We start from the raw sequence: 114,336 nt of genomic DNA, 5'->3' as shown, positions 1-114,336 counted from the left end.
GTGCGGCCCGGGCGGCGCCAGGGGTGCCGCCGGGCGCGTTCCGCGGGTAGCCATAGGGCAGGGTGCCCGCGCCTTCCAGGACTCGACCACCGTCATCGCGGACTCGGAATCCGCCCCACCCCCCACTGCCCGGACGCGGTGCCCGGATTCCGCACACACCACGGATTCGCCCCGGCCGCGCCGTACTCCCCCTGCGCTCCCGCCACCATCCGTGCTCCGCCTCCGCGGCCGCCGTCCTGAAGGAGAGCAGGTCATGCCTCAGCAGTCCCCCCACGTCCTCGACCCGGCCGGCCGCGACCGCCAGACCGAGGACGCCTCCTTACGGGCCCGCGGCCCGATGGCCCGGGTCGACGTGCTCGGGGAGGAAGCCTGGGCCGTCACCGACCCCGAGCTGTTGCGGAGCCTGCTCCTGGACGACCGGGTGTCCAAGGACCCGCACCGGCACTGGGACCGCTTCCCCGACCGGACCGCCGACTGGCCGCTGAACCTGTGGGTGGCGGTCGAGAACATGTTCACCGCGTACGGCGCCGAGCACCGTCGGCTGCGGCTGCTGATCGCCCCCGCGTTCGCGGCCCGGACCATCACCGGGCTGGAGCCGGACATCGAGCGCTTCACCCGGGAGCTGCTGGACGACCTCGCCACCGCGCGGCCGGGCGAGGCAGTGGATCTGCGCGAGCGGTTCGCCGCTCCGCTGCCGATCCGCGTCATCACGCACCTGATGGGCCTGCCCGCACACCTGCTGCCGGACTTCCGCCGCGCCGTCAACGGCGTCTTCGCCACCGACGTCACCGCGGAGGCGGCCGCCGCCAACGCCCGGGACCTCTACGCCGCCCTGGACGCCTTGCTCGCCCTGAAGCAGGAGCGGCCCGGCGACGACCTCACCACCCGTCTCCTCCAGGCCCGCGGCCCCGAGGGCCAGGGGCACGGCCTCACTCCCCAGGAGGTGCGGGACACCCTGCTGTTGGTGATCAGCGCCGGGTACGAGACCACCGTGAACCTCATCGACCAGGCCCTGGTCGCGCTGCTCAGCCATCCCGAACACCTCGCCGCCGCCCGGTCCGGCGCGCTGCCCTGGGGCGACGTGGTCGAGGAGACGCTGCGCTGGCAGGCACCGGTCCCCCTCCTGCCGATGCGGTTCGCCACCACCGACATCCCGGTGGCGGACGGCACCGTCATCCGCAAGGGGCAGGCGATCCTCGCCGCGTACTCCGCGGCCAACCGGCACCCCGCGCTGCACGGGCCGGACGCGGACCGGTTCGACCCCACCCGCCCCGACAAGACCCACCTCTCGTTCGGTCACGGCGTCCACCTCTGCCTCGGCGCGACCTTGGCCCGCCTGGAAGCCACCACGGCGCTGCGGATGCTCACCGCCCGCTTCCCGGAGCTGCGCCTCGCGGTGCCGGCCGACGCGCTCGTCCCCCTGCCGTCGTTCCTCGCCAACGGCCATGTGAGCCTGCCCGCCCTCGTCGGCCCGGAGGCGGGGGCCTGAAGCGGACGTTCCTGAGGACGGGCCTGGGTCGGACCGCGCGCACCGGTGGCGCGCGACCGAGGGCGTGCGGCGCCGTCGGCGGCCCTCGGACGTGGTCCAGCGCGGCGGGTCCGCGCTGGGCAGGGCGGTGGCGACCGGCACCGCAAATTGGTCTAGTCCTATCTTGGTCCAGTCCATTGACATGCTCCTGATCTCGGGGCTATCCCAGAGGCAACACCGCTGCCGGCAAAGGGACTTGGCGACCCCCCCCTCCTCACCCTCGGGACATCCATGAGACGCAGGCGCACCCTCCGAGCAGTCCTCACCGCAACCGTCACCGCCGTGGCCACGGCCGGCCTGACCGCCCTGGGCGGCGGCGCGGCCCACGCGGCCACCCCACTACCGGCCCACGTGTTCGCGCCCTACTTCGAGTCGTGGACGGGCGAGAGCCCCGCCGCGCTCTCCGCCCAGTCCGGCGCCAAACACCTGACGATGGCGTTCCTCCAGACCGCCACCAAGGGCTCCTGCACCGCCTATTGGAACGGCAGCACCGACACCCCGGTCTCCCCGGCCTCCTTCGGCGACGACATCAAGACGATCAAGGCGAACGGGGGTGACGTCATCCCCTCCTTCGGCGGGTACACCGCGGACACCACCGGCACCGAGATCGCCGACAGCTGCACCGACGTCAACCAGATCGCCGCCACGTACGAGAAGGTCCTCACGACGTACGACGTGAGCCGGCTCGACATGGACATCGAGGCCGATTCGCTGGACGACTCCGCCGCCGTCGACCGCCGGAACCAGGCCATCAAACTCGTCCAGGACTGGGCGAAGGCCAACGGCCGCACCGTCGAGATCTCCTACACCCTGCCGACGACGACCCACGGGCTCACCGACAGCGGACTCGCCGTACTACAGAGCGCGGTGCGCAACGGCGCCCGCGTCGACGTCGCCAACATCATGACGTTCGACTACTACGACAACGCCAGCCACGACATGGCCAAGGACACCCAGACCGCGGCCCAAGGGCTGTACGACCAGCTCGCACCGCTCTACCCGGACAAGAGCCCGGCCCAGTTGTGGGGCATGATCGGCATCATCGAGATGCCCGGCGTCGACGACTTCGGTCCGGCCGAGACCTTCTCCCTCGCCAACGCGAAGGACGTCTACGACTGGGCGGTGGCCAAGGGCGTCAACACCCTGTCGTTCTGGGCGTTGCAGCGGGACAACGGCGGCTGTCCCGGCGCCCCGTCCGGCGACACCTGCTCCAGCATCCCGCAGAACACCTGGGACTTCAGCCACGTCTTCGAGCCGTTCACCCGCGGCGCCACCGCGCCGGCCGACGACTTCTCACTGACCGCGGATCCCGTCAGCGGCTCGGTGGCCGCCGGCGGCCGGGCCACCGCGGCGGTGCGCACCGCGGTCACGGCCGGCGCGGCGCAGTCGGTGCAGCTCACGGTCGGCGGGGCGCCCAAGGGGGCGACCGCCGCACTGAGTCCCGCCGCGGTGTCGGCGGGCGGCTCCTCGACGCTGACCGTGAGCACCACCGCGGCGACGGCTTCGGGGACGTACCACCTCACCGTCACCGGCACCGGCCCGTCCGGCAGCCACAGCACGGCGTTCGCGCTGACCGTCACCGGCGGGAGCGGCAGCCAGTGCACGGCCAGCCCGTGGACCAGCGGCGCGGTCTACACCGGCGGGCAGCAGGTCTCGTACCAGGGGCACACCTGGAAGGCGAAGTGGTGGACGACGGGTGAGGAGCCCGGCGCCACCGGTGACGGGGGCGTCTGGCAGGACCTCGGCGCCTGCTGAGACACCGGCCGCCCCGGTTGCCGTCCGCCGAGACCCGCAGCCGCCGTCCCCCCCTCGGCGGGGGCGACGGCGGCTGCGGCGCAGCGGCGTCAGGCGGGTTCTCCGGCGGCCGCGGCGGCCGGCGCGCTCCGGGACGGCCAACGGATCCGCGTGCTGCACAGCGTGACGACGAGCGCAGAGGCGGCGACCGCCGCCATCCCCCACGCCAGGCCGACGGCATTGGCGAGGAACCCGATGAACGGCGGCCCGGCCAGCAGGCCGAGCGTGCCCATCGCGGCGACCAGCGTCAGCGCCCGGGCGCCCTGGCCGGCCGCGGCCACGTACACGCACGGGGTGACGGCCGCGATGCCCAGGCCGACACAGGCGAAACCGATCAGGGCCGGTACCGCGCCGCCGCTCAACAGGGCGAGGGCCAACCCGACCCCGGCCAGTGCGCTGCCGGCGCGGACGACGGTCCCGTCCCCCCAGCGGCCGCGCCAGCCGTCGGCGAACAGCCGGGCCAGCACCATCACACCGGAGACCACGGCGATGCCCATCGGCGCCAGTTGGGCCGACGCCTTGGCGACGTCCTTCAGGTACAGCGCGGACCAGTCGTTCATGGCGCCCTCGGTGACCGTGCCGAAGGCCATGGCGCAACACATCCACAGCGTCAGGCGGGAGGGCAGCGCCCACCGGCGGCGGCCCTGCCGTTCCTTGGGGGCCGCCGCCGGCTGCTCCTCGGTCAGCAGGCCCGGCCCGGCGCAGCCCACCAACAGCAGCAGGACCGCCGCGGCCACCGCGAAGTGCGTGGTCACGGCCGGGGTCACCGCGGTCACCGCCGAGGCCAGGACCGCGGCCGCCAGGGACCCGGCGCTGAAGGTCGCATGCAGTTTGGCCATCGCGTGGCGCCGGTGCCGGGCTTCGAGCGCGGCGCCCTGGGCGTTCATCGCGACGTTCAACGCGCCCACCAGCACCCCGTCCACGCCCATGACCACCAACGCCGTCGGGTAGTTGGGGGCCGCCGCCAACGCGAACAGCAGCAGCGCCAGGCAGAGCGCGGACAGCAGCGCCAGGCGTCTCGCTCCCAGTCGGTTCATCAACAGCGTGACCAGGGGGAACGACACCGCCGCGCCCACTCCGGTGGCCATCAGCAGCACCCCCACTTCGGCGGCGGTCAGGCCGAGCTGTGCCTTGATCGCGGGGATCCGAGACGCCCAGGTGGCGTACTGGAATCCCAGCGAGCAGAACAGCGCGGCGATCGCCAACTGCGCCCGCAGGAAGGGATCGTGCACGCGGAACACCGGAAATCATTCCCCTTCGTGGTGGTGTGGTGCCGGACCGTGCGACGTCGCGCCGGCCGGTTTCGGGGCCGCGGTGCGGTCGCCCCGCACCGGCCTGGACATGTAGACGGCCTGCCCGCCGTACTCACCGGGAGGGACCACCCCGGGGTGCCGGACGAACCCGTGCGCGGCCCAGAAGGTCCCGCTGCCGGCGACCGCGACGAGGGAGAGTTGCTCGTAGCCGCCGGCCCGCGCCGTGGCCGTCAGGTGGCGCAGCAGCCGCCCGGCGAGCCCCCGGCCGCGGAGCGGTTCGGCGATGACGAGGTCGTGCAGGTGGAGGTTGCGCGACGGGACGACGGTCCCGGCCGCCGGGCCTTCGGCGTTCCCCACTGCGACGCCCTCCGCGCGGACCAGGTCCGGGTAGTGGAACATCGGGTAGGGCAGCGCCAACAGGTAGCCGGCCAGGCCGTGTGGGAGGTCGAGCACGAAGCAGGTGTCCGGCGAGGCGTGGCCCCGGGACCGCAGCGCGGCCGGCTCCTCCGAGAGGCCGAGCGCGGCGTAGGCGCGGGACTCCAGCGCGGCGATGCCGCCCCAGTCGTCGTCCGTGATCTGCCGGATGCGGGCGTGGTGGCTCATCTACCGGGCACCTCCCGCGGCCGGTCGGGAGTGTGGCATCGTGGCCGGCCGCCGGGCCCGCCCGGGGGTCTCGCCGTGGATCCAGGCGGTGGGCAGCGGGCGGAAGCCGTTGAAGCCCTGCGTCAGGTAGCTGATGGCGTAGGCGCCGCAGGACAGCACCCAGACCGGGTCGCCGGACGCAAGGTCCGCGGGCACCTCGACCAGGCCGCCGTCCGAGGCGAAGGCGTCGTCACCGTCGCAGGTGGGGCCCGCCACGACGGCGGGCAGCCGGGCCGTGCCGGCGTGCGCGGGGAAGACCAGCCGGTACTGCAACTGGTCCATCTCGTAGAGGCCGTTGAACTTCCCCACGCTCAGGTACAGCCAGCGCTGCCGGGTGCCGTCCGGCTGCTCGCGGGTGGTCAGCCGGGCCACGTGCGCACGCACGGCGCCGTGGTCCGCGACGAGATAGCGCCCCGGTTCCACCAGGAACTCCAGGGGGTGTCCACAGACCTCCGGGAGACGTTCGAGGCCCTCCCGGATCACCGCGAAGATCTTGTCGACGGGCGGGTCGAGGGTGCGCCCGCGCCGGTCCGCGTAGCCCAGGGCCGGCAGGCCGCCGCCGAGGTTGACCCGGGCCACGGACAGCCCGCGGCGGCGCAGGGCCGCCAAGGTCTCGGCCGTGCGGTCGAGGGCCCGGCGCCAGGCGTCCGCGGTCATCTGCTGCGAACCCACGTGGAAGGACAGGCCCTTCGGGACCAGTCCGGCGTCCCGCGCCGCGGCCAGCACCCGCACCGCGTCGGCGGGCGAACAGCCGTACTTGTTGCTGAGCCCCCACAGCGCGCCGTCCCCGTCGGTGGCCAACCGGCAGAACACCCGGGCGCCGGGGGCGTGGGCGGCGACGGCCGCCACGTCCTCCAGGCTGTCCGTCGCGAAGTCCCGCACGCCGAGCCGGTGGGCTTCGGCGAGGTCCCGGTCGGACTTGACGGTGTTGCCGTAGTGGATCCGCTCGACCGGCACGCCGGCGCGCAGCGCTTGGGCGATCTCCCGCGGACTGGCCGCGTCGACGCCTGCTCCCCGCTCCGCCAGGCAGGCGAGGACAGCATCCATCGGACATGCCTTCATGGCGAAGCGCACGGCCACGCCGGGCAGTTCCCGTTGCAGGGTGGCGTGGTTGTCGGCGATGCCGGCCAGGTCGAGGACGATCTGGTCCTCGGTCGCGGCGGCCAGTGCGGCGTGCAGGGCCGGGTTGTGGTGGCTCATCGGCGCGCCCGGTCCGGTTGCGGGGCGGGCCACCGCGGGCCGGCGGCCCGGCTCGCCGCCACCAGCGCCGCCCATGCCTCGATGAGCAGGGCGAAGTCGGCCATGTCCTGGCGGGCTTCGTGGAGCAGCCGGTCCCGTCGGGAGGCCAGGACGTCGGCGAACGCGGCGTACTTCCCGCCGAGTTTGCGGTAGGAGGCGTCGAGGACGTCGAGCCGCTGGACGTTCTCCGCCGGGTCCAGTTCGGTGCTCTCCCGGACGAAGGCGGCGATCGCGGCGGCGCGGACCTGCTGGTCGTCGTCAAGCAGTGCCTGGTTGGCGCGGGCCATCCGGTCGTAGACGAAGTTGAAGTAGAGCATGGAGAGGAAGAACTTGGCGAACCGTGTCTGGTAGGCCAGGAAGCCCGGGCCGGTCCGCCGTTCGCCGGTGTAGAAGTTCACGATGTTGCGGTTGTGGAGGACGCCGGGCAGCGTGGCGTCGTGCACGAGGTGGATGAGGAAGTAGTCGCTGCCGATGGTGTTGGTGGCGGGCGGCAGCGGCACCCGCTCGTGCACGTGATGGAAGCTGATGTTGCACATGTCCACCCGCATGGGATCGACCAGGGTCAGCACGGAGTGGTCCTGGCGGAACGGCTCCGTCCCGGCGCCCCGGAAGGACTCGTCGACGAGCTCTTGCCTGGCCTGGGCCGACCAGTCACCGGGTGCCCACAGTCCGACCACGTCGGTGTAGACGGCGGGGTCGGTCCGGTGGATCTCGGCGACGTCGACGGACAGTTCGCCGACGAAGGAACTGCCCACCATGGCAACGGGTTTGTGGCCGTGGAGCGGGTCCAGGGCGTTGTGGGTGACACCCGGTGCGGCGTCGTCGGCGCGCTTGCCGAGCGAGCGGAGCTCGTGGTGGATGGGGAAGACCGGCGCGCCGTCGAGGGTCTGGTAGCGGCTGTCCGAGTCCCGGCGGTGCACCGACCGGCACCCCAGGGCGGCGGCGATCAGGAACGCGCGGTTGGTGCAGGCGCCGTAGGAGGGTTCCGCCGGGAGCATCAGGTCCAGCACGAGTTCCGGCTTGGTGACGCCGGCGTCGCCGACCACCCGCCACAGGAAGTCGCGCTGGGCGGCCTCGTCCAGGTGGTGCACGACGACGTTCGGCACCGGGGGCAGTTCCCCGAGCGCCCGGGCGTGTTGGGCGAAGACCGGGGCGGTGCAGGAGTCCAGGACCACCAGGTGGACCTCGACGTCGAAGTGCCCGGCCGCGTGGGCGGCCTCCGCGCCGATGGCCCGGATCATGGCCGTGCAGGCCCGGTTGGTGGGCAGGGTCAGGCAGATTCTGCGCATGCGCCTGCTCCCCTGGGCTCCGCGGGCTCCCGCCCGTGCCACGGCTCCAGGCCCAGGAGCCTGGCGCCCAGTGCGGTCAGGTCGGACGTGCCGTACCTGAGGGACTCGTGCCGGGTGGCGTCGCCGACGAGCGTGGCGTTCCAGTCCGGGGTCCGCAGGTGCCGCCAGGAGTCGATCCGGGAGTCGGTGAGCGCGTGGTGCGAGGCGAGCGCCGGCATCATGGCGAGGTACTGGACCGCGCGCACCTTGTCGCGCGAGGTGTTGGCGGCGACCCCGTGGGCCAGCAGGCCGTTCCAGATCAGCAGGTCGCCGGCGGCCAGTTCGGGTCGGACGACGGGGAGTTCGGCGCGGTCGAAGGCGGGGCGGAGCGGGTCGCGGTCGGCCGGTTGCAGAGCCCGCCAGCGCTCGAACTGGCGGAACAGTTCGGGCGCGCACTGGAATCCGCCGCAGTCGGCGTCGGTGTCGTTCAGGGCGATGATGCCCTGGACCCGTTGGGGCAGCACCCCGAGCGAGGTGTCGACGTCCCAGTGCAGTGCGATGTCGAACCCGCGCTCGGTCGGTGCGATGAGCCCGCGGTCGCGGTTCTTGATGTTGGGTGGGTTCAGGTTGAGCCGGTCCAGGGTCACCCAGAGCTCTTCGCAGTCCCACACGTCGACGAACGCGTCGTAGACCCGCTGGGTCTGGCGGCTGTCCCAGAGGGCTTGGTGGTGGTACGCCTCGACGAACCCGTAGACGTGCAGGTCCCGTTCCAGTTCCGAGCGGAACTCGCGCTCCTCGTACCAGGTTTCCGGGTGGTCGGGGTCGAGTCCCTGGAAGTCCCAGGCGAAGTCCAGCAGGCGTCGGGCCGCGTCCGCCGGGATCGCCTGCTCGACGACGACGTAGCCGTAGGTCTGCCAGAAGGCGAACTGCTCCTCGGACAGCACCCGCAGCTCCCGCGTCTTGCGGAGTTCGCGCAGGGGTGTGCGGGCCAGGTAGGTCTCGCCGTCCGCGCTGAAGTAGGGCACGTCCGAGGCAGCTCGGTGCAAGTACTCGTCAGTCGCTGGCATGCAGCGCTCCAAGGGTCGTGTCGGTGGGTGCCGGCGCCGCCGCCCCTGCCCGGGTCCGACGGCGTGGGACGTGTTGGGTCGGTGCCCGGGCCGTGCGGCCGGCAGCCGCGCACGGCCTTCGCGCGGTGCGGCGCCCGTGCCGCGTCGGGGCACGGTGCCGGCGGGGGCGCCGTCGGTGGGGAGTCGGTCCGCGCTGCGGCGGGTGTCGTTGCCGGAGGTGAGCAGGGTGGGGCGGCCAGAAGTGGTGGGGTGCGCGTCCGTGCACCCGCCGGTCACCCGCGTGGGAGTGGTGGTCTCCGCGAGTGCAGCACCGGCCCGTGCGCCCGCCCGGAACGGTCACTTCCGCCCCTCAGGCACCGTGGGTCACTTGCTTCACTCACGCCCCAACAAAGTGGACTAGACCAACTCGCCATGTCAAGGCTGGAGTTACCGGAGGCCACGGATCCGCCGCGAGAAGCCGATGGAACGAGAAGGCGCGGGCGATCCCTTGACATCCCGGATTGGACTAGGCCAATATCCGCTGGTCTGTACCAACGCTCCGATCGATGCGTCGCCACGACCCGGAAGGCCCCGTCGATGACCTCCAGCAAGCACAGCAAGGAGTTGCGACGACTCGCACTCTCCGTCCTCCAGCCGGGATTCGTCGGCACCGAGGCACCGGACTGGGTACTGCGCGCCATCAACGACGGCCTGTCCTCCGTCGTGCTCTTCTCCCGCAACATCGTCTCGACCGCCCAGGTCGCCCGACTGACCGCACAACTCCGCGCCGAAAATCCCGAGTTGATCGTCGCCATCGACGAGGAAGCCGGCGACGTCACCCGCATCGAGTCCGCGACCGGCGCCACCCGGCCCGGCAACTTCGCCCTCGGCACCGTGGACGACCTCGAACTCACCGCGGCCGTCGCCGGCGACCTGGGCCGCCAGCTGCGCGCCGCCGGCATCAGCCTCGACTACGCACCGAGCGTGGACGTCAACTCCAACCCCGACAACCCCATCATCGGGGTCCGCTCGTTCGGCGCCGACACCGCGCTGGTCGCCCGGCACGCCGCCGCGTGGGTCCGGGGGCTCCAGGCGGCCGGGGTCGCCGCCTGCGCCAAGCACTTCCCCGGCCACGGGGACGTCGCGGTCGACTCCCACCACGGCCTGCCCACCTACGACGCCGACCTCGACGAGATCGCCGCCCAGGCCCTGCCCCCGTTCCGGGCCGCCGTCGAAGCGGGCGTCGGCGCGGTGATGAGCGGTCACCTCCTGGTGCCGGCCCACGACCCGGACCTGCCGGCCACCCTCAGCTCCCGCCTCCTGAACGACCTCCTGCGCAAGGAGATCGGCTTCGACGGCCTGATCGTCACCGACGCCATCGAGATGGGGGCGGTCGCCGACCGGTACGGCCTCGGCGGCGCCGCGGTCATGGCCGTCGCCGCCGGCGCCGATGCGGTCTGCGTCGGCGGTGAGCACGCCGAGGAGTCCACCACCGCACTGCTCACCGCCGCGCTCGTCGACGCCGCCAGCCGGGGCGAACTCGCAGCAGAGCGCCTGGCCGAAGCCGCCGACCGCGTCCGGGCGTTCGCCACCTGGTCGCACCAGTTGGGGCAGCGGGCCCCGCTCGACCCCGTCCAGCACGACATCGGCTTCGTCGCCGCCCGCCGCGCCCTGCGGACCCGCGGCCCGGCGGACGACGTCCTGCCCCTGGCCGCCGCGCCGCACGTGGTGGAGCTGGTGCCCTCGACCAACCTCGCCATCGGCGACGAAACGCCGTGGGGCATCGCCGCACCGCTGCGCGAACGACTGCCCGGCACCACCTCCGTCCGCCTTCCGCACCAGCAACTCGACGCCAGCCCCGGCACGCTGACGGACCACGCGCTGGCACCCGCGGCCGGCCGTCCGCTGGTCGTCGTCGTCCGGGACGCCGCCCGGCACACGTGGATGGGCCGTGCCCTCGCCGCTCTCACCACGGCCCGTCCCGATGCCGTCGTGGTCGAGATGGGCCTGCCGAGCGACGCCCTCCCCGGAGCCGTCCGGATCTTCACGCACGGTGCCACCGCCGCCTCCGGCGTCGCCGCAGCGGAAGTCCTGGCCCTCGGCCGCACGGGCCGCACCGCCTAGCCGGTCCCGGTTGCCGTCGGGCAGCGGAGTTCGGAAGGGGGCCGTCGAAGACGGCTGCGGAATCAGTGTTCCGGCCCGCTGGGAGTGAAGCGCACGGGGAGGTTGTGCAGCCCGCGCATGACGATTCCGAGCCGCCACCGGAGGTCCCCCTCGTCCACGGCGAGCCGGACGTCGGGCAGCCGCCGTAGGACGGTTCCGATGGCGATCTGCCCCTCCAGGCGGGCCAACGGGGCTCCCAGGCAGTAGTGGATGCCGTGGCCGAACGCCACGTGCTGGTTGTCCTCCCGCGAGACGTCGAAGCGACCGGGGTCGGCGAAGCGGGACGGATCACGGTTGGCGGAGGCCAGCACGACCACCACTGTCTGGTCCGCCGGGATCGTCACCCCGCCGATCTCGACCGGCCTGGTCGTGAAGCGCCACGTGGTCGTCTCCACCGGCCCTTCATAGCGCAGCATCTCCTCCACCGCCGTGGGGAGCAGCGACGCGTCGGCGCGCAGGGCGGCGAGCTGCTCGGGGTTGCTCAGGAGCGCGAGCATGCCGTTGCCGATGAGGTTCTCGGTGGTCTCGTGACCGGCGACGAGCAACAGGAAGGCCATCCAGACCACTTCGTCGTCGTCGAGCGAGTCGCCGTCCTCCGCCACCGAGACCAGTGCGGAGAGCAGCCCGTCGTCCGGGGCGACGTGCTTGTGCCGCACCAGATCGGTCAGGTAGGCGTTCAGTTGCGCGAAGGTGTCCTGGAGTTGAGGGCGCAGCGCCTCGTCCTCGGAGACCAGGATCGACGTCCAGCGCCGGAAGTCGTCGCGGTCCTCCGCCGGTACACCGAGCAGTTCGCAGATGACCGTGATCGGCAGCGGGAACGCCAGGTCGTCCATCAGATCGGCGCTGCCCTTCGCCACCACCTCGTCGAGGAGCGCGTCGGTGATTTCCTGGATGCGGGGCCGCAGTGCGCGCACCCGCCGGGCGGTGAACGTCCGGACCACCAGCTTGCGCAGCCGGGTGTGGTCGGGCGGATCGCTGTTGAGCATGTGGGCCATGAGCTGGAAGCCGTCCCGTTCGCCGGCTTCCACCATGGCATTCCGCAGGCTCGCGGGCACATTGGCCGGGGCCTTGGAAAGGCCCGGGTCGGCGAGCGCGGCTCGGGCGTCCGCGTAGCCGGTGACGAGCCAGACGTCCCCGTAGCCCGGGAGGTGCACCATGTGCGCGGGGCCCGACTCCCGTAACCCGGCGTAGAAATCATGGGGGTTGGCCTTGAACAACGGGTTCGTCACGTCGAATGACGCAAGGTCGCTCACTGGGGCTCTCCTCGCCGTACCTGTGGTGGCATGCCGGACGTCCACTATCACGAGGATTCACTGCGGGGATCCGGTGATTCCGCCGCATCGGCCCCTGCCCGGGCTCCGGCGATGTCGCGTGGGGAGACGCCCACGTCTACTAGGCCGGCCTGCCCGGTCGACGCGCAGCCAACGGAGGCGACGTCGTACCCCTCGCGGCCTGCCCGGCGGGCGTCGCGGGGCCGCGCGGGCACACCGGCGACCGGCGATGTCGGACCGCCCGGTCGGGCGCCGCCCGTCCGGCGGAAACGGAACGGACCCGTCCCCCTGCCGGCCCGACCGCACCACCGCCCACCCCCGTCACGCTGGGACCGAATGGGGAACCCCCCGTCCCCTCCCCTACCCGCGCACCGCACGGGCCGCCTACCGTGGGGACGGCGACGCACGAAGGACGGAGCGGCAGCACGTGCACACGGTGAACCTCGCGGTACGCGTCCCGGTCGGCCCGGCCGGTGCCGGCGCGGCCGAGTGCGACATCCGCTCGCCCCGCGCCGTCGCCAGCCGCCACGACCGGCCCGCCCACCACCACGACGGCACCGTGCCGGCGGCGCGCGTCCGCCCCCACCCGGGAAGTCCGCGGTGAGCGGTCGGCCGCCACCCCACGGTCACCGGGGGTGGCCGACCGGTCAGGGTGCGTGCCCGGGTGGCTGAATGGCGCCGACGGCGTACACGAGGGGCGGCAGGGCGGCGGGCCCGCCCGGGGAGTGTTAGAAATAGCAACATGGCCGCAGGGTCCGGCCGATACCGGCGCGCAACAGTACGGTCACTGACCGAACGACGCCCGCAGAGTCTCGCGGGGCAGGTCTTCCTGCTCCAACTCACCGTCGGTCTCCTGCTCGTCCTGGGCGCGCTGGCGGCGCTGCTGCTGACGTCCCGGCACGACGCCGAGGAGGAGGCGCGCAGCCGCTCGGTGGCGGTCGCGGAGACGTTCGCCCACTCCCCAGGCGTCCAGGCCGCACTCCGCTCCCCGGACCCGTCGAAGATCCTGCAACCCCTCACCGAGGCGGCCCGCCAACGCGCCGGCGTCGACTTCATCGTCGTGATGAACACCCACGGCATCCGCTACACCCACCCGATTCCGCGGGAGATCGGCAAGCCGTTCGTCGGCACCATCGGCCCCTCGTTGGCCGGCCGGGTCCACGTCGAGAGCGTGTCCGGGCCGCTCGGCCACGAGGTGCAGGCCATCGTGCCCGTCGACGACTCCCACGGCACGGTGGTGGGCCTGGTCGCCGCGGGGATGAAGGTGGCGAGCGTGAGCCGCGCGATCGCCGGCCACCTCCCGGTGATCTTCATCATCAGCGGTGCGGCGCTGGCCCTCGCCACGGCCGCCACGGCGGTGATCACCACCAGGCTGCGGCGCCAGACCCGCGGCCTGGGGTCCGTCGAGATGAGCCGCATGTACGAGCACCACGAGGCGGTGCTGCACGCCGTGCGGGAGGGCGTGGTCATCACCAGCGCCGAAGGCCGGCTGCTGCTGGCCAACGACGAGGCCAGGCGGCTGCTGGCGCTGCCCGACGACGCCGAGGGCCGGGCGGTGTCCCAGCTGCCCGGCCTCGCCCCGGGACTGGCCGGCCTCCTGTCGTCGGGCCGGTCCGCCACCGACGAGATCCACCAGACGGGCGGCCGGCTCCTCGCGGTGAACCAGCGGCCCACCGACCGGCACGCCGCCGGCATGGGCACGGTCACCACCATCCGCGACTCCACCGAGCTGCGGCTGCTGTCCGGCCGCGCCGAGGTCGCCCACGAGCGTCTGCGGCTGCTCTACGACGCCGGGGTGAGCGTCGGCACCACCCTCGACGTGGCCCGGACCGCCGAGGAACTCGCCGACGTCGCCGTCCCGCGGTTCGCCGACTACGTCACCGTCGACCTGGCGGCCCCGGTCCTGCACGGCGACGAGCCGACCGGCAGCGGCGCCCAGCAGATGCGCCGCACCGCCGCGCACGGCGTCCGCGCCGACCACCCGTTCCTGCCCGCCGGCACCCCCATCACCTTCGTGGACGGCACGCCCCAGGCCCGCGGGATGGCCAGCGGCCGCTCCCAGGTCGTTCCGGACCTGTCGACCACCCCCACCTGGCAGCTCCAGGACCCCGAGCGGGCCCGGCAGGTCCTGGCGTGCGGCATCCACTCGCTGATCACCACGCCGCTGCGGGCCCGCGGCAACATCCTGGGCGTGGCCAACTTCTGGCGCGCCCAGGGCTCGGAACCGTTCGACGAGGAGGAGCGGTCGCTGGCCGAGGAACTGGTCGCGCGCGCCGCACTGAGCATCGACAACGCCCGCCGGTACACGCGCGAACACGCCCTGGCGGTGACCCTGCAACGCAGTCTGCTGCCGCGCACCCTGCCCGAGCAGAGCGCCATGGAGGTGGCCCACCGCTACCTGCCCGCCCAGTCGGGGGTGAGCGGTGACTGGTTCGACGTCATCCCGCTCTCCGGCAGCCGGGTCGCGCTGGTCGTCGGCGACGTCGTCGGCCACGGCCTGCACGCCGCGGCCACCATGGGCCGGCTGCGCACCGCGGTGCACACCTTCTCCACTCTCGACCTCACGCCCGACGAGCTGCTGGGCCACCTCAACGACCTCGTCGACCAGATCGACCAGGAGGAGGCCGAGACCGGCAGCGACACCATCGTGACCGGTGCCACCTGCCTGTACGCGATCTACGACCCGGTCTCCCGGCGCTGCGGCATGGCCCGGGCCGGCCACCCGCCGCCGGCGCTGGTCCACCCCGACGGCACCGTGGAGTTCCCGGAGCTGCCGGCCGGCCCGCCCCTGGGGCTGGGCGACGTGCCGTTCGAGACCACGGAACTGCACCTGCCCGAGGGCACCCAGATCGTGCTGTACACCGACGGGCTGGTCGAGGAGCGCACCCGGGACATCGACGTGGGCATGGAGATGCTGCGCGGCGCGCTGTCCCGGCCGGGCCGGTCCCCGGAGGAGAACTGCCGGGCGGTCCTGGACCGTCTGCTCCCGGAACGCCCGCGCGACGACGTGGCGCTGCTGATCGCCCGCACCCGGGTGCTCGGCCCGGACCACGTCGCCTCCTGGGACGTGCCGTTCGACCCCGCGGCCGTCGCCGGGATGCGCTCCAGCATCTCCGCCAAGCTCGCCGAGTGGGGCCTGGACGACCTCGCCTTCGCGACCGAGGTCGTGATCAGCGAGCTGGTCACCAACGCGCTCCGGTACGGCTCACCACCGGTGCGGGCCCGGCTGCTCCGCGACCGCAGCCTGGTCTGCGAGGTGGCCGACGGCAGCAACACCTCGCCGCACCTGCGGTACGCGGCGACGACCGACGAGGGCGGGCGCGGCCTGTTCCTGGTGGCCCAGCTCACCGAGCGGTGGGGCACCCGCTACACCCCGCAGGGCAAGGTCATCTGGGCGGAGCAGCCGCTGCCGGCGAACGGCGCGGAGGAGCCTGCGGGGTCCGAGGGGCCACAGCCCGCTCCGTAGCCCCTCAGCCCGCGGCCGGCGGCACCACCCACCCCCGAAGCCGTACGTGCCGAGGGCGCCGGCGGTGCCGGGGACGCCCTGGTGTCCCGTGCCGGCCGGTGACTCACCCCGACGGCCGGGCGGGCGTGCGACGCGCCGGCGGGCTCCCCATCCTGGACCGGGGCCGGCCTCGATCCGGTGGTGCACCCGCGCGCACGGCCGCCGTGCGCCGATCACGTCGCGGAGAGCGGAGAGTTCATGAGGCTTGTGGTCGATCTCAACCGGTGCCAGGGGTACGCCCAGTGCGCCTTCCTCGCGCCGGACGTGTTCACCATGCACGGGGACGAGGCGCTGATGTACGACCCGCAGGCCGACGACTCCCAGCGGGAGCACGTGCGCAGGGCGGCGGACGCCTGCCCGGTGAAGGCCATCACCCTCGACTACGCGGACCTGGACGGCGCGGCGGAGGCGGGTGGGTCCCGTGACGATTGACGGATACCTGGAGGCGTTCCGGCGCGAGGGGCGCATCGTCGTCGTCGGTGCGTCGCTGGCCGGTCTGCGGGCCGCCGAGGCGCTGCGCGCGGAGGGCTTCGCGGGCACACTCACCCTGGTCGGCGACGAGCCCCACGAGCCGTACGACCGGCCGCCGCTGTCCAAGCAGGTCCTGTTGGGCAAGGTGCCGGCGGACCACACGCGGTTGCCCAGGGTCCGTCCGGTCGACGCGCAGTGGCGGCTCGGGTCCGCGGCCACCGGGCTGGACCTGGCGGCCAAGCGGGTGCGGTTGGCCGACGGCGATGTGCTCGACTACGACCGGCTGCTGATCACCACCGGGGTGCGGGCCCGTCCGTGGCCCCACGAGTTGGAGGCCGAACTCGACGGGGTGTTCGTGCTGCGCACGCAGGACGACGCCGTGCAACTGCACCACCGGCTGGCGGCCGGGCCGCGGCGGGTGCTGGTGATCGGGGCCGGTTTCACCGGCTCGGAGATCGCCTCCGCCTGCCGCGAGCGGGACGTGCCGGTCACCGTGGCCGAACGCGGCGCGGCGCCGCTGGTGGGCGCGCTCGGCGGGGTGGTCGGCGAGGTGGCCGCGGAACTCCAGCGCGCACACGGCGTCGACCTGCGGTGCGGGGTGCAGGTCACCGGGTTGGAAGGGGACTCCGCCGGCCGGGTGCGCACGGCGCACTTCTCGGACGGCACCGCGGTCGCGTGCGACGTGGTGGTCGTCGCTCTGGGCGCCACCCGCAACACCGAATGGCTCGCGGACTCCGGGCTGGGCGCCGGCCCGCGCGGCATCGCCTGCGACGCGGGGTGCCGCGCGTTCGACGTCCGGGGCATCGTCACGGACGACGTCTTCGTCGCCGGTGACGTGGCCCGTTCGCCGCATCCGCTCTTCGGCTACCAGTTCCTGTCGTTGGAGCACTGGGGCAACGCGGTGGCGCAGGCCGAGGTCGCGGCCCACAACATGGTCAGTGCCAGTGCCGAGCGGCGGCCGCACCTGTGGATGCCGTCCTTCTGGTCGGCGCAGTTCGGCGTCAACATCAAGTCCGTCGGCGTGCCGCCGATGGCCGACCAGATCATGGTCACCCAAGGGTCGCTCGCCGAGCAGCGCTTCACCGCGGCCTACGGCTTCCAGGGGCGGGTCATCGCCGCGGTCACCTTCGACCAGGCGAAGTGGCTGGACTTCTACGAGCGGCAGATCGAGCGGGCCGCGTCGTTCCCGCCGGAGTTCACCACGGTCGACCGGCGCCCCGAGGGCCGGCAGCCGGTGGCGGCCGGCTTCCCGGACCCCTCGCAGCCCAGCCACGGCCCCACCGTCACCCTCAGCGGGTACTCCCCGACCGACCGGCGCGTCTCGTTCACCCCGCGACGCGCCTGACCCGAGTACGCCGACCGGTCGTCCCCGGCCGCAGCACCTTGGAAGGACACGCCCATGACGTCGGTCGCACTCCTGCGCCAGGTCCTCGACTACGCCAACCGCCCCGACCCGTACCCGCTCTACGCCGAACTGCGCCGGACGCCGGTGGTGCGCGACGAGGCGGGGCCCTATCTGGTCAGCACGTACTGGGCGGTCAAGGGGCTGCTGCACGACCCGCGGATCAGCTCCGACGCCCGGAACCTGACGCCCGAGGCGGCCGAGGCCACCGGCCAGGAGCAGGACCCCAACCTGCCGCCGTCGTTCCTCCGGCTCGACCCCCCGGAGCACGACCGGCTGCGCCGGCTGGCCATGCGCCCGTTCGGGCCGCCGCACACCCCGCGCCGGGTGTTCGAGATGCACGGCGAGCTGGCCGGGATCGTCACCGGGCTCATCGACGGCCTGCGCGGGCGGGACGCCATCGACCTCGTCGACGACGTGTCGTATCCGTTCCCGGTCACCGTGATCTGCCGGATCCTGGGCGTGCCGCGCGAGGACGAGACGCACTTCCACGAGTGGGCCGACACGATCGCCGCCGGCCTCGACCCGGTCGGCACGCCCGAGGAGCGCGCGGCCAAGATGCAGGCCGTGCAGCAGGCCCGGCGCGACCTCGCCAGGTATCTGGCCGGGCTGATCGAGGAGCGCCGGCGCTCTCCCCGGGACGACATGCTGTCCGCCCTGGCCACCGAGCACGGCCCGGACGGGCAGATGTCCCCGGTGGAGATGATCACCACCTCGGTGCTGCTGCTGATCGCCGGCCACGAGACCACGGTCAACCTCATCACCAACGGGATGCTCACCCTGCTGCGGCACCCGGACGTGCTCCAACGGTTGCGCACCGACCCCGATCTGGCGGTGCCGCTCGTCGAGGAGTTGCTGCGGTTCGAGCCGCCCGTGCAGATGCTGCCGCAGCGCACGACGCTGGCCGAGATCGAGGTCGCCGGCACGGTCATCCCCAAGGGGGCGTCCGTCTATCTGATGGTGGCGTCCGGCAACCGGGACCCGCAGCGCTTCACCGACCCGGACCGGTTCGTCCCCGACCGCCCCGACAACCAGCACCTCGGTTTTGGCCACGGGCTGCACAGCTGCTTCGGTGCGCCGCTCGCCCGGTTGGAGGCGCAGCTCGCGCTGACCGAACTCGTCCGCCGGCTCGACGCCCCGCAGTTGGTCGAGGACCCGCCGCCGTACCGGCAGAACGCGGTGCTGCGCGGCCCCCGGCACCTGCCGCTGACCATCGGCGGGATCAGGGACTGAGGCGGCCGGGCGGGCCGTCCCGCCACGGCTCGTCGTCCCGCTGCCGGTCGAGGGCGTCGTCCAGGGTGGTGGCGGCCATGATGAGCGACAGGTGGGTGAACGCCTGCGGGAAGTTGCCCAACTGCTCGCCGCCGGGGCCGATTTCCTCCGCGAAGAGGCCGACGTGGTTGGCGTAGGTCTGCATCTTCTCGAAGGCGTAGCGGGCCGGTCGGAGCCGGCCGGCCCGGGCCAGGGCGTCGACGTAGAGGAAGGTGCACAGGCTGAAGGTGCCTTCGGAGCCGCGCAGGCCGTCGGGCGAGGCGAGCGGGTCGTAGCGGTAGACGAGGCTGTCCGACACCAGGGTGCGCTCGATCGCGTCCAGGGTGGAGAGCCAACTCTCCGTCTGGGGCGCCAGGAAGCCCACGCGCGGCAGGAGCAGCAGCGACGCGTCGAGCACCGCGCCGTCGTAGTGCTGGACGAGCGCCCGCTGCTCGGCGTCCCAGCCGCGCTGCATGACCTGTTCGAGGATGGCGTCGCGGGCCGCGGTCCACCGGACGGTGTCGGCGGGCCGGCTGTACACGGCGGCCAGGCGCAGGCCCCGGTCGAAGGCCACCCACGACATCATCCGGCTGAACGTGAACTCCTTGCGTCCGCCGCGGGTCTCCCAGATGCCCTCGTCGGGCCGGTCCCAGGAGTCGGCGAGCCAGTCCAGGGTGCGGGCGAGGTTCTTCCAGCCGTGGTAGCCGGCCCGCATGGCGATCTCGCGCCCCTCCGACAGGGCGTAGAGCGCCTCGCCGTAGATGTCCAGCTGCAACTGGTCGGTGGCGGCGTTGCCGACGCGCACCGGGGCCGAACCGCGGTAGCCCTCCAGATGGGACAGCACCTCCTCCGGGAGGTCGGGGTCGCCGTCCACCCGGTACATGATCTGGAGCGGTTCGTGCCGATCGTCCGCCGCGGGCTGGAGGCGGTCTCCCAACCAGCGGGTGAACTGCGCCGCCTCCTCGGCGAATCCCAGGTCGAGCAGGGCCCGGACGGACAGCGACCCGTCGCGGACCCAGGTGTAGCGGTAGTCCCAGTTGCGTTCGCCGCCGACCTGTTCCGGCAGTCCCATGGTGGCGGCGGCGACCGGTGCGCCGGTGGGGGCGTAGGTGAGCAGTTTGAGGGTGATCGCCGAGCGGTGCACGGCCCCCGGCCACCGCCCCCGGTAGCGGGAGGTGCGCACCCAGCGCTGCCAGAAGTCCACGACCTCCCAGAAGCGCTCCGCCACGGCGTCCGGGGTCAGCGGCGGCGGGGCGGGCGCGTCGGGTGCGGCGTCGACGGTGAGGACGGCCCCGGCCACCTGTCCGGTGCGCAGCGTGACGGTGCCCACCGCGTCGTCGCCGTCGCGGTCCAGCGGGAAGGTGCTCTGCAGGTGCGCGGTGACGCCGGGCGCCCTGAAGGTGGCGGTGCCGTCGTGCAGGTCGCAGGTGTGGGCGGCCCGCGCGTAGTCGAAGCGCGGCCGGCATTCCAGGTCGAAGCGGACCGTGCCGCGGACCGCCCGGGCGCCGCGGAGCAGCACGTGCCGGGCGGACGGCGTACCGGTGCGGTCCGGGGGCATGCAGTCGAAGACCTCGCCGACGCCGTCGGGGGACATGAAGCGGGTCACGAGCACGGCGGTGTCCGGGTAGTAGAGCTGTTTGCAGGTGCTGCCCCGGCCTTCCGGGGCGAAGCGGAAGTGGCCCCCGCGGTCGTGGTCGAGGAGGGCGGCGAAGACGCTGGGCGAGTCGAACCGGGGCGCCGGGAACCAGTCGACGACCCCTTCGGACGAGACCAACGCCGCGGTCTGGAGGTCGCCGACGACGCCGTGGTCCGCGATGGCTGGGTACCGTTCCATGATCATCCCGCTTCCGTGGGGCGTGTACCTCCACTGTCAGCCCGCGCCGACGGGCGCGCGAAAGCGGCGGCCGGGGCCGGGCGGTGCGGGGCTCAGGCCGCGTCCGCCCCGGTGGAGCCCGGCCGGCCGCCGCTCCGGTGACGGCGCAGAGTGATCACGAAGACGTGGCTGCTGACGGCCAGCATCCACAGCGGGAAGACGAGTTCGACGTGGCCCTCGCCGCCGACGGCGAAGAGCAGCACCAACGCGACGAGGTAGCCCAGCCACACCAGCCAGCGGGGGAAGATGCCGAGCCGGTGCCCGATGGTGGTGGTCGACACCACGAACACGGCGGCCATCCGCGTCGCGTAGCTGGTCAGCAGCTCCAGGACGAGGTGGCGGCCGTACTGCCAGAGCACCCGCTCCCCCGCCGACGCCGAGGGCGACGCGTCCGTCACGGCCAGCAGGCTGCCGGTCGTCGCCGCGAGCACGAACAGCATCGCCACGAAGAGCAGTCCGCTGCCGAGGAACAGCGTCGAGAAGAACCGGTCCTCGGCGGCGCCGACGAAGTCCCGCACCGCGCCCATGAACCACAGGAAGAAGATCCCGGCGAACGGCAACAGCATCAGTGCGGTGTGCAGGAAGCCCCGCTGGGAGGTGTCGCGGATCCAGTCGGCGGCGTCCTCGGAGTGCTCGGGGACCGCCAGGCGCACGAGGAGGACGGCGACCCCCAGCAGCACCGCGGAGACCATCCCGGCCACCGCCGCGACCCGGGGTGTCCGCAGCACGCGGGCCGTTGCCGTGGTCCCGTCGGTCGTTCGCATCGCGTTCTCCCGCTGCTCGTCACGCCCGCCGTCCGACGACCGCGCGGCGGGCCCGGACCGGCCGGTCCACCGGCGGTTGCGGCAGGCGCCTGACTGCCAGTTCTACGACCGGGCCGCGCCCCGCACCGGTTCGCCCGGGCCACTCGGGTGAGCACCCGGGCGGCCCCGCCGCAAGGGCGCGGAACTCGTGTGGCACTGCCGGGCCGGCCTTGCCAGGCTGGGAGGTGACGACCGTCCCGAGGAGGAGAGAGCCATGGCCGGTCATGTGAACCTCGCCTACGACTACCCGGTGCTCGGCGCCTTCTGGACCGCGATGTGGGTCTTCCTGTGGATCATGTGGGTCATCCTGCTGTTCCGGGTCGTGCTGGACGTCTTCCGCGACGACACGATGAACGGCTGGGCCAAGGCCGGTTGGCTGGTCTTCGTCCTGGTGCTGCCCTTCCTCGGCGTCTTCGTGTACGTCGTCGCCCGCGGCCGGGGCATGGGCCGCCGCGAACAGCAGCACGTCCGGGCCCAGCGCGAGGACGTCGAGCGGTACATCCGCGACACCGCCGGTGCCGGCGCCGGCACCAGCGCGGTGGACCAGCTCGCCAAGCTCTCCGAGATCCGCGCCCGCGGCGACATCAGCGACGAGGAGTTCGCCCGCGCCAAGGAGAAGATCCTGCACTGACGCACGGGCCGATTCACCCGCCTGCACCTCCGCCTCAGCGGCGGAGCAGGCGGGTGAAGTAGGCGGTGCGCTCCGGTCCGGCGTACCGCAGCAGCGCGCCCAGACCGTCCGCCAACGGCAGCTGCCGCTGCGGCACCACGACGAGTTCCGCGCCGGTGCGCACCGCGGCCCCGAGCAGCGCGGCCCGGGCCGGTCCGCCGCGGAAGCCGAGCGCGCCGTAGGGCTCCAGGTCCGCGTCGGCCGGGTCGGGTGCCGGGGCCTCGGCCGGTACCGGAAGCCGCTCCGGGAAGCCCAGCGGGACGTTGAGCAGCACGGTGCCCACCTGGGCTCGCCGCAGTGCGGTCACGACGTCCGACAGGCCCTCGACGGCGCCGTGCCGGCTGTTCCGGCGGGCCCGGAACAGGTCGAGGCGGGCCCGGTCGGCGAGGCGCAGTTGCCCCTGGAACGCCGCGGCGAGGTCGTCCTCCATCAGGGCCCGGCCCTCGGGGACCGGGTGGCCGTTCCCGCTGCCGGTGACCAGGCGCTTGCGCCAGCGCACCGACAGGTGGTCGGCCAGCGCGTCGCGGGCCCAGGTGACCCCGCCGAGCACGATCGTCTCGGCGCCGGTCCGCCGGGCCAGGTCGACGATCCGGTCGGCGGCCGGCCCGGCGCCGTCGTGCCAGCGCCCGGCGGGACCGCGCTCCCGGTGGCAGACGCCGGGCGCGACCGCGCTGCTCGGCCACGTCCCGGCCTGGAACGCCAGCTCCAACTCGCCCGGCAGCGCGGCTTCCGGACGCGGCCGGCCGTGCACGGTGGCGGCGACGTAGCGAATGTCCGGCGCGTGCTGCACCGCCAGCGGCAGCAGGTCGGGCAGCGCGGTGTAGGCCGCCTCGTCGCGCGCCGGCGGCTCGGGCAGCTCCTCGGTCAGGACCACCCGCCCCCGACTGGCGACGATCGCCTGTCCGTGCCGGCCGGCGATCTCCCGGTCACGGCCCGCGACGGCGACGACCGCGTCCACGGTGGCGTCGTCGGCGCCCTGTTCCGCGAGTGTCACCCGGACCCGGCGTCGGCGGTGAGCCATCTCCCGGTCCGGCTGGGCGGTGTCCCGTGAGGTGTCGAGGTAGGCGCAGACGTACGGTCCCCCGCTCGCGTACACCGCATTCAGGAAGGCCAGTTCCACGGTGCCTCCACACTGTGCGACGTTCCCCCGCCCCCGTGCGCACGCGTTCGGCGTGCCTTTCCCCAGTACAGCCCGAGGGGCCCGGCGCCGCGCGCCGAGGTCGCTCCTCGGCGCGCACGATCCGCCCGGAACTGGTCTGCTGGAGGCTGAGGGCCGGCGCGCCCGACGTCCGAGTGCGCCGGGCGCGCCGGGGACGGCGCTCCCGGCGGACCCTCCCGAACGAGGCGGACCAGAGCCATGACCACATCACGGGACCTGATGATCACCGCGCTGGACGTGGCGCCCGGCCGCCCGGTGGAGCAGGGCGACCTGTCGCTCGCGCTCGCCGGGGCCGAGGTGATCGACCTCCTCGCCGCCGAGGCCGTCAGGTTGGACGACGACCGCATCGTGCCCGGGTACCGCCCCACCCACACCGATCCGCTGCTGGCCAGGGCCGCGGCGTCGCTGATCCGCGAGTCGCCGTACGAGTCGGTCGCCGACTGGCTGTGGCGCCGGGGCCGCGGCCTGTCCGCCGCCTACCTGGCGGCCCTCGAAACGGACGGGCTGGTGACTCGGCAACCGCGCCGCGGGATGCGCTTCCGGGCCGGGAACGTCGTGCTGGCGGATTCCCCGGACCGGCGCGCCGCGGCCGATCGCCGGGCCTCGGACGAGCCCGTCCTGGCCTTCCTGGGGGCGGTCCTGGGGCTCCGCGGCGCGGGCGGGAGCGGCGACACCACCTCACCGAGCGTGGACGACGACGGCGTGGACACCGTGCTCGCCGCGGTCCACGACGCGCTGCTGCAGTTGGAGGCCCTGCGCCAACGCCGGGCCATCGAGCAGGCCGCCTTCGACAACATCTGGCGCGGCGACTGACGCGCCGGGGTCGGTCGCCGCGCGGGCGTGCGGCCGCACCGGCGCCGGCGGCTCACCCCGCGGCCTCGACCCAGCGCGCGAGGTTCGCCAACGCCGTGCGCGCACCGGCCTCGTTGGCGTCCGCCGGGACGGCGTCCGGGACGCCCGCGTGGACGAGGACGACGGTGGTGCCCGCGCCGGCGGGGACGAGCGTGGTGGTGAGCGTCATGGTGCCGGCGAAGCGCGGGTCGTCGGTGTCGAACCGCACCACCTCGACGACCTTCTCGAAGGGCACGAGTTCCACGAAGCGGCCGTGGTAGGTGTCGGTGCGGTCCGCGGACTTCCCGACGCCCGGCCGCCCGTCGTCGTAGGTGAGCGAGACCCGGAAGGCGCCGCCGACCCGGACGTCGAACTCGTGCACCCGGCCGGTCATGCCGTCCGGGACCCGCCAGTTGGCGACCGCCCGGGCGTCGAGCAGCGCCCGGTAGACGGCGGCGGGCGGGGCGCTGACGTAACGGGACACCTCTGTCGGGTACATGGGGCAACCCTAGGACGTGTCGCTTCCCGGCGGCTGCGGCGCCGCCCGGTACCACCGGCCGCGGGTCCTCAACCCCATGGCGGGAGCCGGGTGCAGGCATCGAGGCGCACGCCCCGGGGCGTCCCGTGCTTCCGTACGCCCTGCCGTGGGTGCCGTCCGGCGAGGTACGTTCGTCGTTCGACCGACGCACTGTGTGCAGTGCTCCGGCCCACACGACGGGCGCCGCATCAGGACCGAAGTCTCGCGCGTGGGGAGACCTCCCTTGGCTGACCGACCCTATCCCTACCGATCCGCGCTGATCACCGGCGCCTCCAGTGGCATCGGCACGGCCATGGCACGGCAACTGGCGGCCCGGGGTGTCTCCCTGGTGCTCGTCGCGCGCCGGGAACCGCTCCTGCGGGACCTCGCCGAGGAGCTGCGGCACGCCCACGGCATCGAGGTGGAGGCGTTGCCGGCCGACCTCACCGACGCCGGGCAGACGGCGCGGGTGACCGCCCGCCTCACCGATCCGGACCGACCGATCGAGCTCCTGGTCAACAACGCCGGTTCCGGCGGGTCCGGCGTCTTCGCCAACCTCCCGGTGGACCTCGAAGAGGCCACGGTCCAGCTGAACAACCAGGCCGTGGTGCGCCTGTCCCGGTCCGTGCTGTCCCGGATGCGGGCCGCCGGACACGGCGGCGTCCTCAACGTGTCCTCCTTGACCGGCGAGTTGCCGTCGCCGTCGCTCGCCACCTACGCCGCGACCAAGGCGTTCCTCACCCACTTCTCGGAGGACCTGGCCATCGAGAACCGCGGCTCCGGCGTCCACGTCACCGTGGTGCTGCCGGGGCTGACCAAGACCGACTACTTCGCCGCGAACGGCCTCGCCCCGGCCTGGGTGCCCGGGTTCTTCTGGCTGGAGGCGGACCAGGTCGCCGCCGCCGCGCTCAAGGCCGTCGCGGCCGGCACCCGGCGGTGCGTGCCCGGTGTGCCCTACAAGGCCGCGACGACGCTGCTCACGCTCACCCCCCGACCGCTGCGACGGGCCCTCGGACGCTATCTGTGGCACCGGTGACCCCGTCGGCACCGGCCGCCCCGGGCCCGGCCCCCCGCGGGCGCCCGCGCGCGGGGGCCGGGCGGCGGGTCAGGACATCGCCCCGTTGCCGGGAACGGGGACGCGGCGTCCCTCGGCGGCGGGGGCACCCGCGCCGGCCAGGAGCCGGTCGACGTACGCGGAGATCGCGGGGATGACCGAGGTCATGCGGGGGCGCCAGCCGGGCACGGCGTTGACCTCGCAGAGGGTGTGGCCGCCGTCGGCGGTGAAGAGCAGGTCGACCCCGGCGACGGACAGGCCGAGCGCCGCTGCCGCCCGCACCGCCAGGGCTTCGCCCTCCGGATGGCGGCCCAGGCAGAGTTCGGCGGTGGCGCCCCGGGCGAGGTTGGAGGCCAGCGACCCGTCGCGGGAGCTGCGGATCTGGGCGGCCACCGGCTCGCCGTCGACGACGACCACGCGCAGGTCCCGGCCGTGGGAGGCGGCGACGTACTCCTGGAGGAGCAGCGGTACCTCTTGGGCGAGGCTGCCCGACAGCGCCCGCAGCAGCTCGGTGTCGGGGGCGAGGAACACCGAGGAGCCGTTCCGGCCGTTGACGGACTTCACCACGCACGGCGTCCGCAGCTGCGGGCTGCGCACCACGCCGGCGAGCGGTGCGGTGGCGTACGAGAGGGTGTCGGGCACCGGGAGGCCGGCCGCGGCCAACTCCTGCAACTGCCAGAGCTTGTTGCCGCACCGGTGGTGGGCGGCGGCCGGGTTGATCAGCACCGCGCCGAGGCGTTCCAGGTGCCGGAGCAGGGTCAGTTCACGGTGCTCGGACATCGAGCCGGGCGTCTGCCGCACCAGGACGACCTTGGGCGGCGGCACGTCCTGACCGCCCAGCGTCTGCAACACCAACCGGCCGTCGCGGACGCCGAAGAGGAGTTCGTCGGAGTGCCAGACGGCGAACCGCGGGCCGTGGGCCCGCTCCAGTGCCTGGCTGAGTGCGCGGGTCGCCCGCATCAGGGGCGCCGGGTGCTCCCGCGCCAACATCCAGACTTCGGCAGGCTCGACGATCGCCGACGGCATCCACGCTCCTCTTCCGCAACTGACCTGCGTCCGAGGGTAGCGGCGGCACGCGTCGCCGTGCACGTCATCGGCCCACCCGGAAGATCGGGGAGCGAGGGCCGGTCCGCCGTCCGGTTCCTTCTGGGGCCCTGGTCGGCTCGGCGTGGCGGAGCGGGCGCGGACTGGTTCCGGTGCGTCGGGTGGGTTTCCCGATCAGCTTCGGGTCTCCTCGGTGTCGAGGCCGAGGACGGTCCGCAGCAGGCCGGGGAAGCGCGCGTCGAATTCCGGGCGCAGCGAGACCCAGCAGCGGGTGCCGTCCGGTCGGCTGTGGGTGATGCCGCCCTGCCGGAGCCTCTTCATGTGGTGGCTGAGGGTGGACTGGGCGACGCCGAGGCCGTCGAGGTCGCCGGCGAGGTGTTCCCGGCCGTCGGTCAGCACCCGCACGACGGCACGGCGGGTCGGGTCGGCCAGGGCCGCGAGGGCGTCGGAGAGCGACACCGAGGAGAGCTGCGGATGGTCGAGTGAGCGCATGGCGCCAGTGTAGACAGTTAATCGATGTTCGACGAACATCGATGTATCGTGAAAGACAACGGAGCCCCCCGGCTTCGCCGGATACCGAACACGACGACAGGGGAACGTCATGATCGTCGACCACCGCGTCTACACCGTCCAACCGACCCGCGTCGCGGACTGGGTGGCGCTCTACCGGGAGAAGGGCTACCCGCTCCAGGCGCGGCACCTGGGCCGCTGCGTGGGCTGGTACGTCCCGGTGGAGGGCCGGCTGGACCAGGTCGTCCACCTGTGGGCCTACGAGGACCAGGCCGACCGGGAGCGGCGCCGGGCCGCGCTCTACGCGGACCCGGAATGGCAGGCGTACCTCGCAGAGATGAAGCGGGAGGGCCTGCTGCTCAGCGCGGAGAACCGGATCCTCGCACCGACCGACTTCTCCCCCGTTCCGTGACGCCGGCGGGGCCGGGCGCGGCCCACGGCGCGACGGCCGGTCAGCCCACCAGCGACTGGGTGCCGAGAACGGTCAGCAGGGCGAGGCGTTCGGCGTCCTCGGTGCCGGGCTCGGCCGTGTAGAGCATGATCCGCAGGTCACTGCCCGCCACCGTGAGCACATCGCAGTCCAACGTCACGGCGCCCACGTGCGGATGGTCGATGGTCTTGCGCGCGGCGTCGTGGTGGCCGACCGCACCGGAGTCCCACAGCTCGGCGAACCGGTCGCTGTCCGCCCGGAGTTCCGCGACCAGTCGCCGCAGGGTCGGGTCGGACGGATAGCGGGCGGCGGCCGCGCGCAGGTCGCCGACGAGCGCCGCCTCGAAGGCGCGCCGGGAGTCCGGAGTGTGCCGGGCCCGGGTGCCCGGACCGAGGAAGTGCCGCCACACGCCGTTGCGTTGGTGTCCGCGCCACCCGGAGGGGTCGCCCATCAGGGCCGCGTAGGGCGGGTTGGCCACCAGCAGCGTCCAGGTCGCGTCGTAGACCGCGACGGGCGTCCCGGTGAGCCGGTCCAGTAGCCGCTGCACGCCGGGGGTGAGGTGGGTGGGGACCGTCTCCGGACCCGGGGGCGCCAGTTCGGCCAGCCGGAACAGGTGCGCGCGTTCGGTCTCGGACAGCCGCAGGGCCCTGGCGAGGGCCTCGACGACCTGGGTGGACGGGTGGGCGGCCCGGCCCTGTTCGAGCCGGGTGACGTAGTCGACGGAGATCCCGGCGAGCAGCGCCAGTTCCTCCCGGCGCAGACCGGCCGCACGGCGGTGGCCGCCGGCGGGCAGGCCGGCCGTCCCGGGCGGGATGCGGTCGCGCCAGCGGCGCACCGCCCGCCCGAACTCCGCCGTCGCCATGCCCACCATTGTGCCCCGTCACGCACCCGCCTTCCTGGTACTGCCGGTCCCAGGAAGGCGGGACGGCTGGCTGCCCGCACCGCCCGGGACGAGTCTGGAGGCATGACGACAACACTGATCACCGGAGCGAACAAGGGTCTCGGGTTCGAGACCGCCCGGCGGCTGGTCGCCGCCGGGCACGCCGTGTACGTGGGCAGCCGGGACGCCGAGCGGGGACGCCGGGCCGCCGAGCGACTGGGGGCCCGGACGGTCCTCCTGGACGTGACCGACGACGCGTCCGTCGCCGCCGCGGCACGCACCGTGGCGGCGGACGGCGGACTGGACGTACTGATCAACAACGCCGGCGTCGAAGGGCGGACCGGGGACGCCGGCGTGATCGGGGCCGCGGACGCGACCGCCGACGCGGTGCGGCGGGTGTTCGAGACGAACGTCTTCGGCGTGGTGCGGGTCAGCCACGCGTTCCTGCCGCTGCTGCAACGGTCGGCCGCGCCGGTCGTGGTCAACGTCAGCAGCGGCCTGGCCTCGCTCTCCCACGTCAGCGATCCGGACTCCCCCGCCTACGGGTACCCGGGGGTCGCCTATCCGGCGTCGAAGGCCGCGGTCAACATGCTCACCGTGCAGTACGCGAAGGCGTTCCCGCACATCCGGATCAACGCCGTGGAGCCCGGCTACACCGCCACCGACCTGAACGGGCACACGGGCACCCAGACCGTCGAGGAGGGCGCCGAGATCATCGTCCGGATGGCGCCGGTGGGCCCGGACGGACCCACCGGCGGCTACTTCGACGTCAGCGGTCCCCTTCCGTGGTGACCGCGCTCCGCACCGGTGCGGCGTCCGGGCGCGCCACGACCGGGGCGCGGCGGTCCGCGGCGGAGCCGGCGCCGCGCCGCACCGTCCAACCGGTGGAGCCGGTCAGCGCGGCGCGCAGGGCGGGGTCGCGCACGGCGGTGGTGCCGTCGGTGACGGTCGCCGTCAGCCGGTGGTCGCCGCGGCCCACCGCCACCTCGCGGAGCGCCACCCGGTCGCGGTTCCGTTGGCCGGGCAGTTCGCGCCCGTCGAGGTACCACCGCACGGTCAGCGGGCCGTGGCCGGCGTCGGGCGTGCGGGGCAGGGCGAGGCGGGCCGTGGTCTGCCAGGTGCGGGAGCGGTCGGCCGGCGCGGCGGGGGTGGCGTGCCGGTAGAACCCGGCGACCATGGCCTCCGCGCCCGGCAGGTTGAACGGCTTGCCGAGGGTGCGCATCAGGGAGTCCTCGGTGGGGCGGAAGAGCCCCTTGACGTAGTAGTTGCCGCCTTCGTACGCCCCGACGGCGCCCCCGTCCGGCGAGGTCTCGCCGAGCCAGCGGTACCACTTGGTGCGGGCGCCGCCCATGGCCGCCGCGTCCAGCACCGACGAGTTGGCCTCGGGCTTCTCGGGGCCGCTGTACTGCTCGTACTCGGGGACGCCCGGGTAGGCGTACTCGTCGGCGAGCTTGCCGAGGGAGTGCCCGGTCTCGTGGACGGCGACCTGGCTGGAGTCCCGGTCGTGTGCGGAGGCAGTGGCGATCCCCTCGTAGCCGAGGGTGGGACTGGCCTCGTTGTAGCCGGCGCCGCCGTACTTGCTGCTGTTGGCGAGCACCAGCACCAGATCGGCCTGCGGTGCCTTGGCCACGTAGGCGTCCACCTTCTGCTGGTCGATGCAGAGCAGGCGTTCGGTGCCGTCGCACCAGAAGTGCGCGCCGAGGGCGGTGTTGCGGGTGACGTCCTTGCCGGGGTCGCCGCTGACCCCGCTCTCCGCGGAGACGGCGTCGACGGTCCAGACGTTGAAGAGCTTCTGGTACGTGCGATAGGGCTCCACGCCCAGGAAGTCGTTCCACTTCTCCTTGGCGTCGGTGTGGAACCGGTCCAACTCCCCGGCGGTGTAGCCGTCACCGATGACGACGACGTCGAGCCGGTCCTTGGTGTCGCCGTTGTCGATCACCTTCGTGACCCGGCCGTCGGCGCCGCCCGCGAGCGCCTTCGGGGCGGCGCCCGGGGCGGTCGGGAAGGTCCGGGGGACGTCGCGGTAGCCGGCGCCCGCCGCACCGCCGGCGGGGCCGGGGACCTCCACCCGGACCCGGGGGTCGGGCGCGGCCGCGGCGGGGGCGGTCAGGCTCGCGAAGGCGAGCGCACAGGCCGCGGCGACGGCACCCAGCCGGACGCCGCGACGCATCGATATGTGCACGAAGTGCTCCTATGAGGTGGGGGTTGGGTGCACCCGGCCGGACGCGAGGCAACGATGGCACGGGAAACCCGTCCCGGGCCGGGGGCGACGCGCGGGAGGGCCGCCGTGTGAATCCGGCGGGCGGTTGTGAATGCGGAGCGCCCGGTGGGCCCGGCCTGCGGGCGCCGGGCGGACGGGGTGGGCGCGGCGGGCGACCCCGACCGGAATATTCACAGGCGTGGCCGGCGTCTGCCGGACGAGGCCGAACCGCTCGGCCGCCGGCCGAACCGCGCTCGTGCCAATGGACCAACAGGCCGCCGGGCCAACGGACTCGCGGGACGAAAACCGCTGGCCCACGGAGCCGCCCGCTGGCAGGGTCTCCGGTCATGACGGACGTCGACGCCCTCCGGATCAGCACGCTCGCCGAGCGGCCGGCGCTGCTCCCCCGGATCTACGAGATCGCGGAGACCTGGCCGGCCTTCGTCCCGCACGATCCGGTCGCGACCGCGTTCCTGGGCCGGGTGGCCGAGGACTTCCCCGCGCACTGCGTCGTGGCGACCGACGGCGACCGGGTCGTGGCCCGCGGGCTGAGCGTGCCGTTCGACGCCACGTTCGCCGGCCGCGAGGAGATGCCCGGCCGCGGGTGGGACCAGGTGCTGACCTGGGCCTACCGCGATCGGGACCGGGGGCTCCCCCGCACTCCCGCGACGGCCAGCGCGCTGGAGGTCACGGTGGACACCGGGTACCTCCGGCGCGGGCTCTCCGCCCGTCTGCTGGGCGCGCTGCGGAGCGCCGCCGGCCAGCAGGGGCACGACGTCCTGTGGGCGCCCGTGCGGCCCACCGCCAAGCACCGCGAACCGCACGTCCCGATGGCCGACTACGTCCGTCGGCGGCGTGCCGACGGGTTGCCGACCGACCCGTGGCTGCGGGTCCACGTCCGGGCCGGCGGGACGGTCGGGCGGATCGCTCCGGCGTCGATGACCGTCAGCGGCTCCCTGGACCAGTGGCGGCGGTGGACCGGCCTGCCCTTCGACCGGGACGGCCGGATCGACGTGCCGTGCGCCCTCGTCCCGGTGCACTGCGACACCGCGCACGACCACGCCGTCTACGTCGAACCGAACGTCTGGGTCCGGCACCGCACGGTGCGACCGGACACCGGAACCCCCGCGCCGTGGTCGGCCGGAACTACCCGGGGGTCCGTGGGCTGACGAGCATGCGGATGTCGTCGGCGGCCCAGAGGACGAACCGTTCGACGGGGGTCACCTCGTCCCCCGCCACCGGGCGGAACCGGAACCGCTTGAGCAGCACCGCCAGCACCAACTCGGCCTCGACGACGGCCAGGGCGGCGCCCTCGCAGCTGCGCGGTCCGAACCCGAAGGGGACGTGGGCCAGTTTCGGACGCCCGGCCGCCGCCTCCGGGGTGAACCGCTCGGGCACGAACTTCTCGGGTTCCGGCCAGTACTTGGGGTTCATGTGCACGGCCCAGAACGGGTAGAAGACGGTGGCCCCGGCCGGGACGAGGTAGTCGCCCACGGCCAGGTCCTCGGCCGTCTCCCGGGCGCCGTACGGGCCCGGTGGGTAGCGCCGCATCGCTTCCTTGAGGGTCATGCCGAGGTACGTCAGGCGCCGGAGGTCGGCGTACTCCGGCGCCGCCCGGTCGCCGAGCACCCGGTCCACCTCCTCGGTCACGCGGGCCGCCACCTCGGGGTGCCGCCCCAGCAGGTACAGCGTCCAGGAGACGGCGACCCCGGTCGTGTGGTGGGCCGCGAGCATGATCATCATGACGGTGTCGCGGATCCGCGCGGGCCGTTCGCCGGCCGCCACCAGCGCGCCGATCAGATCGCTCCGGTCGGTCCGGCCGGCACGGCGGTGGGCCGCGACGACCCGGTCGACGGTGGCCCGCAGTCGGGCGAGGGCCGCCGCCGCCCGCTCGGCCCGTTCGGCGCGCTCCGCCGGCCCGACCGCGCCGGGCACCTCGTAGAGCCGCCCCAGGTGCTCGGTGAGCACCTCCTCGAACGCGGTGACGACGCCCTCCGGGTCCGTCACCTCACCGCCGAACGCGTACGCGCAGATCATCCGCAGGGACAGCGCGGTGAGGTCCCGCTGCAACGTGACGGGCGTCCGGTCGGCCTGCTCGGCCCAACGGTCCGCGAGCGCCGTGGTCAGCGCGGTGAACTGCCCGAAGTGCCGCTCGTGGGACGGGCGTCCGGCCAGCACCGACAGCAGCAGATGGCGCCAGGGCCGGTGTTCGGCGGCCGGTAGCACCTGGAGGTTGCCCGCCTCGCACAGCGGCTCCAAGAACGCGAACGGTCGCACCGGCCGCTCGTCGAGGCCGGCCGTGGCCTCCAGCAGGACCGGGTCGGAGATCGACACCGCCAGCTTCGTTCCCGGCAGTTGGAAGCGCACGACCGGTCCGTACTCGTCGTGCAGCCGCAGCTGGTAGGCGTGCAGTCCGCCGGCCGCCGCGATGGCGCCGGCCCCGCCGTCCGCCCGGGGCTCCGGGCCGGGGAGGGCCCTGGCCGCCCCGCCCGTCTGACGGCCCGTTCCAGAGGTCACCCTCGACTCCCCTCGCAGCGGCGGTCGGCGACCGCCTCGTCGTCCGGGTCCGGAAGACCGGCGGACCCCAGTGGACCACTGCCGCCCGGATCGTGCCCACCCCCTCGGACCAACTCGCGCCCCGCCGCGGGGACTCCGCGCGCGACGGGAGCTACGAGGACGACGGCTCCGGGACCGCCGTCGGCCGGCTGGTCTAGGTTGGTCCGATGTGGGGTGGGAAGCGGCCTGGACGAGCGGGGGACGTGCGGGCGCGATGGCGGGCGCTCCCGCGGTGGGCGCGCTGGACCGGTGCGGTGTACGTGCTCGGGTTCGCCGAGGGGACCGCCGCGCACTGGCTGGATCTGGCACGCGGGGGCATCCACGTCTACGCGGCGTTCGCCACGGTGCCGTTGCAGGTGTTCTTCGTGGGCCTGGCGCTGCTGGATCCGCTGACCGTCGCGTGGGTGGGGCTGGTGCGTCCGGCGGGAATCCGGTGGGCGGCCGTCGTCATGACGCTGGACGTCGCCGCGAACTGGTGCGTCAACTGGCCGCTGCTGGTGGCGGATCCGACCTGGGTGTGGCGCCCGGTGGGGTTGCTCCCGATCACGCTCTTCGGGCTGTTCGTGGTGGCGACGGCGGTTCCGCTGCTCAGGGCCGTGGGCGCGGTGCGGGGGCGGCTCGACTGCGCGTCCCGGTGACGGGCGTTCGCGGTGACCATTTTGGGTGGTGCGGCGTTGGTCCTGGAAACCGGCCGGTCCCGGAGGCCGGTGGGTGGGGTCGGGGGCGCGCGTCGCCGTGGTTGGGCCCGGCGTGCGTCCCCGACGGACCTCAGGGGCGGCGGGCCGCATCGTGTCCGCGGACGCCAAGGGCCCCCGCGGACATCCCGTCCCTCAGGCGTCGGTGGTCGCCGGCGCCCGCAGGCCACCCGCGATCCGCTGCCACTTCGCGAAGACCGCCAGCAGTTCGTCGGCCGGTGCCCGATCCAGTTCGGCGTCGAACCGCCGGGCGAGGGACGGGCTGGCTAGCGCCTCACGAATACGCTCGATGGTCCATGGCACGGTGCTCATACCTTCCTCCCGGTCCCGCAGGGTGAAGCTGTCCAAGATAGCGGTCCGGGCGGCTCCTTGAACGCCCTGCCGTCCGCCGCAACCCGAAGACGAGGCGAACTGCCGGACGCCGCGGTGGAGCGGCCGGGGCGGACGCGGGCGGACGCCGCGCGCCGCGGGCCGGTCCGGACGGGCGGCGGGCGTCCCGAGGGACGCGGGTACCGCACCGGGTCGCCGCGGCGACCCCGGGGACGTACCGCCGGGGGCCGGGACGCGCCGGGCCGCGGGCCGGTGCGGAACGGGTCCGGGCGGTCGGTCCGCGGCAGGTGCGGGCCGGCCGGGGACGGCCGCGGGACCGCCATTCGGGGGAGGAGGTGCGCCGGGCCCCGCTCCCCCGGCCGCCGGGGAATCGGCCACGGGAGCGGGGCCCCGGGCACCCGGCGGCGACGCGCCGGCGTGCGAACGGCACCGGTGGCGTCGATCCTGAAGCAAGGAGTCGCACGTCGCGGCGACCACGCAGCGGACGACAGCACAGGGAACGAGCACCACGCACCCGCACACAGGCAGCGTGTCGCGGCACCGTCGTGACAGCGGAACGGACGCACATGGGCAACGGATTCATGGGTCCGGAGGGTTACGGCCCGGACTCGTTTGGTGACTTTCTCGCCCGGTTCTTCGGGCGTTCCGCGCAGTCGCCGGGTGAGGAGGGCGGCTCCCCGATGCCGCGGCAGGCCGACATCGCCCGGCTGATGAGCGGGCCGGCCCGGGACCTGGTGACCTCCGCCGCCGCGTACGCCGCCGAACACGGCAGCCCCGAGTTGGGCACCGAGCACCTGCTGCGGGCGGCGCTCAGCACGGAGCCGACCCGGAGCCTGATGCAGCAGTCGGGGGCCGACCCGGACGCGCTGGCCGCCGAGATCGACCGCAACGCGGGGTCCGGGCCGCTGCAGAAGAGCGTCGCGGTGACCCCGGCGGTCAAACGGGCGCTGCTGGGGGCGCACGAGCTGGCGCGCGGCACGGGGGCGTCGTACATCGGGCCGGAGCACGTGCTCGAAGCGCTGGCCGCGAATCCGGACTCGGCGGCCGGGCGGATCCTGCACCTCGCCCACTTCGACCCGCAGGCGGCGGCCACCGGGCCCGGCGGCGTGGGGCCGCACCAGCCGTCCGGATCGAGCGCCGAGCACGGTGCGGTGCCGCACCACGACACCCCGACGCTGGACAAGTACAGCCGGGACCTGACGGACCTGGCCCGGGCCGGCCGGATCGATCCGGTCATCGGGCGGGAGGAGCAGATCGAGCAGACCATCGAGGTGCTGTCGCGGCGCGGGAAGAACAACCCGGTGCTGGTCGGCGACGCGGGCGTGGGGAAGACCGCGATCGTGGAGGGGCTGGCGCAACGGCTCGCCGACGGGGAGGTCCCGGAGACGCTGGCCGGCCGGCGGATCGTGGCACTGGACCTGACCGCGGTGGTGGCCGGGACGCGGTACCGCGGCGACTTCGAGGAGCGGATGAACAACATCATCGAGGAGGTCCGGGCGCACTCGGACGCACTGATCGTCTTCATCGACGAGCTGCACACCGTGGTGGGGGCCGGCGGCGGCACCGGCGACGGCGGCGCCCTGGAGGCCAGCAACATGCTCAAACCGGCGCTGGCGCGCGGGGAGTTGCACGTCATCGGGGCCAGCACGCTGGAGGAGTACCGGCGGTACATCGAGAAGGACGCCGCGCTGGCCCGGCGCTTCCAGCCGATCCTGGTGCCGGAGCCGACGGTGCCCGACACGGTGCAGATCCTGCGCGGGTTGCAGGACCGCTACGAGGCGCACCACCAGGTGCGGTACACCAACGAGGCGGTGCTGGCGGCCGTGGAGCTGTCGGACCGGTACGTCACCGACCGGTTCCTGCCGGACAAGGCGATCGACCTGCTCGACCAGGCGGGCGCCCGGGTCCGGCTGCGGTCGGCGACCAAGACGCCCAGCGTGCGCGACATGGAGCGCGAGGTGGAGCAGCTGGTCCGGGACAAGGACCAGGCGGTCCACTCCGAGCAGTACGAGCGGGCGACCGAGCTGCGGGACCGGATCGCCGCGCTCACCGAGCGGATCCGGACCGTCCAGGACACCCAGGACGAGCGGCCGGTGGGCGGCGACGGGCGGATCGTGGAGGTCACCGCCGAGGACGTCGCGGAGATCGTGTCGCGGCAGACCGGGGTGCCGGTCAGCAGTCTGACGGAGGAGGAGAAGGACCGGCTGTTGGGGCTGGAGGGACGCCTCAAGGACCGGGTGATCGGGCAGCAGGACGCGGTGGCGGCGGTGTCGGAGGCGGTGCTGCGCTCGCGGGCGGGGCTGGCCGACCCGAACCGGCCGATCGGCAGCTTCCTGTTCCTCGGCCCGACCGGGGTGGGCAAGACCGAACTGGCCCGGGCACTGGCCGAGGCGCTGTTCGGCAGCGAGGACCGGATGGTGCGGCTCGACATGAGCGAGTACCAGGAGCGGCACACGGTCAGTCGGTTGATCGGCGCCCCGCCCGGATACGTGGGCCATGAGGACGCGGGCCAGCTCACCGAGGCGGTCCGGCACCACCCGTACTCGCTGCTGTTGCTGGACGAGGTGGAGAAGGCGCACCCGGACGTCTTCAACATGCTGCTGCAGGTCCTGGACGACGGGCATCTGACGGACTCTCAGGGACGTACGGTCGACTTCAAGAACACCGTGATCGTGATGACCAGCAACCTCGGTTCGGAGGCGCTCAGCGGCGGGCGGGGCGTGCTCGGCTTCGGCTCGGCGGAGACGGGCGCGGACGACGGTGCACGGGAGCGGGCACTGGGCGCGCTGCGCGCGCACTTCCGGCCCGAGTTCCTCAACCGGCTCGACGAGATCATCGTCTTCCGCCAGCTGACCGACGAGCAGCTGCACCAGATCACCGGCCTGCTCCTGGAGGGCACCAGCCAGCGGCTGCACGCCCAGGGCATCGCCGTGGACTTCTCCCCCGCCGCCGTGGACTGGCTCACCCGCCGCGGCCACCAACCCGAGTACGGGGCCCGGCCGCTGCGCCGCACCATCCAGCGCGAGATCGACAACCGGCTGTCGCGGATGCTGCTCGACGGGGCGCTGACCGCCGGCGACCGAGTGCGGGTGGACGTCACGGACGGCGAGCTGGCCTTCCAGGCCAGCCCGGCGGAGCGAACGGTGTGAGCGCCGCCGCGGCGGACGCGGAGGAGTCGCGCTGAACGGTCGACGTCAGGACGCGAGCGGTCCCGAGCCGGACCGGCGGGGCCGCAGCGAGACGCCGGAGCAGCGCGCCGACCGTCGGTGGAGCGAGCTGCTCCAGGAGGTGCGGGTCATTCAGACCGGCGTGCAGATCCTGTTCGGCTTCCTGCTCACCGTCGTCTTCACCCCGCGGTTCGCCGTGCTCGACGCGACGGACCGGACCATCTACGTGACCACCGTCCTCCTGGGCGCGGCGACCACCGGTGCGCTGGTGGGGACGGTGACCTTCCACCGGTTGGTGACCGGCCACCGCCTGAAACCGCAGACCGTGCTGTGGGCGTCGCGGCTGGCGCTGGTCGGGGTGGTGCTGCTGCTCGGCACGGTCGCCTCGGCGCTGCTGCTGATCCTGCGGCTGGCGCTGAACGAGAGCGCCGCGCCGTGGGTGGTGGCGGGCCTGGTCCTGTGGTTCGTGGTGTGCTGGTTCGTGCTGCCTGCATGGGTGCTGCACCGCTACGCGTCGTCGGAATGAGGCCCGTGCGGGGCCCCTGCGGGCCACCGGGGGTGGTGCGACGATGGAGGAGGGGTGCGGCACGCCGGTGGCCGGCGGGCGGCTCCGCGGTCCCGGCGCCTTCGACGGAGCCGCGGAACGGAGGTCCGCCATGACCGTATGCGAGGTCTGCGGGAACGACTACGCGCGGGGGTTCGACGTGCACATCGACGGCGCGGTGCACTCCTTCGACTGCGTGGAGTGCGCCGCGCACCTGCTGGCGCCGACCTGCGAGAACTGCCGGTGCCGGATCCTCGGGCACGGGCTGGAGGCGGGCGGCCGCTTCTTCTGCTGCGCGCACTGCGCACGGACCCGGGGCGTCCGCGAGCTGGCCGACAGCGTGGCGTGAGGTCCGCCGGGTCCGGACGGCCGCCGCCCGGACCCGGCATCCCGTCCCGGGCGGGTCACCCGGCCTTGGCCGTGGCCCGCACGCCGAAGTGCACGTAGCGGGAGCCGTCCGCGAGGGCGTAGAAGACCACCGGTATCCACCCGTCGTCGGCATTGCGGCGGCCGGCGAAGACGGTCTTCGTCGGGGTGTCCGAGACGGGGACGAGGTTCCAGTGGAGCGGGTCGAAGGTGCCCGCCAGGCCGTCGGCGCCCTCGTACGTCAGCCGGAGCACGCCTTCGCCGTCGGGGCGGTCGGTGACGGTCATGAGGAATCCCTCACGGGGGTAGCTGCCGGTGAACGGCCGCGGGTCGACGCTCGGTTGCTGCTCCGGCGGGGCGAACTCCGGCACGGCCACCCCGGCGAGTTCGGCGGCCAGCTCGCGGCAGAGCGCGTCGAAGACCTTGGGCGCGGCCGCCCCTCCGTTGGTCAGCAGGGCGATCGCCAGGCCCTTCTCGGGGAGCGCGCGCACATAGGCCAGTTGCCCGAAGGTGCTGCCGTCATGGCCGAAGCCGCGGACGCCGTCCCACTCGAACAGGCCCCAGCCCAGGCCCCAGTGCGCACCGAGGAACCACTGGTCGGGCATCTCGACCTCGCGCGTCAACATGGCCTCGACGGCCTCGGTCGAGAGCACCCGTGTGCCGTCCGGTGCGATGCCGCCGTCGAGGAAGAGCCGGGCGAAGCGGGCCACGTCGGCGGCGGTCGCGCTGATCCCCCCGTACGGGCCGGCCGAGCGGGGCAGCATGTCCCACCGCGGGGTCGGCACCGGGTCCTCGCCCGGTTCGCCCATGTGCCCCATGGCGGCGCGGAAGCGCAGTACCTCCTCGGGCAGGGTCATGGTGTGCGTCAGCCCGAGGGGGGTGCAGATCATGTCCTTCAGCGCGTCGTCGAAGGTGCTGCCGGTGAGCACCTCCACGATGCGGCCCAGGACGTTGTAGCCGGTGCTGGAGTAGGACATGGTGGCGCCGGGCGGGTTGGTCATCCCCACGGTCCGGGCGCTCGCCACGTAGCGGGCGAGGCAGTCGTCGCCCCGGCCGGTGTCGTTGACGTGGTCGCCTTGGATGCCGCTGGTGTGGTTGAGCAACTGCCGGACGGTGACCGTGCGGGTGACCTCCGGGTCGGCGACGGCGAACTCCGGCAGCACGTCGATCACGGGGGCGTCCAGGTCCAGTTTTCCGGCGTCCGCCAGTTGCATCACCAGTGCGGCGGTGTAGCCCTTGCTGACGGAGCCGATCTGGAAGACGGAGTCCGTGGTCGTCGGCACGCCGGTCTCGCGGTGCAGGATCCCGCTCGCCACCTCGTGGACCTCCCCGTCGACGAGGACGGCGAGGGCGGCACCGGGGACGCGGTGGCGCCGCAGCAGTGCGTCGAGGCGGGCCTGCCAACGGGCGCGGTCGAACGTCGCCGCGTCCGGCGCCGGCTCCCCGGCCTCCGTGCGCGCGGCCCCCTCGTGGCCCAGGTTCTCGGTCATGGTCTCTCCCCCACTGTGACGTCGGTGTGCCGGCGGTGCGGTGACGACCCTCCGCCCTCGCCGCACGCCGTGCGCTACACCGAACACTGTACGGAGACCGCACACTGTTCGCAAGTACGCACGGCGTACGGATCGGGCTACCCTGAGACCGGGAGAGAGGAGCCGGTCATGACGGCCAGCAAGGCCAACGACAAACAGCCCATCGCGTCGGTGTGGACCCGACCGGAACGGCGGAAGCGCGACCAGCCCGCACTGAGCCGGAGTCAGATCGTGGCGGAGGCCGTCCGCCTGCTCGACGAGGAGGGGATCGGCGCCCTGAGCCTGCGGCGTCTGGGGACCCGGCTGAACGCCGGGGCCACCTCGTTCTACTCCCACGTCGCCAACAAGGACGAGCTGATCGAACTGGTCGTGGACGAGGTCTACGGCGAAATCGTGGTGCCGGAGGCCGGCGCCCCCGCCGACTGGCGCGCCCACGCCGCCCGGTGCGCGGGGAGCCTGCGGGCCACCCTCCTCGCACACCCGTGGATGGCCTCGGTGCTCGGCGAGGTGGGCATGTCGCAGCTCGGGCCGAACGTGATGCGGGTCTCCGAGGGGATGCTGGGCCTCTTCCAGGCCGCCGGACTGCCCGCGGACGAGGCCGACCTCGCAGTCTCCACCCTCACCGCGTACGTCATCGGGGTGAGCATCAGCGAGGCGTCCTGGCTGACCACGCTCGCCCGGAGCGGCCGCAGCGAGCAGGACTGGACGGCCGATCTGTGGCCGGCCGCCGAGGCCGCCGCCACAGCCCACCCCGGGCTGCGCGAGCGGTACGCGGCGCTGCGCGGGAAGGACCTGCGCACGGTCCGCGACGAGAAGTTCACCTATGGGCTGGACCGTGTGCTGGACGGTCTGGCGGGCGCGGTCGGGCGGCGGGCCGGGTAGCCGGCGGCGCACCGGCCCGCTGCCGGTTCGGACACGCGATGCGGCGGCCGTCCCCCCGGGGGGACGGCCGCCGCATCCACGCGCCGCTCACACACCGGCCGTCGCGGGGCTCACCCGGCGGGGCCGCAGCAGCAGCGCGGCGCCGGCCAGGCCGGCGCTGACGATCGCGAGCGCGACGGCCAACAGCTCCGGCCACATCGAGGCGTTACCGAGGCTGCTGCGCAGCGGCACCAGGACACCGGCACGGGACAGCGCGTGCAGGACGATCACGGTGACCGCGGCCGCGGCGCTGGCGATCCACACGGCGGACGTGTCGCGCACCGCCAGGAAGCCGGCCAGCAGCAGGTAGACCACGGCGATGGCCATGGAGAGGGCGTCCGAGGCGCCGCCCTGGGTCTCCGCCGCGCCGAGCGGCAGGTGGCTCAGCCCGCACAGGGCCAGTGCCGCGGCGGCCGGCCAGCGCAGGACGGACCGCAGCACGCCGCCGACCGCCGGCCCGTGCTGTGTGGGAGCCCCGTGCCCCGGCCAGCCGCCGTGCGGCGCGTTGGCGCCCGGCCAGGGGGCGCGCTGGGGCCGCGGCGGGGTGTCCCGCATCGCCGACTCGCTGCCGCCGGGGCCCTGGGCGGCGTAGCCGTGGTCGGAGCCCTGGGCCCCGTAGCCGTGGTCGGCGCCCGGGTGGCCGTAGGGGTCGGAGTACGGGTCGCCGTAGGGGTCCGCGTAGGGGTCGTTGTGGACCGGCAGGGACGTGGTGGCCATGCTCGCGGTGTCGGCGTGGCTGTCGTGGTACGGGTCGCCGTCCGAAGGTTCCGGGCTGGGAACCTGGCCGTCCTGGGCCCGGTCGAACAGCTTGATCAGCTGGGCGACCTCGTCGACGGAACGGCCCACGGCGGCCGCGCGCAGGGCCTCGTAACTCGCCTCCGCGGTGTGCGGGGCCTCACCGAGCAGGGCGAGCAGCGGCCCGACCTCGCTCACCGGGCGGGTCATCGCCGCCACCCGCAACGCTTCGTCGCCGGGGTTGGGGTCGTCGCCGCTGCGCTTGAGCAGTTCCACGAGAGCGGCGACTTCCTCCACGGGTCTCGTGGTGGCGGCCGTCCACACGAGGGTGCGGAACGAGACGTTCTCCTGGCGGGTGGGCGGAACGTGTTCGCCGTGTTCCGTCGGGGACAGATCGGCTTGGCCCCCACGAGGAGCTGGTTCAGGTGACATGTAGCTACTCCACTGAACGGGGTGGGAGCGTCCGCACCGGAGGTGCCGGCGCTCATCGGGCGTGGTCATGGCGCGTTGTTACGTGCCGGTTGTGTCTGTTGTGGTTCAGCCAACGTCCCTCTTGGCCGCGCGCGCCAATGCAGGCGGGCCATCCGGTGGAGACACGCCGCGGGGCAGGGGAACGACCGGGCGTGTCGGCGGGGCGGGGCGGCCCCACGGCGGGCCGTTCGCCGGGGGCTAGCGGACGCCCGCGACGGCCTGCAAGGTGGCGACGGTGAAGAGCCCGCCCTGGGGATCGCGGATCACGGCCTCGCAGCCGCCGCCGTCGACCATCGGGGTCACCGGCAGCGCGAACCCGCCCGCGGCCACCGCGGCGGCGGTGACCTCCTCGATGTCGTGGACGGGGAAGTACACGTGCCAGCGGGGGCGGACGTGCGGGTCGGGGGCGGCTTCGACGGCGCCGCCGCGCAGCGCGGCCACGGTGTGCCCGCCCTCGTCGCGGACCATCACCTCGTCGTGCTCGTAGCTGATGTCGCAGCCGCCGGGCCGGTCGGGGGTCCAGCCGAAGACCTCGCCGTAGAAGATCGCCGACTCGAAGGCGTCGCGGGTGCGCAGCTCCAGGCACATGGGTGCGCCGCCCTGCCCGACGGACCAGGAGAGCGTCTGGCCCTCCCAGAGTCCGAACACCGCACCGTCCCGGTCGGCGGCGAGGGCGCCGCGCCCCTTGCCCACTTCGAGGGGGCCGACGGCGAGCGTGGCACCGCGCTCGCGGATCCGGGCGGCGGTGTCGTTGGCGTTGTCCACGGCGAAGTACGGGGTCCAGGCGACGGGGACGTGCCGCTGGGGCGTCAGCGCGCCGATCCCGGCGACCGGCTGGCCCGCGGCCAGGGCGATGGAGCAGAACTCGGCCCCCCGGCTGCCGGGCCGGAACTGCCAGCCCAGGACCTTGCCGTAGAAGTCCTGTGCGCCCGCCACGTCGTGCGTCATGAGGCTCACCCAGCACGGTGCACCACCGATGGTCGCGGTGGTGTCGCGGGCTTTGCGGGCCTTGATGGCGGGCATCGGAGCGCCCCTACCAGGGGTGGCGGCGGCCCCGGGTGCCGCGCGGGCCCGACGGACGGAGGAGGAAGCCGATCAGTGCGACGGCCGCCAGGGCGAGGACGACGAGCCAGAGCAGTTTCACGGCCAGGCCGGCGCCCGCGAGGAGCAGCACGAGGAGCAGGACGAGGAGCAGAGGGGCCATCGGGGATCCACCTCCGGACGGGCTGGTTCCCTACCTGGCCCCCATTATGCGCTTCCGCCGCCGGACCCTCTCCGGGCCGGCACCTCGAAGCGCGACGCGCTTCGAGGTGCCGACCACCGCGGGCCCTGTTTCGCTGGTAGCAGCGGCTCACCGGGCGGGCGCCGGGTTCGACGCGCCACCGGGGACGCCGGGTATCGGCACGGGACGAGAAGGAACGGTCATGGGATCCGACGAGACACGCGAACGCCTTCAGCACATGCGCGAGAAGGCCCGGGAACTGGCCGACGCCGCGGAGCGCACCAGCGACCCCAAGGAACGGCAGCGGCTCCAGGAGAAGTCCCGCCGCCTGGAGAGCCGGAGCGAGCAGGAGAGCGCCATGCGGAGCGGCGACATCTACCCGTCGCAGTGAGCGGTGGCCCGGCACGGTCCCGTCCCGGTGGGCACGGGATCCGCCGGGCCGCCGGTGTGTGCGCGTCGCTGGAACCGCTCCGGGACGAGCGGTGCCGCAGGGCGGCCGAGGCCCCGGAGGGCTGACCGCGCCGCCGACGCGACGGAGGAGGACGAGATGGACCAGCCCAGCCGTTCACCGGTGGCGACCGGGCCCGAGCGGGTCTTCTCCGATCTGCGTGCGGTGGCGGCGCGGGTGCGGGACCGGCTGTCCTGGGAGGAGCCCGAGTCCGCGGTGGCGCTGCCCGCCGAGGAGCGGGCGGCCGGGCGGATCGCCCAGTGCGCCCGGCAGGAGCGCACCCGGGTGCTGTTGGCCGGCGCCGGCGGCCTGGAGAAGCTCGCCCGGGGGCGGGCCGACGACATCGGCGACGACGAGTCGTTCGGGATGGCGGCGCTGGTCCTGCTCGAAGGGCGCCCGGCGCTCCCCGTGCGGCGGCAGGACTTCGCCCCGCAGGAGGGTGACTGGGCGGTGCTGGAGGTCCACCGGGTGGCGATCCGGCAGTCCCTGGTCCGGGTCGGCCGGGTGGAGGTCTCCGGGCACCTGAGTCTGGACTGGCTGGGGACGGGGTTCCTGGTCGGGCCGGAGACGGTGATGACCAATCGGCACGTGGCGGTGGAGTTCGCCCGCTGCGCAAGCGGGGGCTGGGTCTTCCGGCAGGGTCTGGGTGCCGCCCTCGACGTGGGCGAGGAGTGCGCGGGCGGTCCGGAGCCGCTCGACGGCGGTCCGTCGTACGAGGTCGTCGAGGTCCTGGGGATCCACGAGGAGGTCGATCTGGCCCTGTTGCGGATCGCCCCGTACCTCGGCGGCAGTGCGCTGCCCCCGCCCCTGGCGGTCGCCGCGGACGCGCCGCCGGACCTGCCGGGGCGGCCGGTGTACTGCGTCGGCTATCCGGCCTGGGACGGGCGCCGCAACGAACCGGAGTCCATGCGGCGGATCTTCCTGGACGTCTACGGCGTCAAGCGGCTCCAGCCGGGGACGGCGACCGGTCTGGCGGCGGACGGGAGTGTGCTGCGGCACGACTGCTCCACCTTGGGCGACACCAGCGGTGCGCCGGTCATCGACCTCGTCGACCACCGCGTGCTGGGGCTGCACTGCGGCGGCCGGTACGGGCGGGGCAACTACGCGGTGCCGCTGTGGCAGTTGGTGGAGGATCCGCTGTTGGTGCGGGGCGGGGTCAACTTCGTGTGAGCGCCGTCGACGGGCCGCCGGGACCGGGGGCGTCGCTGCGCACCCGGTCCCGGCGGGGATCAGCCCGACGGCGTCGTCTGGCGTTCCTTCACTTCTTGACGAACTCGGTGGTGTAGGTCTTGTTCAGGTCGATGGTGGCGTTCTTGAGGGTGGGGTTGAACGCCTTGAGGACGCGCTCGACGGTGGCCGGGCCGTCCGCCGGCATCACCCCGTCCTTGGTGAACATCGGCAGGGTGTCCTTGATCGCCTGCACGTAGAGCTCCTTGCCGCCCTGCGCGTAGTCCGCCGGCATCTTCTCCGCGATCTGCTCGGGGGTGTGCGTGGACATCCACTTGAGGGTCTTGACGAAGGCGTTGGCGAGCTTCTGGACGGTGTCCTTGTGGCTGTTCACCCAGTCCGTGTTCATGTAGAGGCTGGAGGACGGGTAGGGGCCGCCCAGCGCCTCCTTGGAGCCCTCGGGGGTGCGCATGTCGATGAGCACCTTGCCGATCTTCTTGTTGACGACCTGGGCGACGGTCGGGTCGGTCGTCATGCCGCCCTGGATGGAGCCCTGCTCCAGCGCCGACAGGAAGGTCTGGCCGGCACCGACGGCGACCGGGGTGAACTCGTTGACCTGGACGCCGTTCTTGACCGCCAGGTACTTGGTGAGGAAGTCGGTGGACGAGCCCAGGCCGGTGACGCCCAGCTTCTTGCCCTTGAAGTCCTTGGCCGACGTCAGCTCGGACGCGGCCTTGTTGGCGACCACCTCCACCTCGCCGGGCGCGTGGGCGAGTTGCACCACCGACTCGACCTGCTTGTTCTTCGCCTGGAGGTCGAGGGTGTGGTCGTAGAAGCCGACGACGCCCTGGACGTCGCCGGAGACCAGGGAGGTGGTGGCCTGGACGCCGGCGGGTTCGGTCAGCAGGGTCACGTTGAGGCCCTCGGCCTTGAAGTAGCCGAGCTGCTGGGTGAGGCGGGCCGGCAGGTAGATGACCTTGTCCAGACCGCCCACCATGATCTGGATCCGGCCGTCGTCGGCGCCCGCGGAACCGCCGGCGGAGCCGCCGCCGCAGCCGGTGAGGGCGGTCAGGGCGAGCGCCGCGGCGGCGGCCGCGGCCGTGGTCTTGAGGTGGGTGCGCATGGTCACGTCCTTGTGAGGTGGGGCGGTGCGGGTGCGGGGGGCGGCGGTGGGGTCAGCGGGCGTCGCCGGCGTCGGTCGGCTTCCAGCGGAAGAGGCGCTTCTCCAGGAAGGCCAGCAGTCCTTCGGCGAGCAGGGCGACGACCGCGAGGATCACCATGGCGGCGTAGACGCCGGCGGCGTTGAAGGTGCCCTGGGAGGCCGAGACCAGCAGGCCCAGCCCCTTGGTCGCGCCGATGTACTCGCCGACGATGGCGCCGATCAGCGCGAAGCCGAAGCTGACGTGCAGGCTGGTGAAGATCCAGGACGTGGCGAAGGGGATGACGACCTGGAGGGTGACCTGACGGTTGCTGGCGCCCAGGATCCGGGAGTTGGCCACCAGGTTGCGGTCGACCTCGCGGGCGCCCTGGAAGGCGTTGAAGAACACCGGGAAGAAGACCAGGACGACGGCGGAGGCCACCTTCGAGGCCGGACCGAGACCGAACCAGATCAGGAAGATCGGCGCGAGCACGATCCGCGGCAGCGCGTTGAGGACCTTGATGTACGGGCCGAGCACGTCGGCCAGGAACCGGATCCGGCCGAGCGCGATGCCCAGGACGACGCCGCCGATGACGCCGATGACCCAGCCGAGCAGCGCCTCGTAGAGCGTGTACCAGACCTGCTCCCACAGGGTGCCCTGTGGCGTGCCGTCGACGGCCCACTGGGTGATCTGGTCCCAGATCTTCGACGGCATGGAGAAGTTGAACGGATCGATGACCGCGGCGCGGGCCAGCCACTCCCACAGGGCGAGCAGTCCGACCAGGAGCGCGGCCCGGGTCCCGTAGACGAGGAGCTTGTGGTTGCGGGCGGCTCGGGCGCGGGCCTCGCTGCGCTCCCCCGTGGTGCCGGACGTGGTCGCGGCCGGTGCGGTGACGGTCTCAGGCGACATCGGCGGCACCCCTTTCGCGGGTGATCCGGACCTCTTCGCCGAGCGAGGACCAGATTTCCCGGTAGATCTCGATGAACTGCGGCTCCAGCCGCACCGACTCGACCCGGCGGGGCCGCGGGAGGTCGATCGTGAAGACCTCCTTGACGGTGGCGGGGCCGGCGGTCATCACCACGACCTTGTCGGCCAGCGCGATGGACTCCTCCAGGTCGTGGGTGACGAAGACGACCGAGGCGCCGGTGCCGGACCACAGGTCGAGGAGTTCGTCGGACATCAGCGCCCGGGTCTGCACGTCGAGCGCGGAGAACGGCTCGTCCATCAGCAGGATCTCGGGGTCGTTGACGAAGGTCGCGGCGAGCGCGACGCGCTTGCGCTGGCCGCCGGAGAGCTGGTGCGGGTAGCGGTCCTCGAACGCGGCCAGGCCGACCCGGGCGAGCCATTCGCGGGCCCGCTCCTTGGCCTCGGCCTTGGGCACGCCGCGGAAGCGGGGGCCGGCCATGACGTTGGAGAGCACGGTGCGCCACGGGAAGACGGCGTCCTGCTGGAAGACGAAGCCGACCTTGTCGCCGATGCCGCTGACCGGCTCGCCGGCCACCAGCACGTCGCCCTCGGTGGGCTCCTCCAGGCCACTGACCAGGGTCAGGGTCGTGGACTTACCGCATCCGGTGGGCCCGACCACGGCGACGAACTCGCCGCGGCCGACCGTCAGGTCCAGGTCCCGGACGGCGGTGTGCAGTCCGCCCGAGGGGGTGCGGAAGGTTTTGCTCGCGCCCCGTAGCTCGATGGCGGGGCTGGTGTGGCTGTTCATGGACCGGGAGGCTAGGAGCGAGCCGGGCCCGGGCGGCAGCCTTGTGGGCGCAAGCAGTCGTTCTGCGCGCAAACCCTGTTGTGCCCATTTTGCTCACGCTAGAACAACAAAAGTTCCACGGGGTCTGGGCAGCCGGGCCACGGCGGCTTACGTTGCGTTTACCCGAGATCAACAAAGAGCGGCATGAACAACGAACGACAGCACACAGCAGTGTCGGTTCCGCAGCGCGCGGAGGGCGGCCGAGACAAGGGGGACCGCATGCGGATCCACTGGCCCCGTCGTGTCTTCGCGCAGGTGCTCACCGCGCAACTGGTCATCACCACCGGGGTGACGGTGCTGGCCACCGGCCTGTTCCTGGCCCCGCTCAGCCACTCCCTGGACGACCAGGCGATGCGCCGGGCCCTGGCCATCGCGGAGACCGCCGCCGCCGACCCCGAGCTGGCCCGCGACGTGACGGCCACCGCGCCGGCCGCCCGCGGCCCGGTGCAGTCCACCGCGGAGCGGATCCGGCGGGCCACGGGGGCGCTGTACGTCGTCGTGATGGACACCCGCGGGGTCCGCTGGTCGCACACCAACGTCGCCGAGATCGGCCACCACGTCTCCACCGACCCCAGCCGGACCCTGGCCGGTGCGGAGGTCCGCCAGATCGACACCGGCACACTGGGCCGGTCGGCCCGCGCGAAGGTGCCGCTGCGCGACGACAGCGGCGCGATCGTCGGGGCCGTCTCGGTCGGCATCGCCTACGACAGCGTCCACGGACTGCTGCTGCGCGCCATCCCGGGCCTGCTGCGGTACGCGGGCGCGGCGCTGGCGGCCGGGGTGTTGGCGGCCGTGGTGGTCGCCCGCAGCCTGCGGCGCCGCACGCACGGCGTCGCCACCGCCGACATCTCGGCCCTGCTGGACGAGCGGGAGGCGATGCTGCACGGCATCCGGGAGGGCGTGGTGGCCTTCGACGGGCGGGGCCGGATCCGGCTGGTCAACGACGAGGCGGGGCGCTTGCTGGGCCTCGGCCCGGGGGCCGCGGGCCGCGATCTCGACGAGGTGCTGCCGCCGGGCCGCACCACCGACGTGCTGGCCGGTCGGGTCGCCGGCGGCGACCTGCTGGCGGTCAGCGGCGGCCGGGTACTGGTCGCCAACCGCGTGCCGACCCGCGACGGCGGTGCGGTGGTGACCCTGCGGGACCGTACCGAACTGGAGCTGCTGGGCCGGGAACTGGACAGCACCCAGGGCCTGCTGGACGCGCTGCGCGCCCAGGACCACGAGCACGCCAACCAGCTGCACACGGTGCGCGGACTGCTCGAACTGGGCAGGTACGACATGGCGGTGGAGTTCGTCGCCGAGGTGGCCAGCGCCCACCGGGCGTCCGCGGAACAGATCGCCGAGCGGGTGCACGACCCGCTGCTGTCCGCGCTGTTGGTCGGCAAGGCGGCGATCGCGGCCGAACGCGGCGTGTCGCTGCGGATGTCGCCCGCGACGTTGCTGCCGGACGCGGTGGTGGACCCGCGCGACCTGGTCACCGTCCTGGGCAACCTCATCGACAACGCGCTGGACGCCACCGTCGAGCGGCGCGACGGCGAACCGTTCGTCGAGGTGGAGTTGCGTGCCGAGGGCACCACCGCGGTCGTCCGGGTCAGCGACACCGGGCCCGGCGTGCCGCCCGAGATGCGCGAGCGGATCTTCGCCGAGGGCTGGTCCACCAAGCCCGCCACCGTCGCGTCCCGGGGCCGGGGCATCGGCCTGGCGCTGGTGCGGCGGCTGTCCGAGCGCTACGGCGGGATGGCCCGGGTCACCGCCCGCGCGGGCGGCGGCGCGGTCTTCACGGTCGTCCTGCCCGAAGCCCTGACGCCCGACCGCGTGGGCCGCGGCGGCCCGCCCGCCGTGCTCCCGTCGTCCGCCCCCCGTCAGCTCACGGCCACCGGAGAGTCACCGTGATCGATGTCCTTGTCGTGGACGACGACTTCCGCGTCGCGGAGATCAATGCCGCCTACGTGTCGCAGGTGCCCGGCTTCCGGGTCGTGGGGCGCGCGCACACCGCGGCCCAGGCGCTGGCCACGTTGGAGCGCCACCACGTCGATCTGGTGCTGCTCGACCACTACCTGCCGGACGAGACGGGTCTGACGTTGGTGCGGCGGCTGCGGCAGATGGGGCACCACTCCGACGTGATCATGGTGACCGCGGCCCGGGACGTGGCCACGGTGCAGGCGGCGATGCGGTACGGCGCCCTGCAGTACCTGGTCAAGCCGTTCGGCTTCTCGGGGCTGCGGGCCAAACTGGACGGCTATGCCGCGCTCCGTCGCACCGTCGAGGGCGTCGGCGGCCGGGGCGAGGCCGGTCAGGAGCAGGTGGACCGGATCTTCGCGGCGCTCCGCACCCCGGACTCCCCGCACCGCGAACTGCCCAAGGGGCACTCCGCGGCCACCGTGGACCTGATCCGCCGCATCCTGGACGAGGCCGGGCTGCCGCTCTCCGCCCACGAGGTCGCCGAGCGCGCCGGGGTCAGCCGCTCCACCGCGCAGCGCTACCTCAAGCACCTCGAACGCGCCGGCCACATCAGCCTCACCCTGAAGTACGGCGACACCGGGCGCCCGGAACACCGGTACGCCTGGGCGCGGGCGAGCTGATATTCCGGCGAGAAAACGCTGCCTGAGCTGGTTCTCCTTCAGAGGGGGCCGGGCCGGGCGGCGATGAGGTGTCGACTGCGCGAGTGGCGGAAACTTCCGCCGAGTACGCCGATGATGCCGGCCGTTCCGAGAATTTCCGGCTTGCGGTCCACGCCGCCCGCGCCCCACGCGAAATCCGGGCACCGAGGAATATGGAATTACGTCTTCCGAATTCTGCGCGGTGGAGGCGGAGCGGGGCCTGGCAGCTTACTTTCCCGTCCCACGACGAGGCGCGCAACGCACGCCGAACAGGCGCAGATTCAGCCAGGCGCGAGGCGCCGGCAGCGCGCCGAAAGACTCCGGATATTCATAGATAACCGCCACTACGGTGCTGCCGTTACCTCTCACGGCGATATACCCCAGAAACCCGAGTAAGACCCGTTTCCGAGGGTCAGAGCACTTCAGGAACGAGGGAAAAGCGTGTCGAATTCGGCAGGTTACGGTTCCGGGCCTCCTGATCCGTTGAGCGGTGCCGGACGAAGACGGCGCCGCCACCGGACCCGTCGACCGGTGAGTGCGTCCGCGTGCCCGCCACCGCGCGGTTTCCGGAACACCGGGGATTCCCGTCCCGGCGCGGAGAGACGCCGATGACCGGGGACACCACGAGCCTGACCGCCCCTGGCCGCGCCGAGACCGGTGCGCCGCGCAGCGCACCCCCGTTCGTCGTGCTCCTCGGCACCGACTACGCCGGCAAGTCCTCCGCGTTGACGGAACTCGCCGAGCGTGCGCCGTCCTGGCACATGGTCTCCCTCGACGACGCGTTCCTGGCGCCCGGCCACTCCCTGATCGGAAGGCTGCGCCGCAACCTGGTCGCCGACGTCCTGCCGGATCTGCACGACGGCTACTCCCTCGACTTCATGGTCACCCTGCTGCAGACGGCGACGGTCCATCTGCGCGACAGCATCGAGCGCACTCCGCACGGAGCACCGGTGCTGGTGGACTCCTACTACTACAAGATCCTCGCCAAGTGCCGGCTGGCCGGCGTCGACGGTCACCCCCTGTTCGACTGGTGGCGCAGCTTCCCGCAGCCCCGGCAGGTGGTCTTCCTTGAGGTGTCGACGACCACCGCCTGGGAGCGCAGCGGCGAAGGAGCCGAGGCCAACCCCCTTGAGTACTACGGCGAACGGCCCGACCGGGCGTCGTTCGAGAAGTACCAGTCCGACCTGCGCGAAGCCCTTCTGGACGAGGTCCGGCACCTGCCGGTCACCGTCGTCGAGGAGCCGGACGACGTCTCCCGGACCGTGCGGTTACTAGGAGAGGTGATGGGCCGTGACATCGGTTGATCCATGGGCTGATCCGGCCCGGATGCGCAGCTACCGGGAGCGGGTACTCGGCGAACGCGCGCGCCTCCACGGCGCGCTCGCGGACGCGGACCGTCACCAACACCGCGTGCTGGGCGAGCTGTTGGAGCACAACGCGGGTACCGAGTACGGCCGCGCCCACTCCTTCGGCGCGATCCGTTCCCTGGCCGACTTCCGCAAAGCGGTGCCGATCAACGACTACGCGGCGCTGGCGCCCTGGATCGAGCGGACGGCGGCGGGCGAGAGCAACCTGCTGAGCGCCGACGACCCCGCGGTGTACTTCACCAGCAGCGGCACCACCGGCGCCCACAAGAAGATCCCGGTCACCGAGGGCTTCATGCGCCGGGCCTTCTTCCCGTTCTACTTCGCGGCCTGGGCCCCGTTGATCGAGCACTTCCCCGACGTGCTCGACCGGCCGGACGCGGTGCTGAACCTCAAGCACGACCCGCGTCCCGCGCCCCCGACCACGGCCTCGGGCCGGCCCCACGTCGGCGCCAGTCAGGTGGACCTCGGTACGCGGTTCGGCGAGCCGCTGTCCGCCGAACCCGGCACGTTCGCGCCGTGGGGCACCCTGCCGGTGCCGGTCGACGAGGACGACCACCTGGAGAAGACCTACCTGCGGCTGCGCCTCGCGGTGGAGAGCGACGTCCGTTGCGTCATCGGGATCAACCCGGCGATGGTGGCCGCGCTGCCCTACCAGTTGAACCTCTGGTGGCCCCGGCTGGTCAAGGAGATCCGCGACGGCACACTCGGCGGGGTGCCGTACGGCAGTCCCCATCCGGAACGGGCGGCCACCCTGGAGCGGCTGGCCGACCATTTCGGGACGATCCGGCCGGCCCACGTCTGGCCGCACATGCGGACGCTGTTCCTCTGGACGACGGGCATGGCGACGCTCTACCTGCCGCGGCTGAGCGAGGAGTTCGGCCCCGGCGTGGCCACCCTTCCAGCACCCGTCGCCGCGTCCGAGGGGCCCACCGGTGTCGCACTCGACCGACACGGCTCCGCCGGCTCCCTGGTGGTGACCGCGTCGGCCTACGAGTTCCTTGACGCCGAGTCCGACATCCGTCCCGACTCCCCGACCCTGACCCTGCACGAACTGGAGCCGGGCCGGGACTACCACGTGATCTTCAGCCACATCGGCGGTCTGTACCGCTACGCGGTCGGCGACGTGGTCCGGGTCGTCGACCGGGTCGCCGGCGTGCCGCGGGTGGCGTACGCGGGCCGCAGCACCCGGTCGGACGCGGTCGGCGAGCGGCTGCGCGACGCGCAGGTCATCCGGGCGCTCGCGACGGCAGCGCAGGCCACCGGCCTCGACGTCCGCAACGCCGCCTGCCGGGTCGCGGACCGGCCCGAAGGCGCCGTCGCGCACTACGAGTTCGCCGTGGCGGCCCGCGACGCGTGGAGCGCGCAGGAGACGCAGCGCTTCGCGGTCGAACTGGACGCGGCCATCGGCCGGGAGGCCGCCGGCTACCGGACGGCGCGCGCGGCCGGCCGGCTGACCGGCGCGACCGTGCGGCGCCTGGACGGTGACGCCTTCCTGCGGGACTGGCACACCAGCGTCGCCACCGGCATCCGGCCGACCCAGGTCAAAGACCGGATGTTCCGACAGGACCACACACTCTGGGGGCAGCTGACCGGCACTGACCCCGTCAGCGAGGAAGGCACGGCATGACCGAGCAACTGGACGCCGTCGAGCGGACCGCACTTCTGACGGCGGCGCTGCGCGCGGCGGAGACCGCACGCGAGGACCGGCTCTACACCGACCCCTACGCCGTCCGACTGGCCGGAGAGGGAGGCCCTGAGCTGCTCCGCGAGGTCCGCGAGGCCACCTTCCCCAAGGACGTGCGACGCACCGTACCGAGCACCCCCGACTACAACGCCATCCGCACCCGGTTCTTCGACGACTTCCTCCAGTCGGCCGTCCAGGACCCGGAGATGCACCAGATCGTGCTGGCACCCGCCGGGATGGACTCACGCGCCTACCGGCTCGACTGGCCCGCGCACCTGCGCTACTTCGAGGCCGACCGGCCCGCGGTCCTGGCCTACAAGGAGGAGCGGCTGCGGGGGGTACGGCCCCGGGTCGACCACCGCTCGATCGCCCTCGACCTCACGTCGCCCGACTGGGAAAGCGAGTTGACGGCCGCCGGCTACGACCCGGAGCGGCCGTCCACCTGGCTGCTGGAGGGGCTGCTCTACTACATTCCCGGCGACGACACGCACCGCATCCTCGACCGGGTGGCCGCGCTCATGACACCGGGCAGCCGGATCGCCGCGGACATCGTCAACGCGGCCGCGCTGACCCTGCCGAACATGCGTGATCTGCTCGACGTGTTCGCCGGCTGGGGCTGCCCGTGGCTGTTCGGCACCGACGAGCCGGAAGCGCTGTTCGACGCCCACGGCTTCACCGTCGAGGCCACGCAGCCGGGCGAGCCGGCCGCCGACTACGGGCGGTGGCCCGATCCGGTGCCGGACCGCTCCGAGACCGGTGTGCGCCGGGTGTTCTTCGTCCACGGACGACGGAGCTGAGACGGTGCCCGCGATAGTAGTCGGCGGGAGCGTCGCCGGACTGGCCACCGCACTCGCCCTCAGCGGCGCCGGCTACGAGGTGCGGGTGCTGGAGCGCTCGGCCGCGCCTCCGGAGGGGCCCGTCGAGCAGGCCGTGCGGGACTGGCACCGGCCCACCGTTCCGCAGGCGGTGCACTCGCACTCCCTGACCTCGATCGGCGTGCGGACGCTGCGCCGCCGGACCCCGCGGCTCTTCGACGCGCTTCTGGCGGCCGGAGCCGAACTGCTGGACCTGATCGAGGCGTTGCCGCCGCTGGTCGAGGACCGGGCCCGGGAGGTCGGCGACGACGATCTCGTGGCGCTGGCCTGCCGCCGCACCGTGCTCGAACTGCTCCTGTACCGGTCCGTGCGGGACCTGCCGCAGGTCCGGTTGGAGCACGGGACGGTGGTCCGCGGGCTGGCGCTCGACTCCGCCGGCGAGCGGGTCCGGGGCGTGCACACCGCGGACGGCGAGGTGCTGCCGGCGTCGGTCGTGATCGACGCCACCGGCCGGCGCGCCGCTTCGCGCGACTGGCTGGCATCCGCCGGGGTCCCGGTCGCCGAGGACCTCGTGGGGCCCTCCGCCCTCACCGGCTACAGCCGCCAGTACCGGTTGCGCGGCAGCGGGCGCCCCGGACCGCTCAACCGCGGCAACGCGGTGGGCGGGGTGTGGGACCACTACGCCGCGGCGCTGCACCCGGCGGACAACCGCACCTTCGCCGTCGCGGTGATGGTGCCCACCGGCGACCGCGCGACGGCACGGCTGCGCGAGCCGGGTGCGTTCACCGCCGCGGCCCGGGCCACGCCCGGCATCGGTGCCTGGCTCGCGCCCGGTGTCAGCGACCCGCTCACCCCGGTCAACGTCATCACCTGCCCGCCGAACACACTGCGCGGCACGGTGACGACCCGGCAGCGGCCGTTGGCGGGGCTGTTCGCGGTCGGAGACGCGGCCTGCGTCACCAACCCGCTGTACGGCCGCGGCCTCTCGCTCGCGCTGGACCACGCCTTCCGGCTCGCCGACCTGCTCACCGACGCGGTCCCCGACCGGGCACTCGGTCAGGCGGCCGGCCGGCTCGCCGAGCAGTGCTACGGGCCCTGGTACGCGTTCGCGGCGTCCGAGGACGCGCAGCGGGCCGCCCAGTGGCAGGCGGCGACCGGTGTCGGCCGGCCGCCCGCGCAGCCACAGCCACAGCCACAGCCACAGCCACAGCCACAGCCACAGCCACAGCCACAGCGCGGCAACGGGCCCAGCCCCGCACGGGTGCGCGCGGCGTCCCTCACCGACGGGTTGGTCTGGCGTTCCGTCGTCCGCGTGGTGATGGGGCTGAGCACGCCGGCCGCGGCGTTCGGCGACGAGAAGTTCCGGGCCCGGGTGGAACAGGCGCCCCCGATCGATCCGGCGCTGCTGCCCGCCGCGCCGGACCGGGACGCGTTCCTGCACCTGATCGCAGCGGCGGAAGGGGCGTAGTGCAGACCAGTCTTCACGCCGCCCCGGCACCCGACCCGGCACGGCGCTCGCACCCCGACGCCGTGCCCCCCGGAGCGGCGCACCCCCGGGTGCTGCTGGCCCCGATCACCGTGACCCCGTCCAAGCCCCTGACGCCGAGCCACCTCAAGGGGCTGCTGTGGACCGACGTGATGTACCGGGCCACCGCGCAACTGGCCGAGGTGACCTACCGGTACAGCCCCACCACCTACCACCTCACGGAGCAGACCCTCGGGTTCTGGGAACACCTCGACCGCACCGTCGGGGACACCGACTACTCCGGTCTCACGGAGGAGGACATCGGCGAGCTCTACGTCGGCTACCGGTCCGAAGGACGACGGGCCGGACCGGCCGCGCTGCGTCCCTACGCCGAGGCGGTCGAGCTGCACGGCTGGGTTCACCCGGCGAGCGCCCGGATCCTGGAAATGTGGGCGGCGCACTACGCGCGCCTCGGCATGCACGACGCCGGACTGCTCGCGCACCAGCCGCCGGAACTGGGGCTGGAGGAGGTGATCGACCGCCTCGGCGCCGCCGGCATGTGTCTCGACCAGCGCGCCTACGGCGGCCCGGTCTTCCTCGACGCCACCCGGTACGGGCTGCCGCTGCGCCAGATCGTCGACGCCGGGGGACGGCCCAACTACCTGGCCTGCGTCCTGCGGGAGCTGGTGGCGCTGGCACCGCGGTTCGACGAGACGGTGCTGCTGTACGACCGTGAGCTGGAACCCGACTACCTGCTCCTGGAGCGCACGCTGTCCGTGTGCGGAGCGACCGTCCGCCGGATCACCCTCGGCCGGGTGCCCATCGACGGGGAGATCCGCTCCGCACGCCACGGTGACTGGCACGACCACACCACCGGCGCGCTGCTGCGCAGGGCCGGTGCCGAGTTCGACGACGCGGTGCTGCGGCTCGGCATGCGCCTGTACTTCATCGCCGGGCTGGGCCCGGGCCAGCAGCAGTCCTTCCGCCACGAGGCGCTGCGGCAGAGCCTCGCGCGTGCCGCCCGGCTGCTGTCCCACGACAGGGCCACCGATCCGGCGCCGCTGCCGGAGGTCCTCTCCCGGCACCGCGGTGCCCACCTCCACGTCAATCCCTACCGGCTGACCTCCGCTCTGCTGGCCAGGCACCGGCCGGCACCGAGTCCCGAACTGCTCTCGGCGGTCTATCTATGACGACGTCCCAGGAACTGTTCCGCGCGCAGGTGGCCCGGCGCATCCTGACCGCCCGGCCCGAGCTGGCGGCGCGCTTCGACCTGCTGACCGCCGACGGGCTGCTGTCGGCGCGGCGGGAGATCACCCGAGCCGCGTCGGACGCCAAGGTGTTGGCGGTCTGCGTGCTGCGCGACTTCGACCTGCCGGCCTGGGTGCGGGCCACGTGCGCGTTCGCCGCCCGGGTCGAGCCGTCCGCGGCCGCGAACTGGCGCCGCGACTTCACCCGCACCGTCTTCCTCGCGGGGAACCCGGTCAACCTCACGGACCGGTTCGCCTTCGACCACGTGGCCGACGACGGCTCGGCCGCCTGGCAGGGCCCGGCCGACGCCGGGGCCAGCACCGCACTGCGCCGGCTGCTGAAGCTCTTCGACGGGGCGGCCGAACTGCCGACCCGTCCCTCCACGGTGGTGCGGGTGCTGGCCGACCGGAACCGGCGAGGCCGCGCCCCGGTCCGGCGGGAGCTGCACGTGGCCACGGCCGGGGTGACCATCGCCGACTGCCTGGTCCACCTCAACCACTTGTTGGTCGAAGCCGTGGCGGACGGCATCGTCGGCCCCGGGGACGAGTTGGTGGTCCGCCAGGCACCCTGGCTGCCGGCCTCGGCCGGCCCCTTCGCCGCCCTGCGGATCGACGGCACGTCCGAGCGCCCGGACCACCTCCGCGCCTACACCGCCCTCACCGAGGAGATCCACGATGCCTGAACCGCCCCGCTCCCCCGCGGACCGTCCGATCCGCTTCGGCTACCCCAGCTCGCCGCGGACGGCCCGGGAGATCCTGGCCGCCGCGGGATGGGGCGAGGACCGGGCCGTGCTCGCCCCCTACGACCTCACCGACCCGTTCTCCGCCCTGCGCCGCGACGAACTCGACGTGCTGGTGGTCAAGTTCGGCATCCAGGAGCCGGACCTCGTCACCAGTGAGGTGCTGCACTTCGAGTCACGCGCCGTGGTGGTGGGCGCGCGGCATCCGTTGGCCGGGCGCGACGCCGTCTCCATCGAGGAGGTCGCCGCGTACGACGCCTTCGACCGTCCCGGGGACTTCCCCGCGTACCTGTGGGACGAGTTGGTGCCGCACCGGACCCCGCAGGGCCGGCCGATCCACCGGCGTCACCGGGTGAACGACATCGCGGAGATGCTGGCCGTGGTGGTGCAGTCCGACGCCGTGCACCTCTCGGTCGCGTCGTTGGCGGACCTGGCGCCGCCGGCCATCCGGGTCGTGCCCGTCCACGACCTGCCGCCCGTCCCGGTGCGCCTGGCGTGGTACCGACACCGGCAACTTCCCCGGCACGTGGCGGAGTTCGTCGCCGCTGCGGTCCCGGCCCGGCCGTCCGACCCGGCGGGCGGAGCGTGAGCACCGCTCATCCGGAACTCGGTGCGCGGTGCGGGTCCGGGTCTGCCGCCGGGGCGCCGGGGGCGTCGTCGGCCGCGGCGTTGCAGGCGTCGATCAGCGCGCGCAGGCCGGCCCGCGGCGGTCCGGGCCGCACCGCGAGGTAGGTCCGCAGGGTCGGCTCGGGCTCGCACAGGGGGCGGAACACCACGCCCGGCATCGGCAGTTGTTCGGCGTGCGGGGCGTAGAAGACCGTCCAGGACGGGGTGCCGTAGCCGATGGCGGCGAGGGTGTCCTGGGCGTTGGTGAACTCCGGGCCCATGACCGGTTCGAAGCCGGCCTCCCGGCAGGAGCGCAGAACCAGGTCGTGGAGCGCGGGGTTGCGCGCGGGCGGGGAGAGCCGCAGCGGGAGCTCGGCGAGGTGGGCCAGCTGGACGGCCGCCCGGGCGGCGAGTGGGTGGTGTGCGGGCAGCGCGACCCGCAGCGCGTCCTGCCACAGCGGCAGGAACTCCAGCCCCTGTTCGGTCCGTTCACCGCGCAGCAGGGTGGCGTCCAGTTCGCCGGTGCGCACCTTCGCCAGGCGCTCCTCGGTGCTGCCGGTGACGAGTTCCAGTGGGGCGTGGCCGGCGGACCGGGCGAACGCGGCCAGCAGGGTGTCCAGCCGCTCGCCCAGGCCGGAGCTGGTGCCGAGCCGCACCCGCGCCGCCTGCTCGGCGCGCAGCGCGTCGACCGCTTCACGGGCGCGGGCCTGGAGGGCGAGCATCTCCCTGGCGTACGGCAGGAGCCGGTCGCCGGCCTCGGTGAGGCGGACCGTGCGGGTGGTGCGGGTGAACAGGTCGGTGCCCAGCTCGCGTTCGAGCCGGCGGAGCTGCTGGCTCACCGCGGACTGCACGATGTGCAGCCGTTCGGCGGCCCGGCCGAAGTGCAGTTCCTCCGCCACGGTGAGGAAGTAGCGCAGCTGTCGGATCTCCATGGTCCCCCGTTCGCCGTGACCCTCATTGATCACCGTTCGCGATCAGTGTAAGCGCGGATCACCCATTGGTCGGCGGACGTGATCGCGGTTGGCTGAGGGCACCACGAACCGCAGGCCCGCAGGGGCCCGACGAAGCGAGGAGGAGCCGCCGTGCCCCAGCTGGACGTCAACGACACCACCCTCTACTACGAGGACGAGGGCACCGGCCCCGCGCTGCTGCTCCTGCACGGTTGGGGCACCAGCGCCCGGACCTGGGGCGCGCAGCTGGCCGACCTCACCCGGGACCACCGGGTGGTCACCGTCGACTGGCGGGGCTGCGGGCGGTCGGCCCGGCCCCTCCGGGGCAACACCACCGCCGGGGTCGTCAGCGACCTGGTGGCGCTGATCGGCGCGCTGCGGCTGGACCGGCCGGTGGTCGTCGGCTCGTCGATCGGTGCGACCTTCGCCACCGAACTGGGCGTGCGGCGACCGGAGTTGACCAGTGGGGTGATCGCGGTGGACGGACCGGCGTACTGGCCGTCCACCGGGATGCCGCTGGCCGAACTGACCGACGGCCTGCGCCGCGACCGGGCCGGCACCCTGGCCGCGTGGGTGCCGCAGTGGTACGCACCGGGCACCTCGCCCGCGCTGGTCGACTGGACGGTCCGGCAGATCCTGGACTCCGGGGTCCACATCGACGAGCACTTCGCCGCGGCCGCCGCCTACGACCCGCGGCCGGTCCTGCCCGCGCTCCGGGTGCCGCTCCACTACCTGCACGGCGCGTTGGACACCGAGATCCCGCTGGAGGTGCCCCGGAGCTGCGCCGCGCTCACGCCCGGCGCCGGGCTCAGCGTGATCGCCGGCGCGGGCCATATGCCGCAGCAGGAACGGCCCGCCGAGTTCAACGCCGCACTGCGCGCCGCCCTGGCCCGGATGGCGCCGGCCGCCCACGCCACCACCTAACGCCCGCCCGCCGCCCCGGCCGCCCGGCCGGCCCCGCCCGGCCGGCCCCGCCCGACCGCAGGCCCCTTCCCGCCACGTTCCCACCCAGCAAGGAGACTTCCATGCCCGTCATCCACGTCCCCCTCAGCGCCGGCCCGGCCGCCGTCGAGTACGACCGCACCGGGACCGGCGCCGGAGTGGTGCTGGTGCACGGCACCGGCGCCACCCGCGAACAGTGGCTGCCGCTGACCGACGCGGTCGCCGACCGCTTCACGGTGGTCGCACCGGACTACTCGGGTTCCGGCGGCACCACCGACCACGGCGGACCGCTCACCCTGGCCGACCTCGCCGACGAGGTACTGGCCGCCGCCGACCACGCCGGGCTGGACCGCTTCCACCTGGTCGGCCACTCGCTGGGCGCCGCGATCGCCACCCACCTCGCCGCGCACCGGCCCGACCGGGTCCGCTCGCTGCTCCTGCACGCCGGCTGGGTGCACACCGACACCAGGATGCGGGCCGAGTTCACCCACTGGCTCGACCTGCTGCGCACCGACGCCGCGCACGGCACCGCGCACTTCGCCCGGATGCTGCCGCTGGCCGCACTGGGCCCGCGGTACTGGGAGCACACCGACACCGCGGCGAACGAGGAGTTGGTGCGGGCACTGGCCACGACGCTGGCGCCCGGGACCGCCCGCCAGACCGAGGTGGACCTGTCCGTGGACCTGCGCCCGGTGCTCGGTCGGATCACGGCACCGACGCTGGTGCTGGCCAGCGCCCACGACCGGATCATCGGCGCCGACCAGCAGCGGGCGCTGCTCGCCGGCATCCGCGACAGCCGCTACCAGGAGATCGACACCGGGCACGGGGCTCCGGGCGAGGACCCGGCCGGATTCGCGGCGCTGATCACCGGATTCCTGGACGAGCGCCGCGCCGCGGACGCGTCCGCCACGGGGGACGCGCAGGACGCCCCGGTCGGGCCGGCCGTCACGGCGCGGGCGTAGCGCCCGCGCCGGCGGCCGCTCCGCTCACCCGGCCCCGTTTTCCGGTCCACTTGTCGCGGATTGGACCAGGAGGCGGGGAGGCCCTTCCGGCTAGCGTCGGCGGGAACGCTGCTCGAACCGACGAACGGAGCGCACCGTGCACCCCCAGCTCGCCGCCGACCTCGCCGCCCTGCCCGACCTGTTGGACACCACCCGGCGGCAGGCCGTCGCGCACCTCGACGGGCTCGCCGAGGCGCCGGTCGTCCCCGCCCGGCCGGCCCCGGAACCGGCCCCGCTGCCCGAGCGCGGCACCGGACTGCGCGACGCCCTCGGGGAGTTCACCGCGCGGTGGCAGCCCGGGCTGTCGGCGAGCGCCGGCCCGCGCTACCTCGGCTTCGTCACCGGCGGCGTGACCCCGGCGGCCCTCGCGGGCGACTGGCTGACGGCCACCGTCGACCAGAACTCCATGTCGTCCTTGGACGCCACCGGACAGCACCTGGAACACGAGACCGTGCGCTGGCTGCGCACGCTCTTCGGACTCTCCGACGCCCATGACGGCACGCTGGTCAGCGGTGCGACGATGTCCAACACGGTGGGCCTGGCGATCGCCCGGGAATGGCTCGGGGAGCGTCGGGGCGTCTCGCCGGCCCAGGACGGCGTGGCGGCACTGGGCCCGGTGCGGGTGCTGTCCGGCGCCGCGCACTCCAGCGTGGCCAAGGCCCTGTCGGTGCTGGGCCTCGGCCGGTCCGCGCTGATCACCGTCCCCACCCTCCCCGACCGGGAGGCGGTGGACCCGGCGGCCCTGGAGCGCGCCCTCCAGGAAGCGGACGGGCCGTGCGTCATCGTCGCCAACGCCGGCACCGTCAACACCGTCGACTTCGACGACCTGCCCGCCCTCGCCGCGCTCCGCGACCGCTACGGCTGCTGGCTGCACGTGGACGCCGCGTTCGGCGCCTTCGCCGCGCTCTCCCCGGACCACGCCCACCTGGTCGACGGCCTCGACCTGGCCGACTCACTCTGCATCGACCTGCACAAGTGGCTGAACGTCCCGTACGACAGCGCGGTCCAGTTCACCCGCCGGCGCGACCTCCAGGCCCGGGTCTTCCAGAACGCCGCCGCCTACCTGGGTCCGTTGGGCGACACCCCCGACCTGGTGCACCTCACCCCGGAGAACTCCCGCCGGCTGCGGGCCCTTTCCACCTGGTTCACGCTGCGCGCCTACGGGCGCGAGGGCCACCGCGAGATCGTGGAACGGTGTGCGGACGGCGCCCGCGCCCTGGGCGAGGCGGTCGCCGCCCTCGACGGACTGCGGCTGCTCGCCCCGGTCCGCCTGAACGTCGTCTGCTTCACCCTCGCCGACGCCCCCACCGCGGAGCGGCTCGCCGCGTTGGCCGACGCACTGGCCGGCGAGGTCTTCCTGACCCCCACCGTGTATGCCGGGCTGCCCGCCCTGCGGGCCGCGTTCAGCAACTGGCGGACCACCGCCGAGGACGTCCGGCGCATCGCCGCGGCCCTGGAGGAGGCGGTGCGCGCACGGCCCGCCCACTAACCGGCCGCCGGCCCCGCACCGACCACCCCCTGCGCTGCGGGCCGCGTACGTCGGACGGGCGCTGACCGGCACGCTGGTCGACGACGCCCGGCGGGCCGGCGTCGAGGTGCTCACCCTGGACGCCCGGGGCGACAACGCCCACGCACTGCGGATGTACCGGTCGTTGGGCTCCCGGGAGTACGGCCGGATCCCGGACTTCGTCGCGCTCGGCGACCGCCGCTGGGACAAGGTCTTCTACCTGCTGGACTTCCGCACGCAGCCCACCGGAACGGCCGGCTGAGCGGACGGCACCGGGCCCCGGGCTCCGTCGTGGACGGAGCCCGGGGCCCGGGACGGCCGGTCCGCGCTCAGCCGCGGGCGGCGAACTTCTTCTCGAAGGCGGCGAACGCCGCCTCCTGCCGCCACTCGACGGCCGCCTTGGGGCTGGACGCGAGCAGCAGGCGGCAGGCGGCGCCGGGGGTGCCGCTGCCGGGGAGCTGGCCGCGGCAGGCGGCGACCGGGTGGTAGCCGGACCGGGTCGGGTTGCCCTGCCACAGGCTGCGGCCGGAGAGGAAGGAGTACTGGAGGGAGGCCCGGGCCAGGTCCTTCAGCTCGCCGTAGCCGAGGCGGTACGTCGTGGACGCGTACTGGTACTCGTGGCTGATGTCGATGCGGGAGACGCCCGGGTCATCGGTGGCCAGCACGATCGGCACGCCGTACGCCCGGTAGGTGGCGAAGGGGTGCTCGGCGCCCTTGACGCCGAGGATCTGGGCGTTGCTGGTGAAGGGGACCTCGACGGCGACCTGGCGAGCGGCCATGGTGCGCGCCAACTGCTGCCAGCCGTCCTCGTGGACGAGGTCGACGCCGTGGCCGACGCGTTCCGCGTGCGCGACGTTGACGGCCTCGTTGACGTGGAACTTCAGGTCTTCCGGCTTGGCCAGGCCCGGCCACAGCTCACCGGCGTGCAGGGTGATGTGGGCCCGCGGGTAGGTGCGGTGCAGGTAGTCGAGCATCTTCATCTGGAGGCCGTAGTTGCGCAGCGCGCTCTCGCCGTCCTCGGGCTGGACCAGGTTGACGGCGGTGAAGCGCGGGTCCCGTTCGGCCAGCCGCAGTCCGACCTCCATCTGCGCGAACACCCGCTCGGGACTGCTGCCCCGGGACACCTGGGAGTTCCACCGCACGGTGAGCCGGCAGGCGGGCGCGGGGCGGGCGGTGCCGCAGCGGGAGGTCTTGCGGAACTCGGCGTCGGCGTCGTCCGCTTCCTTGCGCGCGGTGGCCACCAGGCGGTCCAGCTTGCCGTCGGCGACCAGCGCCCGGTGCATGCGGTCGAAGTCGCCGAGCCAACCGACCTGGTCGGCGACCTTCTTGGTCTCCTCGGAGGCGGGGGTGACCAGCGTCTCCAGGTAGAACTGGTTCTGTCCGACGATGTCGTCGGCGACCCGCGACAGCAGCTTGCCGCGGTGGCGCCAGGTCACCTCACCGAACTTGCCGAAGGTGTCGAAGAAGTGGTCGTGGCCCGAGGTGCCCGACGGGAAGTCCTCCATCGACCAGGCACGCACCAGCGCGTCGTGGAAGGCCCGGTCGGTCCGGGCGTCCGCCGCCGGCCGCTTGCCCGGTCCGCACGGCCCCGGGACGGCCGTCATCGTCTGCACGTCGACGCACAGGTCGTCCTCGGCGGCGAGGGTGATCAGGTACTCGGTCGGCACCGCGCCGGAGAGGTGGTTGTGCAGGTCGCCGCCCTTGGGCAACTGCCGGAAGAAGCCGCGCAGTTGCGCCGGGTCCTTGCGGACGGAGTCCAAGTAGGCGGCGGTGCGGGCCTCGGCCGCGGTCAGCGGACGGGCCGACGGCGACGCGGGAGCGGGGGTACGGGGTGACTGCGCGGCGGCCGGCAGGGCGGACATCAACGACAGCATGCTGAGGGTGGCCAGACCGGTCCGGAGGACCCGGCGACGGTGCGTGGCACGACGATGATCACGATTCACGTTCGCATCGTCACCGTCCGACGAAGTTCTGGCGAGGCACTTTTCGGCAATTCCCCCGGACGGGGACCGTCCGGCACCGTGTGCGGATCGGCCGCGCCTCAATTCCCTTCGGGCCGGGCGGTCTTGAGGGCGGCCTTCGTCATCGTGTTGCCGCACGCGCCCATGGAGCACCGGCGGCGCCGCCGGCCGCGGCTGGTGCGCAGTGGCGACTGCCGGCGGCCGACCCGTTGGGGGAAGAACCGGCATGGCGCTTTCGCTCGCCCGGACGCTGGCCGGTTTCGGTACCGTGACCGGCGTCCCTCACCTACCGGACGGCTTCTCGGACGTCTTCGAGAGCGGTTCGTCGGCAGGGTCCCCGCCTGACTCGAAGGGGCGGCCACCGATCCCGATCGGATCGATGGCCGCCCCTCGGGCGCTCGGGCCCCGCCGGGTCACGGCCCGGCGGGCCGCCGGGGTCAGGCCACCGGCGCCGGGTAGGTCGGGTACTCCACGCCGGAGACGTACTGGACGACCCGGATGACCTGGCAGGAGTAGCCGAACTCGTTGTCGTACCAGAGGTAGAGGATCGCGTTGTCCCCGTCGACCTTGGTGGCGCCGGCGTCGACGATCGACGCGTGGCGCGAGCCGATGAAGTCGTTGGAGACCGCGTCGGGGGCGCTGGTGAAGTCGATCTGGCGCTTGAGCGGCGAGGTCAGCGAGACGTCCCGCAGGTAGTCGAGGACCTCCTCGCGGCTGGTCTCGCGCGCCAGCTGGAGGTTGAGGATGGCGATCGAGACGTCCGGCACCGGCACCCGGATCGAGCTGCCGGTGATCTTCGCCTGGAGGTCGGGCAGCGCCTTGGCGACGGCGGACGCGGCACCGGTCTCGGTGATGACCATGTTGAGCGGCGCCGAACGGCCGCGACGCTCGGACTTGTGGTAATTGTCCAGCAGGTTCTGGTCGTTGGTGAACGAGTGGACGGTCTCCACGTGGCCGCGCAGGACGCCGTACTCGTCGTCCATCGCCTTCAGCGGCGGGACGATCGCGTTGGTGGTGCAGGAGGCGCAGGACAGGATCTGCTCGTCCGGCTTGATCATGTCGTGGTTGACGCCGTGCACGATGTTGGGCACGTCGCCCTTGCCCGGGGCGGTCAGTACCACCTTGTCGACACCGGGGCGGAGGTGCTTCGACAGGCCCTCGCGGTCGCGCCACTTGCCGGTGTTGTCGATCAGGATGGCGTTCTTGATCCCGTACGCCGTGTAGTCGACCTCGCTCGGGTCGTTGGCGTAGATCACCTTGATCTCGTTGCCGTTGGCGACGATCGTGCTGTTCGCCTCGTCGACCGTGATCGTGCCCTGGAACTGGCCGTGGATGGAGTCCCGGCGCAGCAGCGAGGCACGCTTGACGATGTCCTGCTCGCCGCCGCCGCGGACCACGATGGCGCGCAGCCGCAGGCCGTTGCCGGAGCCGGCCTTCTCGATGAGGAGGCGGGCCACGAGGCGGCCGATCCGGCCGAAGCCGTAGAGGACGACGTCGCGCCCCTCGCGGCACTCGATCTTGTTGGCGCCGGTGGCGCCGGCGACGGCCTCGGCGGTGAAGTCCGCGATCGAGAGGCCGCGGTCGTCGGCCCGGTACGTCGCGGCCAGCATCCCGAGGTCGATCTGGGAGGGGCCGAGGTCGAGCGTGGTGAGGGCCTCCAGGAACGGCAGCGTCTCGGTGACCGACAGCTCCTCGCCTGCGATCTGCCGGGCGAACCGGTGCGTCTTGAGGATGCTGACCACCGACTTGTTCACCAAGGAGCGGCTGTGGAGGAGAACGGTGACGTCCCGCTCCCGGTGCAGCTTCCCGATGATCGGGATCATCGACTCCGCGATCTCCTCGCGGTTCTTCCAGTTAGTGAACGAGTCGTCGTTGACAGTCACAGGCTTATCTCTCGATCGAGCTAGGCGGTGCTCATATGCTAACCCCACCCGATTTCGGCCATTCAGGGGGTGCCCCGAGCGGCCCGCGCTACGCTCCCCTTCACCTCAACTCGGCAGAAAGTACGGGGCGTTGACGGCTCCTCGACGTCCGCCAGGCACGCCGGCGACCGGGAAGCGGGTGTGGCGCAGAACACTCGACAGCCGGCGTCGGCGCCCCCGCCCGCACCCGCCGCGCGTGGGTCGCGAACCCCACGCGCCCCGCGCTTGACAGCTCCCCCACCGCCGGCCGACGATCCTCGGGTGAACCTGTCAGACAGCCAGACAGCTAATGTCCCGCCGCTCTCCCCCGTCCCGCGCCGCGTGAGCGCGATGGAGGCGGTGCTGAGCCATCTGCGCGGGGCCATCGAGCGGGGCGACTACGCCGTCGGCGACAAGCTCCCCTCCGAGGCCGAGCTGTGCCGCCGCCTCGAAGTCAGCCGGCCGGTGCTCCGCGAGGCGCTGCGCGCGCTCCAGACGATGGGGCTCACCGTCTCCCGCACCGGCAAGGGCACCTTCGTCGTCTCGGACGGGGCGGTCGCCGACCCGACCTTCGGCGACTACGCGGCCAGCGACCTGCTGGAGGTCCGGCGCCATGTCGAGGTCCCGGTCGCCGGGTACGCGGCGCTGCGCCGGACGCCGGAGGACCTCGACCGCCTGGCGCACCTGCTGGAACGGATGGAGCAGGAGGCCGACACCACCGCCTGGGTCGCCATGGACACGCTCTTCCACCTGGCGGTCGCCGAGGCCGCCCGGAACCCGGTCTTCCGGCGGGTGATCGAGGAGATCCGGGACGCGCTGGCCCGCCAGTCGGCCTTCCTCAACGACGTCGGCGGCCGCCGCGAGCAGGCGAACCGGGAACACCGGGCGATCGTGGAGGCCCTCGTGGACCGGTCCGAACACGACGCCGTCGAAGCGATGAAGCACCACCTCGCGCGGGTCGAGTCGACGCTCTCGACCATCGTCGGACCGGCACGGGCGGCGGCCCCGCCGGACCGCCCGTAACCGACCGCCCCGCGCTCCCACCGCAGGGCACCCGCCGCTCCCCCGCCCCCTCTCCGCATCCCACCGCACGAAGGAACCTCCCGTCATGACGTCCGGCCACCGCCGCGAACACGACCTGCTCGGCGACCGCGAGATACCCTCCGACGCCTACTGGGGCGTGCACACCCTGCGCGCCACGGAGAACTTCCCGATCACCGGCGCCTCGATCGCGGGCTACCCGCACCTGATCGACGCGCTCGCCGCCGTCAAGGAGGCCGCCGCCCGCGCCAACGCGGACCTGGGCCTGCTCGCCCCGGAGGCGGCCGACGCGATCGTCGCCGCCTGCCGGGAGATCCAAGCCGGCCGCCTGCACGACCAGTTCGTCGTCGACGTGATCCAGGGCGGCGCCGGCACGTCGACCAACATGAACGCCAACGAGGTGATCGCCAACCGGGCGTTGGAGCTGCTGGGGCACGCCAAGGGCGACTACGCCCGGCTGCACCCCAACGAGCACGTCAACCTCAGCCAGTCCACCAACGACGTCTACCCGACGGCGGTCAAGGTGGCGACGGTGAGCGCGGTGCACGAGCTGCTGGACGCGATGACGGTGCTGCGCGAGGCGTTCGCCGACAAGGCGGAGGAGTTCCGGGACGTCCTGAAGATGGGGCGCACCCAGCTCCAGGACGCGGTGCCGATGACGTTGGGCCAGGAGTTCTCGGCGTACGCGGTGATGTTGGAGGAGGACCAGAGCCGGCTGGCCGAGGCGGTCAGCCTGATCCACGAGATCAACCTCGGGGCCACCGCCATCGGGACCGGCCTCAACGCGCCGCAGGGCTACGCCGAGGCGGCCCGCGGCCATCTGGCACGGATCACCGGACTGCCGCTGGTGACCGCCGCCAACCTCGTGGAGGCCACCCAGGACTGCGGGGCGTTCGTCCACCTGTCCGGCGTCCTCAAGCGGATCGCGGTCAAGCTCTCCAAGAGCTGCAACGACCTGCGGCTGCTCTCCTCCGGGCCGCGCGCCGGGCTCGCGGAGATCAACCTGCCGCCGGTGCAGGCCGGTTCGAGCATCATGCCGGGGAAGGTCAACCCGGTGATCCCGGAGGTGGTCAACCAGGTCGCCTTCGAGGTGATCGGCAACGACGTCACCATCACCATGGCCGCGGAGGCCGGTCAGCTCCAGCTCAACGCCTTCGAGCCGATCATCCTGCACGCGCTGTCGGAGAGCATCACCCACCTCGGGGCGGCCTGCCGCACCCTCGCCGAGCGCTGCGTCCGGGGCATCACCGCCAACACCGAGGCCCTGCGGGCGAACGTGCAGAACTCCATCGGCCTGGTCACCGCCCTCAATCCGCACGTCGGCTACACCGCTGCGACCGCGATCGCCAAGGAAGCCCTGGCCACCGGGCGCGGTGTCGCCGAACTGGTCCTGGAACGGGGGCTGTTGCCCGAGGAGCGGCTCGCCGCGCTGCTGCGCCCGGAGGAGATCGCCGGCGCGGGCGGCGCACCCGCCTGATCCGGGCGGGCCGGGGCGGCCGTCCGTCACCCCGGCCCCACGGAACCGGTCCCGACCGCCCTGGTCCGCGTCCGCGGCGGAGGAAAGGTGTGGTCCGGCCGCGGTACGGCGTACCGTCCTGATCAGGGCGGCCCGCACGATCCCCGTGCGGGCCGCGGGACCGGACACGACGGGAGAAGGCTCCGATGCGTATCGCGCTGTGCCAGATGACCTCTTCGACCGAGCCGAAGGAGAACCTCGCGCAGGTCGCGGACCTGGTGCGCCGGGCCGCCGCCGAGGGCGCGCGGCTGGTGGTGCTGCCGGAGGCGGCGATGGTGTGCTTCGGAGCGCCGCTGGGGCCGCTGGCCGAACCGCTGGACGGGCCGTGGGCCGAGGGCGTGCGGGCGGTGGCCCGGGAGGCCGGGGTGACCGTGATCGTGGGGATGTTCACGCCGGCTCCGAACGGCCGGGTGGCCAACACCCTGCTGGTCACCGGGCCCGGCGTGGAGACCTCGTACGACAAGATCCACCTCTATGACGCCTTCGGATTCCGCGAGTCGGAGACCGTCGCGCCGGGCGAGCAGGTGGTGACGGTCGACGTGGACGGCGTCCGGGTGGGCCTGGCGACCTGCTACGACCTGCGGTTCCCGGAGCTCTTCCGGGCGCACGCGGACGCCGGGGCGACGGTGTCCGTGCTGGCCGCGTCCTGGGCCGCCGGCCCGGGCAAGCGGGACCAGTGGGACCTGCTGGTGCGGGCGCGGGCGCTGGACGCGACGGTCTGGCTGGCGGCGGTGGACCAGGCGGCACCGGACCAGGACGCCGATCCTGAGGCCCCCACCAAGGCACCGACCGGCGTGGGGCACAGCGCGCTGATCGGGCCGGACGGCACGGTGCGGGCGCGGCTGGGCGACGCGCCGGAGCTGCTGGTGGTCGAGGTGGACACGGCGGAGACCGAGCGGATCCGGCAGGCGGTGGCCGTGTTGGACAACCGGCGGATGTGAGCGGGCGGCGCGGGCCCCGGTCGGAGCTTCCGGCCGGGGCCCGCGGCGTTCATCCGGCCAGCGGCTCCGCGCTGGCCGACGGCGCGTCGCGCAGGCCGAGGCGGAGGTGCTCGACGTGGTAGAGGGCCTGGTCGAGGAGTTCCGCGACGTGGTGGTCGTAGAGGGCGTAGACGATCGAGCGGCCGTTGCGTTCGCCGGTGACCAGGCCGAGGTTGCGCAGCAGCCGGAGTTGGTGGGAGCAGGCGGACTGCTCCATGCCGACGGCGGCGGCGAGGTCGCCCACCGCGCACGGCCCCTCCTGGAGGCGGGCCAGGATGCGGAGCCGCGAGGGGGTGGAGAGGGCCTGGAGGGTGGCGGCGACGTCGTCCGCCCCTACGGCGTCCAGGCGTTCTCGGGTGGTGGCGCTGCTCTTGTCATCAATTCCGTGGCCCATGACAGCCATCCTAAGGATCCCACGCACGGGAATGAATGAAGAGTTGTTCATCTATTCCTGTACGGTGAGGGTGTCATCCGCCCCTGCCCGCGAAGGGTCGTTCCGTCATGCCTGTCGCCACCACCGTGCCGTCGTCACCAACGGCCACCACCACTCCCCGGGTCGCCCCGCGGCGCACCCGGGTGTGGGCGCTGGCGGAAGCCCGCTGGGCCGCCGCGGCCACCGTCGCCTTCCTGGTGGCGCTGCCGCTCCAGCTCGCCGGCGCGCCCGCCTGGACCTGGGGCCCGCTGTACGCGGTCGCGTACGCGGCGGGCGGCTGGGAACCGGCCCTGGCCGGACTGCGGGCGCTCACCGAGCGGACGCTCGACGTCGACCTGCTGATGATCGTCGCGGCGCTCGGGGCGGCGGCGATCGGCCAGGTGATGGACGGTGCGCTGCTGATCGTCATCTTCGCCACCTCGGGCGCCCTGGAGGCGCTGGCCACGGCCCGCACCCAGGACTCGGTGCGCGGACTGCTCGACCTCGCACCCGCGACGGCGACCCGGCTGACCGGTGACGGCGGCGAGGAGACGGTGGCCACCGCCGCCCTGGTGGTGGGCGACACGGTCCTGGTGCGGCCCGGCGAGCGGGTGGGCGCGGACGGCCGGGTGCTGAGCGGGGTCAGCGAGGTCGATCAGGCCACCATCACCGGTGAGCCACTGCCGGCGGCCAAGGAGCCCGGCGACGAGGTCTTCGCGGGCACCCTCAACGGCCTGGGCGCCCTGCGCGTCCGGGTCGAACGGGACGCCGGGGATTCGGTCCTGGCCCGGATCGTGGCGATGGTCGCGGAGGCGTCCGACACCAAGGCGCCGACCCAGTTGTTCATCGAGAAGGTCGAACAGCGCTACTCGGTGGGCCTGGTGGTCGTGACCCTGGCGGTGTTCGCCGTTCCCCTGCTGCTGGGGGCCGAGCTGGCCGGGGCGCTGCTGCGGGCCATGACGTTCATGATCGTCGCCTCGCCGTGTGCGGTGGTGCTGGCGACCATGCCACCGCTGCTGTCCGCGATCGCCAACGCCGGACGGCACGGCGTGCTCGTCAAATCCGCCGTGGTGATGGAGCGGATCGGCCAGGTGGACGCGGTCGCCCTGGACAAGACCGGGACGCTCACCGAGGGCACGCCCCGGGTGACCGCGATCCGGCCGCTGCCCGGCGCCGGGCTCTCCGCGGACGCGCTGCTGACCTGCGCGGCCGCCGCCGAGCACCCCAGCGAGCACCCGCTGGCCCGCGCGGTCGTGCGGGCCGCCCGCGACCGCGACGGCGCGCTGCCCGAGGCCGAGGACTTCGCCGCCACGCCCGGTACCGGCGTCCGCGCCCGGGTCGACGGCGCACTCGTCGAGGTCGGGGCGCCGACCCGGCTGCTGCCCGGCGACGACCCCGACGTCCGTTCCGCGGTGGCCGAGTTGGAGGAGTCCGGGCACACCGCGGTGCTGGTGGTGCGAGACGGTGTGCCGGTCGGGGTGCTGGGGATCGCGGACCGGTTGCGGACGGAAGCGGCGGCGACCGTGGGCGCACTGCGGGCGCTGACCGGCCGCACACCGATGCTGGTGACCGGCGACAATCCGCGGGCCGCCGCCCGGCTCGCCGCGGAGGCCGGGATCGACGACGTCCGGGCCGGGCTGCTGCCACAGGACAAGGTCGCCGCCGTTCGGGAGCAGGAACGGGCCGGGCGCCGGGTGCTGGTGGTGGGCGACGGCGTCAACGACGCCCCGGCACTGGCGGCCGCGCACACCGGTGTCGCGATGGGGCGGGCCGGGTCGGACCTGGCGCTGGAGACCGCGGACGCGGTGATCGTGCGCGACGAACTGGCCACCGTACCGGCGGTGGTGCGGCTCTCCCGGGCGGCGCGGAAGCTGGTCGTGCAGAACCTGGTGATCGCGTCGGTGTTCATCTCGGGACTGGTGGCCTGGGACCTGATCGGTGAACTCCCCCTGCCTCTCGGGGTGTTGGGGCACGAAGGATCGACGGTCATCGTGGGGTTGAACGGGCTGCGGCTGCTGCGCGAGGCGGCGTGGCGGCGGGCCGCCGGTCGGGCCGGATGAGGCGCGTCGGCCCGACCGGCGGCGGCGCACCGCGCCCCGGCGCGGCAGCCGGTGGCGCGGCGGGTCAGCCGTCCCCGTCCGCCAACCGCGCGGTCAACCAGGCGTGGAAACCGCCGATGTGGTGCTCGCTGGGCACCAGGACCCCGCCGTCGCGGTAGGCGCGGGAGGCCATGGCCGGCTGGGTGCGTTCGCAGGCGTCGAAGTCCTGGACGTTGACCCGGTGGAACAGCTCGACGGACTTGGCGACGTCGGCGCCGGCGTCGACCACCTCGGGGAGGTACAGCCAGTCGCACTCGACCAGGGTGCGGTCGGCGGCCAGCGGGAACATCCGGTGCAGGATCACGTGGTCGGGGACGAGGTTGATGAAGACCTGCGGGCGGACGGTCACCGCGTAGTAGCGCCGGTCCTGACCGTCGTCGATGCCGGGCAGCCGGCCGAAGCCGGCGCTGCCGTCGACGGTGAAGCCCTGCGCCTCCTCGGCGAACTCCGCGCCGTGGCCGACGTAGTACTGCGCGGCGAAGCCGTCCGCGAACTCCGGTAGGACGTCGGTGAGTTCGGGATGGATGGTGGCGCAGTGGTAGCACTCCATGAAGTTCTCGACGATCAGCTTCCAGTTCGCCCGCACGTCGTAGCTGATGCGGCGGCCCAGGGCCAGGGTCTCGGTCCGGTAGCGGTCGATGGCCGCTGCGTCGCCCAGCCGCTCCACGGCCGCGCCGATCACGGTGTCCTCGAAGGACGGCGGCTCGTCGGCCAGGCACACCCAGGCATAGCCGAGCCATTCCCGCAGCGGGACGGTGACCAGGCCGCGTTCGGTGCGGTCGACGTCCGGCATCCGCTGGAGGTTGGGGGCCGCCACCAGGCGGCCGTCGAGGTCGTAGGTCCAGGCGTGGTACGGGCACTGGAGGTTGCGGCGGACCTCGCCGGACTCCGCGGTGCACAGCTGGGCGCCGCGGTGCCGGCAGACGTTGAGGAAGGCACGGAGCTCACCGGTGCGGTTGCGGGTGATCAGGACGCTCTCCCGACCGACCCGAACGGTGCGGAAGGCACCGGGCCGTCCGAGGTCGGCGCTGCGCACGGCGCAGAACCACAGCCGTTCGAACAGCGCCTGCTGCTCCTGTCGGAAGACGTCCGGGTCGGTGTAGGTGCGGCCGGGGAGCGTGGGGATCAGGCTGGGTGCGGGCGGGGCGGCGACCGTCGGTCGGACGGCGGGTGTGGTCGTCATGGCTGCTCTCCTCAGGCGACCGGGGCGGCGGGCCGGCCGGGGGTTTCCCGGGCGGAGCGACGGGACGGGGCGAACAGGTCGATGGGGTGCGCGGTGGTGCCGGTGAGCGCGAGGTCGGCGACGATCTCGCCGACGACCGGCACGAACTTGAAGCCGTGCCCGGAGAAACCGCAGGCGACGGTGGTGGTCTCCGGATGCGCCGGGTGGCGGGCGATCACGAAGTGCTCGTCGGGGGTGTTGGAGTACATGCAGGTGGCGGCCTTCAGGAAGCGGCCGGGCAGGGCGGGGATCCGCGGGGCGAGCTGGTCGGCCATGGCGCGCACCTCGTCGTCGTGCACGGTCCGGTCGATGCCCTCCGGAGTGCAGGCGGTGCCCTTGCGGAAGAAGGCGACCTTGGCGCCGCCGTCGGGGCCGTCGATGGCGGGGAAGCCGTAGACCTGGACGCCCCGGGGGTCCTCCCAGATGTAGATGGGGTGGCGTGCCGGGACGAAGGGGGCGGTGCCGCCGTCGGGCGCGAACCAGTACATGACGTGCCGCTCGATGGTCACCGGCACCCCGAGGTCGGAGAGCAGCCGGGGCGCCCAGGCACCGGGGCAGATCACCAACTGGCCGGCGGTGTAGGCGTTCTCGCCGGTGTGGACGCGGACGCCGGCGCCGCCGGGCAGCTCCTCCCAACGGGTGGCCGGCTCCTCGAAGTGCAGCTCGGCGCCGTCCCGGACGGCGAGCTGGAGGTGGGCGGCGACGGTGTTCTCGGGACGGACGAATCCGGCGCGCGCCTCGTAGAGCGCGACCTCGTCGGGGGCGGGCGTGAGGGTCGGGAAGCGGCGGCGGAGCTCGGCGGCGTCGAGCAGCTCGTGCGGGAGGTCCCACTGCCGGGCGGAGTCCAGGCTGCCGCGGACGGTGCGGCTGTCGGGGCGGCCGACCATCACGCCGCCGCAGAGGGTGGCGATCCGCCGGCCGGTGTCGCGCTCCAGCTTGTCGTAGAGCTGGTAACTGCGCAGCAGCAGCGGGACGTAGGCGGGGTCCTCGAAGTACGACTGGCGGGTGATCCGGGAGCCGCCGTGGCTGGAGCCGCGGTGGTGGACCGGGCCGAACTTCTCCAGGCCCAGGACCCGGGCGCCCCGGGCGGCGAGGTGGTGGGCGGCGGCGCTGCCCATCCCGCCGAGGCCGAGGACGATGACGTCGTAGGTGGGAGCCATGCGTGGCGCTCCTTCGTCGTGCGGACGGGTACGGAGGGGCGGCCGGCCGCCGCTAGCGGCGCAGGCGGGTCATCTTCGGGTCGAAGAGCGGCTCTTGGGCGACGGTCGCGGCGAGTTTCGCCCCGAAGTACGCGAGGTGGACGGCGGTGCCGGGGACCGCGACGGCGGCCGGCAGCCAGGCGTAGGCGATGCAGCGGCCGAGGGTGTAGCCGTAGGCGGCGGAGGTGACGTAGCCGGCCGGGGAGCCGTCGACGAGGACGGGTTCGTGGCCGAGGACGTTGGCGGCGGGGTCGTCGAGGGTGAGGCAGGCCAGTCGGCGGGCGGCGGTCCCCTCGCCGAGGCCCGTCAGGGCGCTCCGGCCGACGAAGTCGCCCTTCTCGGGGCGGACGGCGAAGGCGAGACCGGCTTCGTAGGGGTGGTGTTCGGTGGTCATGTCGTGGCCCCAGGCGCGGTAGCCCTTCTCCAGGCGGAGGCTGTTGAAGGCGCTGCGGCCGGCGGCGATCGCCCCGTGTTCCCGGCCGGCTTCCCAGAGCGTGTCCCAGAGCCTCAGCCCCAGGTCGGCGGTGGTGTAGAGCTCCCAGCCGAGTTCCCCGACGTAGCTCACGCGCAGGGCGGTGACCGGGACGTGGCCGAGGTGGGTCCGCCGGGCCTTGAAGTAGCCGAAGGCCCCGTGCGAGAAGTCGTCGCGGGTCAGCGGCTGGACGAGGTCCCGGGCGAGCGGGCCCCACACGCCGATGCAGCAGGTGCCGGCGGTGACGTCGCGTACCTGCACGTCGGCGGGTGCGTGCCGGTGCAGCCAGTCGAGGTCGGCGCGGCTGTTGGCGCCGACCTGGAAGTGGTCGGGCGCCAGTCGTGCCACGGTGAGGTCGGAGCGGATGCCGCCGGCCTCGTCGAGGAGCAGCGTGTAGGTCACCGCGCCGGGTTTCTTGGCCAGTTGGTTGGTCGTCATGCGTTGCAGGAAGTCCAGCGCGCCGGGCCCGGTGACCTCCAGGCGGCGCAGCGGGGTCATGTCGTAGAGGGCGACCCGTTCGCGGGTGGCGGCGGCCTCCGCGGCGGCGATCGGCGACCAGTGGCGGGCGGACCAGGCGTCCCGTTCGGGCAGGTGGAGTCCTTCGGCGAGCGGGGCGTTGGCCTCGTACCAGTGGGGGCGTTCCCAGCCGCCGGCCTCCAGGAAGTACGCGCCGAGTTCCTGCTGGCGCGGGTAGAAGGGGCTGGTGCGCAGGGGGCGGGGCCGCTCCACGGGCTGGAGGGGGTGGATGACGTCGTAGACCTCGACGAAGCTCTGGGCGCCGCGCTCCGCGACGTAGGCGGGCGAGCGTTGGGCGTCCTCGAAGCGGGTGAGGTCGCAGGCGTGGACGTCGAGGGTCGGCCGGCCGTCGGTCAGCCACTCGGCGACGGCCTTGGCGACGCCGGCGGAGTGGGTGACCCAGACCGCTTCGGCGAGCCAGAAGCCGCGCAGGGTGCGGGTCTCGCCGAGGAGCGGCATCCCGTCGGGGGTGAAGGAGAACACGCCGTTGAAGCCGTCGGCCACCCGGGAGGCGCCCAGCGCCGGCAGCAGTCCGACGCTGTCGCGCCAGCTGGGGGCGAAGTCCTCCGGGGTGAACGGCAGCGAGGACGGCATCACCGGGGCGTCGTCGAAGGCGGGGACGGTGAACGGGTCGACGGGCAGCGGCCGGTGGGCGTAGGAGCCGATGCCGAGGCGGCCGCCGGTCGCGTCGAGGTGTTCGCGGAAGTACAGGTCGCGGTCCTGGAAGCGCAGGATCGGCCGGCCGGCCGCGGGGGCCGCTCCGGTGGCGGTCCGGTGCGGGTCGTCGAGGCCGGCGAGCTCGGGCAGCGGTGCGGTCGTTGCGTACTGGTGGGCCAGGGGCAGCAGCGGGACGTCGACGCCGGCGAGGGCGCCGATCACCGGCCCCCAGAAGCCGGCGGCACAGACCACGTGGTCGGCGGGGAAGACGCCGCGGTCGGTGACGACGCCGGTGACCCGCCCGGCCTCCTGCTCGATCCCGGTGACGGTGTGCCGGCCCAGGAAGCGGGCGCCGTGGCGTTCGGCGCGGGCCATCTGGGCGCGGCAGGCGGGCACCGCGCGGGCCAGGCCGTCGTCGGGTGTGTGGAAGCCGCCGAGGACCCTGCTCTCGTCGAGCAGCGGCCAGAGCTTCTTGCACTGCCGGGGGTCGAGGAGTTCGCCGCGCACGCCCCAGGAGGCGGCGAGTCCGGCCTTGCGGTGCAGGTCGGCCCAGCGGGCTTCGGTGGTGGCGACCTCCAGACCGCCGACCGGGTCGAAGCAGGGCAGCCCGTCGATGTCGAGGGAGCCGAACTTGCGGACGGTGTAGGCGGCGAACTCGGTCATGGTCTTGGACGGGGAGGTCTGGAAGACCAGTCCCGGGGCGTGCGAGGTCGAGCCGCCGGGGGCGGGCAGCGGGCCCTGGTCGAGGACGGTGACCCGGCGCCAGCCGCGGGCGGTGAGTTCGTCGGCGAGCGAGCAGCCGACGACGCCGGCGCCGATGATGACGACCCGGGCGTCGACGGGGTTGCGCAGCGGGCTGGTCACAGGACCACCACCGAGCGCAGCACCTGGCCGTCCCGCATCTTGGCGAAGGCGGCCTCGACGTCGTCCAGGGCGAGGGTTTCGGTGACGAAGCCGCCGAGGTCGAGCCGGCCGCTGAGGTAGTGGTCGATGAGGACCGGGAAGTCGCGGCTGGGGAGGCAGTCGCCGTACCAGGAGGACTTCAGGGCGCCGCCGCGCGAGAAGACGTCGATCAGCGGCAACTCGATCGTCATGCCGGGCTCGGGCACGCCGACCTGGACGAGGGTGCCGGCGAGGTCGCGCATGTAGAAGCCCTGCCGAAAGGTCTCGGGGCGGCCGACCGCGTCGATGACCACGTCCGCGCCGTGCCCGCCGGTGAGTTCCCGGACCGCCTCGACGGGGTCCGTGCGGCGGGAGTTGACGGTGTGGGTGGCGCCGAAGCGGGTGGCGCCGTCCAGTTTGCGTTCGTCGACGTCGACGGCGATGACGCGGCGGGCGCCGGCGATCGAGGCGCCCGCCACGGCCGCGTTGCCGACGCCGCCGCAGCCGATGACGGCGACCGTGTCCCCGCTGCCGACCGCGCCGGTGTGCACGGCCGCGCCGTACCCGGCCATCACCCCGCAGCCGATCAGCCCGGCCGCCTCGGGGCGCGCGGAGGGGTCGACCTTGATGGCCTGTCCGGCGGCGACCAGGGTCTTCTCGGCGAACGCGCCGATGCCGAGGGCGGGGGTGAGCGGGGTGCCGTCCAGGAGGGTCATCGGCCGGGTGGCGTTGCGGGAGTCGAAGCAGTACCAGGGGCGGCCGCGCCGGCAGGACCGGCACTGTCCGCAGGGTGCCCGCCAGGCGAGCACCACGTAGTCACCGGGCAGGAGGTCGGTGACGCCGTCGCCCACGGCCTCGACGATGCCGGCGGCTTCGTGGCCGAGCAGGAAGGGGAAGTCGTCGTTGACGGCGCCTTCGCGGTAGTGCAGGTCGGTGTGGCACACGCCGCAGCTCTGGACGTCGACGAGCACGTCTCCCGGGCCGGGATCCGGCACCAGAATCCGCTGCGGACCGACGGGTGCGCCCTTTTTCGCCGCGACGACGGCATGGACTTCGTGTGGCATGCCCTACCCCTCAGTGTTGCGCATTGCACGACTGGTTGCGCGATGAGAGACATAGTGGAAACCACGCATCGGTAGCGTCAAGAGGTGCGCGCTGGCGGTTTGGAACGGGCCGGTGACACGTGCCGACGGGCCGTGCGCCGGCCGCGCGCGCCCCCGCGCACACGGCAGCGGGGCCGGTTGCCGTACCCGACCCCGCTGCGGACGACCACCGGCGAGCGGTCAGCGGACGCCCGGCCCGCACCGCCCGCCCCCGGTCAACGGGCGTACCCCATCCGCCGGGAGAGTTCCGCGCCGGCGGCGACGGTGCGTTCGACCACCTCCGGCAGCCGCTCCTCGTCCAGCCGGTACGCGGGCACCGACACGCTGATCGCGCCGATCACCGAGCCGTCGTGCGCCCGCACCGGCGCCGCGACCGCGCGCAGTCCGAGCTCCAGCTCCTCCACGGCGACCGCGAAGCCCCGCTCGACCACCTCGGCCAGCTGGTCGCGCAGCTCCCCCGCGGAGGTCACCGTCCGCTCGGTCAGCCGGGGCAACTTCCGTGCCAGTACGGCTTCGCGGACCGGTGGCGGCTGGTACGCGAGCAGCGCCTTGCCGCTGGAGGTGGCGTGCAGCGGGGTCCGCCGGCCGAGCCAGTTCTGGGCGGTGACCGAGGCCGGGCCGCGGGCCTGCATGATGTTGACCGCGGCGCCGCTCTCCAGGACCGCGATGTTGACCGTCTCCCCCAGTTCGTCGGCGAGCGTCCGGCAGATCGCCGCACCCTCCTGGGAGATGTCCAGTCGGACGGCCGCGGCCCCGGCCAACCGCAACACCCCCGCGCCGAGGTAGTACTTGCCGCGCTCCTGTTCCTGGGCCACCAGGCCGCGGTTCTCCAGCACGCCCAGCAACCGGAACGCGGTCGACTTGTGCACGCCCAACTCCTCGGCGATCTCGGTCACCCCGGCCTCGCCGAGTCTGGCCAGGATCTCCAGCACGGTCACCGCCCGGTCCACCGACTGCACCGCGCTCGCCGCGCCCCGGGGCGGTTTTCCCGCCACCGTGCGGTGCGCCGTGCGGCCCGTCCTGCCTGCCGGCTGCTTCTCCGCCCGCGCCTCCGCCTTGGCCGTTTTCGTCATAGGTCCGTGTCACCACCCAGCTCGCTGCCACCAGCCAGCCGGCCCGATCGGGTCGGCTTTGACGGAGACCGCTTGACGCGCCGGTCCCCCGTCGGGATTCTGTTGCGCATAACGCTCTGTCGTGCGGATTACGAAACTCGATAGTCCCGAACAGTAACAGGGGGGCCCAGTGATACCCGTCTGCCACCTCGCTGATCTGCCCGCCGGCGAGTCCGTTCGCCTCGACACCGCACCTCCGATCGCCGTCTTCAACGCCGACGGAGAGCTGTACGCCATCGACGACACCTGCACCCACCAGGACGCCTCGCTCGCGGACGGCTGGCTGGAGGGACGTCTGGTCGAATGCCCGCTGCACGCCGCTTCATTCGATCTCCGCACCGGGGCGGCGACCTGCCTGCCGGCCCGTCGCCCGGTCCGCACCCACCCCGTGACGGTGGCGGACGGCGTCGTCTACGTCCACCTCACCGCCGAGGAAGGGACCGCCGCGTGAAGTCGGTCACCGTCATCGGAGCGTCACTGGCCGGTCTCCACGCCGCGCGGGCGCTGCGCGCGCAGGGCTACGACGGGCGCCTGACGCTCGTCGGGGCGGAACCGCACCGCCCCTACGACCGCCCGCCGCTGTCCAAGGAGTTCCTCACCGCGCCGGCCACCGCGGACGGCGCCGAGGACCCGTCCGCGGCGACCCGGCTCGACCTCACCGACGCCGAGGAGGTCGCCGCACTCGACGCGGACTGGCTGCTGGGGACCTGGGCCACCGCCCTGGACCCCCGGCACCGCACCCTCCACCTCACCACCGGCCGCACCCTCACCACCGACGGCATCGTGCTGGCCACCGGCGCCACCCCGCGCCGCCTGCCCGGTCCCGCGCCGGCCGGCTCGCACGCCCTGCGCACCCTCGACGACGCCCGCGCGCTGCGCGCCGACCTGACCCGCGGCGGCCAGGCCCGGGTCGTGGTCATCGGCGGCGGGTTCATCGGCGCCGAGGTCGCCGCGTCGTGCGCCGCACTCGGCCACCACGTCACCGTCGTCGAGGCCGCACCGCTCCCCCTCGTTCCCCAACTCGGTCACGCCATGGCCGCGTTGTGCGCCCGGCTGCACGGCGACCACGGGGTCGCGCTGCTCACCGGCACCGGCGTCCGGAGCCTGCGCAGTGCGGGCGCCGACGACCGGGTCACCGCCGTGGAGCTCGCCGACGGCCGGCTGCTCCCCGCCGACGTCGTCGTCACCGGCATCGGCGTCTGCCCCACCACCGCCTGGCTCGAAGGCTCCGGCCTCCCGCTCGACGACGGGGTGCGCTGCGACGCCGGCTGCGTCACGCCGATCCGCACCATCGTGGCCGCCGGCGACGTCGCCCACGTGGCCGGCGCCCGCGCCGAACACTGGACCAGCGCCACCGAACAGGCCGCCACCGCCGTGCACAACCTGCTCGCCGGCCGAACCGCCCGCACCCACCGGGCACTTCCCTATTTCTGGTCCGACCAGTACGGCGTCCGCATCCAGTTCGCCGGCCACCGGGCGCCCGGCGACGTGCCGCGCATCGTCGAGGGCTCCCCGGACGACCGCAGCTTCCTCGCCCGCTACGAACGCGACGGGCGCACCACCGCCGTCCTCGCCCTCAACCGTGCGCGCCCCTTCCTGCGCCTGCGCCGCGAACTCGCCCGCGCCGCCGAACCGGCCCGCACCGGCTGACCGGCCCGCGCCCGCCGCGCCCGCACACGGCGGGAGGCGTACCGAGGCCACGGCGCCGCGGCGAAATCGGGGGGTGGCGAGGGACGTTGGCGGACATAATCGGCGCCATGACCACCGACATCCCCGACACCGCCTCCGGGCGGGTCACCCCACGAGGTCCCTGGCTGGCACCCGGCATCGTGGTCATCACCGGTATCCAGGCCGCCGGCAAGTCCACCGTGGCGCAGGCACTCGCCGAGCGCCTGCCGCGAGCGGTGCACCTGCGCGGCGACGGCTTCCGCCGCAACATCGTCCGGGGCCAGGTCGGCATGACCCCGGACGCCGGGCCGGAGGCCCTCGCCCAACTCCGCCTGCGGCACCGGCTGACGGCCACCTGCGCCGACGCGTACGCCCGGGCCGGGTTCACCGTGATCGTGCAGGACATCCTCCTGGGCGAGCACCTCGCCCAGTTGGCCGACGACATCGTGACCCGACCGCTGGCCGTCGTCGCGCTGCTGCCCGACCCGGAGACGGTCGCCGCACGGGAGGCCGGCCGCCCCAAGACCGCGTACGGGCCGGACTGGAGCGTGCGGGACCTGGACGTGCTGCTGCGGTCCGAGACGCCCCGGGACCTCGGGCTGTGGCTGGACACCTCGCGGCAGACCGTCGACGAGACGGTGGACGCCCTCCTCGAACGGGCCTGGGCCGAAGGGGCGGTGGCCTGACGGGCGCCGGTGGCGGACGGGGTCGGGCGAGGTCGGGCGAGGTCGGGCGGCGCCCCATGCCCCCGAATGTGCGTCAGCAATCTCAGGGCCGGACCGGCTCCCGCCGGCGCGGCAGCGGCCGTGGACGGGGGGGCGACGCCGTCCACGGCCACCGGTCCGTCAGCGCAGGGCCATCACGTTGGTGGCCTTCGCGCCGTGCACGTCAAAGATGACCTGCTTGCCGACGTCGGTGGTCTGCGTCTCCATCCCCGAGAACGGGAGCCGTTCTCCGCGCTCGTCGGCGATGATGCCCACACAGTCGCTCTTGTTGAACAGCACGATGGTTCCCTGCGGCATCGTTTCCTCCGTGGACGGACAGATCTCGGCGGCGGGCCTCTCCCGCCGACTGCGGTGCGTAGGAAACCTATTACGGAACGTGCGCCAAGAGGGAAGAGAACGACGCCCCTCCGGCCATGCGTGACCCAACTTGACCGAAAGTCAGCCCCCTGGGGATTCACTTTCGCGAGCAAGCAAATCTCACGAGCCACGCCCGTCCCACCGCCACCGGTCAGCAGGCGTACCGGTCCTCGGTCAACTCCCCCTGCGCCGTGGCCAACAGATGGTCGTAGCAGGACCCCGGAGCCCACAGGCGGTAGCGCTCGCGCGAGACGCCGGTGGCGTGCCGCTGCTCGCGGGGAACGTTCTGGCGGTACGCGGCGTCGCCGGTGTAGGTGTCGTCCCGCCGCACCCAGTCGGTGCGCCGGGCGCCGCGCAGGGTAGCGCGGTGGTCGTGATCGCCCATGGTCATGGTGGTGCGCAGGCGGTCCGCGGCGTCCACGGTGGTCGCGCCGTCCATGGTGAAGGTGCGCTCGGCGCGGTGGGTCGTCGCCGGCCCGCGGCCGCGTACGGTCACCGTCTCCGCGTCCTGCCACCGCGCCCGGAGCGCGTCCGTCGTCTCGTTGGCGGTCCAGCGGTGCGTGGAGGTGGCTGCCAGCCGGCGGGTGACCGTCGTGGTGACCCGGCCGTGCGAGGTGTCGAGGTAGCCCGCGACGGTGAGCGCGTGCCCGCCCCGGGCCGTCAACCGGCGCTCGGTGCCCGGCTCGTACCGGGTCTCGTCGACCGGCGCGTCCGCCCGGTCCGTGACGAGCGCGCCGGTCACCCGCGCCTTGCCGGCGTCCCGCCAGACCAGGATGTTGGTGGGGGTGCTCCAGCCGTCCTGCCCGGCGGCCAGACCGGTGACCGACACGGCGACGCGGTGCGGCCGCCCGTCGTTCAGCACACCGGCGAACGGGGTGAGGTCGTACTCCAACGGCCGGACGTCGAAGGCCCGCGGGCCGGGTATCACGTACCACAGGAAGGGGTTGGACCAGCCGCCCGTCCACACGGTCGGGAAGGGTGCCGCGATACCGGCGGGCCGGCCGTCGATCCGCACCTGCACCTCGCGGTACGGGCCGTCCCCGGCCCGGCACGAGTAGGGCACCGCGTCCGGCACCGTCAAGTACCAGAACTCCTCGCAACCGCCGCCCGATCCGGTGGCGTACACCTCGGCGACGATGCGTTCGCTGTTGCGCGGCGTGGTCAGGTTCCCCTGGTACGCGCCGTCCTGGGTGTGGGCGTCCTGGAGGGTGAGGACCTCGTCGGGGGTGGCGGCCGCCTTCGCCCGGCCCTGCGCCGCGTAGAAGGTCAGCGTCACCCTGACCTTGATCACGCCGGTGTAGGTGCCGTCCACGGCGTTGCCGATCAGCATCTCGACGGGCTGCTCGGTGCGCAGCACGGAGGCGTACCGGGTGACGTCCTTCTCCACGTGCCAGGTGATGCCCTGGGGCGAGGGCTCCGGCGTGGAGGTGCGCAGGACCTCCACCCCGCCGATGTGCAGGTAGCCCAGGCGGTCGAACTGCCGCCCCGCCACGGCCCCTTCGAGCCGCAGGACGACCTTGCTCCAACGGTGGCCGCACGGGTCGGCGGTCCCGCGTCCCCCGGGTGGCGTGTAGGTGCCCTTGTAGGGCGTGTAGTCGCGGAAGGCGGTGTCGGCGACCGTGACGCGGCAGGAGGGCGTGTCCGGCACCGGCACGGGCGGCCCCGCGGTGACCGGGTCGTGCCAGTCGTTGCCGAACTCGGCGGGCGGCGCTGCGGCCACGGCCGGGACCACGCCCAGCGCCAGACCGAGGACAGCGGCGCACAATGCGAGAAGCGCTCGTCTCATGGCTCAGCAGTGAAGCGCCTCGTGCCGCCGCGCACCAGTGCCCCGTTGGCCTGATCGTTACGGGGCGCCGCAGTGCTCCCGCACCAGGCGGCCGAAGACCCGGGCGGCGGTGCTCTCGTACGCGGCCGCGCGACGGAGCAGGACGGCGGTGCGCGCGGGCAGCGCGGGGGCGAGCGGCACGGTGCACAGCTCCGGATGCTCCCGGAGGTCCCGCACGTCGACCGGATCCGGCCGGCCGGCCAACGGGTGGCTGGTGCCGACGACGATCCCGAGCCGCTCGACGAAGAGCGTTTCGCCGGTGATCCCGGGCAGTTGGTCGCCCCGGAACGCCAGGCCCAGGTCCAGTTCGTCGGCGAGCAGTTGGGTCTCGACGGCGTCCTGGGTCGTCTCCCGGACGTCCAGGGTGACGCCCGGCCAGCGCGCCCGGAAGCGCTGGACCAACGGTCCGATCAGGTACGTGCCGAACGTCGGGGTGTGGGCGAGGCGGAGGCTGCCGTGCGAGAGGTCCTGGACGTCGAGCACGGCGCGGGTGGCGGCGTCCAGCTCCGTCAGGGCGGTGCGGGCGTGGCGCAGGAAGACGGCGCCGGCGTCGGTCGGCCTGACGGTCCGCCCGGAACGGTCGAGGAGCTGCGCGCCGACGGTGCGCTCCAGCTGTCCGATCTGCTGCGAGAGGGCCGGCTGGGAGAGGTGCAGCGCCTCCGCGGCGCGGGTGAAGCTGCCGTGTTCGGCGATGGCGAGCAGCGAGCGCAGGTGCCGGAGTTCCAGGGCCATGGCAGCGACTATAAGCAGCAGCAATGGCGATCATGAGTTATCGGTCTTGGACGTTATCGGCACAGTTCGCGCAGGGTGGAGGTCGCGCCGCCCGGGATGACCGCCCCGGGCGGTCATCCCGCAACCACCGACCACCCGTGTCACGAGGACCACCCGTGCCCCTGCCGCAACCCGACGCCGCCCCGGCCTCCGCGCCCCCGTCCGCACCCGGCGGCACCGCGCCGCCCGGCATCCGGCGCCCGCTCGTCCTGGCCGTGTGCTGTTCGAGCCTGTTCCTCGTCAGCCTCGACAACACCGCGCTGAACGTGGCGCTGCCGGCCGTCCAACGGGACCTGCACACCTCGGTCACCGGCCTCCAGTGGACCGTCGACGCCTATCTGATCGTGCTGGCCGCCCTGCTGCTGTTCTCCGGTTCGCTCGGCGACCGCATCGGGCACCGGCGGGTCTTCCGCACCGGCCTGGCACTGTTCACGGCCTCCTCCCTGCTCTGTTCACTGGCCCCGGACGCCGGTTGGCTGATCGGCTTCCGGATCGTGCAGGCCGTCGGCGGCTCGATGCTGAACCCGGCGGCCATGGCGCTGCTGACCGGCGTCTTCACGGGACGCAGCGAACGGGCCCGGGCGATCGGGGTGTGGAGCACCGTCCAGGGCGTGACCATGGCGGTCGGGCCGCTGATCGGCGGACTGCTCACCGATGCCGCCGGCTGGCGCTGGATCTTCCTCATCAACCTGCCCGTCGGGCTGCTCGCACTCACCCTGACCGGCCGGGTCCCGGAGGCCCGCGCCCCACACGCCCGCCGGCCGGACCCCGCCGGCCAGATCCTGGTGATGGTGCTCCTCGCCGCCCTCGTCTACGTCATCATCCAGGCTCCCGTCACCGGCTGGACGGCCCCGCCCGTGCTGGCCTGCGCGGGTGCGGCCCTGCTGGCCCTCCCGGCGCTGCTGCGGATCGAGGGCCGACGCCACGAGCCCCTCATCGAGCTGCGTTTCTTCCGTCAACCGTGGTTCACCGCCGCGGTGTTGGGCGCGGTGCTGGCCTTCGCCGCGATGGGCGGCTTCCTCTTCCTCGCCGCCCTGTACTGGCAGAACGTCCGTCACCTCTCCGCGTGGGAGGCGGGGCTCCGGCTGCTCCCGATGGCGGTCATGACGATCGTCTGCCCGCCGCTCGCGGGCCGCCTGACCGCCGTCCACGGGCCGCGCCCGCCGCTACTCGCCTCCGGCGCCGCCACCGCGCTGAGCGGACTCCTGTGCGCCGCCTTCGACGCCCAGGCCCACGGCCCGCTCCTGATCACCGCCTACGCCCTCTTCGGCATCGGCTTCGGCCTGATCAACGCCCCGATCACGCACACCGCGATCTCCGGCGTGCCCCGCGCACAGGTCGGCGTCGCCTCGGCGCTCACCGCCACCAGCCGGCAGGTCGGCAACGCGCTGGGCGTCGCGGTGATCGGCGCCGTCCTCGCGGCGGACGCCCCCGCCGTCGGCACGGCGGCCTTCCTGCGCGTCGCCCGCCCCGCCTGGTGGATCATCACCGCGTGCGGGGCCGGCGTCCTGGTCCTCGCCTGGCTCCTGGTCCGCCCGCCGGGCGGTGCGGCGCGGCAGGACCGCCCCGGAGCGTCCACCGCCTGACGCGGCAGCGCCCGCCTACCCGAAGAACTCCCGGCACGCGTCGAGGCCGTGCACCTCGACCGGAACCGTGCGGTGCGCTTCCCAGGAGGCCCGGTCCAGGCGCAGCCGTTGCAGCGTGCGGACGGCGCCCCGCACGGCCGCCGTGCTCACCCCGTCCGGCGCGTAGCCGAGCTTCTCCGACACGCGGAGCGAGGCCGGGTTGTCGGTCATCGCGGCGGAGGTCACGGCCCGCGCGCCGAGACCGGCGAAGGCGAGGTGCAGCGCGGCCGCCCGCATCTCCGTGCCGATGCCGCGGCCCTGGTGCGCCAGGCCGAGCCACGAACCCGTCTCGACCTCGCGGGTCACGGCGAAGTCGGTGGCGGAGAGGTCCTGCCGGCCGACCACCCGGCCGTCGCAGCGCACGGCCAGACTGAGCGTCCACTCCTCGGGGCGCCAGTTCGCGACGGTGCCGAGCACGTGCTGGAACGTCGCCCGCCCGCGCTCCTGCGGGGTGCCGTCGGTCCACGGCACCGTGAAGGGGGTCCGGCCCGCGTCGTGCACACCCGCGGCAGCGACCGCGGCGAGCTCGTCCAACGACGCCAGCTCGGGCAGCCGCAGTTCGAGGCGCGGCGTGGTGATCCGCAGGCGGTACGGGGGCCAGGCATACAGGTCCATGACGGGAGCCTGCCAAGTCTGCGGGCGGAGGTCCAGCGCATGAGGTCGGACCCGCGAGCCGCCGCACGCCGCGCCGGACGGCCGGGCCGTGCCACGCGGGCCGCCGTGCGGTCCGGCCGCAGCTTCCCCTCCTCGCCCCGCCGGCGCCTCCGGCCTTCCCTCGTCCGTCACGCGGGTGCGCCGGTCCGGGGCGAGCGGAAGGCCGTCGTTGCCGGCGGGGTTCGGGGGCGGTCCTAGCGCTCGGGCTGGTGCGCCTCCCGGGTGTGCTGGTAGGTCCACAGTTCACGGAACAGGCCGTCCTGCGCGACCAGTTCGGGGAAGGTGCCCTGTTGGACGACGCGGCCCTTGTCCAGTACCAGGATGCGGTCGGCCACGGCCACGTTGGTCAGCCGGTGGGTGATGAGGACCACCGCGCGGGTCGCCGCGATCTGGCGCAGACCGGCGAAGATGCGGTGCTCGCCGAGCGGGTCGAGCGCCGAGGTCGGCTCGTCCAGGACCAGCAGTCCGGCCGGCCGGTGGAACGCCCGGGTGAGGGCGATCCGTTGCCACTGCCCGCCGGACAGTTCCTGTCCGCCGAGCCAGTCGCGGGCCAGCACCGTGTCGAGCCCGGACCGCAGTTCGGCGACCACCTCGTCGGCGCCGGACCGCGCGCAGGCGTCGTGCACGTCGGCGTCGCCGCCCTCGGTGGGCCGGCCCAGGGTGATGTTCTCGCGGGCGCTCAACGGCCAGCGCGCGTACTCCTGGGGCACCAGCGCGACGTGCGACCACATGGCGTGCGGATCGAGGTCGTCGGTGGGGACGCCGTCCCAGGTGACCGCGCCGGTGGTCGGCAGGTACAGCCCGCTGAGCAGCTTGGCGAGTGTGGTCTTGCCGCTGCCGTTGTAGCCGACCAGGGCGACGACCTCGCCGCGCCGCACGTCGAACGAGACGCCCCGCAGCGCGTCGTTGGCGGCCTCCTCATAGCGGAAGACGAGGTCCTCGACGCGGATCTCGCGCGGGGCCGCGGGCACGAGGGTGCCGCGGCGCATCCGGAAGCCGCCGGCCTCCGCGAGGAACTCCGACCAGTCGTCCATGTAGAGCCCGGTGCGCATGATGCGGGCGCCGCCGGCGACCAGGCCCCGCAGCGCCGTCCCGACCGTCTGCAGCGCGAACACCGCGGTGCCGGCGTGCCCGACGCTCATCCGGCCGGTGGCCAGCAGCCACACCACCGTGCCCCAGACGACCGTGGACGCCAACCCGCCGCACACCGCGCCCACCGCGGACATCCGGGCCCCGGTGTTCGCCGCGCGCCGGTCGGCGCGGTTGATGCGCTCGGTGATCTGCCGGTAGCGCCCGACGAGGAAGTCGGCCATGGTGCCGGCCCGGACCTGGTCGGCGGCGTACCGGTCGCAGACGTGCCAACGGAGGATCGACAGCAGCCGGTAGTCCCCGCCGGCCCGCAGCCGCGCCAGGTAGCGCACCCGGGCCGCGCCCACCTGCGCCACCGCCTGGGGGAGGCTGGCCAGCGCCAACAGCGGCAGCAGCGCCGGGTGCAGCGCGGTCAGCACCGCCGCGCCGGCGGCCAGGGAGGCGACCGAGGCGATCAGGTCCTGCCCCTCCCCCACCAGGTCCTGGACGATCTCGGCACCGCGGTCCGCCGCCTCCTTGCGGTGGGTGAATCCGGGCGCGTCGTAGGCCGACAGCTCGACCTCGGTGACCGCCCGCAACAGCCGGAGTTCGGCCTCCCGGGACATCTGCGGCCCCAGCCGGGACGACAGCCACACGACCACGATCCCGAGGGCCGACCGCACTCCGGCGGCGGCGGCCAGCAGGACCACCGACGGCCAGGCCCCGAGCAGCCGGCCGTAGATGTCCCCGCCGGACAGCAGGGCGGTGATCGTCCCGCTGACCGCCAGCAGTCCCAGCGCCTGCATCGCGCCGGAAGCGGCCTGGCAGACCAACAGCCCCAGCGCCGCCCACCGGTCGATCCGCCAGGCCAGGGCGACCGAGCGGCGCACCAGCTGCGGCAGCCGCCGGGCCATGTCCACCAGCCGGATCTGCCGCGCCGCCCGTTCCCGGCTGCCCGTCCGGTCGACGTACTGCAACTCCTCGCCGTTGGCGGTCACTTCACCGGCCACCGGTCCGGGTTTCTCCTTCGTCGTGCGCTCCGCCACACCGACTCGCCTGATCCGCATCGTCTTCGTTCCCCTTCCACGGTCATCGGCTGGTGCCCGCCGGCGCGGCGCGGTGGGGCCGCCGGCTCCGTGGCAGGGGCCGGGCCGGTCCCGCGGCGTCAACCACGCGCCGCGCCGGCACGGGCCGCCACGGACGCATTCGAACGGAACCGGCCCCCACGCGAGCGCGGAACGCCCGGCACCCGCTCGTCCTCCGAGGCGCACGAGGGGCACAGGTGCCCTAAAGAACGGACCGCCCCGGCCCCCGTAACGGGCGATCCGGGAGCAGTCGATGCACGCACGTTCCCCTCGCGCACCGCAGCCCATGGGGGACCTGGTGACCGGGCACCGACGACCACTCGAACAGCGCGGGTCACTCGTGCGGGGTATTGCGGGCCTCGGTCGGCAGGCGGCCCGCGGGCCGGTGCGCCACCACCGCCGGGCGTCCCCGACCGCGGCCGGCGAGCAGCGCGTAGCGGACCCGGCTGACCTCGGCCCCCATCGCCTCCGCGGTCTCCTCCACCGAGTGGCCGAGCACGTCGTGCAGGACGAACGCGTCGTATTCCAGGGCGGGATGACGCAGCCCCACCCGCTCGAAGAGCCCCGGCGTCAGGTCCGCCGGATCCGGTCCGGTCCCGCCGCTTCGCGCGCGTATCCGGGCGCTCACCACGGTCCAGGCGCAGGCCGCCGGGTTGGGCCGACGGACGATGTCGGCCCACCGGATGGCGACCTCCCCCATCGCCTCCCCCAGGGCCCGGGACGCCGCCGGCTCCGCCATGTGGGCCAGGGCGTAGCCGAGGTAGCGCGCGCCGTGCAGGGCGTAGAGGGCCTCGAAGGCCGGCGGCAGGGTGACCGCGGGCGGGACGAGGGGCCGACGGCCGGCCGGGACCGGCGCGCGGAAGGGGGCCGGCGCCCTCATCCGAACGCCTCCGCCCGCGGCGTACGGCGCTCGGAGACCAACCCGCAGGTGAAGCGGGAGAGTTGGGTGAGTCGGGCGTGGTCCCAGAGCGGTCGGATGTCGTCGGGGCGGCCGTGCAGCACGCCGACGACCGCACCGACGGTCTCCCAGTCCGGCACCAGGGAACCATGCAGCAGACCGTTGACCTCGCACTCGGTGAGGGCGTGCCCGCTGGAGCGGCAGATCGCGGCGGGGTCCGGGCACGCGGCGGACAGGTACAGCCCGCGCAGCGCCGCGTGCAGGCTCCCGGCCCGGGCCAGGCGCCGTCCGTGGGCGGCGTCCCACAGCGGACGGACGGTTTCCGGATCACCACCGCAGGCGTGCACCATCCGACGGGTCACCTTCCAGGAGGGGCTGCGTTCGCCCGACAGGATCCGGGAGACGTACGAGGCGCTCACCCGCGCCTCGACGGCGAGGGCCCGGAGCGTCTTGTCGCTGGCGCGCTGGAGGTGGGAGAGCGCCGAGGCGAGCGCGGTGCGGGAGTCCTGGCCCGGTAGTCCGCCGTCCGGTCCGGCCGCGCCGCCGCCCTCGGCGTCACCGCCCGCTCCTGCCCCGCCCTCGCCGCCGCCCTCGCCCTCCGGGTACGCGCGGCGCGGCGGGGCGGCGCGGACGACGACCCGCCGCCGCTCCCCGTCGGTCCGGGGAGCCGGACCCGGCGGGTCGGAGCGGGTCGGGGCGGCCGGCTGCTCCGGCCGGGCGGGGACGGGCGGCGGCTCCGCCCGGCCGGCCGGCGGCGGCGTGCCGGCGAGCGCCGCGCGGCGCGCCCGGCGCTGGGCCATCTTCCGGGCGATGCTCTCCGCCGTGTACGCCCGGCCGACCTTGTCCACCGTGATGCGCAGGGCCTCGGCGATGGCCGGGCCCTTGTGGCCGCGGTCGCGGGCCTGTTGCACGACGGCGGCGGCCACGCAGGACAGGTCGCTGGAGAGCTCGACGACCTGCCGCAGCCCGGCGAGCGCGTCGCCGTCGCGTATCTGGTGCTGCAGCAGGGCGATCCGGAAGGCCATGTCGTCCGCGGCCTGGCGGGCGTCCTCGTCGTGCGCCTTAGTGTCCGGGGTCCGTTGCGAACTGCGGATCTTGCGGACGACCCGCCCGCACGATTCACTGCAGTACTTGCGGCGCCGCCCGGGGCCGGACCCGCTCTCCACTTCGTTGCGGCAACCGGCCCTGGCGCAGGGGACCGGTCCGGGATCCTTAGGAGTCATCAGCTGTAATCCTTCTGGGGGGATGTGCCACCGTGAACTCGCCGCAGAATTGGGCGATTTGCGGTTTGCCGGCCGGAGAGGCGGCCGGGGCCCGCGGGCCGTCGGGCACCACGGGACGACCCCGGTGCCGCACCGGGCGACCCGCCGCGGCACCGGAGAGGACCTCCGGCACCGCGACGGGCCCGGGTTCCGACCCCTCCTCCGCGCACCGCCCACCACAGGGGGCGGTGCGCCCCGGACCGCGTCAGCCGGCGCGTCGGCGCTGGTGGCGGGGTCGGGGGCGGCGGGCGGCGAGCAGCGCGGCCAGTGCGGCGGCCGACACCCAGCGGACGTCGGCGCCCTGCACCAGGACGTTCCCCAGGTGCGCGATCACGAGGAACGCGGCGAACGGTGCGGTGAGTTGGACGTCGCACCGGATGCCGATCCGGGCCGCGTAGCGGGCCTGCACGGGGTCGTTGACCGGGAAGTCACGCCGGTCCCCGGTTTCAACCGGGCCCCTGTGAGGGATGTTAGCTTCGTAGCGCTTCAACTGGGCTGCCTCCGGGCGCCAGTGAGGCGTTCGGTCAGGGGGCATCTGTCCCTCCTCGATCGAGTGCGATGCGAACGAGTGGCCCTGGCTCCGGTTCCCGCCTTGCCAGGGCTGCCTCGTGTTCCGGGACGGTACATCGTCACAGATCCGATCCACCAACGCTACGGTCGGTTAATGGCACGATTGCGATTGCCGGCGCCTTCCCGATTGCGAATCCCTCTCCGGGTGCAACGCCCGTTCGGTTTTCCGCCCCGCAGCAGGACGCCCGCAACGCCCCCGCTTTGCCCGGCCCCCACCCCCACCCCGCGCGAGAACCAGGGTGAACGGGTGACCGAACGCGCGCCGCGCGACGGGACCGCACGAAGGACGAGGGGGACGGGACACATGGACAAGGCGAAGGCCCTCAAGTCCCTGGCGTGGACGATGGGGGTGGCCTGTGTCGCCATCGGCGTCTACCACCTCGTGCTCGGCATCGCGTCGGTGCCTGGCGAGGAGGCGACCGGCGCCACCGTCGACAGTCGGGAGCGCTTCCACAACGCGATCTTCATCGGGTTCGGCCTGGCCTGGATCCGGACCGCCCGCCAGTCACCGGTCCCGTCCACCGCGGTACGGCTGCTCACCGCGGTCTTCCTGCTCGGCGGGGTGGGCCGGGTGCTGTCGCTGTTGGTGCACGGCTGGCCGCACTGGTTCCAGGTCCCGCTGGCGGCCCTCGAACTCCTCCTGCCGCCGGTCTACTTCTGGTTGGCGGACGCCGACGAGAGGTCCGTCGCGGCGGCCCGGGGCTGACGCACTTCGCGGGTGCGAAGGCAGGGGCCCGGTCGGTCGACCGGGCCCCTGTGGGGTGTCGCAGCGGTGCCGGGTCAGGGCTCCGGAGAGGTGCCCGGCATCTGGGCGGCGCCGCCGGCGCGGACCGCGGCCAGCACCGACCGGTGCAGCGCGACCACGCCGCCGGGCGGCACCCGGACCGGGCCGCCTTCGAGGTCGTAGTGCTCCTCGGCGCCGGTGTACTGGATGACGACCGCGGCCGTGCCGTCGCCCCGGTCGGTGGTGGTGACGGTCAGGTCGCCGGTGATGACGCCGACCTGGACCGTCATCGCACCGCCGGGTCCGGCGGTGACCCGGTCGGTGCGGGAGTCGGGTGCGGGGAGGGTCACTGTTCGCAGGTGTCCAGCATCTCGGAGAGCTTGGCCTTCTCCGGTTCGGTGATGTTCAGGTGGTAGAGGTGTTTGACGTCGGTCCAGGCCCGGGCGTAGGTGCACCAGTAGGCGTGCCGCGGCGGTGCCCACTGGTCCGGTGACTGGTCGCCCTTCTGCCGGTTGGAGGAGGCGGACACCGCGATGAGCTGGGAGTGCACCAGGTCGTTGGCGAACGTCCGGCGCTCGGGGGTGGTCCACTCGTCGGCACCGGAGCGCCAGGCGTTGGCCAGCGGCACGACGTGGTCGATGTCGAGCTGGCCGGAGACGTGGAAGACCTTCGCGTCGTACTCGCTGAACCACGTCCCGGAGATGGCCCGGCACTTCTCGTCCTGCTTGACGTCCTCGCCGTCGCGGGCGAGGACCACCTCACGGGTGTCGCACTCCCCGTGCTGCTTGATCCAGTGCGGGAACTTCGCGCGGCTGTAGCCGTTCATCGAGTGCGGTGCGGCGACGTGCAGCGTGGCGAGCTCGGCGCGCGCCACCGTCGCGGACGGCGGTTCGGGGAGCTTCAGCGGAGCGGCGTCGAAGGCGGTCGCGGCGGGCCGTGCGGCGGGGGCCGGGGCGGGGCGCGGAGCCGGATCGGCTATCGCCGTCGTCGAGGCGGCGGGGAGGACGGCTGCGATGATCAGGGCTGTGGTGGTGGCGGCGCGGCGCCACCAGGCGTTGGTCAACACCAGGAGAGCATCACCAGGAGAAACGGTTCGGCATCCGTGGTTTCACTCCTTGGTGGGCAAGTTCGGAAGCTCGCATTCCGCTGCGGACCGCGAGCCGGTACAAAGCACGGCCGCCGCCGCGCGGGCCACCGGCTCGGCACCGGAGGGCGCCGGAGTCTAGTCGGTCAACGGCCCTGGAACCTCTGGCATTTCCCGCAGACTTTCGTGATCAGGATGGTGGCGCGCGGTGGCTCGGGTTGCCGGACGGCCCGCGGTCCCCCGGGACGGCCCCCGCGGACCAGCCCTGCGGGGACAGCCCTGACGGCGAAGGCCAGGTACCAGCAACGTGTTCGAGAACCAACAGAACCAGCATCTGTCGCGGCGTCGTCTGCTCGGACTGGCAGCCCTCAGTGGTGCCGCCGTCACCGGCCTGACCACGATCTCCGCCGCACCGCGTGCCGCGGCCGCCGACAAGCGGAGTTCGCGGGCCGACAGCGGCTCGATCGTGCCGGCCGTGGTGATCGGCACCGGATACGGCGCCGCGGTGTCCGCGCTGCGGCTCGGCGAGGCCGGGGTCGAGACGCTCATGCTCGAAATGGGCCAGCTGTGGAACAAGCCCGCGGAGGACGGCAACGTCTTCTGCGGCATGCTCACCCCCGACCGCCGCTCCAGCTGGTTCAAGTCGCGCACCGAGGCCCCGCTCGGCTCGTTCCTGTGGCTCGACGTGATCAACCGAAACATCGAACCGTACGCGGGCGTGCTGGACAGGGTGCACTTCGACCAGATGTCGGTGTACGTGGGGCGGGGCGTCGGCGGTGGCTCGCTGGTCAACGGCGGTATGGCGGTCGTCCCGAAGCGCGCGTACTTCGAGGAAGTGCTCCCGCAGGTGGACGCCGCGCAGATGTACGAGCGGTACTTCCCGCGCGCCAACGCCGCGCTCAAGGTGAACCACATCGATCCGGCCTGGTTCGAGAAGACCGAGTGGTACAACTTCGCGCGGGTCTCCCGCGAGCAGGCGGGCAAGGCGGGCCTCAGCACCACGTTCGTCCCCAACGTCTACGACTTCGACCACATGCAGCGCGAGGCGGCCGGTACGGCACCCAAGTCGGCGTTGGCGGGCGAGGTCATCTACGGCAACAACCACGGCAAGCAGAGCCTGGACAAGACCTATCTGGCCGCCGCGCTCGGCACCGGAAAGGTCACCATCGAGACCTTGCACCGGGTCACCGCGATCCGGCAGCAGGCGGACGGCAGTTACGTGCTGTCCGTGGACCAGAGCGACGCCAACGGCACGGTCATCGCCCACAAGGAGATCGCCTGCCGTCACCTGTTCCTCGGCGCCGGCAGCCTCGGTTCGACCGAGCTGCTGGTGCGGGCCCGGGACACCGGCGCGCTGCCCCACCTCAACGCCGAGGTCGGGGAGGGTTGGGGCCCGAACGGCAACATCATGACCGGGCGGGCCAACCACGTGTGGAATCCCACAGGTGCCCACCAGTCGTCGATCCCCGCCCTGGGGATCGACGACTGGGACAACCCCGACGCCCCGGTCTTCGCGGAGATCGCGCCGATGCCGGCCGGCCTGGAGACCTGGGTGAGCCTCTACCTGGCGATCACCAAGAACCCCGAGCGCGGCTCCTTCGTCTACGACAAGGCCACCGACCGGGCCATGCTGCGCTGGACCCGCGAGCAGAACGCGCCCGCGGTCGCGGCCGCGAAGTCGCTGTTCGACCGGATCAACAAGGCCAACACGACGATGTACCGCTACGACCTGTTCGGGCCGCAGCTGAAGAACTTCGCCGACGACTTCTGCTACCACCCGCTCGGCGGCTGCGTCCTGGGCAAGGCCACCGACGACTACGGCCGGGTCGCGGGCTACCACAACCTCTACGTCACCGACGGCGCGCTCATCCCGGGGTCCATCGGGGTCAACCCCTTCGTGACCATCACGGCGCTGGCCGAGCGGAACATCGAACGGGTCATCGCGGAGGACGTGCGCACCGCTGCCTGAGGCGTGTCCGCTGACCCATCGTGCGCGCCCCGGGGCGCGCACGCCACGACGCCCCTGTCGACCAGGGGCGTCGTCCGGCGTCCGGGCCTCCGCCAAGGCCCGGTCCCGGGTCTACGGATTTTCCGGTGGCCCGCGTGAGATCAAAGAGAGGTGCGGCCAGTCGATCCGCGCAGGGGCGTGCTCGCCTAACCCCGTCCGTCCTCGCTGAAAGGGAATCCATGGACTCCGCCCGACGGCCGATCCTTTTCGTCAGTCTTCCGGAAAGTGGGCTGGCCAACCCGCTGCTCGTCCTCGCCGAGGAACTCTCCCGGCGGAACGTGCCGGACCTCTGGTTCGCCACCGATGAGCCGCGGCGTGCGGACGTGAAGCGGATTTCGGTGGGCTCCCCGGTGGAATTCGGCTCGCTGGGGGAGGTCGTCAGCGAGCTGTCGGCGGTGACGTGGAGCGACGAGGTCTACCGGGAGATCACCCAGTCGTCGCGGTTCAAGGCGCATCGCGCGGTCATCAGGCACTCGTTCGTGCCGGCGGCGCAGGATGCGAAGTTCCGGAAACTGGCGGCCATCGTCGACGAGGTCCAGCCGGCGTTGATGGTCATCGACTGCATCAGCGGGTTCGGCATCGAGCTGGCCATCTCGCGGGGAATTCCCTTCGTGTTGAGCGTGCCGTTCGCGCCGAGCAACGTGCTGACGGCTTTCACGCCGTTCGGGAAGGGGTACACGCCGTGGGGCTTTCCCGTCCCGCACACCGGACTGCCGTATCGCATGACGTTGGCGCAGCAGATCAGCAACCAGTTGTTCAAGTGGCGGACGCTGGCACTGTTCCTCACGCCGCGGATGAGCAAGGTGGTGGCGCAGGACACCCGACGGCGGAAGGAACACGGGCTGTCGTCGATGAGCCCGATGGAGCGGATCGAAAGCGCCGAGCTGGTGCTGTGCAATTCGATTGCCGAGCTGGATTATCCGGTGCGCATTCCGTCGCAGATGCGGTTGGTCGGGACGATGGTGCCGCCCCTGCCGGAGGCTCCGGACGACGAGGAGCTGTCGACCTGGTTGGACGCGCAGACCTCGGTGGTCTATGCGGGGTTCGGGACGATCACCCGGCTGACCCGGGATCAGGTGAGTTCCATGGTGGAGGTGGCTCGGCGCCTCGAAGGACGGCATCAGGTGCTGTGGAAGCTGCCGTCGGAACAGCAGCACCTGTTGCCGCCGAAGGAGACGCTGCCGGGCAATCTGCGCATCGAGAGTTGGGTGCCCTCCCAATTGGACGTGCTGGCGCATCCGAACGTGAAGGTGTTCTTCACGCACGCCGGCGGCAATGGTTACAACGAGGGCATGTATTTCGGAAAGCCCCTGGTGGTCAGGCCGTTGTGGGTGGACTGCTACGACCAGGCCGTGCGGGGCCGGGACTTCGGCATCAGCCTGACCCTCGACCAGCCTCGGGACATGGACGTCAACGACGTGGTCGACAAGTTGACCCGAGTACTGGAAACCCCCTCCTTCCGCAGGAACGCGGAGCGGCTCGGTGCTCTGCAGCGGGCGGCGGGCGGTCGGGCGGCAGCCGCCGACCTGATCCTCGGGCTGCCGGTTCTCGCCGGGGCCCACCAGTGAAGAAGCCCGTGCGCGCGCGTCGGGCGTGTGGATATACGAAGAGGATGAGGTAGCGGATGTCGTTCACATATCCCGTTTCCCGGCCCGCTTTGAACGGACGCGAGCTGGAGTACCTGACCGCGACGGTCGAGGACGGGTGGATATCGTCGCAGGGGCCGATGGTCCGGCGTTTCGAGCAGGCCTTCGCCGACTACAACGGGATCGCGCACGGCGTGGCCTGTTCGTCCGGTACGACCGCACTGACCTTGGCGCTCCGCGCCCTGGGAGTCGGTCCCGGCGACGAGGTGATCGTCCCCGAGTTCACGATGGTGGCCTCCGCGTGGGCGGTGACGTACACGGGTGCCACTCCGGTCTTCGTCGACTGCGGAGACGACCTCAACATCGACGTCGCACGCATCGAAGAGAAGATCACGTCGCGGACGAAGGTCCTCATGCCGGTCCACGTCTACGGGCGGCGCTGCGACATGGACGCGATCATGGACATCGCGTTCCAGTACAACCTGAAGGTCGTGGAGGACAGTGCCGAGGCGCACGGCGTCCGGCCGACCGGGGACATCGCCTGTTACTCGCTGTTCGCGAACAAGATCATCACGGCCGGCGAGGGCGGCATCTGCCTCACCGACGACCCCAAGCTCGCGGACCAGATCGCGCACCTGCGGGCGATGGCCTTCACCAAGGACCACAGCTTCCTGCACAAGAAGCTGGCGTACAACTACCGCATCACGGCCATGCAGGCCGCCGTGGCCCTGGCGCAGACCGAACGCCTCGACGAGATCCTCGAAGTGCGCCGCAGGATCGAGAAGCACTACGACGAGGGGTTGGCCGACGTCCCCGGCATCACGCTGATGCCGCCGCGGGACGTGCTGTGGATGTACGACCTCCGGGCGGAACGCCGGGCGGAGCTCCAGGCGTTCCTGGCCGACCACTCCATCGAGACCCGGCTCTTCTTCAAGCCGATGAGCCGGCAGCCCATGTACTTCGACCCCAACTGGCCGTCGCTCAAGGCCAGCGAGTTCGCCGAGGACGGGCTCTACCTGCCCACGCACACCGACCTGTCCCCCGCCGACCAGGACTTCATCGTCAGCAAGATCCGGGCCTTCTACGGCGTCCGTTGATCGGCCCCGTCGAAGAGAGGAAATTCCGTTCATGACGCACTCGGACCCGGTAGTGGTCGACTTCCCCACCCGCAAACCCGGCGTGCCCTTCCCGCCGCCCGACTACGACGGGTACCGCGACCACGAGGGGCTGGTCCTCTCGCGCCTGCCCAACGGCGCCCGGGCGTGGCTGGTCACCCGGCACGAGGACGTGCGCGCCGTGCTGACCGACTCCAGGATCAGCTCCAACCCCTCGCACAAGGGCTTCCCCAACGTCGGGACGGTGGGCGTGCCCACGCAGGAGCAGATCCCCGGCTGGTTCGTGGGGTTGGACTCCCCCGAACACGACCGGTTCCGCAAGGCCCTCATCCCCGAGTTCACCGTGCGGCGCATCCGGGGGTTGCGCCCGGCGATCGAGCGCACGGTGGAGGAGCGCCTCGACGCGATGCTGGCCGCGGGCAACTCCGCCGACCTCGTCGCGGACTACGCACTGCCCGTGCCGTCCCTGGTGATCTCGACACTGCTCGGCGTGCCGCCCTCCGACCGCGACTTCTTCGAGTCCCGGACCCGCACCCTGGTCTCGCTCCGCGCCTCGACCGACGCGCAGCGCGAGACCGCCGTCAAGGAGCTGCTGCGCTACATCAAGCGGCTGGTGGGCATCAAGGCGAAGTGGCCCGGCGACGACCTCATCAGCCGGCTGCTGGCCGCCGGTTCGATCGCACCGCACGAGCTGTCGGGCGTGCTGATGCTGCTGCTCATCGCCGGCCACGAGACCACGGCCAACAACATCGCGCTGGGCGTCGTCACGCTGCTGCGGAACCCCCAGTGGATCGGTGACGACCGGGCGGTGGAGGAGACCCTGCGCTTCCACTCGGTCGCCGACATCGTGTCCCTGCGGGTGGCCGTCGAGGACGTCGAGATCGGCGGGCAGCTCATCAAGGCGGGCGACGGCATCGTGCCGTTGATCGCCTCGGCCAACCACGACACGAGCGCCTTCGAGTGCCCGCACATGTTCGACCCCTCCCGGAGCGCCCGTCATCACGTGGCGTTCGGCTACGGGATCCACCAGTGCCTGGGGCAGAACCTGGTGCGGGTCGAGATGGAGATCGCCTACCGCAAGCTCTTCGAGCGCATTCCCGACATCCAACTCGCCGTACCCGATGAGGGTTTGAGCATCAAGTACGACGGCGTGCTCTACGGCCTGGAGCAGCTTCCCGTCCGCTGGTAGGCACCGTCCCGCCAGCGGAAGGCCAGTCCCGTCCACCCGGTGCGCCAGTGGCCGCCGGTGGACCCCGATCCCCTTGCAGGAGAGACATCGGCATGCGTATCACCATCGATTCGGAGCGCTGCGTGGGCGCGGGCCAGTGCGTACTGTCCGCGCCACAGGTCTTCGACCAGGACGAGGACGGGATCGTCACCCTGCTCGCCGCGCCCGGCCCCGACGAGGCGGCCAAGGTCCGCATCGCGGCGGCGCTGTGCCCCTCCGGGGCGATCACCGCACACGAGGGCTGACGCCCGCACCGGGCGATCCACCTGCCGGATCCCCCCAACCGACGCAAGCGCTCGACATCCGGGAGTGATGGTGCCCGTCCACACCGATGACTATGTGATCGACCCGCCGTCCGACGGCACCGGCACACCGGGGGGCCGCACGCTCCCCGAGGTGTTCGCGTCCGCCGTGGCGTCCGCCCCCGATGCGGTGGCCCTCGTCGACGGGGACCGCTCCTGGACGTGGGCCGAGTGGCGGGCGGACGTCGACGCGCTGGCCCGCGGCCTCCAGGAGTCGCACGTCGCGCCCGGCGACGTGGTGGCGGTGCGGCTGCCGAACAGCTGGGAGTTGCAGACCCTGCACCTGGCGGTCGCGGCCGTCGGGGCGGTGCTGCTGCCCCTGCACCAGGGCACCGCGGTGGGTGAGGTCCGCGCGCTGCTGGACCGCGCGGAGCCCGTCCTCGTCGTCCTGTCGGGCGCCGAGGACGAGGGTCCGGCGACGGCCCGTGCGCTGTTGGACAGCGTGCCGTCGCTGCGCGGGGTGTTGCTGGCCGGCGGGCCGGCGGCCGGCGGTGCGGAGCCGCGGATCGGTTCGTTGGACGGGCTGCTGGCGGCCTGGACGGGCAGCGGGCCCCGGCCGGTGGAGGTCACCCCCGACCTTCCGTTCGTCCTGGTCCCGTCGTCCGGGACGGCCTCGCCGCGGCCCAAGCTGTGTCTGCACAGCCACGACGGCCTGCTGTCGAACACCGCGGCCGTGACCGCCGAGGCCGCCGACGCCTTCGCGGGCACGGTCCTCACGGCCTGCCCGATGACCCATCTGTTCGGCCTCCAGGCCGTGCACGCGGCGCTGTCCACCGCCTGCCGCCAGGTCGTGCTCACCGCCTGGGACGCGGACCGTTTCCTGGCCCTGGCCAGGGAGCACGACCCGCGCGTCGTCTTCGCCGTCCCCACGCAACTGTGGGACGTCGTGGGCCGGTTGGAGTCGTCGGAGGAGCCGGCGGGGTTCGCCCCCCACCAGGTGCGGACGGCGGGCGCCGCGGTCGCGCCCGCGCTCGCCGTGCGGGTGCGGGCGGCGCTCGCCTGCGAACTGGTCGTGGTGTGGGGGATGTCCGAGATCGGCACCGGCACCCGCACCCGGGCGCAGGACCCCGACGGCAGTGTGGGCGGCCCGGTCGACGGCGTGGAACTGCGGAGCGTCGACGCGGACGGCGCGGTGTGCGCGGCGGGCGAGACCGGTGAACTCCAGTACCGGGGGCCCGGGCTGTTCCGCGGCTACTTCCGCGAGCCGGAGCTGACGCGTGCGGCCCTCACCGACGACGGGTGGCTGCGGACCGGCGACCTCGCCGCCGTCGCCGCGGACGGGGTGGTGGTGCTGCACGGCCGGACCGCCGAGTTGATCAATACGGCGGGCCGGAAGTTCGCCGCCCCGGAGGTCGAGGGGCTGCTCGCGGGCCTCGCCGGCCTGGGGCCGGCGGCCGTGGTCGCGGCGCCGGACGACCGGCTGGGGCAGTATCCCTGCCTGGTCGTGACCGAGGAGGCGGACCGCGCCCTCGGGCTGGGTGAGGTGACGGCGTTCCTGCGGGGGCTGGGGGTGGCCGAGCACAAGATCCCCGTCGAACTGGTCGCGGTGCGCACGCTCCCCCGCTCCTCCGCCGGGAAGCTCGACCGGCGGCGGCTCACGGAGCTGCTCGCCGGTGGTGCGGCGCCACCGGTGTCGGCCCGGCCCGGCGCCGTCCCCCCGGCCACCGTCGAGGAGGCACTGGACCTCGTGCGGGACTGCGTCGGCCGGGTGCTCGGGGAGGGGGGCGCGGCGGTTCCGTTCGCCCCCGACGCGGACTTCCGTCGGCTCGGCCTCGACTCGCTCCGCTCGGTACGGCTGCGGAGCCTGCTGTGCGAGGAGACCGGGTTGCCGCTGCCGGCGACCCTGGCCTTCGACCGTCCCGATCCGCTCTCCGTCGCCCGCGCACTGGTCCAGCAGGAGGACCCGCCCCGTGCGGCCGCGTGGGGCGTGCCGGCCGACGGTGCCGACCCGGTGGCGATCGTCGGCATGGCCTGTCGGCTGCCCGGCCGGGCGGACTCCCCCGAGGCGCTGTGGGACCTGTTGGCCGGCGGTACCGATGCGATGTCCCCGTTCCCGGACGACCGGGGCTGGGACCTGGAGCGGCTGTTCGACGAGGACCCGGACCGCCCCGGGACCTCGTACGCCCGCGAGGGCGGGTTCCTGCACGACGCGGGCGACTTCGACGCGGGCTTCTTCGGTCTGTCCGACCAGGAGGCGACGGCGACCGACCCGCAGCAGCGGCTGCTCCTGGAGGCGGCCTGGGAGACGTTCGAGCGGGCCGGCATCGAACCGGGGTCCCTGAAAGGCAGCCGCACCGGTGTGTTCACCGGCGCGATGGACCGCGGCTACGGCGCGCAGGCGTCCGCCGTGCCCCGCGCGTGGGAGAGCATGCTGATCACCGGCGCTTCCGCCAGTGCGATCTCGGGGCGCATCGCCTACACCTACGGGCTCGAAGGCCCCGCGCTGACGGTCGACACCGCCTCCTCGTCGTCCCTCGTCGCCCTGCACCTGGCGTGCCGGTCCCTGCGTTCCGGCGAGAGCGACCTGGCGCTGGCCGGCGGCGTCACCGTCATGGCGACCCCGACGCCCTTCGCGCACTTCTCGCGGCTGCGGGCGCTGTCCCGCGACTCCCGCGCCAAGGCGTACGCGGACGCCGCGAACGGTTCCGCGTGGTCGGAGGGCGCGGGGCTGCTCCTGCTGGAGCGGCTGAGCGACGCCCGGCGCAACGGCCACCGGGTCCTGGCCCTGGTACGGGGGTCCGCCGTGAACCAGGACGGTGCCTCCAACGGGCTGACCGCACCGAGCGGCCCCGCGCAACAGCGCGTCATCCGCGAGGCGCTGGCCGACGCCGGACTGCTGCCGCAGGACGTGGACGCCGTGGAGGGGCACGGCACCGGCACGCCGCTGGGCGACCCCATCGAGGCCCAGGCCCTGCTGGCCACCTACGGCCGGGAGCGGCCGGCGGAGCGGCCGCTGTGGCTGGGGTCGGTGAAGTCGAACGTCGGTCACACGCAGGCCGCCGCCGGCGTCGTCGGCATCATCAAGACCGTGCTCGCGCTGCACCACGGCGTGCTGCCCAGGACCCTGCACGTGGACGTGCCCTCGACCAAGGTCGACTGGTCCGCCGGTGCGGTGCGGCTGCTGACGGAGGCCCGGCCCTGGCTGCGCGAGGACGGAACGACGCGGCGGGCGGGGGTGTCCTCGTTCGGGCTCACCGGCACCAACGCGCACGTGATCGTCGAGGAACCGCCGGCCGCCGCGACGCAGGCGCCGACCGGTGAGGTGCCGGCGGGCGCGCCGGCCGGGGCCACGGAGCCGACCGGTGAGCCGGCCGTGCCGTGGGTGGTGTCCGCCCGCAGTCCGGCGGCGCTGCGCGCGCAGGCACGGCGGCTGGCCGAACACGTGGCCGCCGACCCCGCGCTGCGCGCCCAGGACGTCGCCCACGCCCTGGCCACCACCCGTACCGTGCACCGGCACCGGGCCGTCGTCAGCGGCGCCGACCGGGACCAACTGCTCGCCGCGGCACTCCGGTTCGGGCGGGGCGAGGGCTCCTCAGGAGTCACTCCGCACGACGCCGCGCCGGGCGACCTGGCCTTCGTGTTCTCCGGGCAGGGCAGCCAGCGCAACGGCATGGGGCGCGCGGCGGCCGAGGCGTTCCCCGTCTTCGGGCGGGCCCTGCGCGAGGTCTGTGCCGCGCTGGACCCGCTGCTGGAACGGCCGCTGACCTCGGTGATGTGGGCGGCCCCCGACTCCGACGAGGCGGCCCTCCTCGACGACACGACCTACACGCAGCCGGCGCTGTTCGCCGTCCAGGTCGCCCTGTACCGGCTGTTCGAGTCGTGGGGCGTGGCCCCCGACCACCTGGTGGGGCACTCGGTCGGCGAGATCTCCGCCGCGCACGTGGCGGGCGTGCTCGGACTGCGGGACGCCTGCACCCTCGTGGCGGCCCGGAGTCGGCTGATGGGCGCCCTGCCGCCCGGGGGTGCGATGGTGGCGGTACGCATCACGGAGGACGAGGTGCTGCCGTGGCTCGCGGACGTGGCGGACTCGGTGGCGGTCGCGGCCGTCAACGGGCCGCACTCCCTGGTGCTCTCGGGCGCCGAGGAACCGCTCGTCGCCCTCACCGACCGGCTGGCGGCCGCCGGCCACAAGACCCGCCGGCTCACGGTGAGCACCGCGCCCCACTCGCCACTGATGGAACCCATGCTGGCCGCGTTCCGCGAGGTCGTCGAGGCGCTGTCGTTCTCCGCGCCCGCCGTTCCGCTCGTCTCCACCGTCACCGGCCGCCCGTTGACCGAGGCGGAGGCGCGGGATCCGGAGCACTGGGTGCGGCACGTGCGGCGGTCCGTGCGGTTCCGGGACGCGATCGACCGCCTCCGGGAGGCGCGCGTCACCGGGTTCCTGGAGTTGGGCGCCGAGCCGGCGCTCACACCGATGATCGACGAGTGCCTGGAGTCGGACGCCGCGCAGCCGGGGGCGGCCGTGCTGCCGAGCCTGCGCGGCGGGGCGTCGGAGCGGCAGGCCCTGCTCACCGCGGTCGCCCGGCTGCACCTCCACGGCGTGCCGGTCGACTGGGACGCGGTGCTGCCCGGAGTGCGGGGTGTGCCGCTGCCCACGTACGCGTTCCAGCGGCGGCGGTTCTGGCTGGCGCCGGTGCCCGTGGGCCCGGCGGACCGCGCTGCCGAGGGGGCGGACGCCGGGTCGGCCGGCGACGCGGCGGCGGCCGGTGCGGAGCCGTCGGGCCTGGCGGCCCGCCTGTCCGGTCTCGACGACGCCGAGCAGGACGCGCTCGTGCTGGCCCTGGTCCTCGCCGAGACCTCGGCCGTGCTCGGCGGTCAGGAGCTGTCCGCCGACGACGGCCACCGCACGTTCAAGGAGTTGGGCGTCAACTCGGTGAACGCCGTCGAACTGCGCAACCGCCTGATCACGGCCGCGGAACTGCGGCTGCCCGCCACGCTCGTCTACGACTACCCCAAGCCGAACGCCGTGGTCCGCCTCGTGCGCGAACGCCTCGCGCCGCCGGTCGCCGCCGGTCGCGATGTGGCCTCGCTCGTCGCCGAGTTGGACGCCCTGCTCACCGCCGGCGCGCAGGTGCCGGAGGAGGCGATGGCGCGGCTGAAGGCGGTGACGGCCGGGGCGCGGGGGGCGGACGGTGGTGCCGATTCCGGCTCCGGTGCGGCGCTGGACCTGGCGTCGGCCAGTGACGAGGACCTGTTCCGTCTGATGGACGCGGAGAGCTGACGGGCAGGTGGGTCCGGGTGCCTTCCGGAGCGCCCACCACCGTCGACCAAGGCCGGGGTTCCGGCGCGGGGTCCGGTCGTCCGTCGGTCGACCGGGCCCCGCACTGCCCGTTGCCCGGGGAGAGCGCCGGCAGCGCCTCCGCGTCGGCCCGCCGGGCGCGGTGCCCCGGAGTGTCCCGCCCCCTCCACGAAACTAGATAATTCCGTCTGTTTCGGGCCGTACGGTTTCGTCATGAACTCCCCTTCCTCGGCGGCGGTGTTGTCCGCCCGCCGCATCGCCATCTCGTTCGTGGCCGCCGTATCGGCAGTGGGGGGCGCCACGCCGCTCGCCGTGGCCGATCCCCTCGGCCCGTCCCCCGAAGCCGGCCAGCACGCCCCGCGGGAACCGCTCGCCGCACACGGGATACCGTTCACCGACGCCACGGTGACCCAGCAGGAGGACGGCTCGTTCCTCGTGGCCTGGAGGGCGCCCGGTGTCGCCTCGGTGACCGTGTACGCCGACGGCCGGGCCGTGGCGCGCGGCGGTACCGAGGCCCGCGTCACCGTGCGCGGACTGCCCGCCGTCGACCGCCGGTGGTTCCGCCTCGTCCCCGACCAGGGCGACCCGCTCACCCTCGCCGACCGCTCGCTGCACCTGCCGAGCACGCCCAACTTCCGTGACGTGGGCGGCTACCGCACCACCGACGGCCGGTGGGTCAAGATGGGCGTGCTGTACCGCACCAATGGCCTGCACGGGCTCTCCAACGCCGACCTGGCCGTGCTCCAGCGGCTGGGCATCCGTACGGATCTGGACCTGCGCATGCCCGCCGAGCGCGCCGAGGCCCCGGACCGGGTGCCGGCGGGCGCGCACTACGTCACCGCCGACGTCATGGGCGGGGACGTCGATCCTGTGCTGCCCGCCACGGCCGCGGCGTCCGCGCGGATGATGGCCGGCGTCTACCGGACGTACGTCTCCAAGGGCTCCGCGCTCGACGCCTACCGCACGCTGTTCCGGCTCGCCGACACCCCCGAGGCCGTCCCGATGGCCTTTCACTGCACGGGCGGCAAGGACCGCACCGGCTGGGGCAGCGCCGCCCTGCTCACGGCCCTGGGGGTGGACCGCGACACTGTCATGCGGGACTACCTGGCCACCAACGACTACATGGCGGCGCACAACGCCGAGTCCCTCGCCAAGGAGACCCCTGCCACGGCCGCCCGTCTCAAGCCGATCCTGGACGCCAGGATCCGGTACCTCAACACGGCCTTCGACGAGGTCAAGGCACAGTTCGGCACCTTCGACACCTATCTGCGGCAGGGGCTGGGCCTGAGCCAGCAGGACCTGGCGCGACTGCGCGAGAAGCTGCTCGTCGCCTGACCGGCCGCCCGGCCCGTGGACCGACCACGAACGGACGGCGGACGGACCCGCGAACAGACCGCAGACCGACTGCTGAGGGACGGCAGCGGGAACGTACGGAGAAACGGCCCTCCCGGCGCGCTGCCGGGAGGGCCGTCGTGGTTCACCGTGACGTGCCGGCACCGTGGCTCCTGTGGCTCCCGGCCGGCATCCGCGGGGTTTCCCCCTGACGGACGCGACCCGGCGAGTCGGGCCCCTCGGTGCGTTTTCCCCGCTCGCGGGCGCGTTGGAAGGAGATCACGCCCCACTTCGACCGCTGAGCACGGCGCGCCCGGCGGGGTTCCGTCCCGCTGAGCGCGCGGAAAGTCCGTTGCTCCGGTGCGTCGCACCGGAGCAACGGACTTTCCGCTTGCGCGTTTCCGCTTCCCGCTTCGCTCCTTCCGCCTTCGTCCGTCCCCGTCGGTCCCCGTTCGTCCCAGTCCGTCCCCAAGTCAACGTGGTGACGCGGGGCCCCGGTCCGCCCGCGGACCGGGATGCCGGGGCGGCGGGCGGTGGTCCCGCCACCGCCCGCCGCCCCGACGATCCCTAGGACAGGCCGATCTCGTTGTCGAGGAGGTCGAAGACCTCCTCGTCGGAGGCGGATTCGAAGTCGAAGTCCGCGTCGGATCGGGGAGCCTGCCGCCCGGTTGCCGTGGAGGCGTCCCGCAGGGCGTCCCACTTCGTCCGGAGGACCTCCAGACGACCGGCCACCTGCTCGTGGACCTCCTCCGTGACGGCGAGCCCGCCGAAGGCCCTCTCCAGCCGTTCGAGCTCGCCCAGGAGCGCCTCCGGGCCGGAGGCCGCCTCGGGGGCGATCCGGGCGTGGAGGTGGTCGACCAGCTCCGCCGGCGTCGGGTAGTCGAAGAGCAGGGTCGCCGGCAGGCGGATCCCGGTGAGGGCACCCAGCCGGTTGCGGAGTTCGACCGCGGTGAGGGAGTCGAAACCGAGGTCCAGGAAGGCACGGTCCTCGTCGATCTCCGCGGCCCCGGTGTGTCCGAGGACCACCGCCACCTGGCCGCGCACGGCGTCCAGGACGACCTCGCGGACCTCCGCCGTCGACCGGCCGGTCAGGCGCCGGACGAAGGCCGCCGCCGCGTCACCGTCCGCGGTGGCCGCCGCCCGGCGCCCCGGGACCCGGATCAACCCGCGGAGCAGGGACGGAACCTCGCCCTGCCGACGCAGTGCCGCCAGGTCCAGGCGGACCGGAAGCGCGGCGGGCCGGTCGGCGGCGAGCGCGGCGTCGAAGAGGGCCAGGCCCTCCTCGACGGACAGCGGCGGCATACCCGAACGGGCCATGCGCTGCACGTCGGCCTCGGACAGCGTGCCGGTCATGCCACTGTCCTGCGACCACGGGCCCCACCCGAGCGAGGTGGCCGGCAGTCCTCGTTCCCTGCGGTGCTGCGCCAGGGCGTCCAAGAAGGCGTTGCCCGCCGCGTAGTTCGCCTGACCCGCACTGCCGAAGGTACCGGCGACCGACGAGAAGACCACGAACGCGTCCAGCTCCAGGTCCTTGGTGGCCTCGTGCAGATGCCAGGCGGCATCCACCTTGGGCCGCAGGACCGCCGCCAACCGCTCGGCCGTCAACGACCCCACCACACCGTCGTCGAGGACACCCGCCGTGTGCACCACCGCACCGATCCGATGCCCGGAAACCAACGCCCCGACAGCACCCCGATCCGACACATCACACGCCACGACCGAAACCTCGGCACCACACCGACCCAGCTCCGCCACCAACTCCTCGACGCCCTCGGCATCCGGACCCCGCCGACTGACCAACAGCAGACTCCGCACCCCGTGCTCAGCCACCAAATGCCGCGCCACCACACGCCCCAGACCACCGGTACCACCAGTGATCAACACCGTCCCGGAGTTCCAGGAGGTGGCGGGTTCCGGAGCGTCCGGGCGTTCGGTCCGGGCCACCCGCGGAGCGAGGACCTGGTCGGCGCGCACCAGCAACTGCGGTTCGTCCGACGCCAACGCCCGCGGCAGGAGCGCCACTTCGGCCTCCTCCGCCACGTCCACCAGGCCGAAGCGGCCCGGGTTCTCCGCCTGCGCCGAGCGCACCAGGCCCCACACCGCCGCACCCGCGAGGTCCGCTCCGGACACCGCGCCGCGGGTGACGAACACCAGCCGCGCGTCGGCGAACCGCTCGTCGGCCAACCACGACTGCACCCTCGCCAGAGCCCAGGCGGCCGCGGCGTGGACGGACTCCACCGTCCCGGCGGGCGCGACGGCCGGCGGGGCGAACACGACGTCGGGGACACCGGCCTCCGCCAGGTCGTCGAGGTCCGCGTGGGGCTGGAGCGCCAGTTCGTCGAGGATGCCGTGGGCGTCCTTGCCGAGCACGGCCAGCGAGTCGGCCGGCTCGTCCGCGAGGTGGATGCCGGTCCAGTCGACCTGGAAGAGCGCGTCGCGGTCGCCCGTCTGCAACTGCCCGGTGCTGATCGGGCGCGCGGTCAGGGACCGGACCGAGGCCACCGGCGCGCCGGTCGGGTCGGCGAGGGCGATCTGCGTGCCGTCGTCGGTGGAGCGCAGCCGGACCCGCACCCGGGAGGCACCGGACGCGTGCAGAGAAACACCGCTCCAGGAGAAGGGGACACCGGCCTCGGCCGCTCCCCCACCGCCCAGGAGCCCCGCGTGCAGGGCGGCGTCGAAGAGCGCGGGGTGCAGCGCGTAGGCGGCACCGTCGGTCCCCTCGGGAAGCTGGACCTCGGCGTAGACGTCCGCGTCGAGCCTCCAGGCGGCCCGCAGGCCCCGGAACACCGGGCCGTACGCGAACCCGGCGTCCGCGAAGTCCTCGTAGCAGACCGCCACGTCGAGCGGCTCGGCGCCCTGCGGGGGCCAGACCGCCGCCTCGAACGCCACCACCCCCTCGGTGGCCGGGACCACCGCACCGCTGGCGTGCAGCGTCCAGGGGCCATCGCCCTCGCGGGCGTGGACGGACACCGGTCGGCGTCCCTCGTCCTCGGGCTCGCCCATCCACACCTGCACCTGCACCGCGGACCCCGACGCGGGCAGCACCAGCGGCGCGGCCAGCGTCAGTTCCTCCAGCGCAGCGCAGCCGACCTCGTCGGCCGCCCGCAGCACCAGCTCGACCAGCGCCGTTCCCGGCACCAGTACCGATCCCAGCACCACGTGGTCCGCCAGCCACGGTTGCGCGGACGTCGACAGTCGTCCGGTGAACAACTGGCCGCCGGAGTTGGCGAGTTCGACCGCGGCGCCCAGGAGCGGATGCCCGGTCGAGCCCAGTCCCGCGGACCGCACGTCACCCGCCCGAGCCGCCCCGCCCGCCGGCCAGAACCGCTCGTGCTGGAACGCGTACGTCGGCAGGTCCACCCACCGCGCACCCGAACCGGCGAGGACGGCGGACCAGTCGACCGGCACGCCGTGGGCGTGCAGCCGCGCCACCGCCGTGAGCGGTGCCGCCGCCTCGGGCCGGTCCTTGCGCAGCGCGGGGACCAGCGCCGACCCGTCCGCGGCGGATTCCGCGGCGAGCGCGGAGAGGGCACCGTCGGGGCCCAGCTCCAGGAAGCGCGTCACGCCCTGGGCCGCCAGCGCGGCGACCCCGTCGGCGAACCGTACGGCCGCGCGGACGTGGTTGACCCAGTACTCCGCGGAGCACAGCTCCTCCGCGGTGGCGGGCTCGCCGGTGACGTTGGAGATGACGGGCAGGCGCGGCGCGTTGTACGTCATGCCGTCGGCGACGGTGCGGAACTCGTCGAGCATCGGTTCCATGAGCGGCGAGTGGAAGGCGTGCGAGACCCGAAGCCGGGTGGTCTTGCGGCCCTCCCCTTCGAAGTGCGCGGCCACGGCCAGCACGTCGTCCTCCGCACCGGAGACCACGACCGACGACGGACCGTTGACCGCCGCGATCGACACCGTCTCCGACACGTGCGGCAACGCCTCTTCCTCCGTCGCCTGGATCGCCACCATGGCTCCGCCGGAGGGCAGTTGCTGCATGAGCCGACCGCGGGCCGCCACCAGGGCGCAGGCGTCGGAGAGGGAGAAGACGCCGGCGACGTGCGCGGCGGCGATCTCCCCGACCGAGTGCCCCAGGAGGTGGTCCGGGCGGACGCCCCACGACTCCACCAGCCGGTACAGCGCCACCTCGATCGCGAACAGTGCCGCCTGGGCGTACCCGGTCCGGTTCAGCAGCTCCGCGTCCTCACCCCAGACGACCTCGCGCAGCGGGCGGTCCAGGTGCGTGTCCAGGGCGGTGCACACCGCGTCGAACGCCGCCGCGAACACCGGCTGGGTGCGGTGCAACTCCCGTCCCATACCGAGGCGTTGCGAGCCCTGGCCGGAGAAGAGGAAGGCGAGCCTGCCCGACCGGGCGCGATCGTGCGCCACGACGGCCGGCTCCGTGCGGCCGTCGGCCAGGGCCGACAGCGAGCGCAGCAGGTCCTCCCGGTCCGCGGCCAGGATCACCGCACGGTGGGAGAACGCCGCACGGCCGGTCGCCAGCGCGTGGGCGACGTCGGTGACCCGGGTCCTGGGGTCGGCGTCGGCCAGACGGGCCAGCAGTCGGGCCGCCTGGGCCCGCAGCGCCGGCTCGCTCCGGCCCGACAGCAGCACCGGCACCGACGCGGCGGCATCGGCCGCCCCGTCCTCGGTGCCGTCCGGTGCGGCCTCGTCCGTGACCGGCTCGGGCTGCTCCAGGATGACGTGCGCGTTCGTCCCGCTGATCCCGAAGGAGGAGACGCCCGCGCGACGCGGGCCCTCGCCCTGCGGCCACTCGACCGCGGAGGCCAGCAGCTCCACCGCACCGGAGTCCCAGTCCACGTGGGACGACGGGGCATCGGCGTGCAGCGTCCGCGGCAGCACACCGTGCCGCATCGCCAGCACCATCTTGATGACACCCGCCACACCCGCCGCGGCCTGGGCGTGACCGATGTTCGACTTGATCGAACCCAACCACAACGGCCGGTCCACCGACCGATCCTGCCCGTAAGTCGCCAGCAGCGCCTGCGCCTCGATCGGGTCACCCAACGTCGTGCCCGTACCGTGCGCCTCCACCGCGTCCACGTCCGCAGCCGACAACCCCGCACTGGCCAACGCCTGCCGGATCACCCGCTGCTGCGACGGACCGTTCGGCGCCGTCAGACCATTCGACGCACCGTCCTGGTTCACCGCGGAACCCCGCACGGTCGCCAGGATGCGGTGCCCGTTGCGGCGCGCGTCCGACAGGCGCTCCAGCACCAGGATGCCGACGCCCTCACCCCAGCCGACGCCGTCGGCGCCGTCGGAGAACGCCTTGCAGCGCCCGTCCTCGGCGAGACCGCCCTGGCGGGAGAACTCCACGAACGTCGACGGCGTCGACATCACCGTCACGCCGCCCGCGAGCGCCAACGAGCATTCGCCCTGCCGCAGCGACTGGGCCGCCAGGTGCAGCGCCACCAGCGACGACGAGCACGCCGTGTCGACCGTGATGGCGGGGCCCTCGAAACCGAAGGTGTAGGACACCCGGCCCGAGGCGACACTGCCCGCGCTGCCGCTGCCCTGGTAGCCCTCGAACTCGCGCCCGGACAGCAGCGTGGAGTAGTCGTGGTACATCACGCCGGCGAAGACACCGGTCCGGCTGCCGCGCAGGGTGGCCGGGTCCATGCCGGCCCGCTCCAGCGCCTCCCAGGTCGTCTCCAGCAGCAGTCGCTGCTGGGCGTCGGTGGTCAGGGCCTCGCGGGGGCTCATCCCGAAGAACTCCGGGTCGAACTGCGCCGCGTCCTTGAGGAACCCACCGGAGCGGGTGGCGATGGCGCCCTCGCCGTCGGGGTCGTGGGTGTCGTCGATCTCCCAGCCGCGGTCGGTGGGGAAGTCGGACACCGCGTCCACGCCCTCGGACACCAGGCGCCACAGGTCCTCCGGCGAGGCGACGCCGCCCGGGAACCGGCAGCTCATGCCGACGATCACCACGGGGTCGTCCGTCAGGGACGGGAGGGCGGACACGGCGAGCGGCGCCGCGGTGTCCGCGCCGAACAGCTCGCCCAGGAGGTGGTCCGCCAGGACGTCGGCCGTCGGGTAGTCGAACACGGCTGTCGCCGGGAGCCGCACTCCGGTGGCCCTGGCCAGTACGTTGCGGAGTTCGATGGCGGTCAGCGAGTCGAAGCCGAGGTCCTGGAAGGCCCGGTCCGGGGCGACCGTCTCCGGGCCCGCGTGCCCCAGGACCGCCGCGATCTGGGCTCGTACGACGTCGAGCAGCGCCGCGCGCCGCTCCGCCGTGGACAGCCCGGTCAGGCGCGGTGCCAGGCCGGCCGCCGCGACGGCACCGGACCGGCGGGTCCGCGTGCGGATCAGGCCGCGCAGCAACGGCAGCGGCTCGCCCTGTGCGCGGAGCGCCGCGAGGTCCAGGCGGACGGGCAGCGGCGCGGGCTCACCGGTGCCGAGCGCGGCGTCGAAGAGGGCCAGGCCCTCCTCGGTCGACAGCGGCGGCATGCCCTGACGGGCCAGGCGCCGGAGGTCGACGTCCGTGAGGGTGCCGGTCATCCCACTGTCCTGGGTCCACGCCCCCCACGCCAGCGACGCGGCGGGCAGTCCCTGCGCGCGACGGTGGCGTGCCAACGCGTCCAAGAAGGCGTTCGCCGCCGCGTAGTTGCCCTGGCCGGGGCTGCCGACCGTGCCGGCCACGGACGAGAACACCACGAACGCGTGCAGGTCGCGGTCCTTGGTCGCCTCGTGCAGGTGCCAGGCCGCATCGGCCTTCGGCCGCAACACCCCGGCCAGGCGCTCCGGAGTCAACGACTCCACCACGCCGTCGTCGAGGACGCCGGCCGTGTGCACCACGGCCGTCGGCTCATGCCGGCTGATCAGGTCGGCCACCGCCGCCGCGTCCGAGACGTCGCACGCCTCGACCACCGCTTCCGCGCCGGCCCGCGCCAGTTCGGCCACGAGCTCGGGGGCGCCCTCGGCAGTCAGGCCACGCCGGCTGACCAGCAGCAGGCTCCGCACGCCGTGGGCGGCCACCAGATGCCGCGCCACCGCACTGCCCAGGCCCCCGGTACCGCCGGTGACGAGAACCGTTCCGTCGGTGTCCCAACGCTCCGCGTGCTCCGCGTGGGCACGGGCCAGCCGCGGTGCCAGCACCTCGGTGCCGCGCACCAGCAGTTCCGGTTCGTCGGTCGCGAGGGCCTGCGCCAGCACGCTCCGGTCGGCGTCGTCGTCGAGGTCCACCAGGCCGAAGCGCTGCGGGTTCTCCGACTGCGCCGAGCGGACCAGGCCGTGCACGGCGGCGGCCGCAAGGTCCCCGCCGGACACCGCGCCCCGGGTCACGAACACCAGGCGCGAGGACGCGAACCGCTCCTCCGCCAACCACGCCTGCACGGTTTCCAGCGCCCAGGCGGCGGTGCGG

The 114,336-nt window shown here is 73.5% G+C and carries 92 protein-coding genes and 1 pseudogene (1 of these 93 running past the window's edge); 50 read left to right on the top strand and 43 right to left on the bottom strand.

The annotated features are described in order from the left end of the window. Positions 1-253: 253 nt before the first annotated feature. Complete coding sequence (locus ACLJT4_RS16005; RefSeq protein ID WP_411122986.1) at positions 254-1,489, top strand: cytochrome P450 family protein; 1,236 nt, start codon at positions 254-256, stop codon at positions 1,487-1,489. Between the two features lie 270 nt (positions 1,490-1,759). Then, entirely contained in the window at positions 1,760-3,283 is a 1,524-nt protein-coding gene (locus ACLJT4_RS16000) for a glycosyl hydrolase family 18 protein (protein WP_411122985.1), read from the top strand. An 89-nt stretch (positions 3,284-3,372) separates the two neighbouring features. Here ACLJT4_RS16000 and ACLJT4_RS15995 read toward each other — a convergent pair whose 3' ends face one another. From ACLJT4_RS15995 to ACLJT4_RS15975, 5 genes are read right to left on the bottom strand one after another with little or no spacing between them, the layout of a single operon-like run. Continuing rightward, positions 3,373-4,563, bottom strand: a complete 1,191-nt coding sequence (locus tag ACLJT4_RS15995; protein ID WP_411122984.1) for an MFS transporter — start codon at positions 4,561-4,563, stop codon at positions 3,373-3,375. A 6-nt stretch (positions 4,564-4,569) separates the two neighbouring features. Continuing rightward, positions 4,570-5,178, bottom strand: a complete 609-nt coding sequence (locus tag ACLJT4_RS15990) for a GNAT family N-acetyltransferase (protein ID WP_411122983.1) — start codon at positions 5,176-5,178, stop codon at positions 4,570-4,572. Next, entirely contained in the window at positions 5,179-6,417 is a 1,239-nt protein-coding gene (locus tag ACLJT4_RS15985) for a type III PLP-dependent enzyme (RefSeq protein WP_411122982.1), read from the bottom strand. It lies immediately after the preceding gene. After that, positions 6,414-7,745, bottom strand: coding sequence for a DUF6271 family protein (locus ACLJT4_RS15980; protein ID WP_411122981.1), 1,332 nt, complete (start codon positions 7,743-7,745; stop codon positions 6,414-6,416). The genes ACLJT4_RS15985 and ACLJT4_RS15980 overlap by 4 nt, the downstream gene beginning before the upstream one ends. Further along, positions 7,727-8,791 carry a phytanoyl-CoA dioxygenase family protein gene (locus tag ACLJT4_RS15975; RefSeq protein WP_411122980.1) on the bottom strand — a complete coding sequence of 355 codons (1,065 nt, stop codon included), beginning with the start codon at positions 8,789-8,791 and terminating at the stop codon, positions 7,727-7,729. The genes ACLJT4_RS15980 and ACLJT4_RS15975 overlap by 19 nt, the downstream gene beginning before the upstream one ends. A gap of 576 nt (positions 8,792-9,367) precedes the next feature. Between ACLJT4_RS15975 and ACLJT4_RS15970 the strand changes: the two genes are divergently transcribed. Further along, on the top strand, positions 9,368-10,894 hold the full coding sequence (locus ACLJT4_RS15970) for a glycoside hydrolase family 3 N-terminal domain-containing protein (RefSeq protein ID WP_411122979.1): 1,527 nt from the start codon (positions 9,368-9,370) through the stop codon (positions 10,892-10,894). Between the two features lie 62 nt (positions 10,895-10,956). Here the strand turns inward: ACLJT4_RS15970 and ACLJT4_RS15965 are convergent, their stop codons facing one another. After that, entirely contained in the window at positions 10,957-12,186 is a 1,230-nt protein-coding gene (locus tag ACLJT4_RS15965) for a cytochrome P450 family protein (RefSeq protein WP_411122978.1), read from the bottom strand. Between the two features lie 445 nt (positions 12,187-12,631). Between ACLJT4_RS15965 and ACLJT4_RS15960 the strand changes: the two genes are divergently transcribed. From ACLJT4_RS15960 to ACLJT4_RS15940, 5 genes are all read left to right on the top strand, one after another. Beyond that, the gene (locus ACLJT4_RS15960; RefSeq protein ID WP_411122977.1) at positions 12,632-12,808 is read left to right on the top strand and encodes a hypothetical protein; all 177 of its coding nucleotides are present in this window, start codon (positions 12,632-12,634) and stop codon (positions 12,806-12,808) included. 138 nt (positions 12,809-12,946) lie between these two features. Continuing rightward, on the top strand, positions 12,947-15,670 hold the full coding sequence (locus ACLJT4_RS15955; RefSeq protein WP_411122976.1) for a SpoIIE family protein phosphatase: 2,724 nt from the start codon (positions 12,947-12,949) through the stop codon (positions 15,668-15,670). Between the two features lie 237 nt (positions 15,671-15,907). Beyond that, positions 15,908-16,141 (top strand): ferredoxin, encoded by a 234-nt coding sequence (locus ACLJT4_RS15950; protein ID WP_020929174.1) that lies wholly within the window; start codon positions 15,908-15,910, stop codon positions 16,139-16,141. Beyond that, positions 16,131-17,525 carry an NAD(P)/FAD-dependent oxidoreductase gene (locus ACLJT4_RS15945; RefSeq protein ID WP_411122975.1) on the top strand — a complete coding sequence of 465 codons (1,395 nt, stop codon included), beginning with the start codon at positions 16,131-16,133 and terminating at the stop codon, positions 17,523-17,525. The genes ACLJT4_RS15950 and ACLJT4_RS15945 overlap by 11 nt, the downstream gene beginning before the upstream one ends. 54 nt (positions 17,526-17,579) lie before the next feature. After that, positions 17,580-18,815 carry a cytochrome P450 gene (locus tag ACLJT4_RS15940; RefSeq protein ID WP_411122974.1) on the top strand — a complete coding sequence of 412 codons (1,236 nt, stop codon included), beginning with the start codon at positions 17,580-17,582 and terminating at the stop codon, positions 18,813-18,815. Here the strand turns inward: ACLJT4_RS15940 and ACLJT4_RS15935 are convergent. Further along, positions 18,805-20,667 (bottom strand): glycoside hydrolase family 15 protein, encoded by a 1,863-nt coding sequence (locus tag ACLJT4_RS15935; protein WP_411122973.1) that lies wholly within the window; start codon positions 20,665-20,667, stop codon positions 18,805-18,807. The two genes, ACLJT4_RS15940 and ACLJT4_RS15935, sit on opposite strands and share 11 nt — an antisense overlap. Before the next feature lie 92 nt (positions 20,668-20,759). Continuing rightward, positions 20,760-21,470 (bottom strand): hypothetical protein, encoded by a 711-nt coding sequence (locus ACLJT4_RS15930; protein WP_411122972.1) that lies wholly within the window; start codon positions 21,468-21,470, stop codon positions 20,760-20,762. Between the two features lie 253 nt (positions 21,471-21,723). Here ACLJT4_RS15930 and ACLJT4_RS15925 point away from each other — a divergent pair, with 253 nt between their 5' ends. Further along, positions 21,724-22,140 carry an SHOCT domain-containing protein gene (locus tag ACLJT4_RS15925; protein ID WP_037631919.1) on the top strand — a complete coding sequence of 139 codons (417 nt, stop codon included), beginning with the start codon at positions 21,724-21,726 and terminating at the stop codon, positions 22,138-22,140. Positions 22,141-22,174: 34 nt separating this feature from the next. On the opposite strand, the gene ACLJT4_RS15920 is transcribed toward ACLJT4_RS15925, so the two are convergent. Beyond that, complete coding sequence (locus ACLJT4_RS15920) at positions 22,175-23,299, bottom strand: hypothetical protein (protein WP_411122971.1); 1,125 nt, start codon at positions 23,297-23,299, stop codon at positions 22,175-22,177. 237 nt (positions 23,300-23,536) lie between these two features. Here ACLJT4_RS15920 and ACLJT4_RS15915 point away from each other — a divergent pair, with 237 nt between their 5' ends. Continuing rightward, positions 23,537-24,151 (top strand): GOLPH3/VPS74 family protein, encoded by a 615-nt coding sequence (locus tag ACLJT4_RS15915; protein ID WP_411122970.1) that lies wholly within the window; start codon positions 23,537-23,539, stop codon positions 24,149-24,151. A 52-nt stretch (positions 24,152-24,203) separates the two neighbouring features. Here the strand turns inward: ACLJT4_RS15915 and ACLJT4_RS15910 are convergent, their stop codons facing one another. Further along, a complete protein-coding gene (locus ACLJT4_RS15910) occupies positions 24,204-24,668 on the bottom strand; it encodes an SRPBCC family protein (RefSeq protein ID WP_411122969.1) in 465 nt (154 codons plus the stop codon). 262 nt (positions 24,669-24,930) lie between these two features. On the opposite strand from ACLJT4_RS15910, the gene ACLJT4_RS15905 reads away from it, so the two are divergent. Next, on the top strand, positions 24,931-25,722 hold the full coding sequence (locus ACLJT4_RS15905) for an SDR family NAD(P)-dependent oxidoreductase (RefSeq protein ID WP_411122968.1): 792 nt from the start codon (positions 24,931-24,933) through the stop codon (positions 25,720-25,722). A 69-nt stretch (positions 25,723-25,791) separates the two neighbouring features. On the opposite strand, the gene ACLJT4_RS15900 is transcribed toward ACLJT4_RS15905, so the two are convergent. Next, positions 25,792-26,766 carry a RimK family alpha-L-glutamate ligase gene (locus ACLJT4_RS15900; RefSeq protein ID WP_411122967.1) on the bottom strand — a complete coding sequence of 325 codons (975 nt, stop codon included), beginning with the start codon at positions 26,764-26,766 and terminating at the stop codon, positions 25,792-25,794. A 192-nt stretch (positions 26,767-26,958) separates the two neighbouring features. Then, positions 26,959-27,276 carry an ArsR/SmtB family transcription factor gene (locus ACLJT4_RS15895; RefSeq protein ID WP_411122966.1) on the bottom strand — a complete coding sequence of 106 codons (318 nt, stop codon included), beginning with the start codon at positions 27,274-27,276 and terminating at the stop codon, positions 26,959-26,961. Between the two features lie 109 nt (positions 27,277-27,385). Between ACLJT4_RS15895 and ACLJT4_RS15890 the strand changes: the two genes are divergently transcribed. After that, on the top strand, positions 27,386-27,706 hold the full coding sequence (locus ACLJT4_RS15890; RefSeq protein WP_016574943.1) for an NIPSNAP family protein: 321 nt from the start codon (positions 27,386-27,388) through the stop codon (positions 27,704-27,706). 40 nt (positions 27,707-27,746) lie between these two features. Here the strand turns inward: ACLJT4_RS15890 and ACLJT4_RS15885 are convergent, their stop codons facing one another. After that, a complete protein-coding gene (locus tag ACLJT4_RS15885) occupies positions 27,747-28,586 on the bottom strand; it encodes a helix-turn-helix transcriptional regulator (RefSeq protein ID WP_411122965.1) in 840 nt (279 codons plus the stop codon). Positions 28,587-28,688: 102 nt separating this feature from the next. Between ACLJT4_RS15885 and ACLJT4_RS15880 the strand changes: the two genes are divergently transcribed. Next, the gene (locus ACLJT4_RS15880; protein WP_411122964.1) at positions 28,689-29,396 is read left to right on the top strand and encodes an SDR family NAD(P)-dependent oxidoreductase; all 708 of its coding nucleotides are present in this window, start codon (positions 28,689-28,691) and stop codon (positions 29,394-29,396) included. On the opposite strand, the gene ACLJT4_RS15875 is transcribed toward ACLJT4_RS15880, so the two are convergent. Beyond that, positions 29,374-30,786: a M64 family metallopeptidase gene (locus ACLJT4_RS15875; protein ID WP_411122963.1), complete on the bottom strand. Its 1,413-nt coding sequence runs from the start codon at positions 30,784-30,786 to the stop codon at positions 29,374-29,376. The genes ACLJT4_RS15880 and ACLJT4_RS15875 overlap by 23 nt on opposite strands. Before the next feature lie 365 nt (positions 30,787-31,151). On the opposite strand from ACLJT4_RS15875, the gene ACLJT4_RS15870 reads away from it, so the two are divergent. Then, positions 31,152-31,973: an N-acetyltransferase gene (locus ACLJT4_RS15870; protein ID WP_411122962.1), complete on the top strand. Its 822-nt coding sequence runs from the start codon at positions 31,152-31,154 to the stop codon at positions 31,971-31,973. On the opposite strand, the gene ACLJT4_RS15865 is transcribed toward ACLJT4_RS15870, so the two are convergent. Beyond that, a complete protein-coding gene (locus ACLJT4_RS15865) occupies positions 31,951-33,321 on the bottom strand; it encodes a cytochrome P450 (protein WP_411122961.1) in 1,371 nt (456 codons plus the stop codon). The genes ACLJT4_RS15870 and ACLJT4_RS15865 overlap by 23 nt on opposite strands. 242 nt (positions 33,322-33,563) lie before the next feature. On the opposite strand from ACLJT4_RS15865, the gene ACLJT4_RS15860 reads away from it, so the two are divergent. Then, positions 33,564-33,998 (top strand): hypothetical protein, encoded by a 435-nt coding sequence (locus tag ACLJT4_RS15860; protein ID WP_411122960.1) that lies wholly within the window; start codon positions 33,564-33,566, stop codon positions 33,996-33,998. A gap of 192 nt (positions 33,999-34,190) precedes the next feature. Here the strand turns inward: ACLJT4_RS15860 and ACLJT4_RS15855 are convergent, their stop codons facing one another. Beyond that, the gene (locus ACLJT4_RS15855) at positions 34,191-34,367 is read right to left on the bottom strand and encodes a hypothetical protein (RefSeq protein WP_165479631.1); all 177 of its coding nucleotides are present in this window, start codon (positions 34,365-34,367) and stop codon (positions 34,191-34,193) included. Between the two features lie 584 nt (positions 34,368-34,951). Here ACLJT4_RS15855 and ACLJT4_RS15850 point away from each other — a divergent pair. From ACLJT4_RS15850 to ACLJT4_RS15840, 3 genes are all read left to right on the top strand, one after another. Then, positions 34,952-37,534 carry an ATP-dependent Clp protease ATP-binding subunit gene (locus ACLJT4_RS15850; protein ID WP_411122959.1) on the top strand — a complete coding sequence of 861 codons (2,583 nt, stop codon included), beginning with the start codon at positions 34,952-34,954 and terminating at the stop codon, positions 37,532-37,534. Positions 37,535-37,565: 31 nt separating this feature from the next. Then, on the top strand, positions 37,566-38,078 hold the full coding sequence (locus tag ACLJT4_RS15845) for a DUF6328 family protein (RefSeq protein WP_411123183.1): 513 nt from the start codon (positions 37,566-37,568) through the stop codon (positions 38,076-38,078). 130 nt (positions 38,079-38,208) lie between these two features. Then, complete coding sequence (locus tag ACLJT4_RS15840; protein ID WP_037632079.1) at positions 38,209-38,445, top strand: hypothetical protein; 237 nt, start codon at positions 38,209-38,211, stop codon at positions 38,443-38,445. A 55-nt stretch (positions 38,446-38,500) separates the two neighbouring features. On the opposite strand, the gene ACLJT4_RS15835 is transcribed toward ACLJT4_RS15840, so the two are convergent. Then, on the bottom strand, positions 38,501-39,952 hold the full coding sequence (locus ACLJT4_RS15835; RefSeq protein WP_411122958.1) for a serine hydrolase domain-containing protein: 1,452 nt from the start codon (positions 39,950-39,952) through the stop codon (positions 38,501-38,503). A gap of 168 nt (positions 39,953-40,120) precedes the next feature. Between ACLJT4_RS15835 and ACLJT4_RS15830 the strand changes: the two genes are divergently transcribed. After that, positions 40,121-40,873 carry a TetR/AcrR family transcriptional regulator gene (locus tag ACLJT4_RS15830; RefSeq protein ID WP_411122957.1) on the top strand — a complete coding sequence of 251 codons (753 nt, stop codon included), beginning with the start codon at positions 40,121-40,123 and terminating at the stop codon, positions 40,871-40,873. Between the two features lie 87 nt (positions 40,874-40,960). Here the strand turns inward: ACLJT4_RS15830 and ACLJT4_RS15825 are convergent, their stop codons facing one another. The 3 genes from ACLJT4_RS15825 to ACLJT4_RS15815 all read right to left on the bottom strand — a co-directional run bounded on the left by ACLJT4_RS15825 (position 40,961) and on the right by ACLJT4_RS15815 (position 43,322). Then, entirely contained in the window at positions 40,961-42,079 is a 1,119-nt protein-coding gene (locus tag ACLJT4_RS15825) for a hypothetical protein (RefSeq protein ID WP_411122956.1), read from the bottom strand. A 237-nt stretch (positions 42,080-42,316) separates the two neighbouring features. Continuing rightward, on the bottom strand, positions 42,317-43,141 hold the full coding sequence (locus ACLJT4_RS15820; protein ID WP_411122955.1) for a VOC family protein: 825 nt from the start codon (positions 43,139-43,141) through the stop codon (positions 42,317-42,319). Positions 43,142-43,151: 10 nt separating this feature from the next. Further along, positions 43,152-43,322, bottom strand: coding sequence for a hypothetical protein (locus ACLJT4_RS15815; protein WP_411122954.1), 171 nt, complete (start codon positions 43,320-43,322; stop codon positions 43,152-43,154). A 220-nt stretch (positions 43,323-43,542) separates the two neighbouring features. Between ACLJT4_RS15815 and ACLJT4_RS15810 the strand changes: the two genes are divergently transcribed. Continuing rightward, entirely contained in the window at positions 43,543-43,731 is a 189-nt protein-coding gene (locus tag ACLJT4_RS15810; RefSeq protein ID WP_016578226.1) for a DUF6381 family protein, read from the top strand. A 156-nt stretch (positions 43,732-43,887) separates the two neighbouring features. Further along, positions 43,888-44,958, top strand: coding sequence for a trypsin-like serine peptidase (locus ACLJT4_RS15805; RefSeq protein WP_411122953.1), 1,071 nt, complete (start codon positions 43,888-43,890; stop codon positions 44,956-44,958). Between the two features lie 88 nt (positions 44,959-45,046). Here ACLJT4_RS15805 and ACLJT4_RS15800 read toward each other — a convergent pair whose 3' ends face one another. Genes ACLJT4_RS15800 through ACLJT4_RS15790 form a run of 3 tightly spaced genes read right to left on the bottom strand, consistent with a single transcriptional unit; the run spans position 45,047 to position 47,808 of the window. Continuing rightward, the gene (locus ACLJT4_RS15800; protein WP_411122952.1) at positions 45,047-46,078 is read right to left on the bottom strand and encodes an ABC transporter substrate-binding protein; all 1,032 of its coding nucleotides are present in this window, start codon (positions 46,076-46,078) and stop codon (positions 45,047-45,049) included. A 52-nt stretch (positions 46,079-46,130) separates the two neighbouring features. Beyond that, positions 46,131-47,003 carry an ABC transporter permease gene (locus ACLJT4_RS15795; protein WP_411122951.1) on the bottom strand — a complete coding sequence of 291 codons (873 nt, stop codon included), beginning with the start codon at positions 47,001-47,003 and terminating at the stop codon, positions 46,131-46,133. Beyond that, positions 46,993-47,808: an ABC transporter ATP-binding protein gene (locus ACLJT4_RS15790; protein WP_411122950.1), complete on the bottom strand. Its 816-nt coding sequence runs from the start codon at positions 47,806-47,808 to the stop codon at positions 46,993-46,995. Before ACLJT4_RS15790 ends, ACLJT4_RS15795 begins: the two co-directional genes overlap by 11 nt. A 258-nt stretch (positions 47,809-48,066) precedes the next feature. Here ACLJT4_RS15790 and ACLJT4_RS15785 point away from each other — a divergent pair, with 258 nt between their 5' ends. From ACLJT4_RS15785 to ACLJT4_RS15745, 9 genes are all read left to right on the top strand, one after another. Next, complete coding sequence (locus tag ACLJT4_RS15785; RefSeq protein WP_411123182.1) at positions 48,067-49,740, top strand: ATP-binding protein; 1,674 nt, start codon at positions 48,067-48,069, stop codon at positions 49,738-49,740. Beyond that, positions 49,737-50,429 carry a response regulator gene (locus tag ACLJT4_RS15780; protein WP_233657523.1) on the top strand — a complete coding sequence of 231 codons (693 nt, stop codon included), beginning with the start codon at positions 49,737-49,739 and terminating at the stop codon, positions 50,427-50,429. Before ACLJT4_RS15785 ends, ACLJT4_RS15780 begins: the two co-directional genes overlap by 4 nt. A 626-nt stretch (positions 50,430-51,055) precedes the next feature. Then, entirely contained in the window at positions 51,056-51,751 is a 696-nt protein-coding gene (locus ACLJT4_RS15775) for a hypothetical protein (protein WP_411122949.1), read from the top strand. After that, the gene (locus tag ACLJT4_RS15770) at positions 51,738-53,441 is read left to right on the top strand and encodes a GH3 auxin-responsive promoter family protein (RefSeq protein WP_411122948.1); all 1,704 of its coding nucleotides are present in this window, start codon (positions 51,738-51,740) and stop codon (positions 53,439-53,441) included. The genes ACLJT4_RS15775 and ACLJT4_RS15770 overlap by 14 nt, the downstream gene beginning before the upstream one ends. After that, positions 53,438-54,295, top strand: a complete 858-nt coding sequence (locus tag ACLJT4_RS15765) for a class I SAM-dependent methyltransferase (RefSeq protein ID WP_411122947.1) — start codon at positions 53,438-53,440, stop codon at positions 54,293-54,295. Before ACLJT4_RS15770 ends, ACLJT4_RS15765 begins: the two co-directional genes overlap by 4 nt. Positions 54,296-54,299: 4 nt before the next feature. Further along, complete coding sequence (locus ACLJT4_RS15760) at positions 54,300-55,781, top strand: FAD-dependent oxidoreductase (RefSeq protein ID WP_411122946.1); 1,482 nt, start codon at positions 54,300-54,302, stop codon at positions 55,779-55,781. Then, positions 55,781-56,968, top strand: a complete 1,188-nt coding sequence (locus ACLJT4_RS15755; protein ID WP_411122945.1) for a hypothetical protein — start codon at positions 55,781-55,783, stop codon at positions 56,966-56,968. The genes ACLJT4_RS15760 and ACLJT4_RS15755 overlap by 1 nt, the downstream gene beginning before the upstream one ends. Continuing rightward, complete coding sequence (locus ACLJT4_RS15750; RefSeq protein ID WP_411122944.1) at positions 56,965-57,708, top strand: DUF6182 family protein; 744 nt, start codon at positions 56,965-56,967, stop codon at positions 57,706-57,708. Before ACLJT4_RS15755 ends, ACLJT4_RS15750 begins: the two co-directional genes overlap by 4 nt. Next, positions 57,701-58,354: a LysR family transcriptional regulator substrate-binding protein gene (locus ACLJT4_RS15745; protein ID WP_411122943.1), complete on the top strand. Its 654-nt coding sequence runs from the start codon at positions 57,701-57,703 to the stop codon at positions 58,352-58,354. Before ACLJT4_RS15750 ends, ACLJT4_RS15745 begins: the two co-directional genes overlap by 8 nt. 7 nt (positions 58,355-58,361) lie before the next feature. On the opposite strand, the gene ACLJT4_RS15740 is transcribed toward ACLJT4_RS15745, so the two are convergent. Then, positions 58,362-59,303: a LysR substrate-binding domain-containing protein gene (locus ACLJT4_RS15740; RefSeq protein WP_411122942.1), complete on the bottom strand. Its 942-nt coding sequence runs from the start codon at positions 59,301-59,303 to the stop codon at positions 58,362-58,364. A gap of 150 nt (positions 59,304-59,453) precedes the next feature. Here ACLJT4_RS15740 and ACLJT4_RS15735 point away from each other — a divergent pair, with 150 nt between their 5' ends. The 4 genes and pseudogenes from ACLJT4_RS15735 to ACLJT4_RS15720 all read left to right on the top strand — a co-directional run. Next, positions 59,454-60,245: an alpha/beta fold hydrolase gene (locus ACLJT4_RS15735; protein ID WP_411122941.1), complete on the top strand. Its 792-nt coding sequence runs from the start codon at positions 59,454-59,456 to the stop codon at positions 60,243-60,245. A 101-nt stretch (positions 60,246-60,346) separates the two neighbouring features. Further along, complete coding sequence (locus ACLJT4_RS15730; RefSeq protein ID WP_411122940.1) at positions 60,347-61,225, top strand: alpha/beta fold hydrolase; 879 nt, start codon at positions 60,347-60,349, stop codon at positions 61,223-61,225. A 136-nt stretch (positions 61,226-61,361) separates the two neighbouring features. Further along, positions 61,362-62,753, top strand: a complete 1,392-nt coding sequence (locus tag ACLJT4_RS15725; protein ID WP_411122939.1) for a pyridoxal phosphate-dependent decarboxylase family protein — start codon at positions 61,362-61,364, stop codon at positions 62,751-62,753. After that, positions 62,746-63,033, top strand: a pseudogene (locus ACLJT4_RS15720) (GNAT family N-acetyltransferase); the annotation flags it as partial. The gene ACLJT4_RS15725 and the pseudogene ACLJT4_RS15720, both read left to right, overlap by 8 nt. Positions 63,034-63,100: 67 nt before the next feature. Here the strand turns inward: ACLJT4_RS15720 and ACLJT4_RS15715 are convergent. After that, a complete protein-coding gene (locus ACLJT4_RS15715; RefSeq protein ID WP_411123181.1) occupies positions 63,101-64,645 on the bottom strand; it encodes an adenosine deaminase family protein in 1,545 nt (514 codons plus the stop codon). A gap of 524 nt (positions 64,646-65,169) precedes the next feature. Then, the gene (locus ACLJT4_RS15710) at positions 65,170-66,615 is read right to left on the bottom strand and encodes a glyceraldehyde-3-phosphate dehydrogenase (RefSeq protein WP_016576644.1); all 1,446 of its coding nucleotides are present in this window, start codon (positions 66,613-66,615) and stop codon (positions 65,170-65,172) included. Between the two features lie 300 nt (positions 66,616-66,915). Between ACLJT4_RS15710 and ACLJT4_RS15705 the strand changes: the two genes are divergently transcribed. The 3 genes from ACLJT4_RS15705 (at position 66,916) to ACLJT4_RS15695 (ending at position 70,131) form a co-directional block, all read left to right on the top strand. Next, a complete protein-coding gene (locus ACLJT4_RS15705; protein ID WP_411122938.1) occupies positions 66,916-67,656 on the top strand; it encodes a FadR/GntR family transcriptional regulator in 741 nt (246 codons plus the stop codon). A gap of 85 nt (positions 67,657-67,741) precedes the next feature. Further along, positions 67,742-69,151 carry an aspartate ammonia-lyase gene (gene aspA, locus ACLJT4_RS15700; RefSeq protein WP_411122937.1) on the top strand — a complete coding sequence of 470 codons (1,410 nt, stop codon included), beginning with the start codon at positions 67,742-67,744 and terminating at the stop codon, positions 69,149-69,151. Between the two features lie 185 nt (positions 69,152-69,336). Then, positions 69,337-70,131, top strand: a complete 795-nt coding sequence (locus ACLJT4_RS15695; RefSeq protein WP_411122936.1) for a carbon-nitrogen hydrolase family protein — start codon at positions 69,337-69,339, stop codon at positions 70,129-70,131. Between the two features lie 49 nt (positions 70,132-70,180). Here ACLJT4_RS15695 and ACLJT4_RS15690 read toward each other — a convergent pair whose 3' ends face one another. Next, positions 70,181-70,564: an ArsR/SmtB family transcription factor gene (locus ACLJT4_RS15690; protein ID WP_411122935.1), complete on the bottom strand. Its 384-nt coding sequence runs from the start codon at positions 70,562-70,564 to the stop codon at positions 70,181-70,183. A gap of 107 nt (positions 70,565-70,671) precedes the next feature. On the opposite strand from ACLJT4_RS15690, the gene ACLJT4_RS15685 reads away from it, so the two are divergent. Next, positions 70,672-72,642 carry a heavy metal translocating P-type ATPase gene (locus ACLJT4_RS15685; RefSeq protein ID WP_411122934.1) on the top strand — a complete coding sequence of 657 codons (1,971 nt, stop codon included), beginning with the start codon at positions 70,672-70,674 and terminating at the stop codon, positions 72,640-72,642. A 64-nt stretch (positions 72,643-72,706) separates the two neighbouring features. Here ACLJT4_RS15685 and ACLJT4_RS15680 read toward each other — a convergent pair whose 3' ends face one another. From ACLJT4_RS15680 to ACLJT4_RS15660, 5 genes are all read right to left on the bottom strand, one after another. Next, complete coding sequence (locus tag ACLJT4_RS15680; RefSeq protein ID WP_411122933.1) at positions 72,707-73,864, bottom strand: aromatic ring-hydroxylating oxygenase subunit alpha; 1,158 nt, start codon at positions 73,862-73,864, stop codon at positions 72,707-72,709. 11 nt (positions 73,865-73,875) lie between these two features. Next, positions 73,876-75,063, bottom strand: a complete 1,188-nt coding sequence (gene solA, locus ACLJT4_RS15675; RefSeq protein WP_411122932.1) for an N-methyl-L-tryptophan oxidase — start codon at positions 75,061-75,063, stop codon at positions 73,876-73,878. 52 nt (positions 75,064-75,115) lie between these two features. After that, positions 75,116-77,611 carry a GcvT family protein gene (locus ACLJT4_RS15670; protein WP_411122931.1) on the bottom strand — a complete coding sequence of 832 codons (2,496 nt, stop codon included), beginning with the start codon at positions 77,609-77,611 and terminating at the stop codon, positions 75,116-75,118. Beyond that, complete coding sequence (locus ACLJT4_RS15665) at positions 77,608-78,693, bottom strand: S-(hydroxymethyl)mycothiol dehydrogenase (RefSeq protein ID WP_411122930.1); 1,086 nt, start codon at positions 78,691-78,693, stop codon at positions 77,608-77,610. Before ACLJT4_RS15665 ends, ACLJT4_RS15670 begins: the two co-directional genes overlap by 4 nt. A 254-nt stretch (positions 78,694-78,947) precedes the next feature. After that, the gene (locus tag ACLJT4_RS15660; protein ID WP_411122929.1) at positions 78,948-79,805 is read right to left on the bottom strand and encodes an IclR family transcriptional regulator; all 858 of its coding nucleotides are present in this window, start codon (positions 79,803-79,805) and stop codon (positions 78,948-78,950) included. 169 nt (positions 79,806-79,974) lie between these two features. Between ACLJT4_RS15660 and ACLJT4_RS15655 the strand changes: the two genes are divergently transcribed. From ACLJT4_RS15655 to ACLJT4_RS15645, 3 genes are all read left to right on the top strand, one after another. Further along, positions 79,975-80,295, top strand: coding sequence for a bifunctional 3-phenylpropionate/cinnamic acid dioxygenase ferredoxin subunit (locus ACLJT4_RS15655; RefSeq protein ID WP_016574461.1), 321 nt, complete (start codon positions 79,975-79,977; stop codon positions 80,293-80,295). After that, the gene (locus ACLJT4_RS15650; RefSeq protein WP_411122928.1) at positions 80,292-81,494 is read left to right on the top strand and encodes an NAD(P)/FAD-dependent oxidoreductase; all 1,203 of its coding nucleotides are present in this window, start codon (positions 80,292-80,294) and stop codon (positions 81,492-81,494) included. Before ACLJT4_RS15655 ends, ACLJT4_RS15650 begins: the two co-directional genes overlap by 4 nt. 107 nt (positions 81,495-81,601) lie before the next feature. Beyond that, positions 81,602-82,198 carry an AAA family ATPase gene (locus ACLJT4_RS15645; RefSeq protein WP_411122927.1) on the top strand — a complete coding sequence of 199 codons (597 nt, stop codon included), beginning with the start codon at positions 81,602-81,604 and terminating at the stop codon, positions 82,196-82,198. Positions 82,199-82,357: 159 nt separating this feature from the next. On the opposite strand, the gene ACLJT4_RS15640 is transcribed toward ACLJT4_RS15645, so the two are convergent. The 3 genes from ACLJT4_RS15640 to ACLJT4_RS15630 all read right to left on the bottom strand — a co-directional run bounded on the left by ACLJT4_RS15640 (position 82,358) and on the right by ACLJT4_RS15630 (position 85,151). Next, positions 82,358-82,534 (bottom strand): hypothetical protein, encoded by a 177-nt coding sequence (locus tag ACLJT4_RS15640; protein ID WP_016574458.1) that lies wholly within the window; start codon positions 82,532-82,534, stop codon positions 82,358-82,360. Between the two features lie 211 nt (positions 82,535-82,745). Then, on the bottom strand, positions 82,746-84,380 hold the full coding sequence (locus ACLJT4_RS15635) for a peptide-N4-asparagine amidase (RefSeq protein WP_411122926.1): 1,635 nt from the start codon (positions 84,378-84,380) through the stop codon (positions 82,746-82,748). Between the two features lie 57 nt (positions 84,381-84,437). Next, the gene (locus ACLJT4_RS15630; protein WP_411122925.1) at positions 84,438-85,151 is read right to left on the bottom strand and encodes a LysR substrate-binding domain-containing protein; all 714 of its coding nucleotides are present in this window, start codon (positions 85,149-85,151) and stop codon (positions 84,438-84,440) included. 155 nt (positions 85,152-85,306) lie between these two features. On the opposite strand from ACLJT4_RS15630, the gene ACLJT4_RS15625 reads away from it, so the two are divergent. Then, positions 85,307-86,776, top strand: coding sequence for an MFS transporter (locus tag ACLJT4_RS15625; protein ID WP_411122924.1), 1,470 nt, complete (start codon positions 85,307-85,309; stop codon positions 86,774-86,776). A gap of 15 nt (positions 86,777-86,791) precedes the next feature. Here the strand turns inward: ACLJT4_RS15625 and ACLJT4_RS15620 are convergent, their stop codons facing one another. The 5 genes from ACLJT4_RS15620 to ACLJT4_RS15600 form a co-directional block, all read right to left on the bottom strand. Continuing rightward, positions 86,792-87,430: a GNAT family N-acetyltransferase gene (locus ACLJT4_RS15620; protein ID WP_411122923.1), complete on the bottom strand. Its 639-nt coding sequence runs from the start codon at positions 87,428-87,430 to the stop codon at positions 86,792-86,794. A 233-nt stretch (positions 87,431-87,663) separates the two neighbouring features. Then, positions 87,664-89,547 carry an ABC transporter ATP-binding protein gene (locus ACLJT4_RS15615; RefSeq protein WP_411122922.1) on the bottom strand — a complete coding sequence of 628 codons (1,884 nt, stop codon included), beginning with the start codon at positions 89,545-89,547 and terminating at the stop codon, positions 87,664-87,666. A 409-nt stretch (positions 89,548-89,956) separates the two neighbouring features. Continuing rightward, positions 89,957-90,502, bottom strand: a complete 546-nt coding sequence (locus ACLJT4_RS15610; protein ID WP_411122921.1) for a hypothetical protein — start codon at positions 90,500-90,502, stop codon at positions 89,957-89,959. After that, positions 90,499-91,743, bottom strand: coding sequence for a helix-turn-helix domain-containing protein (locus ACLJT4_RS15605; protein ID WP_411122920.1), 1,245 nt, complete (start codon positions 91,741-91,743; stop codon positions 90,499-90,501). The genes ACLJT4_RS15610 and ACLJT4_RS15605 overlap by 4 nt, the downstream gene beginning before the upstream one ends. Before the next feature lie 244 nt (positions 91,744-91,987). Next, positions 91,988-92,317 (bottom strand): hypothetical protein, encoded by a 330-nt coding sequence (locus ACLJT4_RS15600; protein WP_411122919.1) that lies wholly within the window; start codon positions 92,315-92,317, stop codon positions 91,988-91,990. Between the two features lie 339 nt (positions 92,318-92,656). On the opposite strand from ACLJT4_RS15600, the gene ACLJT4_RS15595 reads away from it, so the two are divergent. Beyond that, positions 92,657-93,058: a DUF4345 domain-containing protein gene (locus tag ACLJT4_RS15595; RefSeq protein WP_411122918.1), complete on the top strand. Its 402-nt coding sequence runs from the start codon at positions 92,657-92,659 to the stop codon at positions 93,056-93,058. Between the two features lie 74 nt (positions 93,059-93,132). Here ACLJT4_RS15595 and ACLJT4_RS15590 read toward each other — a convergent pair whose 3' ends face one another. Further along, a complete protein-coding gene (locus ACLJT4_RS15590) occupies positions 93,133-93,426 on the bottom strand; it encodes a hypothetical protein (protein ID WP_411122917.1) in 294 nt (97 codons plus the stop codon). Continuing rightward, positions 93,423-94,139: an HNH endonuclease family protein gene (locus tag ACLJT4_RS15585; protein WP_411123180.1), complete on the bottom strand. Its 717-nt coding sequence runs from the start codon at positions 94,137-94,139 to the stop codon at positions 93,423-93,425. The genes ACLJT4_RS15590 and ACLJT4_RS15585 overlap by 4 nt, the downstream gene beginning before the upstream one ends. A gap of 328 nt (positions 94,140-94,467) precedes the next feature. On the opposite strand from ACLJT4_RS15585, the gene ACLJT4_RS15580 reads away from it, so the two are divergent. The 7 genes from ACLJT4_RS15580 to ACLJT4_RS15550 all read left to right on the top strand — a co-directional run bounded on the left by ACLJT4_RS15580 (position 94,468) and on the right by ACLJT4_RS15550 (position 106,973). Beyond that, positions 94,468-96,129: a GMC oxidoreductase gene (locus ACLJT4_RS15580; protein WP_411122916.1), complete on the top strand. Its 1,662-nt coding sequence runs from the start codon at positions 94,468-94,470 to the stop codon at positions 96,127-96,129. Between the two features lie 218 nt (positions 96,130-96,347). Continuing rightward, positions 96,348-97,736, top strand: coding sequence for a glycosyltransferase (locus ACLJT4_RS15575; protein WP_411122915.1), 1,389 nt, complete (start codon positions 96,348-96,350; stop codon positions 97,734-97,736). Positions 97,737-97,792: 56 nt separating this feature from the next. Continuing rightward, positions 97,793-98,851: a DegT/DnrJ/EryC1/StrS family aminotransferase gene (locus ACLJT4_RS15570; protein WP_411122914.1), complete on the top strand. Its 1,059-nt coding sequence runs from the start codon at positions 97,793-97,795 to the stop codon at positions 98,849-98,851. Positions 98,852-98,882: 31 nt separating this feature from the next. Continuing rightward, positions 98,883-100,058: a cytochrome P450 gene (locus ACLJT4_RS15565; protein WP_411122913.1), complete on the top strand. Its 1,176-nt coding sequence runs from the start codon at positions 98,883-98,885 to the stop codon at positions 100,056-100,058. A 92-nt stretch (positions 100,059-100,150) separates the two neighbouring features. After that, positions 100,151-100,342: a ferredoxin gene (locus ACLJT4_RS15560; protein WP_233657558.1), complete on the top strand. Its 192-nt coding sequence runs from the start codon at positions 100,151-100,153 to the stop codon at positions 100,340-100,342. 67 nt (positions 100,343-100,409) lie between these two features. Then, positions 100,410-105,620, top strand: a complete 5,211-nt coding sequence (locus ACLJT4_RS15555; protein ID WP_411122912.1) for a beta-ketoacyl synthase N-terminal-like domain-containing protein — start codon at positions 100,410-100,412, stop codon at positions 105,618-105,620. Positions 105,621-105,851: 231 nt separating this feature from the next. Further along, positions 105,852-106,973, top strand: coding sequence for a tyrosine-protein phosphatase (locus ACLJT4_RS15550; RefSeq protein WP_411122911.1), 1,122 nt, complete (start codon positions 105,852-105,854; stop codon positions 106,971-106,973). Positions 106,974-107,537: 564 nt separating this feature from the next. On the opposite strand, the gene ACLJT4_RS15545 is transcribed toward ACLJT4_RS15550, so the two are convergent. Beyond that, positions 107,538-114,336, bottom strand: partial view of a type I polyketide synthase gene (locus ACLJT4_RS15545; protein WP_411123179.1) — the 3' end only. Its footprint extends 13,553 nt past the window's final position; the window shows 6,799 of its 20,352 coding nt (coding positions 13,554-20,352); the start codon falls outside the window, past its right edge; its stop codon occupies positions 107,538-107,540.

The organism is Streptomyces sp. x-19 (assembly GCF_046549115.1).
Classification (GTDB): Bacteria; Actinomycetota; Actinomycetes; order Streptomycetales; family Streptomycetaceae; genus Streptomyces; species Streptomyces albulus_C.
The sequence above is the reverse complement of the archived record's forward strand: the minus strand, read 5'-3'. Positions and strand labels throughout refer to the sequence as shown.

Bases quoted from the DNA above. Each gene is read 5' to 3' on its own strand.
- ACLJT4_RS15890 (WP_016574943.1), top strand. From the start codon at position 27,386: ATGATCGTCGACCACCGCGTCTACACCGTCCAACCGACCCGCGTCGCG.
- ACLJT4_RS15870 (WP_411122962.1), top strand. From the start codon at position 31,152: ATGACGGACGTCGACGCCCTCCGGATCAGCACGCTCGCCGAGCGGCCG.
- ACLJT4_RS15935 (WP_411122973.1), bottom strand. From the start codon at position 20,667: ATGGAACGGTACCCAGCCATCGCGGACCACGGCGTCGTCGGCGACCTC.
- ACLJT4_RS15685 (WP_411122934.1), top strand. From the start codon at position 70,672: ATGCCTGTCGCCACCACCGTGCCGTCGTCACCAACGGCCACCACCACT.
- ACLJT4_RS15975 (WP_411122980.1), bottom strand. From the start codon at position 8,791: ATGCCAGCGACTGACGAGTACTTGCACCGAGCTGCCTCGGACGTGCCC.
- ACLJT4_RS15985 (WP_411122982.1), bottom strand. From the start codon at position 6,417: ATGAGCCACCACAACCCGGCCCTGCACGCCGCACTGGCCGCCGCGACC.
- ACLJT4_RS15775 (WP_411122949.1), top strand. From the start codon at position 51,056: ATGACCGGGGACACCACGAGCCTGACCGCCCCTGGCCGCGCCGAGACC.
- ACLJT4_RS15620 (WP_411122923.1), bottom strand. From the start codon at position 87,430: ATGGACCTGTATGCCTGGCCCCCGTACCGCCTGCGGATCACCACGCCG.
- ACLJT4_RS15925 (WP_037631919.1), top strand. From the start codon at position 21,724: ATGGCCGGTCATGTGAACCTCGCCTACGACTACCCGGTGCTCGGCGCC.
- ACLJT4_RS15715 (WP_411123181.1), bottom strand. From the start codon at position 64,645: ATGCTGTCGTTGATGTCCGCCCTGCCGGCCGCCGCGCAGTCACCCCGT.
- solA (WP_411122932.1), bottom strand. From the start codon at position 75,063: ATGGCTCCCACCTACGACGTCATCGTCCTCGGCCTCGGCGGGATGGGC.
- ACLJT4_RS15550 (WP_411122911.1), top strand. From the start codon at position 105,852: ATGAACTCCCCTTCCTCGGCGGCGGTGTTGTCCGCCCGCCGCATCGCC.
- ACLJT4_RS15805 (WP_411122953.1), top strand. From the start codon at position 43,888: ATGGACCAGCCCAGCCGTTCACCGGTGGCGACCGGGCCCGAGCGGGTC.
- ACLJT4_RS15950 (WP_020929174.1), top strand. From the start codon at position 15,908: ATGAGGCTTGTGGTCGATCTCAACCGGTGCCAGGGGTACGCCCAGTGC.
- ACLJT4_RS15830 (WP_411122957.1), top strand. From the start codon at position 40,121: ATGACGGCCAGCAAGGCCAACGACAAACAGCCCATCGCGTCGGTGTGG.
- ACLJT4_RS15595 (WP_411122918.1), top strand. From the start codon at position 92,657: ATGGACAAGGCGAAGGCCCTCAAGTCCCTGGCGTGGACGATGGGGGTG.
- ACLJT4_RS15640 (WP_016574458.1), bottom strand. From the start codon at position 82,534: ATGCCGCAGGGAACCATCGTGCTGTTCAACAAGAGCGACTGTGTGGGC.
- ACLJT4_RS15745 (WP_411122943.1), top strand. From the start codon at position 57,701: ATGCCTGAACCGCCCCGCTCCCCCGCGGACCGTCCGATCCGCTTCGGC.
- ACLJT4_RS15795 (WP_411122951.1), bottom strand. From the start codon at position 47,003: ATGTCGCCTGAGACCGTCACCGCACCGGCCGCGACCACGTCCGGCACC.
- ACLJT4_RS15690 (WP_411122935.1), bottom strand. From the start codon at position 70,564: ATGGGCCACGGAATTGATGACAAGAGCAGCGCCACCACCCGAGAACGC.
- ACLJT4_RS15645 (WP_411122927.1), top strand. From the start codon at position 81,602: ATGACCACCGACATCCCCGACACCGCCTCCGGGCGGGTCACCCCACGA.
- ACLJT4_RS15915 (WP_411122970.1), top strand. From the start codon at position 23,537: ATGACCACATCACGGGACCTGATGATCACCGCGCTGGACGTGGCGCCC.
- ACLJT4_RS15825 (WP_411122956.1), bottom strand. From the start codon at position 42,079: ATGTCACCTGAACCAGCTCCTCGTGGGGGCCAAGCCGATCTGTCCCCG.
- ACLJT4_RS15730 (WP_411122940.1), top strand. From the start codon at position 60,347: ATGCCCGTCATCCACGTCCCCCTCAGCGCCGGCCCGGCCGCCGTCGAG.
- ACLJT4_RS15575 (WP_411122915.1), top strand. From the start codon at position 96,348: ATGGACTCCGCCCGACGGCCGATCCTTTTCGTCAGTCTTCCGGAAAGT.
- ACLJT4_RS15560 (WP_233657558.1), top strand. From the start codon at position 100,151: ATGCGTATCACCATCGATTCGGAGCGCTGCGTGGGCGCGGGCCAGTGC.
- ACLJT4_RS16005 (WP_411122986.1), top strand. From the start codon at position 254: ATGCCTCAGCAGTCCCCCCACGTCCTCGACCCGGCCGGCCGCGACCGC.
- ACLJT4_RS15880 (WP_411122964.1), top strand. From the start codon at position 28,689: ATGACGACAACACTGATCACCGGAGCGAACAAGGGTCTCGGGTTCGAG.
- ACLJT4_RS15570 (WP_411122914.1), top strand. From the start codon at position 97,793: ATGTCGTTCACATATCCCGTTTCCCGGCCCGCTTTGAACGGACGCGAG.
- ACLJT4_RS15800 (WP_411122952.1), bottom strand. From the start codon at position 46,078: ATGCGCACCCACCTCAAGACCACGGCCGCGGCCGCCGCCGCGGCGCTC.
- ACLJT4_RS15885 (WP_411122965.1), bottom strand. From the start codon at position 28,586: ATGGCGACGGCGGAGTTCGGGCGGGCGGTGCGCCGCTGGCGCGACCGC.
- ACLJT4_RS15930 (WP_411122972.1), bottom strand. From the start codon at position 21,470: ATGCGAACGACCGACGGGACCACGGCAACGGCCCGCGTGCTGCGGACA.
- ACLJT4_RS15815 (WP_411122954.1), bottom strand. From the start codon at position 43,322: ATGGCCCCTCTGCTCCTCGTCCTGCTCCTCGTGCTGCTCCTCGCGGGC.
- ACLJT4_RS15900 (WP_411122967.1), bottom strand. From the start codon at position 26,766: ATGCCGTCGGCGATCGTCGAGCCTGCCGAAGTCTGGATGTTGGCGCGG.
- ACLJT4_RS15665 (WP_411122930.1), bottom strand. From the start codon at position 78,693: ATGCCACACGAAGTCCATGCCGTCGTCGCGGCGAAAAAGGGCGCACCC.
- ACLJT4_RS15790 (WP_411122950.1), bottom strand. From the start codon at position 47,808: ATGAACAGCCACACCAGCCCCGCCATCGAGCTACGGGGCGCGAGCAAA.
- ACLJT4_RS15605 (WP_411122920.1), bottom strand. From the start codon at position 91,743: ATGACTCCTAAGGATCCCGGACCGGTCCCCTGCGCCAGGGCCGGTTGC.
- ACLJT4_RS15810 (WP_016578226.1), top strand. From the start codon at position 43,543: ATGGGATCCGACGAGACACGCGAACGCCTTCAGCACATGCGCGAGAAG.
- aspA (WP_411122937.1), top strand. From the start codon at position 67,742: ATGACGTCCGGCCACCGCCGCGAACACGACCTGCTCGGCGACCGCGAG.
- ACLJT4_RS15600 (WP_411122919.1), bottom strand. From the start codon at position 92,317: ATGCCCCCTGACCGAACGCCTCACTGGCGCCCGGAGGCAGCCCAGTTG.
- ACLJT4_RS15840 (WP_037632079.1), top strand. From the start codon at position 38,209: ATGACCGTATGCGAGGTCTGCGGGAACGACTACGCGCGGGGGTTCGAC.
- ACLJT4_RS15940 (WP_411122974.1), top strand. From the start codon at position 17,580: ATGACGTCGGTCGCACTCCTGCGCCAGGTCCTCGACTACGCCAACCGC.
- ACLJT4_RS15630 (WP_411122925.1), bottom strand. From the start codon at position 85,151: ATGGCCCTGGAACTCCGGCACCTGCGCTCGCTGCTCGCCATCGCCGAA.
- ACLJT4_RS15990 (WP_411122983.1), bottom strand. From the start codon at position 5,178: ATGAGCCACCACGCCCGCATCCGGCAGATCACGGACGACGACTGGGGC.
- ACLJT4_RS15970 (WP_411122979.1), top strand. From the start codon at position 9,368: ATGACCTCCAGCAAGCACAGCAAGGAGTTGCGACGACTCGCACTCTCC.
- ACLJT4_RS15695 (WP_411122936.1), top strand. From the start codon at position 69,337: ATGCGTATCGCGCTGTGCCAGATGACCTCTTCGACCGAGCCGAAGGAG.
- ACLJT4_RS15850 (WP_411122959.1), top strand. From the start codon at position 34,952: ATGGGCAACGGATTCATGGGTCCGGAGGGTTACGGCCCGGACTCGTTT.
- ACLJT4_RS15910 (WP_411122969.1), bottom strand. From the start codon at position 24,668: ATGTACCCGACAGAGGTGTCCCGTTACGTCAGCGCCCCGCCCGCCGCC.
- ACLJT4_RS15855 (WP_165479631.1), bottom strand. From the start codon at position 34,367: ATGAGCACCGTGCCATGGACCATCGAGCGTATTCGTGAGGCGCTAGCC.
- ACLJT4_RS15750 (WP_411122944.1), top strand. From the start codon at position 56,965: ATGACGACGTCCCAGGAACTGTTCCGCGCGCAGGTGGCCCGGCGCATC.
- ACLJT4_RS15765 (WP_411122947.1), top strand. From the start codon at position 53,438: ATGACCGAGCAACTGGACGCCGTCGAGCGGACCGCACTTCTGACGGCG.
- ACLJT4_RS15835 (WP_411122958.1), bottom strand. From the start codon at position 39,952: ATGACCGAGAACCTGGGCCACGAGGGGGCCGCGCGCACGGAGGCCGGG.
- ACLJT4_RS15740 (WP_411122942.1), bottom strand. From the start codon at position 59,303: ATGGAGATCCGACAGCTGCGCTACTTCCTCACCGTGGCGGAGGAACTG.
- ACLJT4_RS15555 (WP_411122912.1), top strand. From the start codon at position 100,410: ATGGTGCCCGTCCACACCGATGACTATGTGATCGACCCGCCGTCCGAC.
- ACLJT4_RS15680 (WP_411122933.1), bottom strand. From the start codon at position 73,864: ATGACGACCACACCCGCCGTCCGACCGACGGTCGCCGCCCCGCCCGCA.
- ACLJT4_RS15660 (WP_411122929.1), bottom strand. From the start codon at position 79,805: ATGACGAAAACGGCCAAGGCGGAGGCGCGGGCGGAGAAGCAGCCGGCA.
- ACLJT4_RS15955 (WP_411122976.1), top strand. From the start codon at position 12,947: ATGGCCGCAGGGTCCGGCCGATACCGGCGCGCAACAGTACGGTCACTG.
- ACLJT4_RS15820 (WP_411122955.1), bottom strand. From the start codon at position 43,141: ATGCCCGCCATCAAGGCCCGCAAAGCCCGCGACACCACCGCGACCATC.
- ACLJT4_RS15980 (WP_411122981.1), bottom strand. From the start codon at position 7,745: ATGCGCAGAATCTGCCTGACCCTGCCCACCAACCGGGCCTGCACGGCC.
- ACLJT4_RS15635 (WP_411122926.1), bottom strand. From the start codon at position 84,380: ATGAGACGAGCGCTTCTCGCATTGTGCGCCGCTGTCCTCGGTCTGGCG.
- ACLJT4_RS16000 (WP_411122985.1), top strand. From the start codon at position 1,760: ATGAGACGCAGGCGCACCCTCCGAGCAGTCCTCACCGCAACCGTCACC.
- ACLJT4_RS15565 (WP_411122913.1), top strand. From the start codon at position 98,883: ATGACGCACTCGGACCCGGTAGTGGTCGACTTCCCCACCCGCAAACCC.
- ACLJT4_RS15895 (WP_411122966.1), bottom strand. From the start codon at position 27,276: ATGCGCTCACTCGACCATCCGCAGCTCTCCTCGGTGTCGCTCTCCGAC.
- ACLJT4_RS15785 (WP_411123182.1), top strand. From the start codon at position 48,067: ATGCGGATCCACTGGCCCCGTCGTGTCTTCGCGCAGGTGCTCACCGCG.
- ACLJT4_RS15610 (WP_411122921.1), bottom strand. From the start codon at position 90,502: ATGAGGGCGCCGGCCCCCTTCCGCGCGCCGGTCCCGGCCGGCCGTCGG.